At 61.9% G+C, this 115343-nt stretch carries 86 protein-coding genes and 1 pseudogene (1 of these 87 only partly in view); 28 read left to right on the top strand and 59 right to left on the bottom strand.

Annotation, left to right across the window (positions count from 1 at the left end):
• Positions 1-66: 66 nt before the first annotated feature.
• Entirely contained in the window at positions 67-768 is a 702-nt protein-coding gene (locus A3K89_RS21535) for a TetR/AcrR family transcriptional regulator (protein ID WP_068430449.1), read from the bottom strand.
• 83 nt (positions 769-851) lie between these two features.
• On the opposite strand from A3K89_RS21535, the gene A3K89_RS21530 reads away from it, so the two are divergent.
• Positions 852-1754 (top strand): alpha/beta fold hydrolase, encoded by a 903-nt coding sequence (locus A3K89_RS21530; RefSeq protein ID WP_068430446.1) that lies wholly within the window; start codon positions 852-854, stop codon positions 1752-1754.
• Between the two features lie 192 nt (positions 1755-1946).
• Here A3K89_RS21530 and A3K89_RS21525 read toward each other — a convergent pair whose 3' ends face one another.
• The gene (locus tag A3K89_RS21525) at positions 1947-3692 is read right to left on the bottom strand and encodes a TerD family protein (protein ID WP_068430442.1); all 1746 of its coding nucleotides are present in this window, start codon (positions 3690-3692) and stop codon (positions 1947-1949) included.
• A 238-nt stretch (positions 3693-3930) separates the two neighbouring features.
• Here A3K89_RS21525 and A3K89_RS21520 point away from each other — a divergent pair, with 238 nt between their 5' ends.
• A complete protein-coding gene (locus tag A3K89_RS21520; protein WP_084423949.1) occupies positions 3931-4224 on the top strand; it encodes a type II toxin-antitoxin system Phd/YefM family antitoxin in 294 nt (97 codons plus the stop codon).
• Between the two features lie 68 nt (positions 4225-4292).
• Here A3K89_RS21520 and A3K89_RS25600 read toward each other — a convergent pair whose 3' ends face one another.
• Complete coding sequence (locus tag A3K89_RS25600) at positions 4293-4460, bottom strand: DUF4352 domain-containing protein (protein WP_084423947.1); 168 nt, start codon at positions 4458-4460, stop codon at positions 4293-4295.
• 149 nt (positions 4461-4609) lie between these two features.
• Here A3K89_RS25600 and A3K89_RS21515 point away from each other — a divergent pair, with 149 nt between their 5' ends.
• The 3 genes from A3K89_RS21515 (at position 4610) to A3K89_RS21505 (ending at position 8823) form a co-directional block, all read left to right on the top strand.
• A complete protein-coding gene (locus A3K89_RS21515; RefSeq protein ID WP_068430439.1) occupies positions 4610-6250 on the top strand; it encodes a plasmid pRiA4b ORF-3 family protein in 1641 nt (546 codons plus the stop codon).
• Positions 6251-6514: 264 nt separating this feature from the next.
• Positions 6515-6883 (top strand): hypothetical protein, encoded by a 369-nt coding sequence (locus A3K89_RS21510; RefSeq protein ID WP_068430437.1) that lies wholly within the window; start codon positions 6515-6517, stop codon positions 6881-6883.
• Complete coding sequence (locus A3K89_RS21505; RefSeq protein WP_068430434.1) at positions 6880-8823, top strand: primary-amine oxidase; 1944 nt, start codon at positions 6880-6882, stop codon at positions 8821-8823. The genes A3K89_RS21510 and A3K89_RS21505 overlap by 4 nt, the downstream gene beginning before the upstream one ends.
• Positions 8824-8910: 87 nt before the next feature.
• Here A3K89_RS21505 and A3K89_RS21500 read toward each other — a convergent pair whose 3' ends face one another.
• The gene (locus A3K89_RS21500) at positions 8911-9663 is read right to left on the bottom strand and encodes a GntR family transcriptional regulator (protein WP_068430431.1); all 753 of its coding nucleotides are present in this window, start codon (positions 9661-9663) and stop codon (positions 8911-8913) included.
• A 259-nt stretch (positions 9664-9922) separates the two neighbouring features.
• Between A3K89_RS21500 and A3K89_RS21495 the strand changes: the two genes are divergently transcribed.
• The 7 genes from A3K89_RS21495 to A3K89_RS21465 are packed head-to-tail and all read left to right on the top strand — an operon-like array spanning position 9923 to position 17058.
• Positions 9923-10687 carry an inositol monophosphatase family protein gene (locus A3K89_RS21495; protein WP_068430428.1) on the top strand — a complete coding sequence of 255 codons (765 nt, stop codon included), beginning with the start codon at positions 9923-9925 and terminating at the stop codon, positions 10685-10687.
• Between the two features lie 5 nt (positions 10688-10692).
• Positions 10693-10971, top strand: a complete 279-nt coding sequence (locus A3K89_RS21490; protein WP_068430596.1) for a hypothetical protein — start codon at positions 10693-10695, stop codon at positions 10969-10971.
• Position 10972: 1 nt separating this feature from the next.
• Positions 10973-12526, top strand: a complete 1554-nt coding sequence (locus tag A3K89_RS21485; RefSeq protein ID WP_068430425.1) for a sodium:solute symporter family protein — start codon at positions 10973-10975, stop codon at positions 12524-12526.
• The gene (locus A3K89_RS21480; protein WP_068430422.1) at positions 12526-13749 is read left to right on the top strand and encodes a M20 family metallo-hydrolase; all 1224 of its coding nucleotides are present in this window, start codon (positions 12526-12528) and stop codon (positions 13747-13749) included. The genes A3K89_RS21485 and A3K89_RS21480 overlap by 1 nt, the downstream gene beginning before the upstream one ends.
• Positions 13750-13761: 12 nt before the next feature.
• Complete coding sequence (locus tag A3K89_RS21475) at positions 13762-15174, top strand: amidase (RefSeq protein ID WP_068430419.1); 1413 nt, start codon at positions 13762-13764, stop codon at positions 15172-15174.
• On the top strand, positions 15171-16106 hold the full coding sequence (locus A3K89_RS21470; protein ID WP_068430416.1) for a phosphotransferase family protein: 936 nt from the start codon (positions 15171-15173) through the stop codon (positions 16104-16106). Before A3K89_RS21475 ends, A3K89_RS21470 begins: the two co-directional genes overlap by 4 nt.
• A gap of 7 nt (positions 16107-16113) precedes the next feature.
• Positions 16114-17058, top strand: a complete 945-nt coding sequence (locus A3K89_RS21465; protein ID WP_068430593.1) for a choline/ethanolamine kinase family protein — start codon at positions 16114-16116, stop codon at positions 17056-17058.
• Positions 17059-17266: 208 nt separating this feature from the next.
• Here A3K89_RS21465 and A3K89_RS25595 read toward each other — a convergent pair whose 3' ends face one another.
• Positions 17267-20014 carry a P-loop NTPase gene (locus A3K89_RS25595; protein WP_084423935.1) on the bottom strand — a complete coding sequence of 916 codons (2748 nt, stop codon included), beginning with the start codon at positions 20012-20014 and terminating at the stop codon, positions 17267-17269.
• 441 nt (positions 20015-20455) lie between these two features.
• Between A3K89_RS25595 and A3K89_RS21455 the strand changes: the two are divergent.
• Positions 20456-21730 (top strand): annotated as a pseudogene (locus A3K89_RS21455) (ISL3 family transposase).
• A gap of 717 nt (positions 21731-22447) precedes the next feature.
• Here A3K89_RS21455 and A3K89_RS26745 read toward each other — a convergent pair.
• The 12 genes from A3K89_RS26745 to A3K89_RS21400 form a co-directional block, all read right to left on the bottom strand.
• On the bottom strand, positions 22448-22921 hold the full coding sequence (locus tag A3K89_RS26745; protein WP_254303621.1) for a restriction endonuclease: 474 nt from the start codon (positions 22919-22921) through the stop codon (positions 22448-22450).
• 285 nt (positions 22922-23206) lie between these two features.
• Entirely contained in the window at positions 23207-25513 is a 2307-nt protein-coding gene (locus A3K89_RS21450; RefSeq protein ID WP_254303620.1) for a DEAD/DEAH box helicase family protein, read from the bottom strand.
• Between the two features lie 5 nt (positions 25514-25518).
• Positions 25519-27387 (bottom strand): site-specific DNA-methyltransferase, encoded by a 1869-nt coding sequence (locus tag A3K89_RS21445; RefSeq protein ID WP_206030539.1) that lies wholly within the window; start codon positions 27385-27387, stop codon positions 25519-25521.
• A gap of 28 nt (positions 27388-27415) precedes the next feature.
• Positions 27416-28093 carry a DUF4391 domain-containing protein gene (locus tag A3K89_RS21440; RefSeq protein ID WP_068430407.1) on the bottom strand — a complete coding sequence of 226 codons (678 nt, stop codon included), beginning with the start codon at positions 28091-28093 and terminating at the stop codon, positions 27416-27418.
• Entirely contained in the window at positions 28090-31380 is a 3291-nt protein-coding gene (locus tag A3K89_RS21435) for a helicase-related protein (RefSeq protein ID WP_068430405.1), read from the bottom strand. The genes A3K89_RS21440 and A3K89_RS21435 overlap by 4 nt, the downstream gene beginning before the upstream one ends.
• Positions 31381-31914: 534 nt before the next feature.
• Positions 31915-32694 (bottom strand): GIY-YIG nuclease family protein, encoded by a 780-nt coding sequence (locus A3K89_RS21430; protein ID WP_068430402.1) that lies wholly within the window; start codon positions 32692-32694, stop codon positions 31915-31917.
• 55 nt (positions 32695-32749) lie between these two features.
• A complete protein-coding gene (locus tag A3K89_RS21425; RefSeq protein WP_068430400.1) occupies positions 32750-35950 on the bottom strand; it encodes a helicase-related protein in 3201 nt (1066 codons plus the stop codon).
• Entirely contained in the window at positions 35943-37727 is a 1785-nt protein-coding gene (locus tag A3K89_RS21420; RefSeq protein WP_068430397.1) for a phospholipase D family protein, read from the bottom strand. Before A3K89_RS21420 ends, A3K89_RS21425 begins: the two co-directional genes overlap by 8 nt.
• Entirely contained in the window at positions 37714-38859 is a 1146-nt protein-coding gene (locus tag A3K89_RS21415; RefSeq protein ID WP_068430394.1) for a DUF6361 family protein, read from the bottom strand. Before A3K89_RS21415 ends, A3K89_RS21420 begins: the two co-directional genes overlap by 14 nt.
• A gap of 29 nt (positions 38860-38888) precedes the next feature.
• Positions 38889-39563 carry a hypothetical protein gene (locus A3K89_RS21410; protein WP_068430391.1) on the bottom strand — a complete coding sequence of 225 codons (675 nt, stop codon included), beginning with the start codon at positions 39561-39563 and terminating at the stop codon, positions 38889-38891.
• Positions 39560-41233, bottom strand: coding sequence for a sigma factor-like helix-turn-helix DNA-binding protein (locus A3K89_RS21405; RefSeq protein WP_157105406.1), 1674 nt, complete (start codon positions 41231-41233; stop codon positions 39560-39562). The genes A3K89_RS21410 and A3K89_RS21405 overlap by 4 nt, the downstream gene beginning before the upstream one ends.
• Positions 41230-46566: an AAA domain-containing protein gene (locus A3K89_RS21400; RefSeq protein ID WP_084423966.1), complete on the bottom strand. Its 5337-nt coding sequence runs from the start codon at positions 46564-46566 to the stop codon at positions 41230-41232. The genes A3K89_RS21405 and A3K89_RS21400 overlap by 4 nt, the downstream gene beginning before the upstream one ends.
• Positions 46567-46831: 265 nt before the next feature.
• On the opposite strand from A3K89_RS21400, the gene A3K89_RS26495 reads away from it, so the two are divergent.
• Positions 46832-47479, top strand: a complete 648-nt coding sequence (locus tag A3K89_RS26495) for a PGAP1-like alpha/beta domain-containing protein (protein ID WP_254303619.1) — start codon at positions 46832-46834, stop codon at positions 47477-47479.
• A gap of 96 nt (positions 47480-47575) precedes the next feature.
• Positions 47576-48649: a hypothetical protein gene (locus A3K89_RS26490; protein WP_068430383.1), complete on the top strand. Its 1074-nt coding sequence runs from the start codon at positions 47576-47578 to the stop codon at positions 48647-48649.
• A 6-nt stretch (positions 48650-48655) separates the two neighbouring features.
• Here the strand turns inward: A3K89_RS26490 and A3K89_RS21385 are convergent, their stop codons facing one another.
• The 7 genes from A3K89_RS21385 to A3K89_RS21355 all read right to left on the bottom strand — a co-directional run bounded on the left by A3K89_RS21385 (position 48656) and on the right by A3K89_RS21355 (position 55255).
• Positions 48656-50074 (bottom strand): protein kinase family protein, encoded by a 1419-nt coding sequence (locus A3K89_RS21385; RefSeq protein WP_167674346.1) that lies wholly within the window; start codon positions 50072-50074, stop codon positions 48656-48658.
• A gap of 14 nt (positions 50075-50088) precedes the next feature.
• On the bottom strand, positions 50089-50601 hold the full coding sequence (locus A3K89_RS25585) for a protein DA1 (RefSeq protein WP_167674344.1): 513 nt from the start codon (positions 50599-50601) through the stop codon (positions 50089-50091).
• Between the two features lie 229 nt (positions 50602-50830).
• Positions 50831-51466 (bottom strand): hypothetical protein, encoded by a 636-nt coding sequence (locus A3K89_RS21375; protein ID WP_068430374.1) that lies wholly within the window; start codon positions 51464-51466, stop codon positions 50831-50833.
• 12 nt (positions 51467-51478) lie between these two features.
• Positions 51479-52975, bottom strand: a complete 1497-nt coding sequence (locus tag A3K89_RS21370; protein WP_068430369.1) for a DUF4407 domain-containing protein — start codon at positions 52973-52975, stop codon at positions 51479-51481.
• Complete coding sequence (locus A3K89_RS26065; protein WP_167674342.1) at positions 52972-53613, bottom strand: hypothetical protein; 642 nt, start codon at positions 53611-53613, stop codon at positions 52972-52974. The genes A3K89_RS21370 and A3K89_RS26065 overlap by 4 nt, the downstream gene beginning before the upstream one ends.
• Entirely contained in the window at positions 53610-54413 is an 804-nt protein-coding gene (locus A3K89_RS21360) for a protein phosphatase 2C domain-containing protein (protein ID WP_157105405.1), read from the bottom strand. The genes A3K89_RS26065 and A3K89_RS21360 overlap by 4 nt, the downstream gene beginning before the upstream one ends.
• Positions 54414-54520: 107 nt before the next feature.
• Positions 54521-55255: a vWA domain-containing protein gene (locus A3K89_RS21355; protein ID WP_068430360.1), complete on the bottom strand. Its 735-nt coding sequence runs from the start codon at positions 55253-55255 to the stop codon at positions 54521-54523.
• Positions 55256-55642: 387 nt separating this feature from the next.
• Between A3K89_RS21355 and A3K89_RS21350 the strand changes: the two genes are divergently transcribed.
• Positions 55643-56563: a PE-PGRS family protein gene (locus A3K89_RS21350; RefSeq protein ID WP_157105404.1), complete on the top strand. Its 921-nt coding sequence runs from the start codon at positions 55643-55645 to the stop codon at positions 56561-56563.
• Here the strand turns inward: A3K89_RS21350 and A3K89_RS21345 are convergent.
• Genes A3K89_RS21345 through A3K89_RS21330 form a run of 3 tightly spaced genes read right to left on the bottom strand, consistent with a single transcriptional unit; the run spans position 56554 to position 64130 of the window.
• Positions 56554-57561, bottom strand: a complete 1008-nt coding sequence (locus A3K89_RS21345) for a sigma-70 family RNA polymerase sigma factor (RefSeq protein WP_084423927.1) — start codon at positions 57559-57561, stop codon at positions 56554-56556. The two genes, A3K89_RS21350 and A3K89_RS21345, sit on opposite strands and share 10 nt — an antisense overlap.
• On the bottom strand, positions 57562-59250 hold the full coding sequence (locus A3K89_RS21335; protein ID WP_167674340.1) for a DEAD/DEAH box helicase family protein: 1689 nt from the start codon (positions 59248-59250) through the stop codon (positions 57562-57564). It lies immediately after the preceding gene.
• Entirely contained in the window at positions 59247-64130 is a 4884-nt protein-coding gene (locus A3K89_RS21330) for an AAA domain-containing protein (RefSeq protein WP_084423926.1), read from the bottom strand. Before A3K89_RS21330 ends, A3K89_RS21335 begins: the two co-directional genes overlap by 4 nt.
• A gap of 361 nt (positions 64131-64491) precedes the next feature.
• Between A3K89_RS21330 and A3K89_RS21325 the strand changes: the two genes are divergently transcribed.
• A complete protein-coding gene (locus A3K89_RS21325; protein ID WP_068430345.1) occupies positions 64492-65454 on the top strand; it encodes an HNH endonuclease in 963 nt (320 codons plus the stop codon).
• 73 nt (positions 65455-65527) lie between these two features.
• On the opposite strand, the gene A3K89_RS21320 is transcribed toward A3K89_RS21325, so the two are convergent.
• From A3K89_RS21320 to A3K89_RS21300, 5 genes are all read right to left on the bottom strand, one after another.
• Positions 65528-65971 carry a hypothetical protein gene (locus A3K89_RS21320; protein ID WP_068430342.1) on the bottom strand — a complete coding sequence of 148 codons (444 nt, stop codon included), beginning with the start codon at positions 65969-65971 and terminating at the stop codon, positions 65528-65530.
• Between the two features lie 165 nt (positions 65972-66136).
• Positions 66137-66421, bottom strand: a complete 285-nt coding sequence (locus A3K89_RS26485; RefSeq protein ID WP_254303618.1) for a hypothetical protein — start codon at positions 66419-66421, stop codon at positions 66137-66139.
• Positions 66422-66532: 111 nt separating this feature from the next.
• Positions 66533-66751, bottom strand: coding sequence for a hypothetical protein (locus A3K89_RS26480; RefSeq protein WP_254303617.1), 219 nt, complete (start codon positions 66749-66751; stop codon positions 66533-66535).
• A gap of 227 nt (positions 66752-66978) precedes the next feature.
• Positions 66979-67704: a hypothetical protein gene (locus tag A3K89_RS21305; protein WP_157105403.1), complete on the bottom strand. Its 726-nt coding sequence runs from the start codon at positions 67702-67704 to the stop codon at positions 66979-66981.
• A 235-nt stretch (positions 67705-67939) separates the two neighbouring features.
• Entirely contained in the window at positions 67940-68269 is a 330-nt protein-coding gene (locus A3K89_RS21300; RefSeq protein WP_068430335.1) for a hypothetical protein, read from the bottom strand.
• Between the two features lie 155 nt (positions 68270-68424).
• Between A3K89_RS21300 and A3K89_RS21295 the strand changes: the two genes are divergently transcribed.
• Positions 68425-69198 (top strand): 8-oxoguanine DNA glycosylase OGG fold protein, encoded by a 774-nt coding sequence (locus A3K89_RS21295; protein ID WP_068430332.1) that lies wholly within the window; start codon positions 68425-68427, stop codon positions 69196-69198.
• 9 nt (positions 69199-69207) lie between these two features.
• On the opposite strand, the gene A3K89_RS21290 is transcribed toward A3K89_RS21295, so the two are convergent.
• From A3K89_RS21290 to A3K89_RS21230, 12 genes are all read right to left on the bottom strand, one after another.
• Complete coding sequence (locus tag A3K89_RS21290) at positions 69208-71166, bottom strand: acyl-CoA dehydrogenase family protein (RefSeq protein ID WP_068430328.1); 1959 nt, start codon at positions 71164-71166, stop codon at positions 69208-69210.
• Positions 71167-71286: 120 nt separating this feature from the next.
• A complete protein-coding gene (locus A3K89_RS25880) occupies positions 71287-71511 on the bottom strand; it encodes a hypothetical protein (RefSeq protein ID WP_157105402.1) in 225 nt (74 codons plus the stop codon).
• 694 nt (positions 71512-72205) lie between these two features.
• Entirely contained in the window at positions 72206-73180 is a 975-nt protein-coding gene (locus A3K89_RS21280; protein ID WP_068430323.1) for a hypothetical protein, read from the bottom strand.
• A gap of 429 nt (positions 73181-73609) precedes the next feature.
• Positions 73610-74218 (bottom strand): helix-turn-helix domain-containing protein, encoded by a 609-nt coding sequence (locus A3K89_RS21270; RefSeq protein WP_167674338.1) that lies wholly within the window; start codon positions 74216-74218, stop codon positions 73610-73612.
• Positions 74219-74228: 10 nt separating this feature from the next.
• A complete protein-coding gene (locus A3K89_RS21265) occupies positions 74229-74660 on the bottom strand; it encodes a VOC family protein (protein WP_068430317.1) in 432 nt (143 codons plus the stop codon).
• Between the two features lie 59 nt (positions 74661-74719).
• Complete coding sequence (locus tag A3K89_RS21260) at positions 74720-76117, bottom strand: aspartate ammonia-lyase (RefSeq protein ID WP_068430314.1); 1398 nt, start codon at positions 76115-76117, stop codon at positions 74720-74722.
• Positions 76114-76881 carry a D-glutamate cyclase family protein gene (locus A3K89_RS21255; protein ID WP_068430311.1) on the bottom strand — a complete coding sequence of 256 codons (768 nt, stop codon included), beginning with the start codon at positions 76879-76881 and terminating at the stop codon, positions 76114-76116. Before A3K89_RS21255 ends, A3K89_RS21260 begins: the two co-directional genes overlap by 4 nt.
• A complete protein-coding gene (locus A3K89_RS21250; protein ID WP_068430309.1) occupies positions 76878-78188 on the bottom strand; it encodes an MFS transporter in 1311 nt (436 codons plus the stop codon). Before A3K89_RS21250 ends, A3K89_RS21255 begins: the two co-directional genes overlap by 4 nt.
• 152 nt (positions 78189-78340) lie before the next feature.
• Positions 78341-79228, bottom strand: coding sequence for a biotin-dependent carboxyltransferase family protein (locus A3K89_RS21245; protein WP_157105401.1), 888 nt, complete (start codon positions 79226-79228; stop codon positions 78341-78343).
• Positions 79225-79863 carry a 5-oxoprolinase subunit B family protein gene (locus tag A3K89_RS21240; protein WP_068430306.1) on the bottom strand — a complete coding sequence of 213 codons (639 nt, stop codon included), beginning with the start codon at positions 79861-79863 and terminating at the stop codon, positions 79225-79227. The genes A3K89_RS21245 and A3K89_RS21240 overlap by 4 nt, the downstream gene beginning before the upstream one ends.
• Positions 79860-80642, bottom strand: a complete 783-nt coding sequence (locus tag A3K89_RS21235; protein ID WP_084423924.1) for a LamB/YcsF family protein — start codon at positions 80640-80642, stop codon at positions 79860-79862. The genes A3K89_RS21240 and A3K89_RS21235 overlap by 4 nt, the downstream gene beginning before the upstream one ends.
• Positions 80639-81334, bottom strand: coding sequence for a GntR family transcriptional regulator (locus A3K89_RS21230; RefSeq protein WP_068430303.1), 696 nt, complete (start codon positions 81332-81334; stop codon positions 80639-80641). The genes A3K89_RS21235 and A3K89_RS21230 overlap by 4 nt, the downstream gene beginning before the upstream one ends.
• Before the next feature lie 352 nt (positions 81335-81686).
• Between A3K89_RS21230 and A3K89_RS21225 the strand changes: the two genes are divergently transcribed.
• From A3K89_RS21225 to A3K89_RS21215, 3 genes are all read left to right on the top strand, one after another.
• The gene (locus tag A3K89_RS21225) at positions 81687-82724 is read left to right on the top strand and encodes a T3SS (YopN, CesT) and YbjN peptide-binding chaperone 1 (RefSeq protein ID WP_157105400.1); all 1038 of its coding nucleotides are present in this window, start codon (positions 81687-81689) and stop codon (positions 82722-82724) included.
• A gap of 89 nt (positions 82725-82813) precedes the next feature.
• Positions 82814-83653 (top strand): adenylate/guanylate cyclase domain-containing protein, encoded by an 840-nt coding sequence (locus A3K89_RS21220; protein ID WP_174551488.1) that lies wholly within the window; start codon positions 82814-82816, stop codon positions 83651-83653.
• A gap of 65 nt (positions 83654-83718) precedes the next feature.
• Positions 83719-84084, top strand: coding sequence for a hypothetical protein (locus tag A3K89_RS21215; protein ID WP_254303616.1), 366 nt, complete (start codon positions 83719-83721; stop codon positions 84082-84084).
• Positions 84085-84165: 81 nt separating this feature from the next.
• Here the strand turns inward: A3K89_RS21215 and A3K89_RS21210 are convergent, their stop codons facing one another.
• The 11 genes from A3K89_RS21210 to A3K89_RS21160 all read right to left on the bottom strand — a co-directional run bounded on the left by A3K89_RS21210 (position 84166) and on the right by A3K89_RS21160 (position 98509).
• On the bottom strand, positions 84166-84354 hold the full coding sequence (locus A3K89_RS21210; protein ID WP_068430296.1) for a hypothetical protein: 189 nt from the start codon (positions 84352-84354) through the stop codon (positions 84166-84168).
• Complete coding sequence (locus tag A3K89_RS21205) at positions 84351-85160, bottom strand: NmrA family NAD(P)-binding protein (RefSeq protein ID WP_068430293.1); 810 nt, start codon at positions 85158-85160, stop codon at positions 84351-84353. The genes A3K89_RS21210 and A3K89_RS21205 overlap by 4 nt, the downstream gene beginning before the upstream one ends.
• Before the next feature lie 2 nt (positions 85161-85162).
• Positions 85163-87109 (bottom strand): hydantoinase B/oxoprolinase family protein, encoded by a 1947-nt coding sequence (locus tag A3K89_RS21200; RefSeq protein WP_068430290.1) that lies wholly within the window; start codon positions 87107-87109, stop codon positions 85163-85165.
• Complete coding sequence (locus A3K89_RS21195; protein WP_068430287.1) at positions 87109-89208, bottom strand: hydantoinase/oxoprolinase family protein; 2100 nt, start codon at positions 89206-89208, stop codon at positions 87109-87111. Before A3K89_RS21195 ends, A3K89_RS21200 begins: the two co-directional genes overlap by 1 nt.
• A 198-nt stretch (positions 89209-89406) precedes the next feature.
• A complete protein-coding gene (locus A3K89_RS21190) occupies positions 89407-90045 on the bottom strand; it encodes an SRPBCC family protein (RefSeq protein ID WP_068430284.1) in 639 nt (212 codons plus the stop codon).
• Positions 90042-92510 (bottom strand): aerobic carbon-monoxide dehydrogenase large subunit, encoded by a 2469-nt coding sequence (gene cutA / locus A3K89_RS21185; protein ID WP_068430281.1) that lies wholly within the window; start codon positions 92508-92510, stop codon positions 90042-90044. The genes A3K89_RS21190 and cutA overlap by 4 nt, the downstream gene beginning before the upstream one ends.
• Positions 92507-93142 carry a (2Fe-2S)-binding protein gene (locus A3K89_RS21180; RefSeq protein ID WP_068430278.1) on the bottom strand — a complete coding sequence of 212 codons (636 nt, stop codon included), beginning with the start codon at positions 93140-93142 and terminating at the stop codon, positions 92507-92509. The genes cutA and A3K89_RS21180 overlap by 4 nt, the downstream gene beginning before the upstream one ends.
• Positions 93142-94041, bottom strand: coding sequence for an FAD binding domain-containing protein (locus A3K89_RS21175; protein ID WP_068430274.1), 900 nt, complete (start codon positions 94039-94041; stop codon positions 93142-93144). The genes A3K89_RS21180 and A3K89_RS21175 overlap by 1 nt, the downstream gene beginning before the upstream one ends.
• An 80-nt stretch (positions 94042-94121) precedes the next feature.
• On the bottom strand, positions 94122-95540 hold the full coding sequence (locus tag A3K89_RS21170) for a uracil-xanthine permease family protein (protein ID WP_068430271.1): 1419 nt from the start codon (positions 95538-95540) through the stop codon (positions 94122-94124).
• A 144-nt stretch (positions 95541-95684) separates the two neighbouring features.
• Positions 95685-97334 (bottom strand): helix-turn-helix domain-containing protein, encoded by a 1650-nt coding sequence (locus A3K89_RS21165; protein WP_254303615.1) that lies wholly within the window; start codon positions 97332-97334, stop codon positions 95685-95687.
• Positions 97335-97429: 95 nt separating this feature from the next.
• A complete protein-coding gene (locus A3K89_RS21160; RefSeq protein WP_068430269.1) occupies positions 97430-98509 on the bottom strand; it encodes an XdhC family protein in 1080 nt (359 codons plus the stop codon).
• A 184-nt stretch (positions 98510-98693) separates the two neighbouring features.
• Between A3K89_RS21160 and A3K89_RS21155 the strand changes: the two genes are divergently transcribed.
• A complete protein-coding gene (locus tag A3K89_RS21155) occupies positions 98694-99881 on the top strand; it encodes a CaiB/BaiF CoA transferase family protein (protein WP_068430266.1) in 1188 nt (395 codons plus the stop codon).
• 6 nt (positions 99882-99887) lie between these two features.
• On the opposite strand, the gene A3K89_RS21150 is transcribed toward A3K89_RS21155, so the two are convergent.
• Positions 99888-101285, bottom strand: coding sequence for an amidase (locus A3K89_RS21150; protein WP_068430264.1), 1398 nt, complete (start codon positions 101283-101285; stop codon positions 99888-99890).
• Here A3K89_RS21150 and A3K89_RS21145 point away from each other — a divergent pair.
• On the top strand, positions 101166-102563 hold the full coding sequence (locus A3K89_RS21145; protein WP_367946714.1) for an MFS transporter: 1398 nt from the start codon (positions 101166-101168) through the stop codon (positions 102561-102563). The two genes, A3K89_RS21150 and A3K89_RS21145, sit on opposite strands and share 120 nt — an antisense overlap.
• Positions 102564-102672: 109 nt before the next feature.
• Here A3K89_RS21145 and A3K89_RS21140 read toward each other — a convergent pair whose 3' ends face one another.
• Positions 102673-104910: an NADP-dependent isocitrate dehydrogenase gene (locus tag A3K89_RS21140; protein ID WP_068430258.1), complete on the bottom strand. Its 2238-nt coding sequence runs from the start codon at positions 104908-104910 to the stop codon at positions 102673-102675.
• Positions 104911-105503: 593 nt separating this feature from the next.
• On the opposite strand from A3K89_RS21140, the gene A3K89_RS21135 reads away from it, so the two are divergent.
• Positions 105504-107093, top strand: a complete 1590-nt coding sequence (locus tag A3K89_RS21135; RefSeq protein WP_068430255.1) for a TY-Chap domain-containing protein — start codon at positions 105504-105506, stop codon at positions 107091-107093.
• A 105-nt stretch (positions 107094-107198) separates the two neighbouring features.
• On the opposite strand, the gene A3K89_RS21130 is transcribed toward A3K89_RS21135, so the two are convergent.
• Positions 107199-107849, bottom strand: a complete 651-nt coding sequence (locus tag A3K89_RS21130) for a VWA domain-containing protein (RefSeq protein ID WP_240931368.1) — start codon at positions 107847-107849, stop codon at positions 107199-107201.
• Between the two features lie 178 nt (positions 107850-108027).
• Between A3K89_RS21130 and A3K89_RS21125 the strand changes: the two genes are divergently transcribed.
• Both A3K89_RS21125 and A3K89_RS21120 read left to right on the top strand, forming a co-directional pair.
• Complete coding sequence (locus A3K89_RS21125) at positions 108028-110295, top strand: ATP-binding cassette domain-containing protein (protein WP_068430252.1); 2268 nt, start codon at positions 108028-108030, stop codon at positions 110293-110295.
• Positions 110296-110321: 26 nt separating this feature from the next.
• Complete coding sequence (locus tag A3K89_RS21120) at positions 110322-111185, top strand: SCO6745 family protein (RefSeq protein ID WP_068430250.1); 864 nt, start codon at positions 110322-110324, stop codon at positions 111183-111185.
• A gap of 88 nt (positions 111186-111273) precedes the next feature.
• Here A3K89_RS21120 and lhgO read toward each other — a convergent pair whose 3' ends face one another.
• Complete coding sequence (gene lhgO, locus A3K89_RS21115) at positions 111274-112473, bottom strand: L-2-hydroxyglutarate oxidase (protein WP_068430247.1); 1200 nt, start codon at positions 112471-112473, stop codon at positions 111274-111276.
• Between the two features lie 148 nt (positions 112474-112621).
• Here lhgO and A3K89_RS21110 point away from each other — a divergent pair, with 148 nt between their 5' ends.
• The gene (locus A3K89_RS21110) at positions 112622-115021 is read left to right on the top strand and encodes an ATP-dependent Clp protease ATP-binding subunit (RefSeq protein WP_068430244.1); all 2400 of its coding nucleotides are present in this window, start codon (positions 112622-112624) and stop codon (positions 115019-115021) included.
• Positions 115022-115300: 279 nt separating this feature from the next.
• A protein-coding gene (locus A3K89_RS21105) for an alpha/beta fold hydrolase (RefSeq protein WP_254303614.1) crosses the window boundary here: on the top strand, positions 115301-115343 show its 5' end (the start). It continues 821 nt past the right edge of the window; 43 of the gene's 864 nt are visible here — the first part of the coding sequence; the start codon lies at positions 115301-115303; the stop codon falls past the right edge of the window.

Raw genomic sequence — 115343 nt, 5'->3', positions numbered from 1 at the left:
GGTGTCAGAACATCCTGGCGGCGGGTCCGGGCTTGCCGTTCCGAGCGGCCGTACCGCGACGCCACTTCAGTCCAGCCCCAGCACACCGCTGAGCATCCGACGCATCACGGGCTCGAACATCTCACCAGGACCGGTGCCGTCGCTGTCCGAATCAGCGAGAGCTGCAGCTAGATTCGGATGATTGCCCGCGAGTGCCGTCTTGTGCAAATATGCCGCGTGCGCCAACAAGCGGCCCCGATGCGCCGCTCCCTCACCGACCTCGGCGCGAGCGAACTGTTGGACAAGCGAATTCATCACAGCAATGATCTGCAGTTTTACGGGACCCGGTAGGTCGACGACCCCGAGTGCGCGAACCCCATATTCGAGAAAGTCGATCCCACGAGGCCCGATCCGCAGCGCTTCGATCGGGACATCCAGCAACCACGGTTTGTCCACGTGCACTGCTTTCGCGCGAGACGCGAGCGCAACGAGGTCGCCGACGGCATCGCCGTGCAGGGGAACATCGAGATCGATCTCGGCGACAGCGGCATCCACCATCAGGTCGAACACGTCGTCGAGCCCCGCCACATAGCGATACAACGCTGACTGACTCACACCGAGCTTCTGCGCAATCCGACGAGTGGAGACGGCCGACAAACCACTCTCACTCGCCAGCTCGATCGCAGCGGCAGCGACGTCGTCGCGGCTGTGCGCCGGCGCCGGTCCGCGTGTGCCGTACGAGCGCTCCCACACTGTGGTGAGGGGTCGCTCCCTCCCGGACTCAGCCACTCGGGTAACCCGCCTCTCGATCCTCTTCCGTCGCACCTATGGTAAAACTGAGTTCAGTGAACTCTGTTAATGGGAGGCTCGAAATGACACACGACAACGCATGGGGACCAAGGAGATGGGCGAACAACGGATCGGTGCGGCTCGCCTTCGATCAGTTCAAGCCGCACCTCGGCGGCGAGCCACTACTGATCGCAACCGGACTGGGCGTCAACCGTCACGCAGTACCGGACGGATTCTGTGGGCAACTGGCCGAACACGGCTTTGCCGTCGCGCGCTACGACCAGCGCGACGGCGGCGAGTCGACGCATCTGCCGCCGACAGCGACACGAAATCCCATCACGGCACTGCTGACCAAACGCGGCGAGGCATACTCCGCCGAAGACATGGCGGACGACGCCATCGCGGTGCTCGACGAACTCGGCTGGGTCACCGCCCACATACTCGGAATTTCACTAGGTGGCGCCCTCGCACAGCGCGTCGCCCTCCGCCACCCCGACCGAGTGCGTTCCCTGACCACGATCGCGTCCGTTCCGGGCGACATCACCGGCTTCCGCACGTTCCGGTACATCCGCCTGGGAACACTGTCGAAGTTCGCGCGCCTGAAGTTCCCAGACACCCGAGAAGGTTCGATCGAAGCGGGACTTGCAGTCGCACGACTTCTGGCATCACCCCGCCGCCGATTCGACGAAGCTTCGGCGCGAGCCGCGCTGGAAAGCAATCCCGACCCGGGGGTTCACAATCAGGAGGCACAGAGTCGACAGATCGGCGCTCAGTGGAGCGGTCCCGCCATCAGCGAAATTCAGCGGCCGACCATGGTGATACACGGCGAAGACGACCCGCTCATCAAAACGAAAGCTGCGCACGCGATCTCGTCGAAAATTTCCGGTTCACGCACCCTGATCATGCCCGACGTCGGGCATGACCTTCCCGAACAAGCATGGGCACCCGTCGCTAGCGCAATCCGAGAACTCGCAGACGAGAAGTAACCGATCACCGAGAGCGATCTCCTGGACGCCGCACTCAGCGTGCGCGTTCGTGCGGGCACTGCCCGCTCCGACCTCGTTGTTCGCTGCCCTCGTTGCGAGCCGTGTCGGCCGGGACATCGCCGCTAGCGCCGAATTCCGCACAGACCTCATGCATCCCACGTAAGAGTTGTTACGACAGTGCGATTTCAAGCATCAATCGTCGACCTCCACGCCATATCGGACGGCGAGTTCCGCCAGACCATCGTCGTACCCCTGCCCGACGGCACGGAATCGCCAGGCTCCGTTGCGCCGATAAATTTCAGCCAGCAACAATGTTCTCTCGGTCGTGGCTGCGTCGAGAACCGCTGTTGCGAGCGCAGTTTCAGGCCCTTCGAGAGAAACAGACACCGCTCCCACGTCACCGAAAGTGCGTTCGCCTTCGATCGCCGCGGCCACGACGATTCGCTCGCATTCCGATGGTACGACCGACAAGTCGATGCGAACCCCTTGCTCGCTGTCACCGTCGATCGTGAGGGCGACCGAGCCCTCCGACGTGGCCGGAGCGTTGTAGAAGACGAAATCCTCGTCGCTCGACACCAGCTCGTCACCATTCAGTAAGAAGGCGACAACGTCTACCCCGATTGGTGACGAGTCCGACGCATGCCACGAGCTGTTGACAGTCAGGGACGACACATCAGGAGCGATGTCGACGACACCTCCGCGTGGGACAAGCGGCGCGATCGTCGGACGCGGGGACGATGGGGGCGACGGCTCATCGAGGTCCAGCGCTCCGTCGACCAGCACCTGTGTGAGCAAGGGCAGACCGCGTTCGACGACGCGCGGCATCCGCGGATCGCCGTCGCCGCCTGCGAGTACCAACACGTCTGTCACTCCTGCGCTTAGGTTGACTGCGGGTGTTGCTCCGAGCTGAATCAGACGTGACCGCATCAGCACCGACTCCGCATGTGATCCACCCACGACCAGCACACGCTTGCTCTGCCACGGCTTCGACGCGGTCGTCGGCTTGCTCGGTGCGACCATAACCGACGGCGCCGATCGCTCACCTTTTCGCGTGCCGGGCGTGACCGACCGAAGAAGCTCTACGACGCGCTCCTCGGAAATCACCGGCAAACCATGTGCGCGTGCGCGTTCGACTTTCCTGCTATCCGACGTCGGATCCGAACACACGACGACGCTCGTGTACCGACTCACGGAGTTCATGACGTCGAGCCCCGCAGCTGTCAGTTGCGCAGCGAGCTGCAGTCGAGGGATCCTGGTGTCACCGCTGATCACCACCCGCATGCCTTGCACCAGAACGCCGTCGGCGCCGACAGGGCCCGGGTTCTCCCATTCGCAGTTCGTACGAGGAATCGAGTCGGGATACAGCGTCAGACGCTCGGTACACTTCACCACGGGGAGAGGCAGATCGAGAGACCTGGCCAGACGCGAGCTGTGGGTGAAGATCTGGGCGAGTACGCGGGCGTCGTCGTACGCATCGTGCGCGTTGGACTGCAGCACTTTCCAGTGCGCGGCCAACGTCGCAAGTTTGTGATTGGGAAGGTCGAGTTGAAGTCGCCTGGAGAGCGCGACCGTGCACAGCCGTTGCTTCGTTGGCAGATTCAGACCTGCGCGCATCGCTTCGAGCTTCAGGAATCCATGATCGAAGCTGGCATTGTGTGCCACCATTGTCCGGCCGTCGAGCAATTCCATCAGCCGCGGCGCGATGTCTTCGAAACTCGGTGCGCCAGCCAATCGCTCGGGCGTCAGCTTGTGAATGTGAACCGGTCCCGGATCGCAGCCGGGATTCACCAACGTCGAAAGCTCTTGCCCGACGCGGCCGTGCTCGTCGACCGTCAGCGCAGCGACACTGAGCACCCGATCACGTCCGGCTTTGAGACCTGAGGTCTCGACGTCGACGACAATCCACTTGTCGTTGTCGGTCGCTACTGCTTTGCCCACGAGGGTTCACTTCCTGCTTCTCGGACTACAGATGGCCACTATGCATCACATCCGCGGAATGTCAGGACAGAACGCGATCGAGTCATCACGAAAGCGCATGTCAAAGCTCATGATTCGTTCGTTCGAATGATCGGGCGAGTTTCTTTCCTCGGTCACCGATAATGCCTCGCTTCCGCGCGACGACTATGCGACGATGAGCGGCTCTCCTGCAGTGGGTGGGCGGAAGTGAGATGAAGCCATGAAGGACTGGCGCGACCATTACCCGGATCCGATAGATCCTGTCGAGGCGTTCGCTCGATTCGACGAGCTATCGGCCCGAATCCTGAAGGACGAGGACCCTGTTGTAATCGCATCGAAAGCAGGCGACGTCGTGTTGATGTCGGCGGCCGAATACCGCTCGACGATGGAGACGATGTACCTCTTCTCGACTCCGGCCAACGCCAAGTGGTTGATCGAAAGCCTCGAGCAGGCGGATCGCGGCGAGTTCGAGACGTTCCCCTTCGAACGGCGTGATGGAGGGGACCCAGTGTAACCGTTCGAAACGATCCACGTGAGATGCCCGAGCACCCTCGACCTTTCGGGCATCCCACGTGAGAGCTGTTACGACAGTGCGATTTCGGCGCCGCCGGAGAACATGGAGTCGTGAACCTCCAGCGTCGTCGGTACCGCGTCGACCGGGATGTCGAACACGATGGTGACGTTCTGCGACAGGCCAGGGTTGATGTCTCCGCCGATAGCAGTTTCGGACTCGAAGTTGATCGCCGCCATGATTCCTGTCGGGGTGTAATTCCGCAGGGATATAAGACCTCGCGGTCGGAATGTTTCATTACGTCGGGAAGTTACTTCATTTGAATGACAGTCGATGGTCGACGAGCAGGGCGGATTGCAGCACCGCCGCACGTCACTATGCTGTCGGAGTGACCGCCGACAAGAACCGCCGAACAGGTGCCGACGTCATCCCGCTCTTCGATGTCGCGGTCAGCCCACTCGACGGATTCGACAAGTGGCTCGCAAACACGGGGTACGACGAGGACCCGGCGAGAATCAATTCGATCATCGAGTCACTTCTGTCCGTGATCGGCGAGACGAATACCGACTTCGTGCCGACCGCGTGGCTCCCTCAGGACGCACACATATTTCTGGCGTCCATCGACGACATAACCAGTGACTCCGACATCGCTTCCTCGATGGTGTCGATGGCCTTGGATTACCTAGCGTTCCTGGCGAAGACCGGTCGCTGGACCGGCAGCGCCGAAAACCACGCACATTGCGTCGCGGACCTAGCCAGCTATCTGGACAGCGTTGTGCCACAAGTACTCACACCCGACGACATCGAACTCACTCCACCGTCACCCGAGCACGAGCTCGAGGCCTTGTCTGCACTGAGACCTGTCCGACAACTGCGGCTCCTCCTCGCCTGGGTCGGCGACGGCAAGCCGGTTACGAGCACGGGCGTGCCTCGCCCCGCGCTGATCGAGGAGTTCGCGCACGCTGTCGGCGTCGAACTCTCCGAGGGAGAACGTACGGCCCGGACCGTGCGTCACGTTCACGCTCTGGCCACGCTGTGGGACGCGGCGGTCAGCGCCGGCCTCATCAAGTTGACGTCGACCCGCGCAGTCCCCACCAGCCAGACGACGTCACTGCCCGCCGTCCGCGCTGCCGTCACGTACATCGTTCGTAGCTACTTCGAGGTCGACGACGCCATGGGCCCGTTCCATGCCGCGAACATCGTTGCCGCTCAGATCGTTTTGAGGTCGATGACAGACACGCCACCGAGCGAAGTATCACAGTTGCAATTCACGAATTCTCATGAGGCTGCAGCACATTCAATCATCCGCGGAAGGCTTCAACAATTCGAGGTCGACGGCTGGCTTAAGCTCGATGGCGTCTACGACGTACCAATAGGGGTTCGTCCAGCTGTGTTGGAGGCACTGAGATCCGTCGATCTTTTCGGCTCGATTCCGTTGGAGGACATCGAGCGACTGGTTGTGACCGTCCGACTGCTGGAGACGTTGCCGCCGGTCTGGCGTAGGTTGGAACTCGATCCCGAACTTACGCTCGGAGAGGTGCATGTCGTTCTTCAGCGCGCGTTCGGCTGGGAGGACACCCATCTTCATCAGTTCCTTTCGGGCCCCGAGGATCACGGTCAGACGATCTTCGGTCCCACCGAATGGGTGGACGAGTTGGGCTGTGACGCGCGCATTGAGCACGATGTCCCCATCGGAGCTCTCCTCCGCACACCCGGTGACACTCTGACGTACGAATACGATTTCGGTGACGGTTGGGAGCACGCGATCAAGCTCGACGAGATCGCTCCGCCCGACCCGGAGTTCGTCGGAGCGCGGTGCATCGACGGCGCGAACTTGACGCCCTTCGAAGACTCGGGTGGGCCGTGGGGTTGGTACACCCACCTCACCGCGGCCGCGGACCCGGGCCATGAACACCACGAAGAGTCGCGCCAGTGGCTCGGCCTGCGCAAGAACGCCACGATCGATCCGACGGAATTCGATCTCGAACTGGCAGCCGACTCGGTGGCAGGCCTGTTCGATATCCGCTGACGCACCGACGCAGACCGCGCCTTGTGAGCGGAAATGTGTAGCGGGCTATACATTTCCGCTCACAAGGACCACACTGCCAGAGATCGAGGAAGTCCTCAGCCGGCCCGGTTCCAACCGCATCGCCATTCACGAGAGTTACGCGGATCCGCTATTGCACCGATCGACCTCTACTACGTAACACCCCCCTCACACAAGGGACGAAAACCAGAAATGGTCTACCCCTACCGTCGGAAGCACGAAGGACGGACGGGGAGGTGACCGACAGTGTGGATCAATCGCATCGCCGCTGCCCTTGCGGTGTTGTCGGCGTACCTCCACCTCACGATGAACGACGCAGGGATCGCCATCGTCGCCATGGCCGTCCTGTGCCTGTTCTGCGCCGTCGACCTGTGGAGGTCACCGGGTAACCGCACCTGGGTGATGGTGGCGGCGTCGAGCGCCGGGATGCTGCTGGCACATTCGTCGTTCCCATCCGGCCATCACCACACCGGCCACGCCGCGAGCCAACCGAGCATGACGGCCGCGTCGGCCATCGCTGCAGCCGAGCTCGCGCTGGCGGCGTTCGTCGTCTTCGTCCGCACCCGCCGAGTCCCCGCCGAGTTTCGTCCCAACAGATTGCAGGAGCTTCGATGACCGACACGTTCGCGCCCGCCACCGTCCACCCGCTCGAGCCGCTGAGTCCGCAGGAGATTTCGCAGGCGTCGGCCATCGTGGTCCGCGAGCAGAACCTCACGCCATCCGCGCGTTTCGTGTATATCGAGCTGAACGAGCCGTCGAAAGAGCAGCTTCGTCGATCACATGCGGACCGACGTGCCTTCATCGTTCTCCGTGACCGCGCTGCCCACGCCACGTTCGAAGCCATCGTCTCCCTCACCACCGACAGCGTCGTCAGCTACACCGAGATCGCCGACGCGCAACCGCCCATCACCCTCGAAGAGTTCCTGCAGTGCGAGGACGTCATCAAGGCCGACCCCCGCTGGCAGGAGGCGATGATCAAGCGTGGCGTCACCGACTTCAGCCTCGCGATGGTCGACAAGTGGGCCAGCGGCCACACGATGGACGACGACAACCCCGGTGGCCGACGGCTTGCGCGTCCCCTGACGTTCGTCCGCAGCGAGGCACAGGAGAACGGCTACGCGCGACCCGTCGAAAACTTGGTTGTCACAGTCGATATGGACACGATGGAAGTCGTCGAGGTCGCTGACACCGGCGTCGTGCCGCTCCCCCAGTCACCCGGCAACTACCTGCCCGGATTCTACGAACGCCCCGGCAACGTACCGCACTACGCCGAGCAGCGGGCGCCGATGAAGACCATCGACATCACGCAGCCGGACGGACCGTCGTTCACGGTCGACGGCCACTACGTCGTATGGGCGAATTGGCGCCTGCGCGTGGGCTTCACACCCCGCGAGGGGCTCGTGCTGCACGACGTCAACTACGTCGATCGCGGCACCGTGAGACCGGTGATCCACCGCGCGTCGCTGTCCGAGATGTATGTGCCCTACGGCGATCCCGGCGACAGTCAATGGAACAAGAACGTCTTCGACGAGGGCGAATACGGGCTCGGCGTGCTTGCGAATTCGCTTCAGCTGGGCTGCGATTGCCTCGGCGAGATCCATTATTTGGACGCATATGTCAACGATCAGGACGGGCAGCCCATCGAGCTTCCGAACGCGATCTGCATGCACGAAGAGGACTACAGCATCGGGTGGAAGCACACCGACTTCCGGGACAATCTCGGACAGGTGCGACGCAATCGCCGCCTGGTGGTGTCGTTCTTCGCGACGGTCGGAAACTACGACTACGGGTTCTACTGGCACCTCTACCTCGACGGGTCGATCGAGTTCGAGATCAAACTGACAGGCATCATCTCCACCGGCGCGATCGAGCCCGGCCGGACTCCGGAGTTCGGCACCCTCGTCGCACCCGGTCTGTACGGGCCGCATCACCAGCACTTCTTCAGCGTGCGTCTGGACATGAAAGTCGATGGGGAGCGGAACAATCTGTACGAGCTGGAGGCCGAGGCCGTACCCGTCGGACCGGAGAACCCGCACGGCAATGCGTGGCGACAAACCAAGCGGCAATTGACCACCGAGTCCGAGGCGCAACGCGTCGCCGACCCGTTGAAGGCGCGGACATGGCTGATTGCCAACGCCGACAAGAAGAACAAGCTCGGTGGGCATATCGGGTACAAGATCGAACCGTCGGGCGCCGTCGCGTTGCCTCTCGCGCAACCGGGTTCGCAGCAGGCTCGCCGCGGCGGGTTCGCGACGAAGCACCTCTGGGCGACGCCCTACGCCGAACGTGAGCGCTACGCCGCCGGTGAATACGTGGCGCAGAACCCGGGCCACGACGGTCTCGAGAAATACACCGCGCAGAACCGCTCATTGGAAGACGCCGACCTCGTCATCTGGCCGACGATTGCCGCGCATCACGTCGTGCGTCCCGAGGATTGGCCCGTCATGCCGGTCAGTCACGTCAGCCTGCACCTGAAGCCGACGGGGTTCTTCGACGGTAACCCGATGCTCGACTTGGCCCCGGAAACCCCGAAGACCGGCGGGCATTGCTGTTAGCCGACTTCGTCGCATGTGCGCGGAAATACATAGCGGGCTATGTATTTCCGCACACATGGGCGAAGCCCCTCACGTGGGCGAAGCCCCTCACAGGCGCGTAGCGCTGCGCACCTTCAACCGCGTCCGATCCGCCCGGAACAGGTCCACCGAGTATTCGACGGGCCGCTCCTGCTGGTCGTATCCAATGCGCTCCAGCTTCAAGATCGGCGTTCCCGCCGGCTGACCCAGCAGCGACCCGACCGGCTGCGTGACCATGGCCAACTCGATCGACTCGTCGGCCATGCAGACCGAGATTCCGAGGTTGCTGCGCAGCGTCTCGTACACCGAGTTCAATGGTGTCTCCAACACCGGCCCACAGATGCTTCCGCTGAGGTACATCTGCTCCAGCGACAGCGTGTCTCCATCGGCAAATCGTAAGCGCAGCAACGACACAACGGGCCCGTCGCCGAGGACGCGAGCTGCGTCGGCCGACGGCGTCGTCATCCGCGCCGAGATCACCTTGGTGCCGTCGCGAAAACCCTGCTCGTGCAACATCTGTGGGACACCCTTGACCGTGTTCAGGCTTCGGAGCAACCGACGGCTTTCGCACACCGACCATGCGCTTTCCGGCGACGGTGACCCCGGCGCGACGGACGTCAGATAGGCACCGCCTGCGCGCCCCTTCTGTCGGCGAATCACGCCGTCGCGTTCGAGCTGGTCGAGCGCCTTGCGGACCGTCGTACGCGAGGTACCCAAACGCTCTGCCAACTCCCGCTCGGGCGGCAGTCGGGCAACCGATCGCTGCTCGAGCTCGTCGACAAGACGCAGCAAAGCGGCATGGGTGTGTTCCCTCAACAGCACCGGCCCACCTCCTTCGATCACGTCAGGACAATCTAACCCGCCTCCACACCCCGAAATGACCATCTACCAGCAGATTTACACACGATTAACACTGCCGGCGGTCTACGTCATCTCATCCCGGACTCGTGTTACACGCAGTTCACACGCGATGAGTAAAACCAGAAATGGTCTACGCGGATCGTTACCCGTGTTCGGAAAGTACGAGCCCACTACAACTATTCACGCACGGGCGGCGAAGCCGCACAAGGGAGGCACCACTGTGGAAGATTCACGGTCGGCGCGCGCCGCACTCGGCGTCGAGCTCGCCCGCTCGGCCGGTGAGATCGCACGCCGCTGGTTCGATACGGCGGCGTTGACGGTCGAGGCGAAACAGGACGGTTCCCCTGTTACGCAAGCGGATCGGGAGATCGAACAGCACATCCGCGCCGAAGTCACCAAGCACTACCCCGACGACAGCTTCCTCGGCGAAGAGTTCGGCGAAACAGAAGGAACATCGGGCTACCGCTGGATCGTCGACCCGATCGACGGCACCAAGTCCTTCGTCCACGGAGTTCCCCTGTACGCCAACCTGATCGCGCTGGAAGAGGACGGCACCGTCGTCGCCGGCGTTATCAACCTGCCCAGCGCCGACGTCCTGATGCACGCCGAGCGGGGCAAGGGTTGCTTCAAAAACGGCAGGCAAGTGCACGTTTCGGACAAAACGGAACTCGACGGCGCCTACGTCATGGCGACGTGGCTCGAGGACTGGCATCCCGACGCGCTGATCGATCTCCAGTCCGCCGGAGCCGTCGTCCGCACCTGGGGCGACGCGTACGGCTACATGATGGTCGCGAGCGGCCAGGCCGAAGCGATCGTCGACTACACCACGCAGGCTTACGATCTCGCCCCCATGCCGGTCATCATCGAAGAGGCCGGCGGCACGTTCACCTCGCTCGACGGAGTGCGAGAGTTCGACGGAGGCAACGGCATTGCCTCCAACGGAGCAGTCCACGACTCGGTTCTCAAAATAGTCAACCAAGGATGACGCACATGAAAGAGTACATTCGCGGCCTCGACCGGAGGACGATCACCACGTTCTTCGGCGGCATCTACGCACTCGCTCTGCTCTTCGCTCTGTTCCCGCCGCTCTACATGTGGGGCAGCGGAATTCGCTTCGAGATCCTCGGAATTCCGTTCTCCATCATGTACTGGCTGATCAACGGGCTCGTCCTCGGATTCACCCTCTGGGGCCTCTACATCGTCGAGGACATCCGCGGCGAACTCGACGAGGACCTCCTCCCCGCTACCGCACCCCTTTCTGGAGAATGACATGTTGATCATGCTGGGAATGCTGGCGGTCTTCTACGCCATCGTCATCTTCATCCTCTACACCACGCAACAGAAGACAAGCCCATCGTTCGACGAGTATTCCGTCGGCGGCCGCAGCTACGGCCCCTGGTACGTCGCGATGAGCTACGTCAACTCGTGGTGGCCCGGCTCGGTGTTCATCGCCTTCTTCGGATTGGCCAGCGGTGCAGGCGTGTTCGGCCTCTACGGTCTCGCCTACTCCAGCCTCGGCGTCGCGATGATGTACTTCATGGCCACCCGCGCCTGGCGTTGGGGCGCGAAGTACAACCTCCGCTCGCAGCCCGACCTGCTGGGCCTGCGCTTCAACTCGCGCGGCACCAAGATCGTCGCCAGCGTCATCGGTATCGTCTCGCTGTTCCCGTGGGTCGTCCTCGGCATGCAGGCACTCGGCGAGGTTTTCCAGGTCGCGACGGCCGGCGCATGGTCGGTTACGACGTGCCTGTTCGTCGGACTCGCAGTCATCGTCATCCGCCAGTACTGGACCGTCAAGATGGGCATGCGCGGCCTGATCATGACCGACATGTTCCAGGGCCTCGTCGCGTACGTCTTCTCCGCGGCGCTCTGCCTGATCCTGCTGTCCGGTGTCGCCGGCGGCCCGATCAGCTTCGCCACCTTGGGCGATGTCGCCGACGAGTACCTGCGCGTCCCCGGTGACGGCGACGCCTACGGCCCGTTCTACCTGTTCGCGCTCATCTTCACCGGCGTCGTCGGATCGCTCTGCTGGCCGACCAGCTTCCAGCGCATCTACACCGCCGCCAGCGTCCGCGCTGTGAAGTCCGGCACCATTCGCACCGTCCTGATCTCCGGTGTCTTCTACTCGCTGCTCATGCTCGTCGGCATCGCCGGCTCGGTCATGGTCGGTGTCGCGGAGTCGCCGCAGACCGGCTGGTTCACGATCATGGAAAGCTACGGCGGCACATGGCTTCTCGGCCTAGGCGCCTGCATGGTGTTCGCAGCGTCCATGGGCCACATCGACGGCAGCGTCCAGGTGTGTGGCCTGCAGATCGCCAACGACCTCGTCAACTCCGAGAAGCGTCCCCTGACCGACAGCCAGCTCACCAAGGTCGCCAAGGGAAGCATGCTCGCGTTCATGGCTCTGGCCGCCATCGTCGCCTACGCCACGTTCAACATGACGCGGCTGCAACTCCTCGCGCAGATCTCGTACCAGGGCGTCGTCCAGCTTGCCGTTCCTCTGTTCCTCGGCGTCTTCTGGCGCGGCGGCAACGGCAAGGGCGCGGTCGCCGGCATGATCAGCGGCTTCGTTACCGCTCTCGTGCTCACCGCGATCTACCCCGACGACATCCCCGGCCTCGGCAGCCTCACCGGCGGCGTCGTCGGCATGGCCGTCAACCTCGCTGTCTTCCTCATCGTCTCCAAGGCGACCGGAACGACGGACGAGGAGAAAGCACGCGTCGACGCAATGTTCGAGGTCGGCAAGCGCCCCACCCGCACCGCACCCGCTGATCTGTCCATGGAAGGACAGATCCAGGAAATCGCCTCACCGGAGAAGATTTGATGACCTTTCTCGACGACTTCACGACCATGTCCTCGTTCGGCGCCACCGCAGCAGGTGGCGTCGACCGGCAGGCAGCGACCGCGGAAGACGGTCTGACCAGGCGGTTCCTCGCCGACTGGTTCGACCGGCACGGCCTCACCACCGTGGTCGATCCCGTCGGCAACATGTACGGGGCCATCGAGTTCGTACCCGGCGCCCCGTACGTGCTCGTCGGCTCGCATCTCGACAGCCAACCGACGGCCGGGAAGTTCGACGGCGCCTACGGTGTTCTCGCCGCCGCCCACGCCGCCCGGGAGATCGCGGACCGCGTCGAACAGGGTTCTCTGACTCCGCAATTCAACGTTGCAGCCGTCAACTGGTTCAACGAGGAGGGTTCGCGCTTCTCCCCCAGTGTCATGGGAAGCGGGGTGTACATCGGCAAGTTCGACGTCGAGGACACCTTGAACATCACCGACAGGGCTGGCGTCACCATCCGAGAGGCACTGTCCGACATCGGTTTCCACGGTGACGGCACTCCGCCCCCCGCCGCGTTCTACGCCGAGATCCACATCGAACAGGGCCCCATCCTCGAGAAGGAAGACACCACGATCGGGATCGTGACGGCCAACTGGGCGGCGCGGAAGTACTCGATCACCGTGCACGGCGAACAATCACACACCGGCGCAACGCATATGGCAATGAGGCACGACGCCCTCGTCGGAGCCAGCAAAATCGTCGTCGCCGCCAGAGAACTCACGACGAAGTTCGACGACGGACTCCTTCTCGCGTCCGTCGGCCAATTCGATGTGGAGCCCAACTCGCCCATCGTCGTTCCGTCGAAGGTCACGATGGCGATCGACATCCGGTCGTCGGATCCCGACGTTCTCGAGCAGGCGCACGCGATGCTGCTCGACGCCATCGAGCAGGAGACCGAGGTGCAGGTCAGCATCGACACCTCGTCGCTGCGGCCGTCGACCAGCTATCAGGGCGAGGGCGTCGAACTCGCCGAGAAGGCCGCCACCGACCTGGGTCTGTCGTATCGACGCATGCTGACGATGGCCGGCCACGACTCGGTGAACATGAAGGACATCGTGCCGACGGTCATGCTGTTCGTCCCCAGCGTCGACGGCATCTCCCACAGCGAGAAGGAGCTGACGCACGACGACGACATGGTCGACGGCGTGCGGATGCTCACCGAAACCGTGGCTCGCTTGGTCCGTGGCGACATCGCGACCAGTTCGTAGAAGGATCTTCCGTTGACCAATCCCCTGCTGACCAAGACCACTGCGGAGCTCCGTGCGAGTTTCGCGAGTGGTGAGTCGACACCCACCGACGTCCTCGACGCCACCCTCGACCACATCGCGACGACGAATCCGCTGATCAACGCGATCGCGTACATCGACGAGCCCGGTGCCAGAAAGGCCGCCCAGGACGCGACCAACCGGCTCCGGACCGGGCGTGCGCTGTCGGATCTCGACGGCATTCCCGTCACGATCAAGGACAGCATCCATGCGGTCGGTATGCCATGGCGGCACGGTGTGAAAGCGAATGCGGACCTGCCGATGTCGACCGTCGACGCTCCCCCGGCTGCGCGGCTGAAGGAGGCGGGCGCGGTCGTCGTCGGCAAGACCACGATGCCCGACATGGGCATGATGGCCGCAGGCGTCAGCTCCCTGTACGGGATCACGCGGAACCCGTGGGATCTCTCCCGCAACACCGGCGGGTCGAGTTCCGGTGCGGGGGCCTCGCTGGCGTCGGGAATCGGGTTCGGTTCTGTCGGTTCGGATATCGCCGGGTCCGTCCGGTTGCCGGCCGGTCACTGCGGGTTGGTCGCGTTGAAGCCGACGCAGGGGCGCATCCCGCATCTCGCGCCGTCGACGATGCGGTCCGCCGGACCCATGGCCCGCACCGTCGACGACCTCATCGATCTGTATCGCGTCATCACCCGCCCCGATCCGCGGGACACCTGGAGCCTGCCCTACGAGGACACCGCCGACATACACGCGCCTATCAGCCCTGCCGGACTTCGCATCGGCGTCATGCTCGACATGGGCTACGGCACAACCATTTCCGACGACGTACTCCCCGTCGTTCGTTCTGCAGCAAGCCATCTGCAGGCAGCGGGTGCCGTTGTCGCCGAGATGCCGCCGATCTTCGGTGAGGATCCGTACCCGGCTCTCGATCGACTGTTCCAAGTACGAGCTCGGACGGAGTGGGAGTCGATTCCGGAAGCGCGTCGGTCCGAGGTGCTCCCAGCCGTCGCCGTCTGGGCCTCCGGGGCGGCGAAATACACTGCCGCGCAGTTCTCTCGGGATACCGACGCGGTGATGCGTGCACAGGAGATCGTGCGGGCGAAGACGGGTGAGTTCGACTTCGTGATCAGCCCGGTGATTCCGACGATCGGGTTCGGTGCCGAAGCGGTCGGGCTCGATGCTGCACAGCCGTTGGCGCACTGCAGTTTCACGGCGTGGTTCAACCAGACGGCGCAGCCTGCGTCGTCGATCTGCTTCGGTTTCGCCGAGCAGATGCCCATCGGGATTCAGGTCGCCGGGCCACGTTTCGCCGACCAAGCGGTGCTGCGGCTGACGAAATGGCTCGAAGGTGCACGCGAATTCGACATGGCTTGGCCGACGGATGTCGCGGCAGAGAAGATCGGAGCAAGTGCATGACAGTACGAGAGACTCTGAGCCAGTTGGGTATCTGGAATGCCGCCGACGTGTCGCTCGATCCCGCGACAACGATGGCAAGCCCGAGCTGGTGGGGTGCTGATTCCGAGCGGTACTCGGCGCGGTCCACCGTGCCCAACGCCTCCGCCGGTTCTGCGGCGTTCGTGAAGGTCATGGAGCCGCATGCGCGGGACTACGTCGACCTCGTATCGTCGTTCGCAGCCGCTACCGCAGCCGGCGACGCCGGCATCGGGCCGACGGTCTTCATCTCTGACGCCGAGTCGGGCGTGCTGGTCATGGAGGACTTCACCGGTGCCTCCTCGACCGCAACGCTCGATCTGTTCGACGACGATGCGGTCGTCGAGAAACTCGTTGCGCTGCGCAAGTCCGTGCACGGTTTGGGCGGTGTGACGCGTCGGGCATCGGTGTTCGACGACATCGCCGCGATCCGCGCGTTGATCGCCCAGGTCGGTGGCGTGTTGCCTGCCGACTTCGTCTGGATGACGCGCACTCTCGCGCCCGCCCAGGCGCGCATCGAGGCAGCCGGCTACGACCTCGTCCCCTGCCACGGCGACGGCAACGTGTCGAACGTGCTGGTACTGGACGACGGCAGCTTCAAGTTGGTCGACTGGGATGTCGCGGCTTTGATGGATCCGCTGCAGGACATCGGTGTGTTGTTGGCGGAGCTCCGGCCGTTCGACTCCGATGCGCGCGAGGTGTTCGAGATGGCGTGGGGGTCGTTCGACAGTGCGCTGTTCGACCGCGCCCGCATTTACGGCATCGCCGACTCGCTGCGCTGGGCGCTGATCGGCCTGTACGCCGACGCCGTTCGCCCCGGCACGCATGAGTATTCGAAGTTCTCCGACTGGCAGTTCCTCCGCGCGCGAGCGGGCCTGCGCGATCCGCATTTCGACGACCGTATCCGAAACATCTGAGGTGACCATGAACGACATCGCGATCGGATCCGCCCGCACCGAAGCCGAGCGGCAGGTCGAGAAGGCTCTGGCGTCCATTCCTGAGTGGGAAGGCTTGGGTATGACCTACTCCCCCGTGCCCGGTGGGCTGATGAACAGCAACTGGCGCATCACCGTCGAGGGGAAATCGAAGCGTTACTTCATGAAACTGCCGGGTAGCGGGACGGATTCGTTCATCGACCGTTCGCTCGCGAACGAGGCTGCCCGACGCGCCGGTGCTCTGGGTATCGGTCCGGAGGTGGTGCTGTTCGATCCGGTCACCGGTGTCGAGGTGATCGAGTTCCTGGAAGGCTATCGGGCCTGCACGAACGGTGACCTGAAGCGGCCGGAGATTCCTCTGGGGATGATCGATGTGTATCGGACGTTGCATTCGGGCAGCAAGCTGAGCGTGACGAAGACGATCTTCGACATGATCGACGAGCATCTTGAGCAGGTCGCCGAGCTGGGTGTGCGACTCCCGCGCGATGCCGAAGTGATTCTGACCGAGTACCGGCAGGTCAAGGCGGCGATGTTGGCGGGCGGCTTGGATCTGGTTGCGTGCCATAACGACCCGATGCCCGGGAACATTCTCATCGGTGACGGCATTCCGATGAAGTTGGTGGACTACGAGTTCGCGTCGAACAATGACCGGGCCTACGAGCTGGCCGTCTTGGTCACCGAGATGTTCTACGGCGAGCAGCAGATCATGGAGTTGATCGAGGAGTTCTTCGGCCGGGCGGAGTGGTCCATGGTCTCACGGGTCCAGGTGTGCAGCTTCCTCGCCGACGTTAAATGGGGACTCTGGGGATGTGTGAACCACAAGCTCTCCGACGCCTGGGACTTCGACTACCACAAATATGGGTCGTGGAAGTTGGCCAGGGCGAGAATTAAGATGGGTGATCCGAGGTGGGGGTTCTGGGTGCACAACTTCTAGTCATTTAACAGTTGCGCCGCTTCGACAACTTGATCTTGGCCACCGAACGGACCTTGCCAACTCCTCACGGTCACTCGAAAAGTGCGCCTGGAATATCAAATAATAGCACACCAGGTCACACTTAGAATCCCTTCACAGCGTCCGCAGATGTGCAACTAACCGTCGCCGTCGCCCGCAGCACAGCCCAACTCGATTTCCAGGCTCTGGCCTACGCTACATTTGATTCCAAGCGTTTCAAACCCAGTAGGGCAGTGCCAGACCTGGGCAGTTGGCTAGAGTTCAGCCGCATCCTAGCCTCATTCGCAAAGCTAGCAGCATTTGCCTGTAAGTATTGAACACATCTATTCATTTCGCAATCCATCCACGACTGCAGAATAGCCGAATCTAGATCGGCAACTCGAATATGAACTTTGGCGGCTGCTAGACCTCTGACGTGTACCAGGAGGCTAAAGCCGACTTCAGGCAGTTCCTTTGCGATGCCACCTGCCTGCTTTCGAATTGCAAGTGAACAATCTATTAAGCTTTTTAGTCCGTAGGCCGCTTGCTCCGACTCTAGCTCGTACGGGAACCCATCGAGCAAACTGAGAAGCGAAAGCCCTAACCCCAACTGCGGTTCATCATTCCTCCTTGCCAACTGCGAATACTCGTTCAAGAAAATACGCAGAACACTACTAGTGTCATCAAAAGAGTCTAGATTCTGGGCAAGAGTGCCGAAGTTCTCAAAGGATCCCGCTGCGGCGAAGGCACGCGTTTGCGATGCGTAGTTTATGCGAGCTTGCAATAAGGCAGGATAACCAGCTACAGCTCCGGTAGCCGCCGCTCGAATCTCCGCCTCGTCTTTCAGCAGTTTCCCGATCAAGAAAGCGTCACGGTACTCATCAAGATTTACTTCGCGATCGCGTTTGCACGCCGCTCCCGCTTTAGCCACAACCATACATATGTGCGACATTCGCAGGCGCGTTCGCAAATCTTCCACGACTACTCGTGCAATCGACTGGTGTCTCGCATAAACGCGATTTCCCGCCAGCGAAATAAGCGCTTCACGACCGAGAATTTTGAGGATTTTTGCATCAAACAGTAGGTCTTCCGACGGGATCATTTTATTGATCACAGCACGCGACAATCCGCGCGAGAGGTTGCCATTGCGATCGAACATGTCCTGCATCAAGCAAATCGCCCCGAATACATCAGCAATCGTAACGTCCACCTCGTTCGACGCAGGAATTCGCATTAATTTGTCGACCAGATCGACTATTCGCTCTCGGAGACCCTGAGTAAAACGCACGTCCAAGACCGCACCCATGAGAGTGTCGTCTGCGACACCGTCTAAACTTGAGGCGGACGCTTGCAAACGCGTCGAGTACCGACTCACCACTTGATTCTTCGCGTCTTCCTCAATCTGGCCAAGTAACCCTTTTTCTACCCAGGACGACGCAATCGCATGCGCATCGGAATCTTTCAGACCATGGAATATGACCACCTCAAGCTCGGTGTGGACGGATGCGGCTCTGGGCCACCAAAGCCTATCTTGACTCGCTAACAAGAACGCGACACCACTCCCTGTACCAGCCCAGGCTCTGCGCGAAGAGCCGATACTGTCGGCGACCAAATCCGCATCGTCAACGCAGAGACATATCTTGCCGTACCTTTGCCTCGCCTCAGAAATCCATTCAGCAGTGAGTTGAGGCGCACCAGCCTCCCGCCAAAAAAATGTCCATTCTTCTTCAAACAATGAAGCCGCTTGCAGCGCAACTTGTTTCAGCGCAATTGACTTTCCCTCTCCCATTGGTCCAATCGCAACCGCGCCCCCACCACCACCAGATTCTAATACTTTACGAAGCTCACCAAGTAATTCTTGGCCACTTTCGAGCAATGGCCATTCTTCGAATACGGCGTCTTTCCACTGCGGTTGACCACCGTCTGCAAACGTCAGTCTATTGTCATCGGCGTTCCCATCGATTTTAACGGGGAGTCGAAAGTACCCTGGCGGACCGACAAGAGGTTCGCCATTGGTTCCACTGTCTGCAATCGCACCACTAAACAGCTCTAGCGCATCTATTCCAACGTATAGTGTGAATCCAGAACGACCATCTAACGAACCTAGAATCTCATTGTCAAGAGACTTTGTCGGATCTGCATCGTAAGCGGCCCAGCATAGCTCGCTATCGTAAAGGTCGTCCTCTTTGATGCATTCCTCCAGCGAAGACATGAACGCGTCGCGCCAACCTCCATAACCCACCGCCAGAATCAGAGCGTTCTGAAACATGTTCCGCACCAAGCGTGAAACGGCCGGCCGCGCTCGGGTTAATTGCGAAATAGTGTTAAGCGAGACGTTTGAACGCCAGAATCCATGAATATGCAAGATTTGACATGCGGTCTTTTCTGAGAGCTGCTCAGCATTCGGCACCGTGTCGAAGGATATGGGAACGGCTTCCGCAGATACCCCAATCTGACGCAGCGCGATTTCGATAAACGGATCGAAATTGGTAGTCACAATCGGGCCTCTTACGAGATCGGGAAGCCCGGCATAAAATTCAGCAAACCTTGCAGTAGCCTGCGGAATTTTCCAATCATGGTCCCGCTCGATCAATTTAGCGAACCCGATGTCGTTAATCGCCCTGGACTTTTCTTCGCGCGAGATCGACGTACAACAATCAAGCACCGACTCTCGAATTACCCGCTGCACCGCCTTGTCGCCCATTTGGTTTTTGAGAATTGCGGCGGCATTCTGGTACCCCAGGCCTGTGCCTATTAGAGGCGTTACTCGCTCGTCGAATCTAGCGCGACCTGCGGTAGACAGCATGTTACGAAACCGGAGAGTTAGGTCCTCGACTCCGGGCATGAATTCTACACTCAGTCCAGACCCTAAGATGATGACTAGTTTTTGATCGTCTTGCTGCGCTACAGCAGAAAGTCGAGCTGTTAAATCAACAACGTCGGGATACTCGAAGTCCACTGCGCTCTCCTGACTGCGACGTAACTCTGGGCTAGGCGATTCTAGTCACGGGAAACTGACCACGCGGTGCGACACACCGGCACGACTCACGTATGGATGAAATAGGTCTTAGCGCATTGCAACGCGCTGCCTCGCATACCCACCGGTGCTGGACTGGCTGTCGGATCTCACAGCAACCGATTCCGCTCGAAGCCGATGTGGCAAGCCCCTTGGTTCACGGCCGCAGACGGTCAGCGTACGCCGCGGTCGTGAGGTAACCAGCTCTTCCGGAGATGACGTGCAAGTGAGGGCGCGGTAGGCCCCGTTGGGTGGCGTGTCGTTGTGCTGAAGCGGGCCCCCGGAGTCCGAAGATGAAGGTTCCTACACGAACACCTTCGATCACCGGGGAGCCCTGCGTCCGAGAATACTGTCATCGTCGGCTCTGTCGTTGCAGACACGATCATGCGCACCGTCGAATTGGGTGTCACGATCGGCGACGCGGCGATCGACGGCGACACCACCGTCGTGTTCTGCGAGCTCATCACCTCTGGACCGGATCGGTGCCCTGGGTGCGGCACCGCCGGGAGGTACCGGGACCGTATCGAACGCAGAGTCGTCGACGTGCCCGTCGCCGGGCACCCACTACAGTTGCGGGTGCGCGTCCCCCGCTACCTGTGCACCGACGCCTCGTGCATACGGGAAGTGTTCTGTCACAACACCGATCGCCTCGCTCGGCCAGGATGGTCCACAACTCGCCGTTGCGCGAAGTACGTCATGCGTAGGCTGATGTCGGACCACACCACCGTCGCTGCGATCGCCCGTGAACTGGGTCTGTCGTGGGACACCGTCAACGATCGCAATCGATGCCACCACCGCACTCGTCGCCGCGGACACCGCTCGCTTCGATGACGTGCGGGTGATCGGGGTCGATGAGCACCGGTGGGCGCACACTCGCCGCGCGGCCGGCGACGGGTTCGTCACCGTGATCGTGGACCTGACTCCAGTCGTGGAGGGATCCGGGCCTGCGCGGTTGCTGGACCTGGTGCCCGGCCGGGCTGCTGCCGCGCTCACCGGGTGGCTCGACAGCGCACTCCTGCGTTCCGGACCGGGGTGAAAGTAGTGGCGATGGATGGGTTCGGCGGGTACAAGACTGCCGCTCTCACCGCAGTTCCGGACGCGATCGCGGTGATGGACCCGTTTCACGTCGTCGCACTCGCCGGGACGAAGCTCGACCTGTGCCGCCAGCGGGTGCAGCAGGACACGTGCGGGCACCGCGGCCGCACAGGGGACCCGCTCTACCGCACCCGGCGTATCCTGCGGACACGGCATTCGCTGCTGTCCGAGCGCCAAACTGCCCGTCTGTTAGCAACATTCGCCGATCCGAACCATATTCCGGTGGAGGTGACGTGGTCGGTGTATCAGCGGTCGATTTCTGCGTACGGGCAACCCGACCCGAAACGGGGATACCGAATTCTGACTCGATTGATCGACACGATCCGCATCGGCGTCCCGGACGGCCTCGAGGAGCTCGCCCAGCTCGGCCGCACGCTGCACAGACGGCGCGCGGACATCCTGGCGTACTTCACCCACCGTGCGTCGAACGGGCCGACCGAAGCGATCAACGGCCGGCTAGAAGCATTACGCCGCAACTGCCTCGGATTCCGGAACCTCACCCACTACCGCATCCGATCACTGCTGCACTGCGGCAACCTCACCCGAGCACTCGGTGCACTCTAAAACCGGAAGAGCCACTAAAAGGCGACCTTGGGCAATCGGCATCGCCACTCGTCGCTCGGCTACCTCACACCGGCGCGTGGGTCCCTCCCGCTTGCGGGGGCGTACGCTGCGCAATGCGCCCACAACCACCAACCGGTCGAGGGTTTCGAGATCGACTGAAACCAATCACACCGTGGCTCTAGAACGAGGTGGTCCGACTATCGGGGACCTGCCAGTAGAGGGGGTCGGGGCGCCCACTGTCGGTCCAGCAAGTTGTGCGACCGCCAGATCGAGCGCGAGGACCTGCGTGTTCGCGACTCCACCGTGTCATGCGAGATCCCCAAGAACGTCTCGAATAGCACCTTGGCTGTTCACGCTAACTGTCTACTCGGGCGAGCGGCTTTTGGCCCTAGCACGGCGAACGGCATCCCTCAGTTCTCGAAATAGTTCATGCGCTACTCACCCGTCTATACCGGATAGTCGGTTCTGACGATACACGGCCGGCATTTGTTCGGTCGAAACTGTCATGAGCATCTTGCATGTCTCCGCCGCTTGCTACCCACGTCAAAGTCAATCGAGTTACTTTGTCGCCCAACCGAACCGGGTGCGTTTGGACATTCTGCCTCGGCCTGCAGACCGCTGCTCAATCCGTCGCGACTATAGGGTTCAGATACGCCCCGGCGGCCAGCGAGGAGAGGCCGCCTCAATACACAAGGAGAGGGCGGCCATTCACCTCGGCTATTTCTTCACAAGCTGCATCAATTCGCTGTAGTTGGTGACGACATCGTAAGCGACGTCCTGGCCATTCTTCTCTCTGATAGTGGCGAAGAACTTACGTGCACATTCGATCTTGGCGTTCTCTATCCCTTTGAGCTGCAGGCTTGATAGTGAACCCTTTGTCTCGGCTACGAAGTACACATGTTTGACGCTGCCCTCGGTGAAGGCGATCGCCCAGTCTGGGTTGTAATCTCCGACCGGCGTTGGGATGGAGAAACCCCGCGGTAGTTTCGCATAGACCTCGACCTCGTTGCTAGTCTCGATCTCAGTCACAAAGTCGCGTTCTATTTTGGAGTCCGTGACAACATAGTCGTAAACGTGCTTCTTCAACTCCTCGCCGGCTTGCGCGAAGTCTTGCTTCGTTTGGTTTTCCGTAAAAATTGCCGAGTCGAAACGGTCTTGGAGAGAGTCGTAGGTCAGGTGCTCGACGATCACGGTGGCCTTCTGCTCGTTGATGAGCCGTGCGGCTTCGGTGATGAACTGCTCCGGGTTGAGCCGAAATTTCGCGAATGTCGCCGGTGTAACCCCTCTAAGGATTGCGGCCGCAGTACGGCGGGTGAGCTGTGTCTTCTCGGTGATCTCCCCGAGAAGGTCATATCTTACCTGGGAGCCTGCGCTAGCGGTCTCTGTGTGCGTCGTCGTATGCGAAGCGCCGAACGCTGCGCCACTCGTGAGGTCGCCAACCTTGAGTTCGTTGCGTTGCTGGCCGGCCTCAACGACTTACTGCATAGTGGCGACGTGGAGAAGTGAGTCCAGTGACCGAATGCATTTGTGGATTAGCTCGTTAGAATTGAACTGGACCTGGTAGACGGCTTTGTGGTTGATCCTGTTCCAGAGTTCCTGGAACTCCTTCTTAGCGAAGTTGGCTTCGTTGAGAGGAATTCTTTTCGGCTTGCGACTGTCCTCTCCGATGACTGTCACATCCAGATATAGTGCGTCCACGAGCGGGAGTGCCGCGACGATGAGCGGCTTGAGTAGCTCCGAGGTGGGTTCCGCGAGTGTGTCGGCGTCTTTTGCTTTCTTAAAAGCGTCAGAGACGGTGTCGTCAGCATTGAGGTAGCCGTTCTCCTCTAAGTATTTGTACAGCTCCTGCGCAAGTGCATGCTCGACCACGGACTCTCCCGCTGGAGTCTGAATGGTTTTTCCTAAGAAGAATTCGACGTTCGCTTTGCGAGGGCGAGACGAAAGCGATTGTGCGATCTCCTGCTGGAGCCCGGTGACGAAGTCGGTGTAGGACTCGTCAGTGACGACGGTCAGCTCGTTTATGTCGTGCACGATGACCGGGTTGTCCATGCGTACGCCGTGCTGATCGACCGCCAGGCGCAGGCCTCGGCCAATTTCCTGGCGGCGGGAAATAGTGTTTTCGCTCTTTTTCAGCATACCCATGACGAAGACGTTGGGATTGTCCCAACCCTCGCGTAACGCCGAATGAGAGAATAGGAAACGCACCGGTTCGTCAAGCGACAGCAGCCGTTCCTTGTTCTTGAGGATCAGGTCGTAGGCGTCGGTGTCAGTGGACTCGCCCTTGTCATCGCCCCGGCCGCTGACCCTGCCGTTGATCTGACGATTGGTCTTCTTGTCGATCGAGAAATAACCCTCGTGGACCGCACGGACGTCATCGCGGCGCAGGTACTCTTGGTACGCCGTGGTGGCATCGTCGAGAGCGAGTTCACCGAGTACCTCGTCGCGGATCAGCGCATACTCGTCCTCAAAACAGCGGGCGTAGTCGCCGAGAGTGTCCTCGCGGTCGTAGTCTCGATACTTCGCGACCGCGTCGATGAAGAATAGGGACAGCACCTTGATGCCCTGCGCGTGTAACTCGCGTTCCTTGTCTAGGTGCGCGCGGATCACCTCTCGAACCTGAATGCGGCGCTTCGTTTCCTCGGTAACGTCACTGTCAGCGAGCTGGCCGGCGACGACGACGTCACCATTGCTGAGTTCGATCACGTCCCGGTTGGCGTCGATGTCAGTGATGAAGAGGCCCCTATAGGCCTCGATACCGCCAGAGATCTCATGCAAGTTGTCACCCTTGTTGAGACGCTTGACCTGACGTTTGATGCCGATCTTCGTCTGAACTTCGATCTCGACCCGGGCCCTGGGTTTGGCACCCTTTGCAATCTCGATGGCATCGAGATACAAATATGCGGTCGAGCCGGCCAACCCCTTGACAGTGATGCCACGGACAGCGATCTTCTTGACCAGCTTCTGGTTATACGCGTCGAGGGCGTCGAGTCGGTAAATTTTGGTGTGCTCGACCTTATGTGTGGCCGAGTAGCGCAGCACCATCAACGCGTTGAATTCGGATAAGGACGCTAATGACTTGTCCGCACCGATTTTCTGCGGCTCGTCGATGATCACGATCGGTCGATTGGCCTTGAGCACGTCGATCGGGCGGCGGGACTGGAAGTCGTCTAGTACGTCATAAATGCGGCGGTTGTCCTTGCCGGATGAGTTGAACGCCTGAATGTTGATGATCATCACCTGTACACCGGCGTCGGCGCTGAAACGCTCTACCTCGTGCAGCTGGGACGAGTTGTAGATGAACGAGCGTGGCTTGGTCCCGTACATCTGTAGGAAATGCTCGGCCGTCATCTCGAAAGACTTCTTCACGCCCTCGCGAATTGCGACCGACGGAACGACGATGATGTACTTCGACCAGCCGTAGCGTTTATGCAACTCCATGATTGTCTTGATGTAGACGTAAGTCTTGCCGGTACCGGTCTCCATCTCGACATCCAAATTCGGCGCCCCCGGTGCCGCTTTGCTGTCTGTAACCTTGGTCGCCAGCGGAATATTTCGTGAACGCTGCACCTTATGGATGTTCTCCAACAGCTGGATCGCTGTCAGCGCGATCTCGCCGTTCCGCAGGCCCGAATCGGAGTAGATGGCCCTCTCACCTGTCCGCCGACGGTAGCCGGGATCGATCCTATAAGAGACGCCATCATTCCTAGGCTGACCGGCGAACACGTCGACCACTGAGTCGACGGCCATGGTCTGATACGGCTGAACCTTGAATTGAAACTTCATCGCCGTCAGATTGCCTTCACATCTGTGGTCGGGGATACCTCACGAAAGACCTGTTCCGCATTTATGCGGGCGTCATCCGACGCGAAACCTGAATCGCGAAACACTGCGCGTAGGGGTTGACGCTCAGCAATGAGATGCGCAATCTGGGGGCCGAGTTCCAGGTCGAAACAGGCGATTAGCGCACCATCCTCAACAATGAATACCTCATGCCCATCGATATGCTCCACCACGATGGGCATCGTTAACTCAAGACCCCAGTCGAGCAATACCTGGAATAGCAGGTCTTCGCCCGAGCGGTCCGCCTTTACACTGTCCTGCAGACCCGAGAGCGAAAGCTGATCGGTCTCGTCAGGAGTGCGTAGCACACCGGCCATATTCGTCGTGTCGACTTTGAGTGCACGGAAACCCGCATCAAAGCCACCGCTGGTTAGGCCGTATTCTTCGTGGATCTTCCGCGCAGCACGTCGGATGCGGTCAAGCGAAATCTTTGCGATCGACCCGTAGCCGGCCTTCGCCGCATCAGATTTTGGAGATGGCACTTCGCCGATCTGGACCATGATAAAGCGACGGTTCCCTGCATCAGCAGCGTTCTGCGCCATGGTGGCATGAGCCATGCTGCCCGACCCTGCGAAGAAGTCCAGGATCACCTCGTCTCGGTCAGGGTGAGTGGCGAGCTGAACAATTCTCTGCATCAATCGGACAGGCTTCGGAAAGTCGAAGTACGTAGGTCCGTCCTTGTCGAAGAGCGCTCGAACCTCCCGGGTCCCTTCCTGCGTGTGTCCAACCTCAGCGTTTGGCCACCATGTCCAAGCTGACTTACCATCTCGCTCGGCCAGATAGGTCTTTCGGCGCGGAATTCCTTTGCCATCTGGACCAAACCAAAATCGTCCCTCAGAAACCTGCGCTTTGTACTCGGATTCCACATTCATCCAGCAGCGGCCAGGCGGAGGGCCAACCTCTAGCCCAGAAGGTGTCACGATCTGGTACATCTGGTTGGGGCGATAGCCGGGCGCAGTAAAATCAGACGACACCCATGGACCGCGCGGGTCATTGTCCGGGTTTCCGAACGCTGCGCAGTCTTTTTCGTCAAGTGGCAGCGGGAGAAGCGCATCGGCGACGACTGCTGAGTCACGTGCATAGACAACAATGTATTCGTGTCCTGCACCGAGCCGCTTCCGTGCTTCGGGAGACGTTCTCTTCTGCCATACGATCTGAGCAAGGAAGTTCGATTCACCGAAGACCTCATCACAGATCCGACGGAGCTGCCCGATTTCATTGTCGTCAATTGAGATAAAAATTACGCCATCGTTGGCCAACATATTTCGCGCAAGTTTGAGCCGTGGATAAATCATACTGAGCCAATCAGAATGAAATCGCCCGTTTGCTTCAGTGTTTGCCATGAGTCGAGTGCCGCTATCATCGGTCTGACCGGACGCGTGTAGATATTCATCGACGCGCTGCGCGAACGAATCTGAATACACGAAATCGTTACCCGTGTTGTACGGCGGATCGATATATATCAGCTTGACCTTGCCGAGGTACGACTCCTGGAGGAGCTTGAGTGCGTCGAGGTTGTCACCTTCGATAAAAAGGTTTCTGGTGGTGTCGAAGTCGACGGACTCCTCGCGCACGGGACGGAGGGTTTTCGCGATGGGGGCGTTGGCCGTGAAGGCTGCGGCGCGTTTGCCTGGCCAGTCGAGCTGGTAGCGCTCCTGTGGACCTTCGACGACATGGTCCGACAACTCCTGGCGGAGGAGATCGAAGTCGATGGCTCTCCCCGGGTTACCCTCGGCGTCGAGCGTCTCGGTGACAACATTGGGGAACAACTCAGCGAGCTTGTCGACGTTGGCGTCGGTCAGGTCGGGCGATGTCATGCGTAACTTCTCCACGGGTTTGCTCTGTCTACCTTTCGACCAACACGGTCAGTTCAGCTTGCTTTGTCTTCAATGCGCGCCGCAATTCGACCTTGCGGTTGAACTGGGGTTCGGTGCGAAGTTTGCGTTCCAGCACGGCAATTTCGCGCTCGATCTTGCGCACCGATTCCAATCTCGCTGCGACCTCCGCGAGATCCTCACCCGGTCGTGCCGCCACCGGTGTCAGGGGCGCGAGAAGCGCGGTATAGAGGGCGGGCAGAGTGAGCGCGGTCGGGAGAGGCTGCCGTTCGCGCGGGCTCCGGGCGGGCTGCCAATTTGTGCTGTAGTAGGCGCCGATCTTCGGCGCACCGGAGCTGGGTTGCTTGTGCGCAGCCACCATCCGAGTGCTTCTGGCCTCACCAACGCCGCGATTGATCTCAAGGACAATCGGGAACGGGATCGCTTTGTCGATCGCGATCAGCACCGGATCGGAAACATCCTCGCCCTTCGCGTCGATCTCGAAGATTTGGATCTCGGGGACTGCGGCGCTGCCGGCCAGGTTGATCGTGGTTTCGGCGAGCTTGTATGCCCAGGTGATGCGCTGCACTTCGGCGATGAACTTTTCGCGTAGAGCGGTCGAAACGGTGCCGTGCTCGTAGAACTTCTCCTTGGGTACCCGCCGGCCGAACTTCGCAGCGTCCGGCCAGCGGTACAGCTGCTGACTCATCGACCGTCACCTGCCTGGTGTGACTCGACGACGGCGATGAACGCAATCAGCTCGAAGTCGTCGAGCCCGGCGATCGTCTGGGTCAGGGCGGTCGTCCGACCACCGGTGAAAAGGCTGTCGATGTCGCGTTCCTCGGTGACGTCGACCATCGAGTGGATCGCCTGGGTGAGGAGTTGCGAGTACCGGCTCATGTCCGTGCCCTCGCCGGTGGCGCCGTTGAAGATACGGACCACGTCGTTGACGGGCTGGTCGTAGGGCCGGCAGCCTGCGCGGATGAGATCGAGCAGACGCTTGGCCTCGGTATGATCTGCGATGACGTCGCCGCGCTCGTCGAGATAGACCAGGTAGTGCGGGTGCAGTCGGTTGCCACGGTTGCCGCTGTGTCCGGTTAGCTGCGACTCGTCGGCGTTGATGTTGTGCAGCGCGAAAATCACACCGGGTTTGAGTCCCTTGTCCGGGTCTGCCGGCACGACGGCGTGAAGGCCTTTCGGTGCGGTGGCCAAGTCGCCGTATTCGGTGAGGTACCCAAGCAGGTCCATTCGGAAGTCGTTGAGTCCGAGGTCGGTAATGGACACACCGGTGCGGACGTCTTCGAGTTCGATGACCTCATCCTGAAGTTTGCGCAGTTGCTGCTTACGGAACGCAGCGTCGGAGTCTTCGAGGGTAAGAACGTTGTCGTCGGCGGTGCCGGCGAGGTCGGCGATGACCATCCGGTTCTCGACGCGCTCTTTGAGGTTGATGTACTCGTCGAGGGAAATATCGGGCCAGAAGTTGACTAGTTGGATGCGGGTGTTGATCGAGCCGATGCGGTCGATGCGGCCGAACCGCTGCACGATCCGCACCGGATTCCAGTGGATGTCGTAGTTGATCAGGTAGTCACAGTCCTGCAGGTTTTGGCCCTCACTAATGACGTCGGTGCCGATGAGCACGTCGACCTCGCGTGTTTCGGTCGGCATTGTGAGGTGGCGCTGCTTCGAGCGAGGGGAGAACATTGACATGACCTGTTGGAAGTCGAAGCCGGTGCCCAATGTCGTCTTCGCGGCGTGGCCGCCCCCGGTGATCAAGGCCGTATCCAGCCCGACCGTGGCAAGCGTCGGTGCGAGTTCGCGGTAGAGGAAGTTCGCTGTGTCGGCGAAGGCGGAGAAGACCAGAACCTTGCGGTTGCCAGGGTTGATCGGGTGGGCGGCTTTGTCCTCGATGAGCCGCTTGAGTGCTTGAAGTTTGAGGTCACGATCCGGAGTGACCTTGCGCATCTCATTTACCAATACGCGGAGGGTTTCGCGGTCGTTCCACAGATCCCTCCGCCACGACTCGACGTCGATGTCCTCGAGGTCGATTTTGATCTTCTTCCCGAAAGTGAGTGCTTCGAGGTTCACGTCATTTTCGTCGTCTACATCCAGATCGAGCTCCGACAGGTCTGTATCGAGCTCGGGGGTGGAATTGTTATGGGCCTGCAGGCGGTCCAGTGTTCGGTCGACCGTGGCCTCAATCTTGGCGAGTGTCAGGCGGAAGGCATCGACCGAGCTCTCCAACCTCTTAAGGAGGTTGACGGTCATAAGCTGCTTGAGGCCACGCTCGCGTCCGCGTTGTCCCAGATTGGCAGTGGCGCCGGGCGCGCCAACGCTGTAGAGATCGTCGTACTTCCCGATCCGGCTGGGGAAGACATAGGCGAGCGGGGTGTAGACGGCGAGGGTAAGCAGCTGGAGCTGCTCGAAAATCTCATTGAAGCCGGGCACGTCTGGCAAGTCGGTAAGCGGTTCGCGGATCGACTTCGGTGGAAGCCGGTTCGGGAACGCACCAATCTCGCTCGTGTCATAGAACGCCTGAATGTGCTTGCGAGAACGGGCAATAGTGACCGCGTCGAGTAATTCGAAAAAATCGAAGTCGAGCATCTGCAGAATGCGGCTGGACGTGCGGTCGTCCGGGTGGAGCTTAGACCATTCGTTGAACACCGTCTGGGCATCTTTGAAGACCCGCTCAACGGTGGTCGACATGTTCAGGTGCTGAGCTAAGTTCTCTGACTCACCCTCATAGGCGAGCTGGAGTTGATTCTTTAGATCGTTGAATCGGTTGTTAACAGGGGTGGCTGAGAGCATCAACACCTTCGTCTTCACGCCCTCACGAATGACTTGGCGCATGAGGCGTTGGTAACGAGACTCCTTTTCCTCTGCGTAATCAGCATTACGGAAGTTGTGAGACTCGTCGATCACGACCAGGTCATAATTGCCCCAATTGACCCGGTCCAGCCGCAGCCCCAGGGATTCGCCGCGAGTTCGTGACAGGTCAGTGTGGGCTAGCACGTCGTAATTGAACCGGTCACCGGCGAAAATATTCGTCGTCAGGTTCGCGTTGTAGTTTGTCCAATTTTCGGCCAGCTTTTTTGGGCATAGCACCAGCACCGACCTGTTACGCAGCTCGTAGTACTTAATTACAGCCAGCGCAGTGAACGTCTTACCGAGACCGACGCTGTCGGCAAGGATGCAGCCGTTGTATGTCTCGAGCTTGTTGATTATTCCGGTCGCGGCGTCGCGCTGGAAATTGTAAAGACTCTGCCATACTCTCGTGTCGAGATATCCGGTGCGGTCGTTAGGCAGCACGTCGTCACTGATGTCGTCCAAGAATTCAGCGAACAAGTTGTAGAGAATCAAATAATAAATTCGCGCTGGGGCGTTTTCCGCATAGACACTCGCAATGTGGTCATAAACAACCTGCGTGACATCGTCAAGTTGGTCAGCATTGTTCCAAATTTGATCAAATAGCTGGATATACTGCGTTGTCATTGGCGCATCGTCAACCCGGTGCACCATATTCGATACCGAATTGCCGCGTTCGTATCCGAGGTCCGCTGTCGTGAATCCTTGCAGGGGCATGTATGCGGCGCGGTCATCAACGACCGCGAACTGTTGCATCCGACTGTCTGTAGCGTTGGACCGGAATGTCGCCTTTCGACGTACCCAGTCCGCACACTCTCTTGCGATCGCGCGCTGGGTAAGTTTGTTCCGGAGCCGAACCTCGAACTCCGATCCGTAGAGACTAGACTCTGCACGCTCTGCTGGGATAAAGAACTCGCGACGTTCCTTACGCAACTTGTCTGTCACTTTTTCTGTGACGAACGAGGGCGACGTAAAAATGAAGTCTAGTTCGGAAACCTGCTCCAATTCCTCACGCAAAGCTTCGAACGCGAAGATCGAGAACGTGGAAGCCGCGATACGCACCTTCGTCTGAGGCGTGATCTCAGTTTTGAGATCGTCCCCAAGTAAGTCATTCACATTATCCAAGATGCGCATACTCGACCCCTTTCCGTAACTGCGAGAAACGTCGCGCGACCGCTTGGCGCCCTGTTGCCAGCATCTCGGATCGACAGTGTGCGCACGTGGTCGGCCCCTTAGAGCAAACATGACTGCCCGCCCATCTGTCGAATGAGCCCTCGGTGCCGCTGCTGCATGTGACGGCGCTAACAGGGAGGATCCATGCCCCTGCCACGTGCACCTCTCAATCTAGTCGAGCCGGCGGATCGATCTGAAGGAGTCTATGCTACGTGCGACCCTGGCTGGACGCTCGACAGGCACGCCATAACGAAGTTTCTGGATCTTCGTCATACGCCCAACCATCCGAGCTGTGTCACATTCGCAGTCGCCTTATTGCAACTCCGCCTCTCGGTCCAGCCGCCCAACGAGTCGGATAGTTCGCGTATTTCTACAGATACAAGCAGACTATCTACCGTCGAACTGAAAATCGCGGATAACTCCGGAATTCACAAAAAATGCTGACGGCATGGAGGAATTCACTAAGCGAAGGGCTTTCGAATTTTAGCTGCTCATCTACAAGTCGCCCGCCTCATAGTCATTGACAACAATCTGCGTGAGTGACCGCGTACGCGCAATGCGATCCAGAAATCGAGTCGACGTAAGGAACCACTCGGTTCCGCCGCGAAGAGATCGACTTCGATCATGGTTGGCGTCGTCGAGCCAACCATGAAAGTCCTTCTCTACCTCAGCGGATTGCCCGGGGTCGACCTGATACACCCGAAGGAGTATCGGATCCTCGGGGAGCGCCGTGATCCTCGTTTGGCCAGATACCCGCGCGAACGTGTCTCGCTCCGATCGACCGACCTTCAGGAGCGTTCGACCAGAATCGACATCGAACGGATAACGCAGGTAATGCGGGAGCGTGTACACGTATATCCCTGGAATATTTTGACGCTCAACAACATCCGTCTGGTTGCGGGCGTTCTCGTCCTCGATCGATCTGGCGACCGAGTCCTCAGAACGCAACTGCAGCCGGCTTTGTAGATCGTCGAGATACTGTTGCGCTTCTGCCGAGAGTTCAGTCCGTTTCAACCAAGTGCGGACACGGCTCGCGATTTGGCCAGCGATGGTTGTACTCGACGGCATCTCACCGTCCAGCAGCGCTGACAGTATCGCGCGATAGTTGGACACGAACCCGCTCGTAGCTACGCCAAGCGCTTCAGCTATTTCCGCTGGCGACTTGTTCTCGCGGGTGAGTTTGTAGACGTCACCCAGTCTGGTCTCGTCTCGTTCCAATAAGGCGGCTATTTCCGCGCGAACACTGCCATTGTCGATACCTTCGGTGCCGTCCACCACTATTCATTCCTCCTGTGAATACTCGGCTCTCCGCACTTACGCACTACGGTCCTCACGGCCTGAGGTCAATACGCCACGAATCCGCCTGTTCATCAGTAACCCCGGACGACTGCAATAATTCGAGCAGGTCCCCTTGCCTCGGCTGCCCGAACGTCAGTCGGTACAGTGCTACCCGCTCCCGAGTCCTGTTGAGTCTGTTCGTATCCACGCTCAGTTGATAAGGCAACACGTCGCGAACGACCTTGTGTGGCCCTGGGTAGATCCAGTCCGGAGCCAGACCGGCGATCTCGGCGTTCGGAGCATCCTGCGCCGCCAACCGGTACGCCTCGCGCCACGGGTTGTCCGCCGCCAACATCGCTGAACTATGCCTATCTGCGATGTTTCGTCGAACAGCGTGCCCACGGAACCTGTTGACGCGGCCGTCTCGCTGCTCGAAATCGACCGGACTGCCTGGCACATTCCAGTGGACCAGGTTGTGGCACCAAGGGTGAAAGTCGATCCCCTCCTGGCCAACGCTCGTGGACACCAGCACAAACGGCCAGAACGGCGAATTGAAGGCTTCGCGTATCTCGCCGGGCCGCGCCGACTCCTCCTCTTGCCGCGCGTCGCCGTACCGCAGCGCGAAGCGGCACGAGAAGTCGATGTCGTTACCCTTCTGCAGCGGATCCTTCGCCTTGTAGACGGCGGGCTTCAGCTTGAGCACACTCGCTGCATGCCAGGCGAAGGCAATGAGCTTCTCATCGTCGAAATCGCTATTGCCTTCCACCTGAACGAGATGGAAGAGGTGCTCGTCGAGCACCGCCTGAAGGTTGCCATCGGCGCAGTACCGCAGGACCCGCTGCCAGTAGGAGGATTCTTCCGCGTACAAGTGGTCGAGAATCAGCGCGGACTCCCATCTGTTGAACAGAGTCCGCAGCCCGGAGGCCAGAATCGCTGCAGCTCGCCACTGCCCACCGACCGTCACACGCGACGTGTCAACTGATAACCGTCCAAACGCGCGCCACGCGCAGTTCGCAGGTGAGTGCATGGCTAGACGAGCGGTTAAAGTCGTCAGTTCGGCCGGGATTCGCGAGAGATCCAGCGAATCGCGCCGTCGATGAGCTTCGACCGCCGCCTGCACGTACTCATCGATGACAGTCGACTGATCGGATCTGTCGTCATCACTCTCGACGCCCGTATCAGCCCCACGCCCGGCAATGGCGTCGGCTGCGCTCAGTTTTGCGACCTTGCCGCTGAGCGCCTCATCCAGCTTGGAGTCGCTGAGTGCGAGCGGCCATTGCCAGACCAAGGAGGCGACCTCGCTGGCCCCTGTCTCTCGAGCACCCGGCGGAAGGCTGGAGGACAGTTCTGCCGCGATACGTGACACTGCAAACTCTGGGTCGAACGGACGTCCCGCAGCGCCGGCACGACGCAGCGGGTCAGCCATGTCTGCCAGGCCCGGCATCGGGAAAAACGGCAGGAAACCAGCCATTGCAGTCAGCTGGTCACCTCGGCGACGAAACTGCAATCGTTGCGACACATTCTCGTGTGAAGCGGTAACAGCGCGTCCGGTCTCGACTCCTGACCGCGCGATTCTGCGACTTGCGTCGTGGCTCAGCAGGGACGCGACCGCGGTCGGGGTTGCCGTCCACTGAGAGAACACAAGCTTCTTGGTTACTCGAGACGCCCTCTCATCCGCGTACGGCCCTGCTGGCTTCAGATATGGGAGGGACGCGGGCAACCACAGCAGCTTCTGCCAGTCCTGACCCGTCGTCTGGTCCATGAGAACCTCGAGACGCGGATTCGACACAGTCATCGGCTGAAAGTCGTCGACGACAGTGGGATCGAGCCGATCCAGCGACTCCACCAACTCCCGAACGTCCTTGTCACCGATCTTCTCCGCGACACGACGACCGAGCTGGTAGCTGTCCAGGAAGTGCGCGAGCTCCGGAACCGATTTCCAGACGTCCATCGAGAACCTGGCATCCACCCTCTGCGCGAGCTCAGCGAAAGTCTTGTACTGCTGCACGGCTGCCGCAGAGATCGGCGGAGATGCGGTTCGCCGCTCCTCGACCATCGACTCGTTGAGACGCGGAGGTCTTTCCGTTCGGCACATCAACGTCAAAAGCTCCGTGCGAATTCGGTCCCGCAGCTCTCCCGGCTCTTGGCGGTTCTTCACCGCTTGCCGGTACTCTTCCAGCAGCTTCGCTATCACACGGGAGCCCTCACCACTGGTTCCCTGCGCCAGGAAATCGAGCACCCCGAGGAACTGGGACTGATGGGTCCCGTCACCGTCAGACCCGTCGTCGATCGGTTTGTAGGGCGTCGCAGAGAGGAGCAATACCTTCGCGTGGCGATAGTTGAACAGGTCGTGCGCGAGCTCGCTCACAGGACTGTCGACGTCGAGAAGCTCTGTAAATCGCTGAAACTCGTCGAGGATGACGAGGTCCGGTTCGAGTGCCTCGACACCGGCACGCGACAGCACCCTCCTGAGATCACCGATCACCGCTGCCGACGCGGCATACCCACCTGGCACCGCCGGTTTGCCCGCAGTCCTATCGACCAGGTCGTGAAAGCTCTCTAGCACTGTGCTGCCGTCCGGTCCTGGCTCCGAGACTTGACGCAGGAATGTCGAGACGATGTCCTCGTCCAACATCAAGACGGCTTTGCCCGGCGATGCTCCCAGCGAAAATTCCAGATCGGCGACGCGTTGCTTGAATCTGTCGAGGCTCGACACAGTGCCCTGCAGTACCCGATACGCCGCGGTCTTCATCGCACCCGTGAGCTGCAGGTGGTCGGCCAAAATAACGAAAAGCAGAGCGCGTTCTCGCGCGGTACCGGACCGCCATCCCTTGTCAGCGAAGGACGTCTTAGGCGTGAGCGACACAAGGTTGATCGGTTTACCCGCAATTCCCGGCGCTGATTTCAACGCTTCGGTGGACGTCGCCAACAGGCTCAACCGCGTCGACATCGTCACTTTATTGCCGAGGATGTCGAGACGTTGAATATTCTGTCTCGCGACATCCGTATTCGAACAGATGTAGATGACGTCGATCCGCTCGACGTCCGGCTCGTTCTGCAACGCTTCGATCGCCCGCGCCACTACGCCCCGTGCGACCATAGTTTTACCCAACCCCGTCTCGTCAGCAACGAGGAATCGGGTGCCGGATTTTTGTCCGTAGAGCACATCGGACACGTGATCGACCGTTGCCCGCTGAAACGGACGTAACTGGGACAGATGGGGTTCCGCGTCGAATCGTTCCATATCAGCCATTGATTGCCATACCTTCCTCGACTGCGTGGTAGACGGCCGACCACAGCTCTCGGAACCCCTCTGGCAGAACACCGTTCGGGTCATCTTGACTGATGATGCTTGTCACTACACCGGCCAAATGCTCCAAGACTTGCTCGTTCGACGTCGACACTCTGAGCATCTGTTCGAAGAGCCCGTTCTCCAACACGTTCCAGCGGCCGCTCGCATCGAATTCGCCGGCCTCGTCACCATCACTGTCGACAGCGACGCTTGGCGCCCCGAAGGCCAGCAAGAGGGCGAGGAAGCGGCGGAATGCGTCTGGTGTGCTGATCTCGCTCGTCACGATCGAGCTCATACGGGCATCGACGTCGTTGATCAGCTCCGCCATCAACACGGCCGAGCTTCGACGTCCGTCTTCGTCGCTGACGGTCAGCACGAAAAACGCCGTCACGTCCGACAGCCTCAAACCAGCGAAGTTACAGTCGATCGCACCGGTGGAGTCCACTGCCGCCGACGTGGCCTTGTCCGAAAGAAGCGAGATTGTCAGCGACAATCCTTGTGCGATCGAGATCGATTCCGCACTGGTGACGTGAAGAGCGTAGTTGTCTTCGTCCCCGCTCAGTTCGGCCCTCAGCTGTATCGAGAAAATCAACTGTCGAAGCTGTTGGTCGAGTGCAAACTGCGGATCGTCGCTCGGTTCGTTGACGGATTCGATGGTCGTCAACTGCAGGATCGACCCGAATCCCCCCTTGCCGAGAAGCGCGTCAACTCCGAAAATCCCTGTCTTACCAGCCAGCTCGACCAAGACCTCGATGTTCCCACCGAACGCATTGTCCGTGGCATTCGCCGACCCGATGAAAAGGTGTGCTCTTCGGTCTCGTTCGACGCAGAACAATTTGGCATGCAGACCCGCCAGGGTGGGACCACCTGTGGACTCTTGATCGTCTGCGGGAATGCCAGCAGTCGGCGATAGCACGAACGGATCGGTTATCCATGGAACCATGTCATCGGACAATGCGTCGAACGATTCCTGACGCGACACGACCGACACTGGCCCTCGGGCGTACTCTGCCAAAGCTGTCAGACCGCCGTCTGTGAGAAACGGCGACACCACGAGGTGCTTGTAGCCGGAGAAGTCCGGCTCGGGAGCCCGCGAACCCCGGACGCCGAAGACATGAAACGTCAGATCGGTTGCGCCTGTGGGTAGATCCCAGCGGACCCTTCGGAGCTCCTCTGCTAGGGCGGCAATGCGCACCGCGCGGTTCTCCTCGAGGTTCGGCTGAACCGAGGTCGTGAGGTATCGCAGCAGGTCGACGATGGGCTTGTTCTTGGCACTCGGACCGTTCTCGAGAACCCCGTCGAGCGTGATAGCGACGTCCCATGACCGTGATCGAGAAAGGTTGCGGCTCAGGACCAATAGTCGAAAGACAATCTCTCCGGTCGCCTCCGACTCGTACCGCGCCACCCACAACTTGGGGTGGAACAGATACTTCGGGGAATGCTGAACTGCGTGGAGCGCGGGTTCCAACAAGGTGTGAAGACGTGAGCGGTTGGTAGGTACTGCGATCATCCCACGCTGATGGAACACATCGATCTTGTCGATGCTTGCTTGGACGGCGGCAATGGTTTCCAAGGGGTCCGCCGACGCCGCAGAGGCACTGCGTGAAAGGGCCAGGGACGGCAGTAGCGCGCTGTCGAGATCCAAAGTGTAGGTCGTACCGACAACATGCGATACGACGTGCCCCTGCGGCGGCTCGAGACGGTCCAGCAGGGTGACCCTACTATCAGGCGGCAGCACGATCGAGACCCTCCTTGATGTCGCCCACCAGCGTCTGCACGGTAGACCACCGGTAGATCAGACGGCCGGCGCCCGAAGCCCCGGACCATTCCTTCAGCAGCCGGGCATTGTTGAGCCGAGATTGCTCGCCCTTGTTGGCTCTCTCACGGTCGGCGATCAACCCGCGGAGATCCTTCGACCGTGCTGGGTCGTACGCTGCACCCGACCGCACGGCGGTGAGCCAAGAATCGACAAACATCCTCGTGGGCAGCGGAATTGGAGTGTTTCGACCAGCATTAACCCCAGCCCAAAACGCGGAGACATCCCATTCTCCGACCACACGCGCCTCGGCCGACAATTCGTTTGCCCAGTCATCCAACGCCTCACGGTACTGCTCGACGCGACTCACGTCGCCGGGTGTGACGGTTTGCTCGTGCTTCTCAGCCAACAACAAGTTGTACAGCAGCCCCGCGCCGTTGATAGTGAGGGAGAACAACCGCGCGTGCTCCACCAGTCGACGCAACTCGTCGGGAGCCTTGTGCAGTGCTGGGTGGTCCCACGGCCTTGCAATTGCAGTTACATCATCGTCCAGCCCATCTCGCACCAAGTGCGCCAAGTATGAGGTCGGTGCCGCAGTCAGGATTCGTTCCTGAAGCCAGCTCGCCTCGGAGTGACTCAGATCGAAACCAGAGTCGACGCGCGAAGGGAACCCGACTGGAGCATCGAGGCTTATGTTCCACGTCGAGCTCTGCGGACCATCGAGTCGGATGCCAAGCCTCTTTAGCGCCGCCCAATACAGATTCGACGGCAACGTGTTGACGCTGGCACCCGCGACTCGCCCGATCAATCCGTTGGTGTGATCGGCTTTTCGCATTGTTTCGATGAATCTACGCTCCGCGTCCCGCGCTTTAGTGCGGGCCATGGTTCCCGAATGTTTCTTCGTGGCTTCCGCGTAGATCCAGGGCACAAACAGGAAGTACTTCGCCCGTGTATGCACGGTGGAGGTGGCCGGAAAAAGTGTGTCTGAGAGAGTATCTCGAATTTGACCGATGCCAATGTCATCTAGCGTCCCCGAATCGGAGAACAGCTTGACGAGTTCTCGCATCCGCCGCTCCTCGTCAGGCGAGGTATCCAGCCACGCTATATCCGACACGAGCGTTCCTTTCTGTGGCAATGGTCGATCTACAGTGTCCGCGCGACGTCGGCCGCTTTTCGGGTAGCTTTGATGACTCCCTGACCGAAGAACAGATTGCCACCCGCGCCGATCGCGGCACCAATGCCGAATGGCGCTGCACGACCGAGAACCAAGATCCCCTGGCGGGTGCCGAACTTGGTTACGAAGTTGACCCCAAGTACCCGATTGATTGACCGGATGGTCGACAGCGGAACATTCTTCGCGAGCAATGTTCCCAGGTGGGATCCCGTGCGACCAGCAGCTTTTCCGGCAAAGGTCGACCCGCCCCCACCAACGAGCACCGTAAGCACAATCGCCTTCTGATGCTCCAGATCTCTTATTCCTACTCCATGTATCTTCAGGACAGAGAGAATGTGACCCGACGCAGCGGTCATGAACCACGACACGTCTCCACCAGTCATTGCTAGCGCTGCAGCGGTGCCCACACCCGGAACTGCTGCTGCTCCGCCGGTTGCCGCTCCAGTGGCTGTCACAGACGAAAGAAACGTCGTTTCCAGTTTCTTGACCAGCTGGTCGGCGGTGGCTTCAGGGTGACGTTCGTAGAGCCGGTCCACGCGCGCATCCACCAACTTGTTCGCTGCCACCAGGGCTTTGTCGAACAGCGCCATTGTCTTTGACACATCAGACTTCTCGGTCATCTCGATCTCGGATTGCGAGGTCATTGCTGGAAGTTCCTATTCCCCAGGCGAAGCTTCTGGATTGCATTCTTATCTACCTGACTAACCCGTCCCGCCGTTACGCCCACACGTGCAGCAATCTGCGGGTACGTGCGAGGAGGATCGCCGTCGAGTCCGTAGCGGGCAATGACGATCTCCACCTCACGCTCCTCGAGAACGGCAAGGCTGCGCAGTACTGCGTCGAGCTCGTCCATAGTCGGGGTTGCTTCCGCGCGCCGCAGCAACTCTCGGATCTCTTCCGATCCTCGGTCGCCCCTGTCGGACTCAGTCGACGGTCCGTCGTCGACCATCCGGAACGCGAGCTCCTCCAACGACCGATCGTCGCGCACGCCCGCTTCGACGGACCTACGTGCGGGTTGAGCCTGTAGCCATTCGGCAAGCTGCGCGACCGCGCCTAGAACATCTCTCGTGACCACCTCGGTAGCCGATGATGTCAGCTCGTCCAGGTAGGTTCCTCGGCCACCTGCCTTCGGATCTTCGACCGTGTCCTCCATGTACAGCACGACAACCTGCGTCGGTGTCGTTGGCCCCAGACTGCCGACGACGCGGCCCATCCGGTGCAACATCGAACGCCGACTACGGCTCGACGCTACGAGCACGGCCGTCGACGCGTCAGGGATGTCAGTCATCGCGTCGAGGTGTGATGGCATGGTAAGCACGCTCATTACTCCGCGGTCGAACGTCGTCTGGAGCTCGCGCCGATCTCCGGCTTCCAGGTCGAGCGAGAAAGGTGCAGCCAGAAGACCCTCTTCCAACAACGCCTCTGCGCACCTGCTGGCAAACCCTTTCGATTCGGTGAACACCAATGTGTGTCCGGCAGGCTGGACACGATGCGCAATTTCCCTCAGCGCGAATGTCTTTCCAATGCATTCGTCCAACGAGTCGCGCCGCTCACTCACCGATGTGAGATACCTTCTCGCCGTCTGAGTTCCGGCGTCGGACGACGGGCCGTCTGCCAGCCGTAGGACATCCAGTTCGAAGTTGTCCTCGCTGTTGAGTCTGCACCGATACCGGCGGGCCAGTTCCGCACGAGCGCGTTTCGCGGCGTCGTCGTGCTTGCTGTAGCGCTTGGCTTCCTCTGCCTTGAACGGGACGCCAACCAGTAGGACTCGGTACGGCGCAAGGTGTCCGTCCCGTTGTGCGCGGGGGTAGTCACACGCGACGAAGGCATCACCCAGCGCTCGGGCCAGCGACGAGGAGATCGAGCCGACACCGTAGCGCGCCAAACCCAACGTCTGTCGAAACTGACAGGCCACGAGACTCGCGACAACCGACTCCCGCAACATATGTGCATCGTCGACAATCAGCAAGTCAGCGACTCGCCTGCTACCAGGAAACAGGTGGTTGATCGAATCGGCCTTCGCAACAGTCACATTCGCGTGACCATCCGACGCTGCTCCGACGACGTGCACTCGAGCCTTCGGCACCGCACTCTCGATGGCTCGCTTCCACCGGGCGACCGCATCCGCATCCCGTACGAGAACGAGTGCGCTACTCCCCTGCTCGACCGCGGACGAGATCGCGGTGATACCGACCTCGTCCTTCCCCGCTCCGCGGACCGCCTCGATGATTCCGCGCCGACCGTTCCTCTGCCACTGCATGAGCGCCTCGGCCTGCCACTGCCGCAGCGGTCGCACTGTTCGCGTCGCGCTCATCGGTGCCGGTTCTTCACCCACACCGACGCGGTCCCATCCGTCTGCCGAACGAGCTTCTGCTCCTGCTCCAGCTCTTCGAGTACCGACTGAACTTCAGCGGGGCTGTAGCCGGTCACGCGGCAGGCCCTCGCGATGTTGAGCTTCTGACCCGAGTCCCACGCTGCTGCGACCAGAAGCTGCTTCGCGACAGCGTTATTCGGCTTCGGAACCTCCGGCGCAGTAGATATCCGCGGCCCTGCGCTGCTCGGCTCTGCAACAGCGATTTCTTCGGATGCGGGACGCACTATCCCGTAGCTGTCGCCTTGCTGCTCGAGCAAGCCCTCAACGACAAGGCCTCGACCGACACCGCGGACGATGACTTTGTCCACACCGAGATGGTCGGCAACTTCGGTTGCCGATACTTGCGACTTCTGAGCCCTGTCGAGCAGTTCCTGTCGAATGTCCTTTCGCGAGACGACAGTGCGCTTCGGCTCGGGTGCTGGGGTACTTGTCTTCGCCGTCGGCTTTTTGGCTTCCGTCGTGGACGAACGCAGCGTGTATCGCACAGCACTACCGGTCGATTGAGCCTGAGCACGTCCAGTCAGCACCAGTTCATTCAGCAGGTCGTCGAGCGCTCCTGGTGATAGACGCAGAGCTTGCTCGAGATCAGTCTGTGTTGCACTTGCCGAATCGAGCGACCGCAGAACTGCCGACCTCAGATCAACCGCTGGTACACGGTCCTCGTTCTGCATAGGCTGCGCCGCGGGCTCGGCGGTCCGCGTTGTACGGGATGCCCTCTGGACTACGGTTCGGGGACTCGCAGCGGCTGCGCGTTCGAACACAGCCCGGTTTACGTCGACCGGCACCGCCACAGGTGCGAGAGAGAGTGCTTCTTCCTCTGCAACCTCTTCCGCGATCGATTCGTCTGCGGTCAACGCAACCGGAGCCCACGTCGATTGCGGCTCACCTGCTACCGGTGCGGCAACGGTATACGGCGAGATCCCCAGTTGATCGAGCGTGTCCCACAGGGAAGCAAGCGCAGCCGTTTGATCGAGGTAATACTCGGACTCACGGACGCGCCAGAACGTCCATCCGACCCGCTTGATTTCCTGTTCTCGTTCCAGGTCGGCTCGAACCTGGTCAGGCGTCGAATGCCAAGCATCACCGTCACATTCGACGGCCAGCCGTGAAGCGCCACCGGTGACGACCAGATCGAGTCGGCGGTTGTTGACCTCGACCTGTGGATTCACGTGATAACCGCGAGCGACGATGTCGTTGAACACACGCTGCTCGAAGAGGCTGTCGAATGGGGCTTGGCGGACGTCCCGGCTGACGTTCTCCGGCATAGCCGCCGCTGGGGCCGGGGACGTCGAGCTGACGTAGGTCAAAAGGGATTTGCGAAGGTCGGTCGACTTCAGCCGGTCGGGTGTCACGGAGTGAAAGAGCCACAACTGGTCCTGGGCACGTGACGCCGCGACATTGAACCGCCGCTGAAACTCGTTCTTCGTCAATGATGCGAAGTTCTGTTCCGGCGCAACAACCATCGACAACATGACGACATGCCGCTCGTCGCCCTGGAAGTCTGGCGGAGTACCGACCCGCAGCCGTCGCTCCTCCCAGACCTCGGTGCTGATTCTCTGCAACAGCAGATTCTGAATGACGTCGGCTTGCGCCTGCCCCTGCAGCACGACAACACCGAAGGTCTTGCCCTCGTAGGCAGGGTCGTCGAAGCATTCGATCATCTGGCCGACGAGCGCCTCCGCCTCGGCCTCGTTCCGCAGTGTGGCGCTCTTCCCGACTTTGAAGGCGCCTTCGACGTAGGTGTGAGCCAGAGGCGGGAGACGATCCGCACCGAATTGACGCACCGGAATCAACGGGGAGTCGCGGTAAAACTGGTTGCTCGACCAGTTGATGATCTCGGGCATGCACCGGAAGTGCTCGCGTAGCCGAACGACCTGTCCAAACCTGGTGCGCAGCATAGAAAACAGACTCGATCTCGGCGTCAGAGTCGTCCGTACGTGCTCAGGAAGGTCGTGCAGATAGAGGTCGAGACGTTCGAAGATCGCGTCGAGCGCGCCGCTGGATACTTCGCTTGGCGTGCACTGCTTGTCGTCGCCGACCACGATCACGCGGGGAGCCAACCACAGCAAGAACAAACTGGTGATGTCGGCCTGGCTGGCTTCGTCGACGATGACAACATCGAACGTGTTCGGCTTCGCAGGAATAGAATCGAGGACCTGTTGCAGCGGCATCACCCATGCCGGCACTGCACTCTGCGCGTCGAGCATTGCCGAACGTGCTGCACTGCTGTACTTTTCGGCGTACTTTCCGGTTCCCATGCCGAGATTTGCGATGTGGTCGCGGTACGTCTGCAACGCCTGGACTTCGCTTGCTGTCATTCGCTTCAGCGAATCCCGCCACGCGCTCGCCGCTGCAAGCTGAGAGGTCAGCTGGGCGATGTCGGCGTCGATTGCGTTCAGCTCTGCGTCGAGTTCCTGCTCTCGGCCTGTTCGGTGCTGATCGACTACCCATTCTTGCGCACGACGCCACGCCCATGCCTTGTCGAGTCCGAAACCGATACCGTCCCACTGCTCGTCCCCCGCAGTGCTGCGGACGAGTCTCGCGAGGGCTGGTGCAGATTTCGCCAGCGTCGATTCGAGCTCGGTGAGTCGAAGCTGATTCGCTGTTTCGGTGCACGCCAAGACGTACAGATCGACTGCAGTTGCCAGTACGTCTGTGTCGGCCGCCTGCAATGCCCGGACGAGGGCGTCGCCTTCGGGTGACGGCGCGCGGTCGAACTCGAAGGCCACTGCCCGCACGAGTGTGTCAAGTTCTGCCCGCGCATCCTCGACGTCTGCTCGCGTCGCGATTGCGCCGGCAGCACCCGCTATCGACGACGCTTCGGCCAGTGACCGCACGCGAGGGTGTGTCGGTGAGATCGTCCTTAGCTGATCGACGAGTTCGTCTCGCGCAGCGACGACTGCGCGCAGTTGTTTTAATGCCCGCATGGTGGATTGCAGGGCGTTGACCTGGAATCCACGCGAGCCATCCGTGACCACTGGTATCTGCAGATCAGCGAGAAGCAGTGCGGCAGCGCGGATTGCATCGAGAGTTCTCGCATGTTCCGCGACCGCTCGAACCGTCGCAGCATTCGTGGCGGGTGCCCCGTCGACGGTCGCAACGATTCCAGACTGTTCGAAGGCTTTCTGCTGATCACTCTTGAAAAATCGGCCCGGCTTCCACTCGGTGCCGGATTCGAGTGCCGACGCCAAGTTGTCGAGGATCCCGAGCGCTTGCGCTGAAGTGTCCGAACAGTGGATATCGCGATGCGCTACAAACGAATCCGCACGTACGGCTGCATCGAGAATCACCGGGAGATTCGAGACCCGTGCCCAGAGATAATCGGAGTCGCCGGACATCACGCCGTCAGCAAGCTGTTGGAAATGCGGCGCCAGCTGACGGACGTCGTCGACGCGTCCGCTCAACGACTCACACAGCTCACGCACTCGCTGGGCAGTAATCGGGTCGACGCCGCTCAAACTTTGAATGAGCTGGGCAGACTCCGCGCCGTCCGTCGCAACCTCGGTATTGACCCTTGCGAACAGCTTCTCCAGAGCCTGCCGGTCAGGCAGAAGACTGTCGGTAGACGGAAGCAGGCGAGCAGGCCGGTCCACCTGGGTTGGCGATGCAGACCTGATCAACCCACGCAACTCGTCGATTTCACTACCCGTGAGGGGTGGCTCGTTCACGAGCAGCGGCCCTGGGAGCCAAGCGAATTCGTCCTCGTGCGCCTTGACTTCTTTGACGATCGCCGCGGTCGTGCCCGCATACCCGACTGCTACGGGCGGGTGCTGGTACGTTTCTGCTTCGCGAAGTGACCTGATGCGTTCGAGGACCGTCGAACGAGTCTGCCGCGCCTTCTGGCGTCGAGCAGCAAGGTCGTTGATTCGCTGCTCTTCGGTCCGCTCGTTGAAGGACGACTTGCGTTCGGCAATCGTGGCGACGCTCTTGTTCAGCTCATGCGATCCGCCGCGCGCCAGGTCGGTGATCGAGACACAGAGTTCTTGCATCTCTTCAGGCAGCTTGTCACGCAAAACCCTGAGCGCTTGCGACTTCTCACTGGTGACGAGGACTCGTTGCCCACGAGCGAGCAGAGCCGACACCAGGTTCGCAATGGTGTGGGTCTTGCCGGTCCCCGGCGGGCCCTCGACGACAACACCGCTGTCCCTGCCCAAGCGTTCCAGAATTTGCGACTGTTCCGCGTTGGCCGGTAGTGGGAACAGCGGATCATCCGCAAGCGTCGACGACGCAGCTGCACCCAGTCGCTCGAGCCAGTCGAGTCGGTCGTCAGGCTCGATGGCTTCGACCAGCTGTGCCAGACCGAGCGGAACCGGCGAGTCGTCGCCATCCACGTCGGCGATCATCTTCTCGTAGTAATCGACCAACGCGAATGCCCCGCGCTTACGGAGAATCAAAGCGGGCGACGGAGTGAGGGTCCGGTTCGCTGTCGACGCAGGTTGCTCGACAAGCTCGTTCACGTCGATCGTCTGGCCGAGCGCGCGAGGCGCCCACTCCTTCAGGAACTGGAGAATGCCCACGCTCAAGGGAGACGTCGCATGCTCCCGCAGAAGTTCTTGCAGCCCTAGCGACCCGGATGAATCGAATTCCTCACGGCCTGTGAGTAACTGAGTGTCTTCGAGTCGTGGTGAACTCAGCGGCGTCAGCTTGACCACGAGGTCGCCGGTCGCTTCCTCTCGTTCCACGCTTGCGCTTTGCGTGACGAGGTGCGTTCGGACAGCTTCTTTCGGGTCTGCTCCACTCAGAGTGAGCAGTCCCGACGCCAGTACAAGCTCGATGGACTCCGGGCGAGCAGCAAGCTCCTGCATCATCATCTGAAGTGCCATATGAAGCTCGGCCTGCGGTCTGCGCACCCGGTCGGACGCGGCCCACGCTTGCCACTGAGTCGACCACGCGGCGAACTCGCGACGGACGGACGCAGCCTCGACGGAATCCCGAAGCACCGTGCCGTATCCGACAACGGGGCCCTCGTCGGCGAGCGCGATCGGCGCTGTTCGATTGTTCGCGACATCGGCTGGGTTCAACCAGCCGGAAAGAGCTGCCGGCACTGCCGGAGGATCGTCGAGGCTGACGCGCGGCGCGCGGACAGCGATTCCACCTTGCTCCACCGACGCATCGATCTGCGTGACGCGGTCGTCACGAAACAGCCATTCGACCTGAGCGTGTTCTTGCACCCGTAGTACGGGGCTGGTGCGAGACTTCACGATCTCCCGAAGGAACTGCATCAAGCGCTTGACGCGCCCCTTGAGCTCTGCATCGTGTTCTCGACTAGCCAACGCCCACTCCAAGTACCCAAGCCACAGGACGACGTCTTCGTCCCTGCCGACAATGTATCGGTTGAGTCGGACACATGTTTTGCAAGACGAAGAGAAATCGGCGAGCGATTCCGGTGTCCAGGCGATTTCCCGCTCGTGTTCATTCGTTCGAATGAACACGAGTCTCCGACTGCCCATCCCATGGACAACCATGTCGGACAAATAGTGCACAGTGGTTTCAGAAACCGAGCGGTCTCGTGTCAGAGGTAGAAAAAGGGCGGCGTAGATGAGAGTTGTTTTCCTCCATGGCATCGGCGATGGCGATCCCAAGATGGCCTGGCTCGACGGGCTCAACCAGGGTCTGACGCAGGCCGGCCACTCCACTATCGATTCGGACCGGGTCATCGCACCTCGCTACCGGTCAATCCTCAACATCGAGGGTGTCTCCGCGAAGCTTCCGCCCGTCACATACAAGCCGAAGGACGAGTCGGCGGGTCGACGTGGATTCGAACGTCGCCAGGCGAAAGTTCAACGCAAGCTCGGTCAGGAGTCCGGTGTCCGGTCGTTCGGCTTCGATCGCATACCCGATGTTCCGTTGTCCGTTCTACAAGCCGCTGCGATCAATTCGGTTTCCTGGTACGACCTTCCGCAAGTCAAGCGCTACATGCAACACGAGGGCACGCGAGGAGCCATCCTGCAGCACATCCTCGACCACCTCCCTGCTACCGGCGACATTATCCTCATCGGTCACAGCCTGGGCAGTGTCGTCGCGATCGACTTGCTGGACAACCTTCACGAAGGCCTCCACGTCCGTCGTTTCGTCACCATTGGAAGTCCCGCGAGTTCGCGTCCACTGCACGAGAACAGCGAGCGACTCCTCAAGAAGTTTCCGTACGACCGAGTCGACGACTGGACGAACTTCTACGACACATAGGACGTTGTTACCGGCGGTCGCGGACTCGCGTCCACCTTCCCCGGCGCCCAGGATTTCTGCATCGACATCGGTGGTCAGCATGGAGCCGGGAGGCACTTGAGCCACCCGTCCGTCGCGGGAGTGATTGCCGACGTTCTCTACCCGACGAAGGCTGTCGCGATCCGCGAGTCGGGGATCGCCGTCCGGCTCGGCGACAAAGAAGCTTCAATCCTTCTGTCACTTCATTTCGGCTACGCAGTCCAAAGACACATCAAGGACAAGAACGCCGCTGCGCGCTACGCAGACGCCCTCAGCGCGCAGCAGGATGAAGTGGTCGCAGAGATCGAATCCGTAGCGCGTGCGTCGAATACTGTTGTGGCGCCGAAGATGTACGAGCTTGCGCGCGGAACCTTGCCCCGACTCCCCCATCGCTGGGAGTTACACGAGGCAGTCGCCGAACTCGTAGTGCTTGCCATGACAAACCTCGTCGAACCGTATGAGATCAACGTCGATCGAGCGCCGAAAGACGCGCTCGCGGACATGTCGGTCGAGTTGGGCTTTCAGCGGTCGACAGGAACAAAAATCGGCAATGCGATCGAGGACGTGCAAAGCCACATCAGTAAGAAGGGCGGCTTCCCGTGGGGACGGGTCCTCACTGCCGCAGCTGGCGTCGCAATTGTCGCCGCGGGGCCGGTCGGCCTCGCCGTCGCGGCTCCCGCGGGTGTAGCCGGGGCAGCAGCCTTGACAGGCGGGCTCGCCGCTCTCGGGCCGGGAGGAATGGTCGGCGGACTGGCCATGCTCGGTGGGCTTGCCGGCACCGGCGCCGCTGTAACCACTTCTGCAGCAACTGCAGGAAGTGGCCCAGCCCAACCGGTCAACGACTCCAACACCCTCGTACTACGTGTCGCGGTCGAGCATGCAAGAAAAGAGCTGGGCCTACCCCACGACGAAATGCTGTGGTATCAAATCACCGACCTCGAGACTCAGCTGTCTGCGCGCATCAACCGACTGTCGGTTTACAGTGACCCGAAGACTCCGGCTCTCGAAACGCTTCGTGCGGGCCAATACACCGTCAGCCGACTGCTGTCGTTCATGCTCGAGAAGGGATTGGGCCCGAAAGCCCTCGTTGCGGCGGACGCCGAGATCGATCGATTGGCTCTCGAACAGAAAAAGGCATTGCAGTCGTCGTAACTGCCACTACTCTCTGACACGTCGCCGTCGAAGACCTCGGACCCACTTTTCAACGGGTCCCGGTGTCCTCGGCGGACGGAAGGCGTCGTCGACCATCTGCGAGAGGCCCGACCAGTCGACAACGTCGTGTCCGAATGCCGGTGTTACAACGTCGCCCACGAGATCGAAGGGCAGAGGCGGAGCGGGCAGCGTGGTTGGCATCATCGTGTCCACCCAATCGAATCCCGTTCCGGCATCAGTCATTACGCGCATGTCGGCGTCACTGACACCGAGCGAACAGTGATGCACGGATTTGAATACCGGTACGTCAACGTATCTCACGTGAGGTACATCGAACACTCGTACTGTTGCCGTCGTTGCCGTGACAGTCCCGTTGTCGTTCTCTGCTGTCAACCGGTATTTCCCGCTGGCGTCGACGAGAACCTCCAGCGTATTCGAAGCGCTTCCACCGAGATCGCGGACTTCCCCCGAGGGCATCTCGAGCTTCAAACTGCGGTGTCCCTCGACTTCCCAAGCGAGTTGAATCGGCTCACCACGAAGTTGATAACGGGGCGTGGCCGTGAAGCTCGAAAGCTCTGGCGGGTTCATCAGCGCCGCGACACGGTCGTACAAATACCGATACCACTCCGCCGCGGAAGGGCGCTCAGTCGCCTTTCCATTGAGCGCTCGACCGAACAGTGTCATGCCCGCGTCGTCGACTTTGTTCTCGATCCCTGAGCTGTTCGAAATCTGAACCACGGACGCCAAAATCGAGAACACGACGTACGCAACCTTGAACATGTCGGTCGCGATAGTTTGTTCCTTCTGGCCTTCGCGACACTCCTTGGGCAACATCCCAGTCGAGTGGGGCTGGCGAAAGTTCGGCGACTGGTTTTCGATTCGCACCGAGTCGAGGTCGATGAGCTTGATTTCGGCTGGGCCGTCAGCGTGGAGAATGTTCCGGAGGCTCACGTCGCCGAACACGATGCCGCGTTTGTGCAGAAAATTGAACGCGTAGACGAGCTTGGCGGCGAACATAGTTCGGGTCGCGATGTCGTCTTCGGGTACAACCAGCGAAGCGCCGTTACGTGCCGCATGTTCCGGCTTCGCAAGCCAGTCGAGCGAACGTGGGCTGCTTCCGGTTCCTGACGTCTGAACGATCGACTGCTCGATGAAGCGGTCGGACAGAACCTCCATCAGATATCCGACAGTCGCCCCTTTGCTGGTGACGAGCTCGAGTGGCCACGCAGCAAATGAGTCGAGTTCGGCCTTCTCCGGTGCAGACAGCTTCTTCCGGAACGCCACGAGCATATCGAGATTCGCGAGCTCGTCCGCGGAGACTTTCTTGAACTGTTTGTAGGCGAACCGATTCGATCCCGACGACGTCTTGACCAGGTAGACCGTGCCGAAACCACCTTCACCCAAGGTGCTTTCGATCGTCAGCAATGCTTTTTCGACAGTCATCGAGGCTTGTTCCGACCTTTCGCGCCGAAGTGGTCGGCGATATTCGCTTGCACTGAAGGACTGCGGTGCACACCGAAGGCGGATGCAGCCCAGCGGTACCCTTTGCCATATGCGTCTCTTCGTTTGACCGTCTGGGCGACCCATCGCTCGGTCTGCGCATCGAAACCCGATGCCAGGAGCCAGATATGCGCAAACAGCTCGCATATACCCTCTGACTGCTCATGAGTTGGAGCAATCTCGAATCGAGAATTTGCGATCCAGACGTGGCCCAACTCATGAGCGAGGACAGCGCCGAACAAGAACTCGGGAACGTACTTGCTGATCTTGACACGGTGGTCCCACCGCGCCCCGTCGAACGAGCTATGGGTCATCCCCATGATGGTGTCCGACAACCCGTGTTCCGGCCGACTGAGCGGGACGAGATCCACTGCGAGCCCTTTGACGCCGAACCTCAAACCGGTCGACGACAGCGCTGTTCGAAAAGTCGACAATGCGGTGCCTGCACTCACATCAAGTCCGACAATCGAAGTGGAGCAGAGCCTGCACCAGCTCCGGCCATCCGGACTTGACTTGGACGACAGTTTGCCATGAGAGAACGTCAGGTCACCGCACGACGAACAACTGCTGCGAGATTCTCCTGCGCAACCGGAGCAGAAGGAGTCCTCCCAGACGTACTGGTAGGTACCCGATACAGCCTTACCGCACCTAGCGCATCGAATTTCTTTCTGCTGCAGGGTTTTACGCAACAACATAGGACATACCGTCGACAAGTGAACTTACTTCCGACGACGCAGCCCATTCCGCAGCGGTGTACTTGGACGCTTCGACAACGGTTGCAACGAAGTTTCCGACAACGGACTCGAGGACATGGGACGCCACTGTATCGGCAACCGTCCGTGAAGCTGACCAGGCACTGTGAGTGGGTGCCAGTTCTACGCTGCTATCCGCCCCTTCGATCCATACCAAACGCGGCTGTACATCGTTGACCGTCGAAGTTCGCTTCGCAAGATCTGCATCGACCAGCTCACCCGGCAGCACGACAACGGACAATCCGTCCTCCACGCGGCGCGTAAGGTCGGTCGCCGGTCGCCGGAAGCGTCCCGCGAGTACTTCTGCAGGCCTAAGTAGTTCGATTGTCGGGGTCTGAACGCTGTCGAACAGAACGTGTTGAGTGTGGTTGGAATCCACTGCGACGACCTCGACGCGAAGCAAACCGTCCAGCCTAGGGCTGGCAGCGAACCGATCGCCGAGGGACTGCAACAGCGAAGTGGAGCTGTGTGTGCGTGGCTCGGGAGGATTCTGATCGATCAAGTAAACGCGGAGAGGGATCTGGTCAGGCGTCTCGACATCGAAGTCGAAGAATTGAACGGTCATCACAGCCTCGCGTTACAGATCACTGGGCGGGTTGAGGTTGTTGACCCTTTTGGTCATGGTCGTTGCAGGTGCCGGCCCCGGATACCCGTAGTCGGCATGCTGCTGAAACCCACCATTCGAGCCATGCACCGGTGCGCGCCCAGGGTTGTAGCTGCGTTCCATCTCGTCGGCCCATTGATCGAGTCGGTCGTCCGACACGCGCTTCGCGTGGTCGGACCAACGGCTCAGGGCCTCCTCTACGACTGCTGCTTGATGCTCGGCGACCGATGCATTGATGCGCAGCATAAGCTCCTGCTGTTTATCGGTCCGGTCTTGCTCTGCGACCTGTTCCGAGCTGCGCCGCAACTTGGCCTTCTCATCCGCAAGAGTCACCGACTGGGTTGCCCGTTCGACCTCGGCCGCCTCGTGACTGTCTACCACGGTGTCGTATGCGGTCCGGCTGCCCAAATTCGACACGATCTTGAAGATGACGGGGAGCAATTCCATCGCCATGAACAACAGGGCCACTGCGTAGCGAGCCATCGCAGCAGTCGCGTCGTTGCCCGAAACATCGCTCAACGCTTTCAGTCTCGCGATGATGCCCGCGTTGGCTTGCTCGAGTTCACGGCTCGTATCTTGAGCGCTGTTCACTTGCTCGGTGAGCTGATCGACCTGTTCTTGCAGGCCCGGCACCACGGCTTCAGCGTCGGCAATCGCCCGTTCGCTGCTGTCGAGCGCGTTGACTTGTACCTTGGAGACGATCGCGGCCATCTCGTTCTCTTTGTCGCGCACCTGATTCAAAGTGTCCTGCCAGCGAGCCTCGGATTCGTCAGCAAGCCTTCGCTTCTCGATGCACAGCGCGGCGCACCCTCGAATCATGGTGCCTGCACTGCCCTCTTCTTCCGCAACCGCAGCTGCGCGAAGCTGGTCGTACTCGGCCTTCTGAGTAGCAGCTTTGGCTTCGAGATCGTCGATTGCTTGCTGAGCCAAGAGAACTTCGGGGTTCTGGCTGACGTCCGCCGTCGGACCGGCATTGATCAGCGCTCGCAGCCGGTTGAGCTCTTCGATGTCGGCGTTGAGGTCTTGCCGAATCGTCGAGTTGTTGATCGACTCACGCAGGTCCTCCTGCGCGGTGAGGATATTGCGGTTCATCTGCGCGGCTATCTCACTGTCGAACACTCGCAGCATCAACGGAGTGGAAATCACAACGCCGAGAATGACGGCCAAGACGATTCGAGGCGCGGCAAGGCTCAGGTTGCGCTTCCACCCGGTTTCCTTCGCCAACCCGATCACTAGAAGCCGGTCGAGGTTGAGAATCGCGATGCCCCACACCAGCCCACCGAGCACCGCGAAGATACCTGACGCGATTCCCGTGATGGACAGGGCGTATCCAGCGGAAATCGCAGCAAAGCCCGCGGTGGTCAACAGGACGGCACCCATCGCAGATTGCTTCGGCAGCGCCCCCGGCAATTTTTCGAGCACATCGATGCGAGCGCCCGCCAGTCGGGCGAGAAAGTACTTGAGCTTCATGGGTTTTCCTTCGAGAAACGCGAACCAAGAGGGGATGTGCGCTGGGGTCGTCTGCGGACGTGCCACGCGATCGCGACAGGAAACAGCGCATAGAGAAGAGTGATCGAGATCAGAGTGGTCAGGGCAATGGGCATCTGCCAGAGCCGCGCATACCCAATGCCGGTGTAGCAAAAGTGCGTCGGCTCGATTCCGACGAACCGCTGCACTACTTGGCATATCGAGTAGTCCGGAATGCCCGAAGATGGTCCGTATATCGCTGCTGGCAGCTCGCCGATTGGGTTGTCAACTCCTGATTCGACGGACGCTTGGGCGGGCGCAGCCATCGCGTCGAGGTCTCCACGTAAGAACGCTGCAGTGACGGGAACCGAGAGAAGAATGCCGGCCACCGCAATGGCGGAAATCGTCCAGCCAGCGATAACGCTTGACTCTTCTCGCGCCAATCCTACGAACACCGCTCGTGTCGAGCGCAGCACGGTCTTGAAACTGAAGACAAAGTACAAGGCAACGACGTAGCCGAGCGGCGTCCAGATCAGAGATGCGAGTGCGACACCGGCCAGGAGTGGCATGACCGCGATCACGGATATGCAACTTTGCAGAGGGTCGGTCACAACCTGCCAGCGCGGGTGAGCGAGCGTCATGTTGGCGACCACAGGGCGATGCACGTCCGATCGTCGGTCTGCGTCCGCCTTCCGTAACCTACGTGCGCCGCGAAGTTCAGTGCGCTCGGAGGCGACGCCCACACCTCACCGAGAGCTAGTGGGACTTGGCCGACGCCACCGACGAACGCATCACTTACACCGTCGCTGCAGACGATCAGGAGACCATTGGGATCCACATCGATGGGCTGAACTGCGATTCCTGCGGCGTCGATCAGTGGGATCGACGACGTCGCGTTCCCGGCAAACTCAGCTTCCTCCGCCGATGTGGGCTTGGCTATCTGCTCCCAGGCGTCGAAGGAAGGCCCTTCGACCGACGTGGCCTTCCACGCGGTCGAGTCGCCAACGCTGGCACTCACCCCATGCCAGGGACCCGAGGCGGCGAGGCCGTCGATGACGACTACGTGCGCTGTAGTGGCCATGATCCGTCGAGCGTCTGCCGCAGTCTCGACGTCACGCGAGACTGCGGCAGCGATGTCGACTACCTCGTCGGAAGCTCGGAAGAAGAGCTCGACCCAGTCGATGTCCGGGAGCAATCCTGACGTCAGAGCTAAGCCAGAGAGCCGATCTGCAACACATCGAGCAGCCTTGTGCGACAACTGCGCGCTGCCGACGCCATCACATACGGCCAGGACTATTCGATCGGCGGCCTCCGAGTACCGGACGGCGTATGCGTCCTGACGTGGGTCGGAGAATTGGCGGTGGACAATGCCGCGGATAGAGGCGGCGCGGATGCTCCAACCCAGGAAATCGAAACCGTCACATTCGGTGTTGCTCGGCATTGCTTCGCCGAACGGAGCCCCGTAATGCGTTCCGGAATAAGCCCGTCCGGGGTCTCCGATTGTGAACGGTTCGGGATCGGCGACGGGCCAAACCCCGCCTTCCAGATTCACATCTCGTCCAGATAGTGGGTCTCGACGACGTCCTCGGTTCCTCGCGTATCGATCTGCACGGCGGGCGCACCCTCGGTCGCCGACTGGGTGAAGCTGACGACCGACTGAATAACGACCTTGGCAATTTTCTCGATCGCGGCGCCTGGGGACGCGCCAGCCTTGACGGTGAAGTACTGGGCTGGCTTCTTTCCGTTCTCGCGGTTCTGGGGATACGTGATGGCTGCAAGCGTGGATTCATTCGCGTCGCCGAACCCGAACGGGTACAGAAGCGGATACTGCTTGATCGTCGTCAGCTCCGAGAAGGCTTGCTGCCAATCGCGGTCGAGCGGCTCACCGTCGGTAATGAAGAACGCAGTGGGACGGAAGACCTTGCGCTCACCTTCGAGCTTGAGGTCCGCGATGTCACGCTCGATGGCTGACTTCAGCTCGCGGAACGCAGCCGAGAACGAGGTACCGCCCCTGACCTGCAGAAGCGAATGCCCCTGATAGATCTCGGACGCCAGGCTGATGTCGCCCATGGGGATCTCGACCTGGGCCGAATCCGCGAATGAGATGACCGAGACGCGGGCTATGTCGGCCAGCAAAGGCATGTTGCCGATCGCGTCCTTCAACTCCGACAGGCAGCCATTGACCGCATCGATGACGTCGGACATGGAGTACGACACGTCGAAGACGAGGTAGAAGGGCAGCGTCTTCGCCGCTTCGACATCGAACTTGTTGAACTCGACCACAGGGGACTCATCTCTGATCTGCACAGATCGTTCTCGAGGTGACAGCGCACGCGTCGTTGCGAGCACGGGGCGCCTGCACCAGCAATCGTCGAAGTTCAAACCGATCGGTCCAGACAGGATTGAATCGACAACTACCGTCGAGGCGTTACAGCCAAGTTCTATCAGTATCGTCTGACAACTTTCCTGCCGAATACGGGCATGCGTACCTACGAGACCCACTGTGCGAGAACTTAACCGCTCATGCGTGAGAGATAGAACAGATCCCGCGCGCCCGCTTTCGGCGCTTGAAATCAGCCATGCGTCGGTTTCGGCTGCTGACGTGACTGTCCAGGGTCTTGAGGTTGGATGGACTTCGTGAGTCCATCCAACGCAGACCATGCACGACTCTTGGACGCGATCGCCGGAGTTGCGCCCGAGCCGATTCAAGAACACTGGGTACACATCGAAGGCCGGCGCTATCCCCCGAAGCAGGTCTATCAGTTACTTACGGACATCCCGCGTGCCGCGTTCACATCGCACCGAGCACTGGCACACCTGCGCTCCCTTGGTCTGCAGACCAGCGTGTACACGCCGAAGACGAAAGCAACACAGGAGATCGTCACCGAAACGCCTGCCGTTGAGCAAAGCCTCGACTCGGCTCAGTCGTTCGCGACCTTGTCGGCGTTTATGAGCATGATTTCGCTGACTGGACTTCTCTCGTCGGCGGAGGCGTCGCTTGCCGGGGCCGACGCAGCTGACTGCTCCTCTGTTGTAGCCGAATTCGGATTCAGCGAGGATCTGCTCGACGCGGCATTGTCTGTCCGCAAACACGTCGGTCGACTTTCCGACGTCATTCATGCGACGACGATTAGCCGGTGCCTGCCCCTCATCCTGGAGAGCAATGAGACGGTTACCGTTCGCCCGTCTCTCGGCGCGGGCAACGATCCGAGCAGGCCCTTCGACCTCGAAACGGACCGTCGCATAGCAGAGTTCAAGGTCGCCCAGTGGAAGGGTGCCGACACTATGCGCAAACGCGGACTCTTCGCCGACCTCGTCCATCTTGCTCTCGACCAATCCGGCCGGCGCGCACAGCTATTCGTTGTGGGCGAGCTGCCAAGGAAATTCCTGACCACCTCGAAGTCGAGCGTGCATTGGGCGCTGGCTAGATCGTCGCCACACCTGCGAACGCGCTTCACGGATGCATTCGGTACCGATGAGATGACTGTCGCTGAGTTCACCAGCGGGCCGGGGCAAGCTGTGGAGTTGGTCGATTTGGCGAAGCTACTTCCTTCTCTTGCCGCCAGTGACGATTTATCGGCTCAGAGGTAGTCTCGCAACACCTGTGAACGGGATGGATCACGGAGCTTCTGCATGGCCTTGGTCTCGATCTGACGGATCCGTTCCGATGTAACGCCATACACCTGAGCGACTTCGTCATGCTCTGCAGGTCGCGACAACCCAAAACCGTTCCGTAGCTTGACTATCCCCGCCTCACGCTCCTTCAAGGTCTCAAAGACAGACTGCAGCTGGTCGAGAAGCAGAATGCGAGTCACGGCGTCTACTGCCTCGACCTCCTCATCATCGAAGAGATCCGAGTAGTGGCCGTCAGTTTCGTACACGAGCCACTCCAGGCTAAATACCTTGCGCGCGGCGTTCTTCAAGCTCAGGACGTCGCACTCGGTCATACCCACTTGCTCGGAAACCAACGATCGAGCCGTTGCACCGTCGACGCTGTCGGCAAGCGCGGCCTCAGCACGCCGGATCTTCGCCAGCGTCTCTTCGAGATGCACTGGCAGGCGGATCATCCGAGCTTCGTTGGCGATTCCGCGCTGAATCGCCTGCCTGATCCACCAGGTTGCGTAAGTCGAGAACCTGTGACCACTTTTGTAATCGAACTTTTCCACTGTTCGAATCAGACCAATGTTGCCGTGTTGCACGAGGTCGAGCAGATCAAGACCTCGGTACTGATGCCGCTTCGCCAATGACACAACGAGCCGAAGGTTCGCCTCTATCAGATGCTTCTTCGCGCGGTGGCCATCCCTCACTATCCAGGTCATGTCGCGTCGGAGATATTTCGGAAGTGTCGCTCCAGATTGATGCAAACGCTCGAGATGGTAGCCCGCAAAAAGTCCGGCTTCGATGCGTTTTGCGAGTTCGACTTCTTCCTGTGCATTCAGAAGACCAACTTTGCCGATCTGCTTGAGGTAGAGACTGATCCCTTCGAACGCATCGCTTTCGTCCCTCGATGGCTCAGCGACCTTACATTCGTCTACTGGTGAAACGAGGGAGTGGTTCTGCCAGGGCCTCGATTCTTCGAAGATCGACATCTAGCCGCCCAACACAGCGCTTAAGACTCGACCAGCCTCCCTCTCCAGGGACTTCAACCCCCGCTTCTCGAGCTGGTCGATGATCAGGCGCTTCAGACCCATCTCCGCCGCCACCTGCGACACCGTCCGAGGCTTCGCCCCATCGATCCCGTACCGCCGGATCAACACCGACGCCTCCCGCACATCGATAGCAGCCAGACACCGCAAAATCCCGTCGAGCTGATCCGACGTCCCGTACTGCGCCTCCGACAAAATCTCCTTCACCGTCCGCGTCCTCGACGCAGACGCCACCGTCGGTACCATCTTCGACTGCGGAATCACGATCGGCTCGATCGGCTTCGGAGCCACCGGAAGCTCGGGAAGAACCGCAGCCGACTGATCCAGCCAACTCGCGAGCACCGCACCCGCGTCGGCGAGATCGACGTCGACAACCTGCTCGGCGACGTTGGTCAGCTCGTCGAGAAACGCCTCATGCGCGCCGAAGTTCGGATCCTCGTTCGTCCCCGCCACATACATGATCACGAACGCCGCAGGCCGACCATCCGGCTTCAACCGCAGAATCCGGCCCATCCGCTGAATCATCTGACGCTTCGACGAACTACTCGCAATGATCACACCGACATCCACCGCCGGCACATCGATGCCCTCGTCGAGCACACGCGGCGCAACCAAACTCGTCAGCTCACCACTACGGAACTGCTTCAGAATCCTGGTACGCCCCACCCGGTCCAGATGACTCGAATACTGATGCGCCGCAAGCCCACCAGCCTTCAACACCTCCGCACCCTGAGCCGCAGACTCCTTCGTCTCCGAGAACACGATCGACCGCTTCGACTTCGCCAACCCCGGAGCAATCGCAGCCAACGCCTGCAGCTTCCCCTCGCAGTCCGCCAACAATGCTCGCCGCTTCGAAAACGCCGACAGATACCGGCTCGCGACCCGACTCGCAGGCAGATGCCGTTCCTTGCCCAGATCGACGACAGTCTTCATGAACTCGCCGAACGGTTCAGCAGCACAGCCATGGTCGAAGATCAGCGTGTTACGCAGAGACTTGGCCTTCTCGTCGAGATCGGCAAACTTGGTAGCTTCAGCAGCCGTGAACGGCACCGCCACCGTCATCACCCGCACCGGCGCGAGGATCCCGTCGCGTCTCCCCCGCGCTGCATCGCATCCCTTGACCAGGTTCTCGAAATACGGCATCAGGTAGGAATCGACACCGTCGTCCTGACGCTCCAACGTCGCCGTCAGACCAAGCCGCTCGTCGAAGCGGTCCATCAACACCTTCGCGTACGAACCCGCCCCGTAGCGATGTACTTCGTCCGCGACGAGCAACGCCCCGGTCCGTGGCAGCGGCGCCCCTTTGCGGACCGCTGACTGAATCGTCGTGATCAACACGTCGTAGTACCGGAACGTATCGCTGTGGTTGTTGCCGCGCCGCCCGATCCGCACGGTCGGCAACGCCTTTACCATCGCCGAATACCACTGCTCGAGCAGATCGACGCTCGGCACCACCACCATCACCTGACGACCACGACTCACCGAGTCCAGCGTCGCCGCCAACCCCACATGTGTCTTCCCGGTGCCCGTGACGGCCTCGACGATCGCGCGGTAGCCGTGCGACACCCACGCGTCGAACGCCTCTTTCTGCCACTCCCGCAGCCCCTCGGACCGCGTCGCCACCTGTGTCACAGCGTCAACCCCTGCGGCCGCACCCATTCCTCCACACCATCACGTTTTCGTCTGACCAGCTTCCGCGTAACAACCAGGTCCGCCAACAGCTGATCTACCTTCTCCGTCGACAACCCTGTAACGCGCTGACAGCGATCGACAGTCAGAGGAGCGTTGGGACGCGCTGCAGCCACAGCAATTTGACGTGCACCAGCCATCCACGACGCCACCGGTAATGCATCCAATTCGGCCTGCAAAGAACGGCTTTCGCTGACCTTCGCATGTTCCGCCACCACCGGCCGTCGACGCGGCATCACCACCGGTGTCGGAGCTGGTGGCCTGCGCTTCGACGCCCGCAAGGCATCGTCCCGAGACTTGATCTCGGCCAACGCTTCGTGAACCGCTTCGGCCGTGACTTCGAGTTCCTCGACCGTCTGCGCGACCGAAAACATGTTCTTCTTCTGCGAATACCGAATAGCCGCAATCAGGTCCTCACGCGGCATGACCCGCGCTGGCGTCGGCACCGGTTCGACGTCGTCCACGTCGTCGTCGACATCTTCGACCTCGTCTACATCCGAGGCATCAAGCTCCGGAGCCTCGTCGACGGTCTCGATGACCTCCGGCAGCGGCGCGAGTTCGACGTCGACCCGCGAAGGCTCAGGTGTGTCGACAGTGCCGAGTTCGACCACCTCGTCGTCGACCTCGGTGTCGTCGGCGTCCCGTACGAGAGCGATCGGCGACCATGCCGTCGCGCCGAAACCTTCGACGACCACCTCGACCTCGTCGCGCAGAAGCCCGACGGAATCGAGGATCTCGGTGACGGTGTCGAGCACGCGCTCTCGATCGAGAGCAAAGTCCGACGCCCGCACTCGGTGGAAAAGCCATCCGCTGCGGCGCAATTCGAACTCGCGCTCCATGCGATCCATCAACTCGTCGGCATCGACGTCGGAGTCGTCGTCGCACTCGATCGCCACCCGCACCGCAGCACCGGTGACGACGAGGTCGATGGCCATCCCGTTGACCTCGACGCGAGGATTGACGTGATAGCCGCGCTCGCGCAACGCGAGGAAGACTTGCTGCTCGAACAACGATCCGAAGTCCGGGTGCCGTGTCGTCGCCGAAACCGATTCGGGCACGGCAGGAACGGGAACCGTCGGCGCCGCCTCGACGTACGACAGCAGCGAGCGTCTCAGATCCGTCGGCGACAGTTCGTCCACGGTAACCGAGTGGAACAGCCACAGCTGATCCCGAGCACGTGACGCGGCGACGTTGAATCGGCGCTTGTACACATCCGCGGTCAATGCGTTGAACGACGTCCCTGGTGCGACGACCATCGACAGGAACATCACGTCACGCTCGTCGCCCTGGAACTCGGGTGGGGTGCCGATACGGATACGCCGCTCTTCCCTCTGTTCCGCCGGAACACGCTCGAACACCAAAGACTGAATGTGGTTCGCCTGCGCAGCGCCCTGCAGGACCGCGATGCCGAACGTCTTTCCTGCGTACTCGGGATCAGCGAGGCACTGAGCAAGCTGGTCGACGACGGCCTGCGCCTCCGCGGCATTGGTAAGACGCGTGCTCGACCCAGCGGTGGTCGCACCGTCGACCAATGTGCTGCGAAGCGGCATCAGCCGGTCCGCACCGAACTGTCTGACGGGGACGAGGGGCATGTCGTCGTAGAACTGGGTCGACGACCATTCGATGATTTCGGGCATGGATCGGTAGTGCTCGCGCATTCGGACGATGTCGCCGAACTTCGCCCGCTGCAACGTGAACAGACTGGACTTCGGCGTCAGCATCATGCGAGTGCTGATCGGGACGTCCGGAAGAAGGTCGTCGAGCCGATCGAGCACCGACTGCAGCGTGTAGTTCTTGATTCCCGGAGGTGCACACTGCTTCTCGTCACCGACGAGAATGATCTTGGGCGCCAGCCACATCAGCAGCAGGCTGGTGACCTCGGACTGACTTGCCTCGTCGACGATGACGACGTCGAAGGCGTTCTGCTGCGGCGGAATCGACGACAACACCTGTGCGATCGGCATGACCCACGCCGGCACGACCGTCTGCGCATCCTTCATCGCGGCTCGTGCTGCGACGCGGTACCGCTGCGCGAGCGCGTTGGTTCCGAGTCCGGCGTTGGACATGTTCTCCTGGTACGCGCGCAGGGCCGTGACCTCGCGATTCGTCATGCGCTGCAAGCATTCCTGCCACGCCTGTTCGGCTGCGAGTTGCGCCGTGAGCGAGGACAGCTCTTCATCGATGGCATCGAGTTCGGCGTCGAGATGCTCGTTCTGGTCGGGCTGCTGAACGCTCTCGACCCACTGCCGAGTCCACCGCCACGCCCACGCCTTGGTGAACGACATTGTGGGCGGCACGAATCCGTCGTCGATAGCACGGGCGAAGATCGGCGCCTGCGCAGCGAGCGTCTCCAGAATCGCGGAATTGCCTACCGTCAGCTGAAGATCGGCGGCGAGGCGCTCGTAGGCGTCGGGATCCGCGGTTCGAAGCGCGACGACGAGGTAGTCGGAGTTCGGAACCTCGGCCGCGACGCGATCGGCGAGGGCGTTGAGTTCGGCGCGTGCCGATGCGGCGTCGGATCGATCGGTGAGACCCGTGACCTCGCTGGCGAGAGCACTGGCGTCGGCGAGGGTTGTCACCTGCGGGAGCGACGGGACCACGGCACCAAGTGCGGACACGAGCTCATCACGAGCCGAGGCGAGACTGCCCGTCGCGAGGACCTGATTCCAGACACTCTGGAGTGTGTCGACGCGCTGGGTGCGGGTGCCGCCGTCGGATGGAAGCTCGATACCGATAGTGCGCAACAAGTTCGACGCATCGTCGACGGCAACGAGAGCTCGGATGTGCTCGGCGACCAGTCGCAGCTCAGAACCCGACGCGGCCGGCACGCCGTCGACCGTGGCCCCGGCGTCGAGCAGATCGGTTGATTGCGGTGACCCGTGACCGGCCTGGCCGCTTTCGTGGAGGCGAGCGGCTGCATCGAACGCGTTGAGAGCCTGACGGGAGGCGGTCGCCACGACCTGGTGCGATCCGACTGCGGCGTCGGCGCTGACCGCCACGGACAACATGGCCGACACCGTCTGCGCGCGGGACCACGAGGATCCGAGCGCGCCCGAGAGAAGACCGTCGGCGAGGGCTGTGTAGGTGGGTCCGAACGATTCGACCGTCCTGGCGCGATCGGTCAAAGCATGCGCGGACGGAAGGATGTAGTGAAGCTGTGTGGGGTCGATGTCGTCGAGACCAGCGAGACTCGACGCGCTGTGCATGCGGAGGCTGAGCGCTCGAATGTGCTCGGCGGACGGCAGATTGGGCCCTCCGGTGCTGACCGTGAAAAGCGAGGCGAAGCTGGTGTCGTCGCACGGCGCCTGTTCGGAGTGCAGCGGACCTGGGATCCAACCGAGCTCGTCCTGCTGAGCGTTCAGCTTGCCGATGATCGTCGCGAGCGTGCCCGTGTAGGAGGGCAGCGGGGAATGGATGTCGGCTTCGGACGATCGCGCGACACGCATCAGCTCTTTGATCTCGCGCCGCTGTTCTTTCGCGCTGAAGCGCTTACCCGCGAGGCTCTTGAGGCGACGGGCTGACTCGTCGGGATCGAACGAGGCTTTGCGGGAGGCGATGGTGGAGACGCTCTCGTCGAGCTCGGCCGATCCCCCACGTGCCATGTCCGTGACGGACACACAGAGATCTTGCAATTCGACGGGCAGCTTGTCCCTGAGAACTCGGAGAGCCTGGGCCTTCTCGCTGGTGACGAGGATGCGCTGCCCCTGAGCCATCAACGCAGACATCAGGTTTGCGATGGTGTGGGTCTTGCCAGTGCCGGGAGGGCCTTCGACGACGACGCCGGTGTCGTTCATGACGCGGTTGTAGATGCCGGCCTGTGCCCGGTTGGCGGGCAACGGGAAGAGCGGTTCGGCGCTGGGGGTATCACTGATCTGGGCTTCGAGCCAGTTGCGTCGGGTGTTGTCGTCGTGGCCTTCGACGAGGTGTGAGAGGCCGACGGGTACGGGTGCGCCGTTGTCGAGTGCTGCGAGCATCGCGTCGTAGTAGGACATCAGCGCGTAGGACCCGCGCTTACGCAGCACGAGTGCGGGCGACATGCGGAGGGTGTCGGCGGTGGAGTTGGCGGGCTTGTCGTGGTCCGCGATCACGGTGAGTGGCTGCTTCAGCGCGGAGGTCGCCCAGTCGCCGAGGAGCTTGGGGATGTCGGCAGAGAGCGATGACGTGATGAGCTCGGAGAGTCTGCGGTGCTGGGCTTTCGAGCCGGCGCGGTCGAAGCCGTCGAGGTCGAGGAGAACCTGCACGTCTTCGAGCCGCGGGCTGCTGGCAGGCGCGACGGTGACGAGGAGGTCACCGGTCGACTCCTCGCGGCTGATGCTGGCCTGCTGCGTGATCAGGTGGGTGGCGATCTGTTGGCCACCGATGGTGGCGTCGAGGTAGCCGGAGGCGATGACGAGCTCGAGCGACTCGGGCTGGGCGCCGAGGTCGTGGAGCATGAGGTCGACGGAACGGAAGAGTTCGGCGAAGGGGCGGCGCTGCTGGTCGTCGAGGGACCATTCATGCCATCGCTGGAGCCATTCCTGCGCTTCGGCGGGTGCGTTGGGCTTGACGGTCGGCGGGGCCGTGGATTCGTCGACGTGGTCTGCGAGACCGCGCGGCAGGCTCGGGCGCTGCTCGATGCTGGTGCGTGGGATGCGAACCGCCACGTCACCGGGGGCGACGTCGGTGTTGACGTCGAGCGGCCTGGAGTCGTCGAACAGCCACTCGACGCGAGCGTCGGTGCCGTACGAGCGAATCGGCTTGGATTGGGCGCCCACCGTTTCACGCAGGAACTGGAGCAGACGACGTACGCGTCCCCGAAGCTCGTCGTCATCCACTAGCGACATCAGACCTCACATTTCGACCACCGTTGAACTGCACTCAAGATATAGGTGGTGGGTGACACTTTCCTGACCGGAGAGGCCTGTGATTCCGCGAGAGAACCAGTCATTGCCGCGACGAAAATTGCCCCTATCAGCACGTTTCGGAGTTAGTTCACACGGCAATCAGAAAGCTGGCTGTGCGATGCCACTGAAAAATCATTCGATTGAATGAACCACAGATCCGAGTACAGCGACGACAGTGGCGAAATATCGAATCTGCCCGGGGCAACGAAACTCGACAGCGAGGCCCGTAGTTGCGTAGTGGAGATTTCAACGGCTACAACTTCGTTATGCACACGACGTATGCCAGGACGCGTACCGACTAGTGGACATCGTCTGGCCCCCAACGGGAGGGATTGCGCGCGCCTGGCTCGTGCTCGCCAAGAGCGACCAGTCCGGCGGCCGTGGCGGCCATGCATACGACGATGATCCGTCTTCGCAGTACGTCAGTAATAGCCAGGTGCCGAACAGTCGCAACATCTCAGTCGGCGATGCTCTTGTTGTATGGGATCAGAAACGCCTTCTCGGTGCGTCGATCGTCGAGCGGGTGGAACTGGCTGCGGGAAAGAAGGATCTGAAGAAGTGCCCGTATTGCGGCCCCGGGCGATCTCTGGACGAACGCCTGACGTTGAAACCCCGATACAAATGCGGGCGATGCAAAAACGAGTTCGACGAACCGGCGACCGAGACAATCGATGTCACCACCTACCGAACGCATCACGGGGAGGGATGGATCGACCTCGCGGGCGAACTCAGTGGCGACAAGCTACGTTCGGTGTGCAAGAGCGCCAAATCGCAACTGAGCATTCGCGAGTTGGACTGGCCTCGATTCACGGCAGCCCTGGACACCGATCTCGGCCAACGCGGGTTGAGTCTGATCCGCTCAGTGGCAGTACAGCTGAGTGGTGGGTTCACCGAGAGAATTACTCGCGTTCGACTCGGCCAGCCTGCTTTCCGTGCGCATCTGCTCGACCGTTACTCATCGAAATGTGCATTCTCGGGGGAGATGCCACACGAGGTACTCGAAGCCGCGCATCTATACAGCTATGCGCAGGTTGGTGACCATCACGACGAAGGCGGTGTTCTTCTCCGCCGCGACCTTCACCGTCTGTTCGACCTCGGCAAGATTGCGGTACTCGATAATTCGCGCATCACAGTTCACAACTCGCTGCGTCCGTACCCTCTGTACAACGAGATCGACGGCCAGCGACTCAAGATCGAACCGACTGTCAAGCAACGCGATTGGTTCAGCGCACACCGTGACATGTGGCAGGTTGAGGTGGCATGAATGGGTCGCAACCGTGGCGAAAGGACGCCATAATTCCAGGACGCAGATCTCGGGCGGCTAGCCGGGCCGCGAGTCACGGCTTCCACCGAGGGTAATTGCCGCTACCTTGCTTCAAGGGGTCTGACTCCCATGGATTTCCGTACTTCTCGTAGGGGTTGCCCAACCTGGCAACACGCGCGAGGCCAGCTTCGGTGATGTCCGCACGAAAAACCTCCGTTAGCGAGAGTTCCCTGTCGGTTGCATTCAAGACGCCAGGTTCGCCGAGGTACCCGTGAGAGATCCTCTCCATAGCGACATCGTCGCTCACGTCCCATGGTTCCCAAGTCTTCGACTCCATGGACCATCCGCCAAACCGAAAGTAGCCAGCCCTGGCCAGGCCAGCAATTGTGGAAAGAAGCTTGTCCCGCGTGTGCCCGGCGGGCGAGATGCTACGGATGAAGTAGTCGAACTCCCCCACAGACATCCAATCGTCCGCCATCTCGAATAGCAGGAAGTGTTCGAGTCGTTCGTCGTTCACGCGCGCCTACGGCTGCCAGGGAGGGAATTCGCCCTCAGCCCGCACCAAGGGGTCAGCCTCCCACGGATCGCCATACAGCTTGAACGGATCGCCCAGTCTGTGAATCAACCGCTCACCTTCATCGGTGATGCCAGCTCGGAAGACCTCGGTGTTGGCCAACTCCCACTAGGTTGCACCCAGAACCCCAGGCTCGCCGTCGAAGCCGTTTGCGATTCGGTCCAACGCAACGTCGCTGCTGACTCCCCACGGCTCCCAAGTCCCAGACCCTTTCGACCATCCGCCGTACTCGAGATAACCCTTGCGAGCTAGTTCAGCGATAACGTCGATCACCGCGGTTCGCGAGTACGCAGACGGTGCGATGTGGCGTATGAACGACGCAAACTCGCCCGCGGGCATCCAGTCGTCAGACAAATCGTAGAGCAGGAAGTGTTCGAGCCTCTTGTCGATCATGCGGTATGCACCTTTACTCATTCGCCGCCTGTAGTCACTTGTGTCCAGTGCAACCCCGCCTAATTGACCGGGCCCGCGCACCAAAACCTGCGCCTCCACGGCCACGAATACTCAGTGCTCCCAGGGAGGAAAGTCACCTTCCGCCGCCATCAGCGGGTCACCTTCCCACGGGTCGCCGTAGATCTCGTACGGATCTCCGCCCAACTCTGATAGTCGCGCAAAACCCGCGTCGGTCAGATCGGCACGGAAAACTTCGGTGGTGGCCAGTTCCTTGTCGGTTGCGTTCAGAACTCCGACGCTGCCCTTGAACCCATTCGCGATTCGGCTCATCGCCACATCGTGAGGCACCGCCCAGGGCTCCCACGTCTCGGAAGTTTGCATCGCCCACCCACCGAACCTAAGGTGCCCTCTAGCCCCAATCTCCGAAATAACGTCCAGAATCTGACGACGCGAGTAGGCGTCGGGCGTTATTCGACGGATTAAAGACGCGAACGCACCCACTGGCATCCAGTCGTCAGACATCTCGTAGAGAAGAAAATGCTCCAAGCGTCTATCAATCATGCGACGTGCACCTTCGCCGTTCCGCTGCCTGGATAGTAGATGTCAAGTGTGGCGCCTCCCGACTTACTGGTCTCACGCATCATTACTTTGGTCCCATCAGGTAGCTCCATTACCTTGCCCGGATAGTCGCTGTTTTCCACGACCCGCCCTTCAGCGGTCAACTCGTCCCACAAGTCGCGAAGTTGCTCTTCTGTTGCGACCTGCCGGACCGGGCGGTTCCGCCCAGGAACAGTAGCGTCTTGAATTCGTTCCCTAACGCCAGACTCATCAACTGGACCGGCATCTTCGTAGAACGAACTCGGGACCGCACTCTCGATCATGTCCCAGTTGTCGGTGCCGAATTCATCCACCAACGCGAACAGAATTGCCCCTGCTGACACCACACCTGCCGAGATCAACAGCGACACCGCGGCGTCGATCAAAAACGCAAGACCAATCGCGACGGGAACGAATCCCCGCACGTCGTCACCAACCGACCGGAACTCGTCCAATGCCCGCGCAACCGCCTGGGCTGCGGTGGCATCTGCCCGCATCAACCCGGACAGGCACTGCTCGATGTCACGTTCGTGCCGCCGCTGCACCTCCACGTCGGCGGCACTACCGAATACCGCCCAATGCTCATCAACCGTCAGACCGTCTGCTTCGGCTGATGAGACTGCTCCGAGAAGCGCGATCCGACAGTCACCGACGGCGTGCAGTTCCGAATGGACAACTGACGCCAACGTCCGCGTTGCCCGCGAAAGGTCCTCCGTGCGACCAGTTCGGCCGCGGCCCAATCCGATGCGGCAGACTGGGCGTCGCCACTCCATGCGTGAGTTTCGCGAAGTCCCGCCATCGTACGAGACGTTCGCGAACCTCGTTCGGACACAAGGCCAGCCGCCTCGTTGAGCTTGTCGGTGTCCGCTGAAACTTGTTCTGGCGTCCAGGAGGCGACGACGCTTCTCGTGAACGCGACTCTCAAGTCCCTGTCCCCTGAGGTGCTCCGGACACCAACCTCTTCAGCGCCTCAGCGAACTCGACATCCGCCTGCTCGTATCCCTCTGCGCTCTGCACAACGTCGTCCGCGAACTGGGATAGTCGCGACGACGCCGCATCGATACATGCCGACACGACTGGACGAATCTGGGCCAGCACGGCCGCAGTCAAGGACCGCGACACACATCCGCCGTCCACGCTCACGCTTGCGGCTGCAGCTGCCATCGCATCTGCGTCGAGCCGCATGTCCTGACCAGCTGCGCGGAGACTCGCCGGATCCGCCTCCAGCGGGGTCACTACTTCGTCCGTCAACGTCTCCCCCTTGCCGCAACACCCATTCGATCCCCTGGCCTTGGACGCGCGTCGTCGACGATCGGTTCCGCTCGGTGAACAAGAAGCCACATCTCGAGCTGGGCCTGGGGAGTCTGCCGTCCGGACGTGTCGGTGGGTGATGCCAGGATGGACCCATGTCATTTCTCGACGAAGGTTTCACGCCGCCGGAGGCCTGTGTGCAGTGGTGCCAGCTGCGCAGCTACGACCTGCACGTGCTCGACGACGGCGTCCTGGTCGACCTCGACTGGTGGAACACCCACCTCGAGCGTGCGGGGCATGACATCCGGCTGCGCGGACGCAACCTCGACGGCGCGATCGTGTCCCACGGCGGGGCTACGCTGCAGCGCAACGATCTTCGCATCGACACCGAACTCGCCGAGGGTGAACAGAAGTCGCTGGGCCTGCTCTTTCTGTGTGCGGCGTGGCAGGGTAGCCACAAGAACCGCAAAGCGATGCGACGGTTTCCCGACGTCAAGGACCCGCACCTGCCCCGCCCAGAAATGAACCCCGTCGCGAAGACACTGGCGGTTCTCGACCGGTGTATCAAAGACCGCGTCGTACCCGAACTTCCCAACGGATCGTGGTCCGGCTGGCCCGATACCCCCGGCGTTGGGATGTCACTCATGGCGACGTTCCTGTGGGCAGCCAAAGCCTCGGTCGCAGGTGGCCGCGCCCAGCTTATCGATCAGTTCGGCGTCTCCACCCTGATCCACGAAGGCTGGCTGGAGGATCCCGCGGTCACCGGCTTCACGCGACGCAGGTACGACCGCTATGTCGAACTGCTCACGTCATGGGCGACCGACATCGGAACCAGTCCCGAACTGGTCGAGATGTGGCTCGTGCAGCGCTGGAGCGCCCGGGTGCAGGAAGCACGGGACGGGCGTCTCGCTGAACCGACGCTGTTCTGAGCCGTCGCGCTAACCTCGTCCATCCCCGACGGGAGTGGAGATGGAGAACGGGTTCCATACGTTGTCCTCCGTCGAGGCACCGGGCTGCCAATGCGAGATCCACGGCCCGGTGCCCTCACTTTGGTCGAGCACGCCTGCTTCCATCCAGGTGTACTCGCCGTCGAGCAGACCGGACGCAATGTGGTGATCGGTGTCGTCGGTGTTCTGCCACAGTGCACCGAACAACATCTCCACACGCAGCGTCGCCTGCTCACAGAACGCCGCCGCCAGAGCGTACGAGGCTTCGCCCTGCATGGCGTCGTCGGACCGTTGGCTTTCCGCGCGCACGATCACCGCGGACATCGCAAACAACTCGGCCCCGATATCCACGATGCGACCGAGGAATCCTTGCCGATACTCCAGCTTCGCCTGCCACCGCGCCATCCCGTACAGCATCGAGCGGGCTAGCTTGCGTGAACTCCGCTCGATGAATCGCAAATGTGTTGCCAACGAACCGAATTCGCTGTACGACGTCGGCAACTGGCCTTTACCCGCAACGAGTTGCGGCATCCACTTGGCGTAGAACTTGCCGGCCGTGCCCGCAGCCTTTGCCTTCGTGCTGAGATCCGCCTTCGGATTCACCAGATCGCCTGCCGCCACGAGGTGGGCATCGGACGCCTCGCGCGCGACGAGCAAACGCATTATTTCGCTCGACCCTTCGAAGATCCGGTTGATGCGCATGTCACGCAGCAACTGCTCGGTCGGAACAGCCCGCTCGCCGCGCGCTCCGAGTGAATCGGCCGTCTCGTATCCACGTCCGCCACGGATCTGAACCAACTCGTCGGCAACGAGCCAGGCCATCTCACTGCACCACAGCTTCGCGAGCGCCGCCTCGATTCTGATGTCGTTGCGACCTTCGTCGGCCATCTGCCCGGACAGATCGAGAACGGCTTCGAAGGCGTAGTTCGTCGCCGCAATGAACGACAGCTTGCTCTCGACTGCCGCATGCCGACCCACCGGCCGACCCCACTGCACACGCTCCGCGGACCATTCCCGCGCGATCTTCTGGCTGAGCTTCCCGGCCGCCGAACACATCGCAGGAATTGCCAGACGGCCGGCGTTCAGGGTGGTCAGCGCAATTTTCAGGCCGTCACCTTCACGACCGATCAGGTTCTCTTTCGGCACGCGGACCTTGTGCATCCGCGTGACGCCGTTCTCGATGCCGCGTAGTCCCATGAACCGGTTGCGCCGTTCGACGGTGATGCCAGGAGAAGTGGCCTCGACGACGAAGGCCGAGATCCCACCGCGATGGCCCTCGCTCTTCGGCACGCGGGCCATCACCACCAGCAACTCCGCGACGACGCCGTTGGTCGTCCACAGCTTCACGCCGTCGAGTTCGTACGCGTCGCCGCCCTCGATCGGGACCGCGGCACTCGCCATGCGGGCGGGATCGGATCCGACGTCGGGCTCGGTGAGCAGGAAGGCCGAGATTGCGCCTTTCGCGCAGCGTGGCAAAAATTCCTTCTTCTGCTCCTGAGTGCCTGCAAGTTTGAGGGGCTCGGGCACCCCGATCGACTGGTGGGCGGACATGAGCGCACCGAGGGACGCGTGCACCGAGCTGATCATCATCAGTGCTCTGTTATACGCGACCTGGGAGAGTCCGACTCCGCCGTACTCCTCCGAGATTTTGAGCCCGAAGCAACCGAGTTCTGCGAACCCCTTGACGTACTCGTCGGGAATGCGTTCCTCGCGCTCGATCACCGAGCCGTCCAGCGTGGCGCAGTACGCGCCCAGCTTCTCCAGGAAACGCTCACCCTTCGCGGCGTCCTCGGGCGCCGGTTTCGGGTACGGGTGCACCAGATCGAGCTGGAATCGCCCGAGGAACAGTTCTTTGCAGAACGAAGGTTTGTCCCACCCTTCGGTTCGCGACTCTTCGGCGAGGGCTCGCGACTGTTCCTCGGTTACGTTCGACTTTTGAGTGGTCACCATCTCGACTCCTCCTAAGCGATCGGCTATAGAGTCGAGTGTTCTCCTTGTCGCGAAGCTACGGACCGAAATGGGCGCTGGTGTTACCGATCGGTAGCGATACACCGAGCGCCCGTCGTGCGCTCAGTCCTTCGGGCCCCACAGTCGTTCGCGCAGCGGTGGCGGTGAGAACAACGTTCTCGGGCTGAGCGACAACAACTCTCGACGACGTGACTCGCTCTGATGCATCTCACGGAGTACCGACAGCAACGCGTTGGGCTCGGCAGCCAACGCACCCACCGGTAGTTCCACGTAGTTGTCCGTGTCCCAACTGAATCGTCCTTCTAGCGGCACAGCGCCTTGTGTCATCAGTCGAATCAAAGGTGTCTTCGTAGTCCCCATCCTGTGGTGAATGAGCTTTACCTCGTCAGCCACTTCGAGTATCGATGCCCAGGGCAAGACGACGTCGCCGGCGGTCCGGGCAAACGGAGAGCGCATGGCCGTCCTGACCACAACCTCCGGATACAGCTCGACACCACACGTTGAACGAAGCATAGGGAGCAGCAGCACCAAGCCAGCAGTGACCACCGCGAAGAACGCAGAGACGACGTAATGGTGGACTCCCACTCGCCCCTCTGGCAGTAGCGATTCGAAGCCCCACCGCCACACGAGAAGTACGCACGTGAAAAACATAGCGCAGCCGAGCATTGCAACGATGATCAGATTTACGCCAAGCACACCAGGACCGACCCGAACGCCTGATCCGAAATCGCCACGGGCGCAGTAACTTGCTCGACGTGATCGCCGAACCCATCTAACGCCCGCCAGCTGTATTCCGATCCAAGAAAACACGAGGATCGATACACTCCCGCCGGCTATGCCAATCGAACCGGCCACGCTGCCCGCATCACCTGACCATGCGAATGCGAACCCCACGACCGCCCAGAACGCCATGAACAGCGACATGGCGAACCACATCAGGCCGAGCCTTTGCGGCCATGCTTCACGCCAAATTGGCGCTACAGCAGATGATTCGGAGTTCGAAATTGGACCGTTCATTGCGTTACTCCCACCACCTTTGACCAAGCTTCGGTACGGCGTATGCAGCGATGGCCCCCGCTGACAATCCCACGATTAAACCCACCGCAGTACCCGCGCCGGGAAAGAAAGTTCCCATCGCAGCGCCCGCCAATGCTGACGCTCCGATACTCCCAAGCGTGCCCGCGCTCTCCGTGACAATCGCCTTCGTGGGATCCATTCCGCCTTCGATGTCGTTCACGATTGCGGGGACCGTCCCGAGCACCGCACCTGCAGGTCCAAGCCTCCGACCGATGCCGTACGCGAGGTCATCCGCAGCAGATGCGGCAGCAGTCCTCAGACCCTCGCCTGTCGCTTCAGCCATTCCGCTGATCACCGTGCCCGCGACCAGTGCAGGCACGTCGGGCTTCCACGAGAACCCGCCACCTTCGTTCTCGACAACGGTGCCGCCGACCGTCCGGGCCGAAAGCTCCTGCAGAGTCGAGATCTGCGATCTTAAGACGTCGCACACTCCCCTGGCCGCGTCGTCGGCCTCCCTCAACGCCGTCGCGACCGCGACGGTGGCTTCCTGGGTACGGATCTGGAGAGTAAGTACCGCGTCCTCAGCGAGAGGACCAGCGACCGCGCGCAGCGACGCGGTAGCACGATCAGCCGTCACCGACCCGGTGTCGTCGACGTCGAATCCGCGGTCGAGCAAGTCGTCGACAAGATCCAACAGGTTCGACCGAGCTGCATTGACCGCCTTGAAGCCAGACTCGAACTGCTCACCGATCCGGCTCAGTTCATCAGCGAGTGAGGCAAGTGTCGACGCCTCCCACACGACTCGCTCGGCAGCGGCGACTGCAGCATCCCCATGCCACGATTCCGCCAGCACATTCTGCTCGGACACGACGTTGTCGCGCTCACTCCGAATGGACCTCTGCACCCGCTTCAGTCCGTCTGCCGCGTCCAGCAGGAACGTCGGGTTCCAGGCACGGACCTCAGCAATCGAGCCGCTCACTCGACGCTACTCATCGCACGAAGTCTGGCCGCGAACTCGTCCTCGGTTACCCGGTACTCCTCGGCCGAGCCCCGAGCAGACCCGGCGAGCGCGTCCATCCGCTGCGACATCCCTCGCAAAGAGGATGCGGAGACTCCAGATGCCTCAGTGCACAACCCAGGAAAGTCTGTGCCAGGTAGCGCGCTCTGCGCGGACCAGTACGCGCCGACGACGTCGACACTGCGTAACGCCTCGCTCGCGTCCCGCGTCACCGAGGCAAACCGTCGCAAGATCCCTGGATCTACGTCCACCACCACACCCATCGTCCGGAAAAGGCCTACTTCTTCGGACGCGGCGGGACATGGGACGGTTCCATGCCCAGCGCAGAACGCACGAAAACGGCGGGGTAGGTGACTTCATTGTCACCTACCCCGCCGCTTCGAAAACTTGCTATCTCGCCAGCGCGACGGTTCTGAGAAACTCCGTCGGCACCGAACCGTTGTTGACGTACCGGTACGCCCGGTCACTGCGCAGGCGCGCGGACTCCCCTGCCGCGATGGTGGCGACCTCGTCATCCGCTGTCAGTGTCAGCTCACCCGACGTCACGTGGAACAACTCGAACGACCCCTGCGCGTCGGGCATGCCACCGTAGCTGTCGCCCGGTACGAGCACCCACGACCACAGGTCCGCTGCACGCACACCCGGCGTCGACACGAGCAGATGCGCCGTACTCCCCGCCGGGGACGTCCACACCAGAAGGTGCTCGTCCGCCGGAATCTTCTCGATGGCCGCCTCACCCGGGACCGTGTCGCTCAGCAGCTCGGTGAAGTCCGTTCCGAGACTGCGGGCGATCCGGGTGACCGCCACGAGGCTCGGGTTCGCCTGCCCGTGCTCGATCTGCGTCAACAGTCGCCTGCTGACCTGGGCCTGGTCTGCCAACTGCTGCACCGTCATGTCGCGACCGGTGCGCAGAAGGCGGATGCGTGACCCCACCTGATTCAAGAAGCTCTGTGTCAGAACTCCGTCTTCGGTGGACTCGCTACCGCCTGAATCAATCACGCTGCGTCGCTCACACCGCGAAGAGCTGCTCGATGTCAGCGAACGCCTTGAACTCCAGGGCATTTCCCGACGGATCCAGGAAGAACATCGTCCACTGCTCGCCCTTCTCACCCTTGAAGCGCACGTACGGATCGATGACGAACTTCGTGTCCACAGCCTGCAGACGTCCGGCAAGCTCCTGGAATTCGTCGACGCTCAGCACCAGGCCGAAGTGCGGAACCGGAACCTCATGTCCATCAACGGGGTTGGTGCCGCGCACACCCTGATCGGGGCTTCCGCCGACCTCATGCGTGACGACCTGGTGTCCGCGGACGTTCCAGTCGGTCCACTTCGTGTCAGAGCGGCCACGCGAGAATCCGAGAACCTCACCGTAGAAGTGGCGAGCAGCTTCGATGTCGTGAACCGGGATTGCAAGGTGAAACGGGGGGATGTTGTTTATCATGAGAGAAGAATACTGCTCATGTCATGAGCATGCAAATGCGCATGTCATGAGCAGTATCACTACCGTCGACCCGTAAGGGCTTGCGGCGACAGCAATTTCGCGACGTCGTCAGGCGTCAACAAGCCGGATTCCACGGCCAGCTCGGCGACAGTCCTGTCCGACGACAGTGCGCGTGCCGCGAGTTCGGTGGCCGCGTCGTACCCGATGTGCGGATTCAACGCGGTGACGACGCCGGCAGATCGCTCGACCGTCGCGCGCATGCGGTCGACGTTCGCGGTGATGCCAGGGACACATCGATCCGCGAGAGTGCTTGCAGCATGGGACAAGTGCGTGATCGAGTCGAGCAGCTTGTGCGCGATCAACGGCTCGAACGCGTTCAGCTGCAACTGGCCCGCTTCGGCGGACATGGTGATCGCGAGATCGTTGCCGATCACCTCGTACGCCACCTGCGTCACCACCTCGGGCACAACAGGGTTGACCTTGCCGGGCATGATCGACGAACCCGCCTGCACCGCCGGCAGATTGATCTCGCCGAGACCGGCACGAGGTCCAGACGACAGCAGTCGCAGATCGTTGCAGATCTTCGACACCTTCACCGCCGTGCGTTTCAGCGTGCCCGAAATCTGCACGAACGCACCGACGTCCTGCGTTGCTTCGAGCAGGTCGGTGGCCGTCGTCAACTGCAGACCGGTGAGTCGACTCAACTCGGACCGTACCAGTTCCGCATAACGTGGATGCGAATTGAGGCCGGTGCCGATTGCCGTTCCGCCGAGATTGATCTCGTCGATCAGACGTGCAGCCTCACCGAGTCGATGGATGTCCTCGCCGATCATGACGGCGTAGGTGCCGAATTCCTGACCGAGCGTCATCGGCACCGCGTCCTGCAGCTGCGTGCGGCCCATTTTGATGACGTCGGCGAACTCCAACGCTTTCGCCGCGAACGCCGCAGCCAGATGAGCCATCGCCGCTTCGAGATCCGCGAGCGTCGACCGCACGGCGATCTTGACCGCCGTCGGATAGACGTCGTTGGTGCTCTGCCCCAGGTTCACGTGCTCGAGCGGGTGGATGAATGCGTAGTCACCACGACTGCGCCCCAACAACTCGAGGGCTAGGTTCGCGATGACCTCGTTCGCGTTCATGTTCGTCGACGTGCCTGCGCCACCTTGGATGACGTCGACGACGAACTGATCATGCAGGGAACCGTCGGCGATCTCCATGCAGGCCGCGATGATCGCGTCCGCACGTTCCGCGTCGAGCAGCCCGAGTTCTTTGTTCGATTGCGCCGCAGCTGCTTTCGTCAGCGCAAGCGACCGCACGAGCGCCGGGTACTTCGCGATCGCAACCCCGGTGATCGCGAAGTTCTCCAGCGCCCGCAGGGTATGCACACCCCAGTAGACGTCCGACGGCACGTCGCGATCGCCCAGCAGGTCGTGCTCGCTGCGGAACGAGTCCGTCATGACACGACCGCGTCGAGCACCAGCATGTGACCGGGGTAGTGCGTCGCCGCATACGCGAGATCGGCTGTGCCGAGTGCCAACTGAGGCGTGACGCCGCAATCCCAGAAGACGGGGATCTGCCCCTCCCCCACTCCGGCGAAGATGCCGAAGTCGGGACGGGAGATGTCGTCGATACCGAGGGAGGCCGGATCGCCGATGTACACCGGTGCACCGTGACCGGTCGGGTAACGACCGGTCACGGTGACTGCCTCGTCGACCAGATCTGCATCGACCGGTCGCATGCTGACGGCGAGGGGTCCGTCGAACATGCTTGCAGCTCCGGCAGTTCGGAGGATGCGATCGGTGATGTAGACCGGCGGCGCGGTCGTGGCGACGGGAATGCCTGCGCGACGCAGCGGCCCGTCGAAGGTGTGGCTGCACCCGAGCACGAAGGCGACGGAGTCGTCCTTCCACCAGGCGCTGAGGTCGTTCGGCTCGTCGACGACGGTGCCGTGATCCCAGACTCGGTAACGCGGGAGCATCGTCGAGATGTCGACGGTGCAGCCCTGGTACGTCATGGTCGGGTCACCGGGCTGCGTACGCCCGAGGACCGGACACACCGTCGGATGCGCGGCGCAGTACTCCTCGAAAGCCGCTGCGGCACTGGCCGGCACGACGACGAGGTTGGCCTGCTGATGGTCGTCGAGCAGACCCGCTGTGGCCGTGGTCCATTCGCCCGACGCGATCCGCGTCCGCAAGTCCAGAGGCGAGGCAGGCGCTGTCACAGCAGAGCCTCCTTCGAGGACTCACGCACCGTCGTGAGGGTCACGAGCGCGAGCACCGCGGCGAAGATGAGCAGGAAGCCGGGCATGAGCAGGTTGTCCGTCTTGGAGATCAACCACGTCGCGAGGTACGGCGTCAGACCGCCGCCGATGATCGTGCCGATGTTGAACGCGAAGGACAGACCGGTGTAGCGCACCCGCGTCGGGAATTGTTCTGCGTAGGTCGGGTACGTGACCGACTGGACGATCGGCATCGGCAGTGCGAGAACGACCATAGCGCCGACGGCGAGAGCGAAACTTCCCTGATCCATGACGATCATCGCGGGCAGAACGAGGATGGCGTAGCCGAGGAAGCCGATGGTGATGATGCGCTTACGGCCGTGCTTGTCCGACAAGCCACCGAAGATCGGCATGAGCGTCGCGACGAACAGGCTGATGGCACCCATGATCCAGAAGGTGTTGGACTTCGAGTAGCCGAGGTACGTCGTCAGGTAGATGTTCATGAAGATCAGGCCGACCCAGTAGCCGGTGTTGGAGCCGATTGCCAGGAAGATGACCTTGAACAGTGCACCGGTGTGCTCGGTGAAGACCTCACGCAGAGGCGTCTTGGCCGGCTTCTCCTTCTCGGTGACGGCGAGGAATTCGTGCGAATCCTCCAGCTTGCGACGCGCCATCAGCGTGACGACGATGAGCGGCAGGGCAAGCAGGAACGGGATACGCCAACCGAAATCGCGAAGTTGGTCGTCGGACAGGATCGTGCTCGTGAGGCCTGCGACCAGTGCGGCGGTACCGCCACCGATGGCCACGCCGACGGGGGTGAAGGCACCGAAGAATCCGCGACGGCCGTTCGGTGCGGATTCCGCGAGGTACGTCGCCGAGCCGGTGACCTCGCCGCCGGCGAAGAAGCCCTGGGCGAGACGGACGAGAAGCAACGCGAGAGGCGCGAGAATGCCGATGGATTCGGCCGTGGGCAGCAGGCCGACGACGGCAGTCGCGGTACCCATGCCGACCACGGTCGTGATCAGAACGGGCTTACGGCCGATGCGGTCACCCAGGCGACCGAGGACGATGCCACCGAGCGGACGCATCAGGAACGCGCTACCGAACACGGCGAGCGTCGACAGCAGGGATGCCGTCGGGTTGCTGCTGGGGAAGAACAGCGGACCGATGACGACGGCGAGGTACCCGTACACACCGAATTCGTAATATTCGACGGCTGTGCCCGCTGCGGCCGCGACTGCTGCGCGCCGCGCGTTCTTGGGCTTCACGTGGTCCTCGGGTGGGGTGAGAGACCCAGGTACGGTGGTCATGGAATGTCTCCAGTTCGGTGAAAGTCGGTGACGTTCGCGGTAGACGGGCAAGTCGAGTCGCGGGCGCACTGATGAATGGGCGACGGTTCCCTGGAGCCCGTCGGCAGGATTGCCGTCCTGCTGATGGCCTTCGGGATCGTTCTGGTTGTCGGTCAGAGAGAGTTGGAGAACGTGACGGTGGATCCGACGGCGGCTTGGCCGAGCAGATCCAGATCGTCCTCCGTGACCACCCCGATGACGGGATAGCCTCCTGTCACGGGATGATCGGCCAGGAACACGATGGGCTCCCCGGATGGGGGAACCTGTATCGCGCCCAACGCCATTCCTTCACTGCGAAGGTCGACCGAGCCGATGGTCAGTGGCTCGCCGGTCAAACGGATGCCGACGCGGTTGCTGTTGGCACCCACTGTCCAGCTGGTCGATACCAGAGCTTGTTTGTCTTCCACGCTGAAGAGCGAATCTCTGGGTCCCCACCGAAAGCGTAGCTGCACAGTACCTTCCGGGTACCGGGAGCGTGCAAGTTCGAGTGGAAGTTCTGGGGCGGTCGTCGTCGGACCGAGCTTGTATTCGTCACCCGCTGCGATGGCGGCGGGGCCGAGACCCGACAGGGCGTCGCTGCTCGCGGATCCGAACGTCGTGTCGGCACGGATGCCGCCCGAGATCGCGACGTAAATCCTCAGGCCCGCAGCCGGACGTCCGACCGAAAGGCGCTGACCTGCAGCGAGATAGACACGCTGCGGCTCACGCACGACACGGCCGTCGACGCGCACCTCCACCGGCGCACCGGTGAGCGCGACGTAACGCGGACTCGTGACGGTGAACGACAGTCCGCCGAACAGGTTCTCGAACACGGCAGCATTCTCGGCGTTGCCGACGAGTCGATTGGCCAGCGCTGCCGCAGCACGGTCGACCGGGCCCGACGCGGTGATACCGAGGTGGGCGTATCCCGCGCGGCCCGCGTCCTGGATGGTCGTCGAGGCACCGGGGTCGAGGATGCAGGCAGCGACTGTCTGCGTTGGCTTTTCGAGAAGTGTAGTCATCGGATGACCCTTTCGAACACGATGCGGTCCCCGACGGCCAGCCGACTGGGGTTGTCCCACTCGGTGTTCCACAACACGGCATCGGTGTGCCCGATGATGTGCCACCCACCAGGCGTACGACCCGGGTAGACGACGGTTTGCGTGCCGGCGATTGCGATGGCACCGGCGTCGACCTTCGGTCGTGGCGACGTACGACGCGGCAGCGCCAACTGGTCGGGGCAGCCGTCGATGTACGCGAAACCCGGTGCGAAACCGAAGAATCCGACGGTGTGGGTTGCAGCAGAGTGCATGTCCGCTACGTCCTGGACGGTCATGTTCAACGCTGCGGCGACGTCGTCGAGGTCCTCGCCGTCGTAGACGACCGGGATGGTGACGGTGTTGCCGTGATGCTGTTCCGTGGCCTGGGTCAGGCTGGAATTCTGCACGAGGCCTCGGATGTGGTTCTCCAGCACGGGCATGTCGTGGCTGCGGTGCGCGATGAACAGAATCGAGGCGGCTGCCGGGACGACGTCCTGCAGCAACGCTGCCCATTCGCTACGACGTACCGCGGCGATCCACGCCGGGATCACCTTCGGCTCGAGGTCCACGAGCCATCCGCGGTCGCCTGCGCGATGCAGGGTGTCGAGCTCGATCACGGGCGCCGTCCGATCGGGCTCAGACCGAAACCGCTGTCGGCCAGCGCCTTACGCGTCTGCGTTGCGATCTCGACGGCGCCTGCGGTGTCGCTGTGCACGCACAGGGCAACCGCGTCGTACGACGGCGGGAGCACCCGCACGGTGTCGCCGTCGACGGACACCGTCTCGCCGGTCTGCACCATCTTCACGGCCCGTTCGGCGGCAGCCTCGGGCTCGGTGATCAGCGCCGCCGGATGACGACGGCTGACCAGCCGAGCTTTGGACGTGTAGTTGCGATCGACGAAAAGCTCTGCGATCGGCTGGATTCCGGCGTCGATGGCCTGGGTCCAGACCTCGGTGTCGTACTGGCACAGGATAGGCAGCGTCGGGTCGACGAGCGTGACGGCCTCGACGATGGCGCGGGCATGCCCGGCGTTGTCCGCTGCCACGTTGTACAGCGCGCCGTGCGCCTTGAGGTACGTGACCTCGGTGCCGGCGACACGGGCGAAGGCCTGAAGGGCGCCGATCTGATAGACGAGGTCGTTGACGAGCGTCGACACCTCGACGTCGATGAAGCGACGACCGAAGCCGGCCAGGTCACGGTAGGAGACCTGTGCGCCGATCGAGACACCCCGCGCAGCAGCCTCTTTCGTCGTCCGACGCAGGATGTCGGGGTCGCCTGCGTGAAAGCCGCACGCGACGTTGGCTGCGCTGACGGTGTCGAGCAACGGGCCGTCGTCCATGATTCCCCAGACACCGAATCCTTCGCCGATGTCGGTGTCGATGTGCACGGCGGTCACAGTTTGGCCCTCCAATAGGTGTTCATGTCGTCGGCCGAGTTCTCCCAGGCCCGGTGCAGGCCGGTTTGCCCACCTTCGATGTGGGCCAGGATCAGATCGGCCAAGGCGGTCGCGTCACCACTGGAGAGCGCGTCGACCATGCCTTTGTGTTCGCACTGCACGCGCTCGTAAGCGTTCGTGCCGTGCACGTAGAAGCGGGAGTACGGCTCGAGCCGGTGGTACATCTGCGCGATGATCTCGTAGCGCATCGGTAGCCGCGACAGCCGATACATGTCGAGGTGGAACGACAGATTGGTGCGTGACCACGTGTCCGCGCCGGTGTCGCCGACGTTGTCCATCGCCTCGGCCATGGCCTCGAAGCGAGCGATGTCGCGACGAGAAACCCGCTCGACGACGTGCTCGGCGAAGCTGGGCTCGATCAGACGTCGGAGGTCGTAGATCTCGTCGATCTCCTCGATGTCGAGCGCGGTGACGAAGGTTCCGCGGCCACGTTCGGAGCGCAGCAGACCCTCGCCGACCAGCGTGCGCATCGCCTCGCGCAGCGGAATTCGCGAGACGCCGAAGCGATCTGCCAACTCCTCCTGCACCAGCCGATGGCCGGGCGGGTACACACCCTCGACGATCGCGGTGCGCAGGTCAGCGGTGAGATCACCGCCCTCGGTGTGGTGTGGGCCACGAACTGTTGAAGCCATATACATTGTATACACTGCATCCAGAGGGCTGCGGAACCACTTTCCCGATTTTGTCCGAATCCGTAACGGAACCGACCCGTCGCGTAACACGGGCGATACAGAGGGGCCCCAACCACACCGGGCGGTACGCCCCGGGTTCAGTGATGCTCATGCCGACTCGATTCCTCGATTGGATCCGCCCGGCATGGCGGCGAAGATCGTCGACCAATGGGTCATTTGTGTGAATGAACGACGACTCCGTCTGTCTCGCTGACATATTCGACGACGGAGTTTGTCGGACCCTCTCGCTACTGTCACTCGTATCGGGAGGATTCGGCCGCACTGCGGCCAACTGTTCACAAGGAGGCTCCTCATGAGCGAGGAACCTGATTTCGACACGCGAGTGACTGCGGCATGGCGGCAGTTCTCGGGCCGGCTCTGCTCGTACTTCATCGACATGAGCGAGAACGACCGGCTTACCATCCACACGGTGCAGAAGGGCCTGTCACTGGTCGTGCACCCCTACGGCGCGGACGCCGTCATCGAAGGCGAACTGCTGAACGCCGTCACGCACGAAGACCGCATCATGCTGACCAACGCCGGTTGGACCAGCGAGGGACCGTCCGAGACCGCACTGAGGCTGAGCGTCATCGGAGACCCTGACGAGGTCGTCGACGCAGTCGAGTTCATGTTGCGCGAACTACGCGGCGTGCCCCATCCGGCGTTTCTCACCGCGAGCATCAACGACGGTGCACCCAAATCGATGTTCGACGACAGCTGGGAGCCCATCAGCGCGCACACCCAACTCGTCGAAGAGGTCGACGTCATGCTCACCTCGATCATGAGCCATCCGCCGGTCAAGGACGACGACGGCGACGTGCCCTTCACGTTCGACGGGCGAACCGCGTTCCTGAGAGTCTCGACGTCAGCAGTGATCGAGTTGTTCACGGTGTTCAGTGTGCACCCCGAAAACCGTTCGGCAACAGCGCAAGCCGCCTGCTACTCCCATCAGTGGCCGGACATCAAGTTCACCGTGGGTGAGCACCATGTCGTCGCGATCCAGCGAGTCGACTGTGCTCCGCTGATCGAAGAGCACCTCGGTCGAGCCCTCGGCACGTTCCTGCGATTCTTCGAAGACGAGGGTGGAAAGATCGCCGCCGAACTGAGCACGGAGCCACCGGACACGGGCATGCCGCCCGAACTGCAGACGATCTTGCACCTCGATACCGCAGACACGCCCCTTGACGCAGAGGATGTTGCCTTGATCTGCGGACAGAACCGCGACAACATCCTCGGGCTCCTGGACGTGTGCGGTGACCACCATCGCGAGTTGTCGACGGCCGATCGGACGCAGGAGCTGCTCCGATCGGCTCTGCGCTTCGTCGTACTCGACCTCCCGCGGCAGAGGTAACCAACCACGTCTGACCCCCCTGGCCTGACCGGGCACATCAGTGCAACGCGCCGGGGGCAATGCTTGGTTCACCAGACCGAACGACGATGATGTTGCCCGTGACCCTGTGGATTGTTGCAACCGGCGTCGAAGCCGCCGCGATCGTCGGTCTCGGCGTGTGGATGATCGTCACCCGTCGGCAATTGAAGAGCACGCGCGACGCGCTCGAACGCGCACGCAGCGATTCGCAGCACAAGCGTCGGCGACGCGGTATCGCACCGATGGCGATCAGAACGGCCTTCCAGACCGCAGACTCGCTGATCAACAAGGGGTTCGGCGCAACGGTGCGAAACTCGATCGAGGATCTCGCCGGATGGGCCAAGGTCGAACGCCCCGACCTGGCCCGGCTGACCGCGGACGGAGACGTCGTCGTCATGTTCTCCGACATCGAGGGCTCGACGGCGCGCAACGAAGAGCTGGGCGATCGAGGGTGGATGAAGCTACTGGAAAGACACAACAGGCTGATTCAGAAGCAAGTCGACGCGCATGGTGGCCACGTCGTCAAGAACCAGGGCGACGGCTTCATGATCGCGTTCTCCGACCCCGAGCAGGCTGTGCGATGCGGGATGGCCGTCCAGGAGGCGCTGCTCGAGAAACCGGATCGCTGGAACGACATTCGAGTACGAATGGGTATCCACACGGGCAGTTCGGTGCGACGCGGCGACGATCTCTTCGGACTCAACGTGGCCATGGCCGCGCGCGTGGCAAGCCAGGCCGAGGGTGGGGAGATTCTCGTCAGCGAACCACTGAGCGTGAAACTCGGTCGTGATATCCCGCTGGGTAGGCCACGGAAAGTCGAATTGAAGGGTATGAGCGGCAGCCACGAGCTGTATCCGGTAGGGCTCCCCGCACTCACGAAATCGAAAGACGATGCTCCAGAACTCGAATGATCATCACGGGTAACGCGTGCTCAGCAATGGCCGATGCACCAGTCGACCCTCGACGATTGGACTGCATGATGATCAAGAAGGTATTTGCCGCCACGGCCCTGGCAGTCGGCGCAACAGCCCTGACCGCAACGCCCGCGTCAGCCGATGGAATTTACGACTCTCCGTTCACCAGCGAGAACACCGAACGCTTCGTCAGCGCATTCGATCCCGCGGCCTATGGTCCACGGGGCAACGACCCCATCATCATCAGCCCGTACGGCACTGGCCAGCCGATCTACAGCTGGAGTTTCCACGGTCAGGGCCAAAGCTGGCAGGTCGATCCGTCAGGCAATGCCCACCTGCTCCGCGGAATCTCCATCCCGACCGGATCATCGGAGGGGGACATCCGGGGAATCTCGATCTTCGACCCCTTCACGATCCTCGACTACTGAGACAAGAATGGTCCATTCATGTTGTCTGACAACATGAATGGGCAGTTCCCGCAGTACGCGTCGTGCGTGCACCCTCACGCGTCACGGCCACAGGTTTCGAATTCGTTCGCATTCGGTGCGCTCGCCGGCCAACACCCAGGCGTCGAAGACGCGGCCTGACACCCACGCGTCACGTTCGCGATCCCGAAGCTCGTCGATCGCCCTGTCGAGTTCTGTTCGATGCAGGAACGTAGCGACCGACCGCAGCAGTCGCTTGACATCCAGATTCACGACGTCGCCAGCTGCTCGCCGACCAACGCCGACTGCCCGAGAACTGCCCTCACACTTGCATCACCCGCGATGAAGTCGTGGTGGTCGTAGAAGTCGAACATTGCGCGCAATCTCGAGGCCGCGCCGACAGGCATAGAGTAACCAACCGTGTTCTGCCACTGGTCGAGAGAGATCTGCTCCACTTCGGCGCCGTACCTCGCGGCCAATTCACGGACCGAAATAGCCTCCGACCCGCCGAGTTCGTATGTCGCACCGTGATGACGCGAGCCCTCGACCAACACTGTCGCAGCGACGGCGGCCACGGCGCGCAGACTGACGAACGAGAATCTGGTGTCCGGGCTGTACGGCAACGTGATTCGTCGAGAATCCCCAGCCATCACCGACGCGAAGTTCTCCAGATAGGCACACGGCTGCAGCACCGTCCATTTCAGCGGGGATCGATGCAGTTCGTCTTCGCACACGGCCTTGTCCATGTGGTGAGGCATCGCCGGACTGAAAGGCCACGCAACAGAGTGGTACACCACGTGCTCGACACCAGCGGATGCGGCTGCTGTCAACACATTTCGCAGTAGACCAGGCTCGTCCGGATGAACATTCGGGGCGATGAAGTAGACGGCACGACAACCCAGTAACGCCTTACGCAGCCCGGCTCCGGTTTCGAGCTCCACCTCGAAGTCGCCCTCGGCTCGCGCCGTGTGCACGATGCGCCGCGCACCCGGTGGCAGCGCGGCGACCACTGCGCTGCCGGTCTTGCCCGCGGCACCGATGACAGCGATGTCGGTGCCGCGAGCAATGCCGTTGTCCATGATCAATTCTGAAGGTAGTCGTAGACGGCCGACGTATCTCCACCGGACAGCCGAGCGTAGCCCGGGCCACGATCGAAGAACGGTTCCTCGTCGCCTCGGTCGGCCCGTAGCCGGTCGCGAAGAGCTACCGTGGCATCCATATCGACGACCGGCTCTACGTCCCCTGTCATGACGACGCCATAATCCTCGCGGGCACCGTCGCGAGACACTTTGCGCCACAAGACGTCACGCAGTACTTCTTCGACGGGTCGGTCGAACGGGTCTCCCCACCCGCCGCCACCGGTGGTACGGATCCGAACGACCTCGCCCGCTCTGATCGGCTCCGCGTCCGTGAGCGCGTCGAACTCCCGCTCGTTGGGGCCGTTCGGATCGAGAGTCACCGAGAACGGCCGCCCGGCCTTGCCGCCCTTGACTCCCCAGCATGCGAGGATCGAGCGATCAGCGATGGACATGAAGTGCGCGTCCTTGAGCATTCGGATGTGCTTTTCGTAGCCCAGCCCACCTCGGTAGCGTCCGGCGCCGCCGGAGTCGATTGCCAGTCCGAGCTTTTCGACGATGAACGGAAAGCGACTTTCGCTGAATTCGGTGGGGAGATTCCGCGAATCAGGCACGACGTGGATTGTGTCCTCGCCGTCCGAATAATACCGGCCACCGGATCCGCCCCCGAGCACCTCACGCATCAGGTACGAATGGCCGTCGAAATCCTCGCCGTAGACGCCGGTGTAGCGAATGGTCTCCTGATCGGCGGGCATGTTCCCGTCGACAGCCTTGGCGACGACGCCTGCGAGCACGCCGAGCAGCCGCAGGATGACGAACGTACGAGCATTCGTCGGCGCCGGGAAGATCGGGGTAATAAGCGTTCCCTTTTCGGGGAATTTCATCTCGATCAGCGGCACGACGCCCTCGTTGACGTCGAGCTCGGCCATCCGCTCGGGCGTATCGGCAAGGTTACGCAGGATCGGGGCAAGCCACTTGATCAGGAAGTTGCCGTCGGCGTAGTCACCGCAGTGATTGATCGGCCCCTTCGCTTGCGGTCCTGTTCCGTTGAAGTCCAGGATCAATCGCTCGCCGCCCTCGTCATCGGCAGAGGTCTTGGTCAACGTGATCCGTTGGGTGTGCAGCATGGGCTCGTCGACGCCGTCGTGCTCCGCGTAGTCCTCCCACGTGTACTCGCCCACCGGGATCTTGCTCAAAATTTCGCGACGGTACGTCTCCGTGGTCGCATCCATCATCGCGTCGAAACAGGATTCGACCGTGTCGACGCCGTACCGCTCGAACAGCTCGGTGAGCCGCCGCGCTCCCATCAAGCATGCCGAGCATTCGGCGTCCAGATCGGCAGCCAGCGCGTCGGGCATGCGGGAATTGCGCGTCATGATGCGCAGTGCTGCCTCGTTGGGTACGCCCTGATCCCACAGTTTGATGGGCGGCACCATCAAGCCTTCCTCGTACACCGTCGTCGCACCGGACGGCATCGAACCCGGGCAGCATCCGCCGATGTCGTCGTGATGACCGAACGCCTGCACGAACGCAACGACTTTCGGCTCCACGTCCGGAGTCACGCGAGCGAACACCGGCACCGTGACGCACAGGTCGGGAAGATGGCCGATGCCGCCTTCGGACAGGTAGACGTCGTTGTGGAAGTAGACGTCGCCGGGCTTCATCGTGTCGAGCGGGAAGTCCCGGGCGACCGGATGCACCAGCGCCGAGTACGAGCGACCAGTCAGCTTGCGTAGATTGCGGTCGTGGATTCCGGCACGGAAGTCGTGCGCGTCGCGGATCATCGGCGAACGTGACGTCCGCGAGATCGATGTCTCCACTTCCATCTCCACACTGGCCAGGTATCCCGCAACGATCTCGACGAGAATCGGGTCCGGGGTTGCGCCGTCGGTGTCGGTCAGCCGGTAGGGCTTGGCCGCGGTCGCGGCGGCAGCATCGAGTACAGCAGTCATCACTTCGCTCCGTTCGAGTCGGAAGTCTTGGAGATTCGGATGTTTCCGTGGGTGTCGATTCGCGCCGAGAATCCCGGGTGGATCGGGACGGTAGAGCTGAACTCCTCGATGACGGCAGGCCCGTCGATCGTGTCGCCTGCTCCGAGTCGTGCGCGGTCGAAGACGGTGGTGTCGACCCAGGAGTCGAAATATGCCTGACGCGAACCGGTGCGGGCCGAGGAAGCCCCTGAGCCGGAAGCAACGGTTCGAGCGGCCGGACGCTGAATGGGTCCGATTCCGCTGACGCGCAGGTTGACCCACTCGACATGCTGCGCGGGATCACCACGGAAGTCGTAGCCGTACAGTTCGCGGTGTGCGTCGTGGAATGCCTCGGCGGCTGCATCCATCGATTCTGCGGTGATCGCGCCTTCGCCGACGGGCACTCGCACCTCGAAGGCCTGGCCCATGTAGCGCAGGTCGGCAGTGCGGGCGTAGCGACGCTGGGTCTCGTCGAATCCCTCTTCTGCCAGCGCGATTTCGGCAGAACCCGCCAACGTGTCGAAGAGCTCCTGCAACTCCGACGCCTGCAGACGGTCATGCCGTCCGACATGGGTCTGCACGTAATCGTTGCGTACGTCGACGGTCAGCAATCCGAAGGCCGATACGTTGCCTGGATCGAGCGGCACGAGCACGTCTTTCAAACCGAGGATGTCGATCAGCTTGCACGCCAGCAGCGAGCCCGAGCCGCCGAACGTGACGAGGGTGAAGTCACGGACGTCGAGGCCGCGCTTGACGGTGATCTGACGCAGCGCATTGGCCTGGTTCCACGCCGACACTTCGAGGATGCCGACAGCGCACTCTTCGAACCTGAGGTTCAGCTCGGAAGCCAACTGCTCGAGCCCTTTCCGCGCCAGCTCGGTGTCGAGTGGAATTTCACCGCCCAAGAGGTGGGGCGGGATACGTCCGAGCAATACGTGCGCGTCGGTGATGGTCGGGTCGCTGCCGCCCTTGCCGTAGCACAACGGTCCGGGATCGGCGCCTGCCGACTGGGGTCCGACGCGGAGCGTGCGTTCCGGCGTCATCCACGCAATCGAGCCACCGCCTGCACCGACGGTCACGACGTCGATCATCGGAATCTTCGACGGATAGTTTCCGACGCGTCCCTCGGTGGTCAGCGCGGGCTCACCGCGGACGACGACGGTGACGTCGGTCGAGGTGCCTCCGCCGTCACACGTCAGCACCTGGTCGACGCCGGCAGCATCGGCGATCAGCGCGGCGCCCAGTGCACCCGCAGCAGGTCCGGACAGAACTGTCGTGATGGGCTGGTGAACAACCTCTTTGGCCGACAGCACCCCACCGTTGGACTTCATGACGTAGAACGGAATGTCGCGTGATTCGCCGTCGGCCGTGGAGAACTCACGCAGACGGTTCGCAATGTTGTTGACGTAATTGCGGATGTTCGGCTTCACCGCGGCATCGACGAGCGTGGTGATGGACCGCTCGTACTCTCGGTACTCACGCAGCACCTGGCTGGAGATGCTGACGGTGGCCTCGGGGAACATTTCGTCGAGGATGTCCCGTACACGCTCCTCGTGCGACGGGTCGGCGTACGAGTGCATGAGGCAGACACCGATGGTCTTGATGCCGTGGTCTTTGAAGAACTGTGCTGCGGCGCGGACGCTGCCCTCGTCGAGCGGGCGAATCTCGCTGCCATCGAACGACAAACGGCCACCCACGGTCTTGACGCGGTCGGCCGGCACGATGCGGTCGGGCTTGACCCAGAAGTAGGAGTTGCCGTAGCCGTCGGGCACGGATTGACGCGCGATCTCGAGGACGTGCTCGTAGCCCTCGGTGGTGATGAATCCGAGGTTCTCGACCTTGCCCTCGAGCAACTTGTTGGTCGCCACCGTCGTGCCATGGCTGACAGCACCGATACTGTCACCGCTCTCACCGAGCTTCTCCAGCACCTTCTCGATGCCGGTGAGGAACCCCTCCGCGGGATCGGAGGGGGTCGACGGGGTCTTGGTGGTGACAATTGCGCCGGTCTCGTCGTCGACTGCCACGATGTCGGTGAAAGTGCCACCGGTGTCGATGCCGATCCGTATCTTCCTGGATTCCACTTCTTCCTCCGTACAATCGTTCCCGATGGGATTGATCCGATCGGCGCTGGCGTGTGATGCCATTCCACAGCGTGTGCGAGGAGGAATCTTTGGCAGATTTCGCCGAACCCGACGGGCACTCTTCGGCGCAGGCTCACGAGCGCACGAAAAACGCCCCGAACCATGGACGATTCGGGGCGAAATTCTTTGTCTACGATGCTATCTGGAGCGTCCTAGAAGTCCACCGATCACCACGCCGGTCAGGGCGATGACGGCACCAGCCGCGGCACTGACGAGCACCGTGCGCGCGTCGGTTCCTCCTGACACCGGCATCGCTCTCGGTACCTGATTCGCCTGCTCCACGACGGCTTCCGAACTCGACGTCACTTCGGACGTTGCAGCAGGCGTCGACGACGGGATTCCGTTGGCGATGACGCCGTCGATGCTCTTGAAGAACACGCCGGCCATCTTCTTCGCGACACCGGTGATCATCCGCTGTCCGACGCCTCCCACCATCCCTCCGACGACTGCATCGGCGTCGTAGGACAGCAGGGTTCCCTGCTCGTTCTCGGTCAACGTAACCGTCACATCGGCTTTGACAGTGCCCGGCGCGCCCGCGCCGGACGCTGTCATCACGAACGAGTTGGGCCGATCCTGTTGCGATAGAACCACTTCACCGTCGTACACGCCCTTGATCGAGGCGACGCCCGCCATGATCGAAAGCTTGTAATGATTGTCGGTGAGTTGTTCGAGCGACTGCACTCCTGGAATCGTCGCGGCCAGTACGCGTCCGTCCTGCAGGTTGTCGTATACCTCCTCGCGGGGTGCCGTGAGCTGTGCGGTGCCGGCGATTCTCATGAATTCTCCTGTGCTGACTGGTGTGCTAGACGAAGTTCGAACAGCTCCGACGGTGAAATCGGCATGGATGTGATCGGGATACCCTCGGCGTTCTCGATGGCTGCGGCGATGACTGCGCTGGTGGGAATGACACCGGCTTCGCCCGCGCCCTTCATGCCCAACGGATTGAGTCCGGACGGCGTCACCGTGTGGTCCATCTCGAGAGAGTTCGGCATTTCGGTGACGAACGGCATCAAGAAATCCATGTACGACGCGTTGAGCATCTGGCCGTGCTCGTCGTAGACGATCCGTTCGTACAGCGCCCCGCCGATCCCCTGCGCCACAGCACCCATGACCTGGCCTTCGACAATGCGCGGGTTGATCACGTTGCCGCAATCGTGGATGACCACGTACCGCAGCACGGTGATCTCCGCCGTGATCGGATCGGTCTCGACGATGGCGGCGTGCACTCCCGACGCGAAGGTCGAATGCGGCGGTGAGTAGTAGCCGGTCGCCTCCAGCCCGGGCTGTTCACCCTCAGGAATCGGTGGCTTGGTCATGTCAGGGTCCGCCTTGGCGAACCCGGTCGCGAGCTTGGACTCACGGTCGAACGCGTAACGTAGCGGGTTGGACAGCACCGCAACGACACTCAGCGGAACCGACGTACCCTCGACCCCCGGCTCCGTCCCGATCCGGCAGACATGGCCAGCGCGGAGCTCGAGGTCGTGTGCATCGATGTCCAGAATTCCCGACGCGATCGTGCGGGCTTTCTCCGCGACCATCTGCGCTGCAACGTGGAACGCCGATCCGGACATTACCGCTCCGCGCGATGCGAAAGTTCCGACGGCATAACCGAATCGCCGGGTATCACCGGTGACGATCTCGACGTCGGAGACATCGACCCCGAGGTCGTCGGCGACGATCTGCGCGAACGCGGTCTGGTGTCCTTGGCCCTGCGTCGTCAATCCCGTTGCAGCCTTGATCTTGCCCGACGTCTCGACGACGACGTGTGCGCCTTCGTACGGCCCGGGGCCTGTCCCCTCCACGTAGGCACCGATGCCGATCCCGACGGTTCGCCCCTCGGCCTTCGCCTGCCTCTGGTACGCGGGAAAACCGTCCCAATCGACGAGCTTCTTCAGCTTGTCGATCCCCGCCTGGTAGTCACCGGTGTCGTAGATGAGCGGGCGCCCGTCCTGGAACATCAGACCGAAGTCGTACGGCATGTCCTCGGGGCGAACGAAATTGATCTCGCGCACCTCGATCTTGTCTTTGCCGAGATGGTCGGCGATCGCGTCCATCGCACGTTCCATCGCAAAGACTGCCTGGGGGCGACCCGCGCCGCGATACGGCGTGACGAGGACAGTGTTGGTGTACAGCGAATAGGCGTCGACACGGAACGACTTCGGCTTGTACGGACCCAGAACCTGTGTCGCGGTGTTGATCATGACGATGATGCCGTATGGCAGGTAGGCACCGTTGTCGTGCCAGAACGTGAAGTCGAACGCCAGCAGGCGGCCGTCGTCGTCGAATCCGATGTCCACCTTCTGGATCTGTCCGCGCTCGTGTGCACTCGAGATGAAGTGTTCTCGACGATCTTCGACCCACTTGACCTCGTTCGAGACGCCGGCGCGGCCGAGGCGTCGGGCAGCCCAGGTGACCATGACCTCCTCGGGCCACGGATGGACGATCTTGACTCCGAAGCCTCCTCCGACGTCGGGAGCGATGCAGTGAACCTTGTTCAGCGCCATGCCGAGACGAGCCGCGATCGCGGCACGTGCCGAGGTGGAGGTCTGAGTCGACGTCCAGAACGTCAGAGCATTCTCGTCACCGTCCCATCGGGCGTAAACGCCCTTGCCTTCCATCGGCATGGACGCCGAACGTTCGATCTCGAGATCGAGTGTCAGACGATTCGGGGCCGCGGCGATCTCGGCATCGACGTCGCCGAATCCGTGTTGCAGGCGCGCGGCGATGTTGTCCGGGACGTCGTCGTGCACGGCCTTGCTCGCGTCACGGGCGGTGTCGATTCCGACGACAGCATCGAGCATTTCGTAGGTCACGTCGATCTTGGCGCACGCGTCCTCGGCGATGTACCGGTTGTCGGCGACGACCATCGCGATTGCCTCACCGACGTGATTGACCTCGTCCTTGGCGAGCGGGTATCCGTTGCGAGGAGCCACGATCGCCGGATGCGGAATCAGCAGTGGGAGGCTCTCGGCCATCTCCTCCGAATCGTCGAGGAGGTCGTCGTAGACGTAGATCGCGTGGACACCGGGAACTTCCAGTGCCGGATCGATGTCGATGTCGACGATCCGCGCGTGTGCGTGCGGCGACCGGACGAATGCGGCGATCAAGGCACCGTGACCGAGGTCGTCGAGATACCGACCCTGACCACTGAGAAGACGCGTATCTTCCTCACGCGGAATGGGTTTGCCGAAGAACTTGGTCGACGAGCCCAGTACCTGTTCGGTATCGACCTGCGTGCTCATGAACGCCCCGCCCTTCCGCCGACGGGCTGCGTGCTCCCCCGCACCTGGCGGTCGAGCGCATCTCGGGTGGCTTCGTTGTCGACGCCGAGCGGGAATTGGCCTGCGCGCTCGCGTGTGATCTCCGCGGCTCGAAGAACCGATGCGCGGATGTTCTGGTATCCGGTGCAGCGACATAGGTTCCCGGCGATGGCATCGGTCGCCTCGTCGTGCGTCGGATTGGGGTTGTCCTCGAGAAACGCGGCGATCGTCGTCACGAAACCGGGTGTACAGAATCCACACTGAAGTCCGTGACAGTCCTTGAACGCCTGCTGAACCGGGTGCAGAGTGCCGTCGGGTTCGACAAGTCCCTCGACCGTCGTGACGGAATGTCCTTCGAGACTGGCCGCGAGCACGAGGCACGACCGGACCGGAGTTCCGTCGAGCAGCACGGTGCACGCACCACAGACCCCGTGCTCGCATCCGACGTGAGTTCCAGTGCAGCGCAGGTAATGTCGAATGGCGTCCGATGCCAGTGTGCGAGACGGGAGCACGACGGTCTCGGTGACGCCGTTCAGAGCGAACGTGACGGCAACATGATGCTCGCCTGTGTCGGCTTGAAGTTCGGACAGTTGATCGTCGATGGACTTCGGCATTACAACCTTCCTACGAGTACGCGATCCGCGCTTGCATCCCGAGCCGCCGCGAATCCGACACGGCTGGTCAGCGCGGACACGAGCTGAGATCGATATGCGGCCGTCGCATGGATGTCGGCATCGGTTTCGATTGTGTCGCGGGCTATTTCGCCGACTGCCCGCCACAGTGGGTCTCGTTCGTCGGTCGCCGACGCGCCGGCAAGCGCGTCGCTGTAATCGACGACGACACCGAGTTCGCCCGCCGAGATGTAGGTCATCCGGGCCGTGATCACGTGCCCGTCGACGATCTCGACCTGCGCGACGACGCCGACCAGCGCGTAGTCGCCGTGGCGTCGGGCAATCTCGTCGATTGCCGTGCCCACACCCGCCCGGGCCGGAGGAACACTCACCGACAGCGCGATCTCGTCGGACTCGAGCGTGCTTTCCAGAGGCCCGGCGAACAGATCGCCCGAGTCGATGACGCGTTGCCCACGTACCGATCTCACGGTTACCTGCCCGCCGAGCAGCGTCAGCACCGCAGGCATCTCGGCCGACGGGTCCGCATGCACGATGGATCCGACGGTCGTTCCGCGATTGCGAATGGTCGGGTGCGCCACCAGGTTCAGTCCGCGGCTCAGCAGGGGCTGAACGTCGCGGGCCTCGGCATGGTTGTACAGCGCGGAATGCGTGACCAGGGCTCCGAACTCGACCCCCGAGTCCGGCGAGACGGTGACGGTGTCCAGGTCGCGCACCGCGCCGATGTCGACAATGTGTGTGGGCGCCGCCAACCTCATCGACAGCAGCGGAACGAGCGACTGACCACCTGCCATCACCTTGCCCTCGTGGGAGACCTCGGAAAGGATGCGGCACGCCTCCTCGACCGTGGTCGGCCGGTGGTACCTGAGCGGCGACGGTTTCATGTCTCGATCCTGCCTGTCATAGTGCTTTCGAAATGTGTGGAGATGTGACAACAGTCACGCCCGCGAGCTGGCAAACTGCGTCAAGTCAGCTGTTTGGCGGGAGGCGCCTCCGGCGACGTGTCTTCCTTTCGAGGCGCGGTGTAGCCGTCGAGCTCGGGGTTGCGGGAGCCGATGAACCGGCAGAAGTGGTACATCACGATGACGACGATCGTGCCGAGTGAGATGCCGCCGAGCGAGAACGTGTCGCTGAACGTCAGGGCGGTGTCGCCGATACCGATGATGAGGCCGGCCGCGATCGGCATCATGTTCAGCGGGTTTCCGAAGTCGACGCCGTTTTCCTTCCAGATCTTGGCACCAAGCAGGCCGATCATCCCGTAGAGGACGACGGTGATTCCACCGAGGACACCGCCCGGTGTCGCCGAGATGAAGGCACCGAACTTGGGCGAGAATCCAAGCAGAATCGCGACGACACCGGCTACGAAGTAGGCCGCCGTCGAGTAGACGCGGGTGGCTGCCATGACCCCGATGTTCTCGGCATACGTCGTGGTGGGAGACCCACCGACGCCACTGGCGATTGCCGTCGCGAATCCGTCACCGGCGAGCGCACGGCCCATGTACGGATCGAGGTCGTCCTTGGTCATCTCCGCAACGGCTTTGACGTGGCCGGCGTTCTCGGCGATCAGCGCGATGACGCCGGGAAGAACGAGCACGACGAACGTCAGGCTGAACGACGGCGCATGGATGCCGACTACACCGCTGGCCTCGTCCGAGAACGGCGGTAGACCGAACCACGACGCCGACGATACCGAGTCCCAGTTGACGCGGAAATGCTCGGTGATCGCGCCGGCATTGGCGTCGTACGAGGTGATCGGGCCGGACACCTTGTCGAGAACCCATGAGACGACGTAGCCCAGAATCAGAGCAAGGAAGATCGCGATGCGTCCCATGAAGCCGCGCAGCGCCACCGACATCACGATCAGAGCGACCATCACCAACAGCGCAACCCATTGATCCTGTGGCCAATACAGCCCCGCGACGACGGGCGCGAGGTTGAAGCCGATCAGCATCACCACCGCTCCCGTGACCGCCGGCGGCAGCAGTTTGAAAATCAACCGTCCGCCGAGGAAGTGAACGGCGACGCCGATCAGGCCGAGGACGAGGCCGGACACCAGGATCGCGCCGGTCACTTCCGCCGACGTTCCACCCTGGGCGCGAATGGCGGCGATACCACCGACGAAGGCTGCCGACGTTCCGAGGTAACTGGGAATTCGCCCCTTCACGACCAGAAGGAAGAAGATGGTGCAGAAGCCCGACATCATCACGGCCAGTTGAGGATTGAGCCCCATGATAATCGGGAAGACGAAGGTCGCGCCGAACATAGACACGACGTGCTGGCCGCCCAGTCCGATGGTCCGTCCCCAGCTGAGTCTCTCACCGGGAGCGACGACTTCGCCGGGAGCGACCGTTTTACCATCTCCGTGCAGGGTCCAAATCGGCATGATCGGCCTTTCGTGCAGAGGAAGGCGGTTCGTACTCTGTGTTGCAGCTCACAAACCGCCCCTGATGCCTCTGAACGCTATTACAGCCGATCGGGGGCGACGTGATGACAATCTGACAGATCGAAGACCCTCGGATTGGCAGGATTAGTGATTGATGCCGCGCATCGCGATTATCTTCAATGCTAGGGACAGGTCCAGTCGCAATTCCGGCTGCGCAGTGAACGAGCCCAACATTTTCTCGAGCTTTACGACTCTGTAACGCAGTGTGTTGTAGTGGAAGTGGAGCTTGCGAGCAGTCTCCGCGATGTTGATGTTCGTCGCCAACAACACCTCCAGAGTGTTCCGCATGTCCTGCGCCTCCGCGGTGTCGTCGGTGAGTTCGCGCAGCGTCTCTCGAGCGAAGTTCTCGAGTTCGTCCTCGTCTTCCACGAGGGACAGCAAGCGATAGACGCCGAGATCGTCGAAGTTGGTCAGCGACCACTGGCCCGAAATGCGGCGCCCCACAGTCAAAGCCGTTCGTGCCTGACTGTAGAGGGCAGGCACTCCGTCGGTGGTCTCCGCTGTTCGAGACACCCCGACACTGAACGGCCTTCTGCCACCGCCGCCTTCACCCCGGACCACACTGACGAGGTCACGCACGAGTGCCATCGTGTCGTTGCCGACGCCCATGACGATCACGGTCTCGCCCGTCAGTGCCGTCACCGCCGCACCGGGATCTCGATGGGCGATCGCACCCGAGAAAGCCATGGCCTGACGGTCGACGACCGGAAGCCGGTGCGTGGAATTCGTCGACTCGTCCAGTACTGGATCGGGCTCGATACTGACGACAACCAGCGGTCGGTCGAAATCCCACCCGAACGTCTTCGCGTGCGTGACAACATGTTCGGTATCACCGGCACGGCCCACCATCAGATCGTGGATGAAGTTGGCTCGATGCCGCTCTTCGACGGAGGCCACGGCCTGTTGACGCGTGACTACAAGGGCACACACCGCTGCGGCGCGTTCGACGAGATACAGATCATGCTCGGTCATCACGCGATCCCACGTGAACAGAGCCAACCGTCCGTGATCGATGTGGTTGGCCGAGACCGCCGCGATCGCGCCCGAATGACCGTCGAACACGTGCAGTCCGAGTCCACCTTCGACGGTGTCGGTCCGCAACCTACCGGTGGAGTCGAGAGCGGGGCTCGTCGACAACCGCCTCCGTCCCGCGGCGTCACCGGCGCGGCTGATCTCGCGGCCGTCCGATGTGGTCAGCAGTACTGTTCCGTTCAGCTCACGCGCCGCGACTCCGGCCAACTCTGCCAGGCCGCCGCCGGCCATGACGACATCGACCAGCAGTTTTCGCACTCGCTCTGCCTCGAACATGGCCGATACCTGCGTTTGCTCCACTGCGACGCGGCCGCGGGACAGTGGGTGATCCCCGTCGCCGTGGAACGCGACGATGGGCAGACCGACCTGTGCGGCGGCATCGATCATCTCGGGTTCGAGGTTCCACCCGTCACCGTCGAATTGCACTGCGAGCGCGGCGACTCCGCGCGAGCTCAACCGGCCGATGAACGCCGTCGCAGATTCGGTCACCAGGCCCAGGGTGCGGGGCGTCGTGATCAGGAGTTGGCCGCGCCTGAGCCAAGGTCCGATGTCCGGGACCGCCATGAAACCGACCCGTCGCACGTCTACTCCGTCGACCTCCCCCACGACGATCGACGACGAGGGCAGCAACGCAGACCGGAGAAGTTCGGTGAGGGCCTCTGCTTCAGGAGCTTCAGGAATGGAGACGGACCTGACAGACACTGGGCGGGCACCTCGGATTTCATTTCACTCGCGAAAAGGGGGATTCGCGAAGAGACGATCCTAACGCTCACCGGCCGGCGCGGCAGGACATTGGGTTACGCGGATGAACTGAGACCGTGAATCGGACCGCGGCGGTGACGCAGTTCCTCACCGGTCGCCCGGTTCATCGTCTTGGTGACCTCCGCCAGCACTGCCAATGCGGTCTCCGCAGGGGTACGGGAGCCGAGGTCGAGGCCGATGGGTGAGTGTAGGCGCGCACACTGCTGCGGCGTGATGCCGTGGTCTTTAAGAAGGCCGACGCGTCGCTCATGGGTGGATCGGCTACCCATCGCGCCGACGTACCCGGCGTCGGAGCGCAGGGCGAGGTTCAGCAGCGGGATGTCGAACTTCTCGTCGTGGGTCAGCACCACGATGGCCGTGCGTGAATCGACGGGCGCGGTCGCCAGAAACCTGTCCGGCCACATGACGACCACCTCGTGTGCCGCCGGAAACCTCGCGGGCGTCGCGAACACCGGCCGCGCGTCGACGACGGTGACGTGGTAGCCGGCGAAGACTGCGAGAGTGCTTACGGCAGAGGCGAAATCGATTGCACCGAACACGTACATGCGCGGCAGGGGTGCGTGTATTTCGACCAGTATGTCCTGGTCGGTTCCGAGACGCGCAACGACGACGTCCGACTCGCCGCCGCGCAGTCTCGCTTTTATGTCCTCGATGTTCCGACTCGGCAGCGGCAGGTCACCCTGGTGGTTCTCGGTGTCGACGACGAGGTGACGCGACGGCCCGCCGTCGACGAGAGTCGTCAACACCGCGACCGGCCGATCCGATGCAAGACGCTCGCACACACCCCCGAAGCTCGGCCACTGTGAACCGACCAGTTCGACGAGGACTTCGATCCTGCCGCCGCACGTCAGCCCGACCCCGAATGCGTCGTCGTCGCTGACGTCGAAGGTCTCGATGCGCGAGTTGCCGTCGGCAAGAACGTCACGTGCGGTCTCGTACAGCGAGCTTTCGATACAGCCGCCCGACACACTCCCGACGACCTCGCCGTTTCGGTTCACGGCCATCGCAGCACCGGGCCGACGCGGAGACGAACGCCAAGTGCGCGTCACCGTCGCGAGTGCGAACGACTCGCCGCTGTCGAACCAGCTGTGTACAGCAGCAGAAATATCCCGCACCGTCTCTTACCTCCGCTCGCTGACCTTCGGCCTCACGGTAGCCGTAGCAGCCAGGTCGTTCGGTCACAGAAGTCGCCTAAAAGTGGGCTCACTCGTTGTGCACTGTCGCCGACGCGCCGAACCGCGCCCTCGACCATCGTCAATCCTCGACCCCGGTTGGACGAGAAGAACGAGGAACGCATCAATGGACGAACTACTCAGCGGAACAAAAGTTCTCGACCTGACCAGGGCGCTCGCAGGTCCGCTCTGCACGTCGTTGCTGTCGGACTTCGGTGCCGACGTGATCAAGGTGGAACCCCTTGCCACAGGCGACAGCTCACGTCAGTGGCCTCCGTTCGACGACGACCGGAGTCTGTACTTCACCTCAGTCAACCGGGGAAAGCGTTCTGTGGCCGTGGACTTCCGGAGCGACTCGGGTCGAGATTTGTTGCACAGGTTGGCCCTCGATGCCGATGTGCTCGTCGAGAACTTCCGACCGGGGGTACTGGCGGACATGGGCCTCGATCCCCGGGAGCTCGAACGTGAGAATCCTCGACTGATCGTCATGAGTGTCAGCGGATTCGGTCCGGTGGGACCCGACCACCTCGCCGCAGGCCTCGACCAAGTGGCACAGGGCATGTCCGGTCTGATGTCCGTGACGGGCGACGCCGGAAGTGCACCGATGCGGGTCGGAATCCCGATCGTCGACACGGTGTCCGGTATCTATGCGGCCCTCGGTATCGCAGCAGCTTTGGCGGCCCGTGAGCGCGACGGACGCGGCCGACGCGTCGAGACGTCGCTGTTGGAATCGGCCATTTCGACCATGACGTTCCAGGCGCAGAACTACATCAGCACGGGCCGCGTCGCGGAACCGAACGGCAACACGCATCCGTCGATCACACCGTACGGCGTGTTCGATACCGCCGACTTTCCGATCACCATTGCTACTGGGACCGAAAAGCATTGGTTCTCATTGTGTTCGGTTCTCGGTGCGCCGGAGCTGGCTGACCGAGCCGATTACGCCACCGGCAAGCAACGGACACAACACCGAGACCAGCTGACGAAGGAAATCCTCGAACTGCTGACCGTCAAGACGGCTGCCGAATGGATCGAGCAGATGCGCGCGGCGGGAATTCCCTGCGGCCCGATCCACACCATCGATCAGGTCTTCGACGATCCGCAGGTGCGCGCGCTCGACATGATCCAAGAAACGGAAGGGCCCGACGGACGCTCGACTTCCGTGGTGCGGGGGCCATTCTGGGTCGACGGCAAGGTTCTGCCGGTACGCAAGGCGCCGCCGATGACATTGGGTGCGGACACGGTCGAGGTGCTGACCGAATTGGGCCTCGACGCAGAGGAGATCGTCGAACTGCGTAGGAGTGCGGTCATCTGATCGTCTCTACTCGCGGGGCAAACTCGCGATCCGGGCGGCGACCGCGAGAGCGTCGGCCTCACGCCAAGGTCGGGCTACGATCTGTAGCCCGACCGGTAAACCGTTGCGAGCCTGAGCAATCGGAACGACGACCGACGGCAGACCGAGAACACTGATCGCTCGGCAGCTCGCAAGCACGTCCATCCAGGTCAGCTCTCGTCCTCGGACGGTGAATGATTCCTGCCCCAGCGGAGGCGCGAGAATCGACGCGACGGGCATGATCAGCACGTCGCCCATCTCGTCGAGGAATTGTTGAATGAGCTTTGCTCTTTCGGCCCAGAGGTTCTCGTCGAGGTGTTGGGGTCTTGCGTCAAGAGCGGCTCGTATTTCGGACGTCAACTGTTCGGTCTCGGTACCGACGAGGACGCGAATATCGGCGTGAGACTCGGTTGCTCGCAACGTGGAGAACAGCGCGTGACCGCGCGAGAGTGCGGTTCCGTTGTATTCCTTTGCCCGAAGCATGTGCGCAGCGGCGGACACAGCATCGACGATCTCGTCGTCGACGGGCATCGTTCCGTCGCCGGGTGCCCATCGGATGTCCAACGTGTTCGTATCCACTGACTTCTCTACAGGCGCGAGAGCGGGATTCGACAGAACGTTCAGTGCGAGTTCGAGGTCCGGGAGATTCCGCGCCAGCGGTCCGATCGTCTGAATGACCCCGTGCACCGTCACCGGATTCGCCAGGACGTAACCGTCGAACACGACTCCGGGAATCTGCCCGTCGGTGTCGACACGGCCCAATGTCGGCCTGATCGACACCAACCCGGTGCAATGTGCAGGCCAGCGGACCGATCCGCCGAAATCCGTGCCGAGACCCAGCACGCTCAGACCTGCTGCGACCGAGGCGGATTCACCCCCACTCGAGCCGCCGGGCGAACGCGGGATCCCGTCGGCTATCAGTGGGCTCGTCGTGACCCCGAACAGGTCGTTGCGAGTGAGTCCGCACGCTCCGAACTCCGGCGCATTCGTCTTTCCAACGAGCACCGCACCTGCGGCCTTGAACGCGGCCACCGCGGTGGCGTCGCGCATCGGAATGTTCGACGCCAACGCACGCGACCCAGCGGTAGTACGAACTCCGGCCGTCGTGATGGTGTCTTTCACCGTGAACGGAACGCCGGCCAGTGGGCCGAGGATGTCCCCCGCTTCTCGTCGGCGATCGAGATCGTCTGCAGCGGCCAATGCGTCCTCGGCACAGACCGTGACGATCGCGTTGAGCTCGGGGTTATGCCTGTCGATCGCGGACAGATGGTCCTGAACGACCTCGCGCGCGGTGATGTGGCCGTCCCGGACGGCCGAAGCTATCGAGCGTGCTGTTCTTCCCACCCACGTGTCGACGTCCACCCGCGCCCTCTCGCTCGACTTCATCGAAACGAACCTAGGTTTCGGGCGGTAGGCAACATACGACCACAATCGACACAGAAACGTGCAAGACGCTGGCAGGTTCTGCCACATCCACAGCGTGTACGACTTGGAAGGATGACCAGGATGCCCGTGAGTTGGATTCGTGTGGTCGCCGTCGTGTTCGCCGTGAGCTGGGGCGCGAACCAGTTCGCGCCCATGCAGCTCGTGTATCGCGAGACCGTGGGCCTGACCAGCACCGCGTTCACCGCCATGTTGGGCAGCTACGCGCTCGGGCTGATTCCGTCGCTGCTGTACTTCGGTCGACTCTCCGATCGCCGAGGGCGACGGCCCGTCGTGCGGCCGATGATTGGAGTCACGGTCATGTCGACGATCTTGCTCGCCCTCGGCGCCGACGTGCCGGCTCTGCTCTATCTCGGCAGAGTGCTGGCCGGGGTCGCGTCGGGAATGGCTTTCACCGCGGGCGGTGCGTGGATCAAGGAACTGAGCGACAGCCCGGGCAGCGGTGCGCGTCGTACTGCCGTTGCACTGTCGGCCGGCTTCGGGTGCGGCGCTCTATTCGCGGGACTGATCGCGCAGTGGCTACCGGCCCCGGACGTGCTGCCGTACCTCGTGCATCTCGCGATGATGGCTGTGACGGGTGTACTTGTGTGGAGGGTTCCTGAGACCCGCACGCGCTTCGAGGATTCCGCGCGGCAGATAATGCCGGTCACCAGACAGCGTTGGTTTCTCGCCGGCGTCGCACCGTGGGCGCCGTGGGTGTTCGGTGCTGCGACAGTCGCGTTCGCAACGCTACCGCCTCACGTCGCCGACGTCACCGGCTCTCTATCCGTGGCGTTCACGGGAAGTATTGCGGCACTGACGCTCTGGACGGGTGTTGCAGTGCAACCGACCGCCCGACGTCTGTCCAGCCGCGGCGACAAGGTCCCCGTCGGGGTCGGCGTCGGGCTCGGATGTCTGGGATTCGCGCTTGCTGCGGTGGCATTGGGCACTGGCGGCGTAGGATCCGTCATCCTGATCGTTGCCGCGGCGGTACTGCTGGGATCATGTTACGGAATGCTGCTGGTTTCGGGGTTGGTCATCGTCGAGAATCGAACACCCCCGGGTGGCGACCTGTCCAGCGCTACCGCGATCTACTACTGCTTCGTATACCTGGGATTTGCAGTGCCGCTACTTCTATCGCTGACATCGCCGACTGTCGGACTCACGATTGCCGCGGGACTAATGGTCACCGGGTTCGTGATTGCTTCGCTGCAGGCTCCCAAGGTACCCCAGAACGCATGAATGGTTCATTCATGTTGACAGACAACATGAATGAACCATTCAAGCAATCAGCCCATGTGCACGAAAATACATAACCCGCTATGTATTTTCGTGCACGTGCGCGAAGCGCCTACTTGCTTACGGACGCCAATGCATCGTTGAACGTCTTGCTCGGGCGCATGACGGCTGCGGTGGCCTCGGGATCCGGGAAGTAGTATCCGCCGATCTCGACCTCCTTGCCCTGAACCTCGTTAAGCTCGTTGACGATTGCCTCTTCGTTGTCGGCAAGCGTCTGAGCGAGACCGGCAAAGTGCTTCGCGAGCTCCGCATCCTCGGTCTGCGCGGCGAGTTCCTGCGCCCAGTAGAGGGACAGGTAGAACTGGCTGCCACGGTTGTCGAGCTCACCGGTGGAACGCGACGGTCCCTTGTCGTTCTCGAGGAGCTTGCCGGTGGCTGCGTCGAGGGCGTTCGCGAGAATCTTCGCCTTCTTGTTGTCGGTCTTGATGCCGAGGTCCTCGAGGCTGACTGCGAGCGCGAGGAACTCGCCGAGGGAATCCCAACGAAGGTGGTTCTCCTCGATGAGCTGCTTGACATGCTTCGGCGCAGAACCACCTGCACCCGTCTCGTACAGTCCACCTCCTGCCATCAGCGGCACGATGGACAGCATCTTGGCACTGGTGCCGAGTTCCAGAATCGGGAACAGGTCGGTCAGGTAGTCGCGCAGGATGTTGCCGGTCGCCGAGATGGTGTCAAGCCCGCGGATCAGGCGTTCCATCGTGTACCGGATCGCGCGGACCTGCGACATGATCTGGATGTCGAGACCCTCGGTGTCGTGATCCTTCAGGTACGTGCGGACCTTGCCGATGAGCTCGTTCTCGTGCGGACGGTACGGGTCGAGCCAGAAGACGACCGGCATGCCCGAGTTGCGCGCACGGGTCACGGCAAGCTTGACCCAGTCCTGGATCGGAGCGTCCTTGACGATGCACAGACGCCAGATGTCGCCTTCTTCGACGTTCTGGGTCAGCAGAACCTCGCCCGTCGCCAGGTCGGTGATGTTGGCGACGCCGCCCTCGGGTACCTCGAAGGTCTTGTCGTGCGAGCCGTACTCTTCCGCCTTCTGCGCCATCAGGCCAACGTTCGGGACGGTGCCCATCGTGGTGGGATCGAACGCACCGTTGGTCTTGCAGAAGTTGATCATCTCCTGGTAGATCCGGAAGAAGGTCGACTCCGGGCTGACTGCCTTCGTGTCCTTCGGGCGGCCGTCGGCGCCCCACATCTTGCCGCCTGCGCGAATCATCGCGGGCATCGATGCGTCGACGATGACGTCGCTCGGCGAGTGGAAGTTCGAGATGCCGCGTGCCGAGTCGACCATCGCGAGCTCGGGACGCTTCTCGTGGCACTTGTGCAGATCGTCGACGATCTCCTCGCGCTGCGCGCTCGGAAGGGATTCGATCTTGCTGTACAGGTCGGACAGACCGTTGTTGACGTTGACGCCCAGCTCGTCAAACAGCTCACCGTGCTTGGCGAACGCGTCCTTGTAGAACACCTTGACTGCGTGACCGAACACGATCGGGTGCGACACGCGCATCATCGTGGCCTTGACGTGCAGAGAGAACATGATGCCCGTCTTGTAGGCGTCCTCCATCTGCTCTTCGTAGAACTCGATGAGCGCCTTCTTGCTCATGAACATGCTGTCGATGACGTCACGGTCGGTGAGCGAAACTTTGTCCTTGAGCACGATGGTCTTGCCGCTGGCCGTCAGCAGCTCCATCTTGACCTCGCGGTCGCCTTCGACGGTCATCGACTTCTCGCCGTGGTAGAAATCGCCGTGGCGCATGTGCGCGACGTGCGTGCGCGACGCGGGAGACCACTCGCCCATGCTGTGCGGGTGCTTGCGGGCGTATTCCTTGACGGCCTTCGGCGCGCGGCGGTCCGAGTTGCCCTCGCGCAGAACAGGGTTGACGGCGCTACCGAGGCACTTGGTGTAGCGGTCGCGGATGTCGCGCTCTTCGTCGGTCTTCGGGTTACCCGGGAAATCGGGAAGTGCGTAGCCCTTGCCCTGCAGTTCCTTGATGGCCGCGAGCAGCTGCGGGACGGACGCACTGATGTTCGGCAGCTTGATGATGTTGGTCTCGGGCAGGTGCGTCAGCCGACCCAGCTCGCCGAGGTTGTCCGGCACCCGCTGCTCTTCGGTGAGGTAATCCGGGAATTCGGAAAGGATGCGGCTCGCGACCGAGATATCGGTCGATTCGACGTTGATGTCGGCTGCACCCGCGAATGCCCGGATGACGGGCAGAAAAGCGTGGGTGGCGAGCATCGGCGCTTCGTCGGTCAGTGTGTAGATGATGGTCGGCTGTTTCGCACTCATGTTCTGCCTTTGCCTCAGTGTCCGTCGACGCAACGCTTCGTGTGCTTGCGTCCTCTTCAACCCTAAACTTTGACGTAACATTACGCGCGTACTGCCAGGCGCGGAGAACCCCCCGCCTGCTGCGGAAAGTTACTCGCCAGTACCGATCTTGATCACCCGAACCGGCCTCCCCGTCATTTTCGAGTACCGCAGGTATCCCGAACGGAGCGAGGGTGACCCCGGGTCACTCAGAGTGACCGGGAGGCCACATTCGGTCCGAACCCCGGGCCCGCCCGAACCGAACGAGGGCGGCCCTGGGTCACTCAGAGTGACCGGAAAGCCACATTCGGTCCGAACCCCAGGCCCGCCCGAACACCCGGCCCGCCCGAACACCCGGGCGACCGGCGAACCCGAGGGCGCCCCGCGCCACGAGTCACGTGTTCGTTCGTTCGAACGACACAGCTTTTCGTGTCGACTCCTCCTGTTCGCGCAGTTCGCGCCCGCTGGGTTTCGCCGAAGTCCGCCAGAACGGAAAGACGCACCCCCGCAGGGCGTTACAGTGGTTCGTGGAAGGAGTCGAGACAACGGCTCACCTCCCATCTAGGAGTGCCCGCATGTCCGAGGACGCCGACTTCGACACGGAGATCGATGCCGCGTGGGAGCGATTCTGTGCCCGGCTCTGCACCTACATCGAGAACATGGAGACCGGCGATCTACTGACCATCTGTCCGGGTGGTGGGAAACGCCGGGACGACCTGTACCTGACGGTGGCGAACGAACTCGGCGGCCGTCTCGTCGGTGACGCGGCGATGAACGGGCCTCTCGCAGCGGCTGTTTCGTACGAGCACGCGACACTGCTGGCCGAACAGGGGTGGACCGAGTACGACGTCGGCGACGGCCTGCAACGCACTTTCCGTGTCGAGGCGCATGCTCACTCCCTGGCACAGGCAGTCGTCGTGCTCATCAGAGACGTGCGCGGGATTGCGCACCCGTCGTTCCTGGCCGCCAGTGCAGTCGGCGCACCGGTCACACGGGTCTTCGACAGCGGTTCACAGCTGAAGGATTGGACGGTCGACCCCGTACGGGCTCGTTTGTTTGCCGAGGTGGATACCGCTCTCGAATCGATCACCGGGTCCGCGCCGGTCCGTGACGACGATGGCGATGTCATGTTCGAGGCAGGACGGCACACCGCCTACGCAAGGATTCTGGACAAGGAACCGGTCGTCGAGCTGTATGCCGTGTTCGCGATTCACACGCGAGCCCCCACCGTGGACTCCGTCGTGGTGGACCTGTCCACGTCGTGGCCGGATATCAAATTCCTGCCCAACCACACTCACGTCGTGGCGTCGACACGCGTCGACTGCGCGCCGGTCGTGGAGGAACATCTCGGGCGGCGCCTCGGCATGTTCTTGAAGTTCGTCGAGCAGGAGGGCGACGAGATCACCGTCAGGTTGTCCAGGGATGCCGGAATGCGTGTACCCACCCACGCGTTGCTGTCCGACCAGTTCAGACGAATGCGACTGGCAGACATGGATGCCGCCTCATTGACGTTCACGGTCGGATACGAGGCTCGCGAGCTCGGGTTCAGCTCTCCGATGCTGCACGACGCGATGGCCCTCGCAGCTGCCGCTCACTTCCATCAGAGGCGTGCCGGTAGCGAAACAGCAAGCGACCCGTACATCGTCCATCCGCTTCGAAACGTGTTGCGGCTCGTACGATTCGGGTGCACAGACGAGGTCGTTTTGGTGGCGGCCGCACTGCACGACACGGTCGAGGATCAGACCGACAGAATCGTATCGTTGCTCGACGCGGGCACACCGGCGACCCATGACAATGCGCTGGCCGTCATCGCGCGCCACTTCTCACCGTCGGTGTCAGCTGTGGTGGCTTCCGTTACCAATCCTACTAACCTGCAAAGCCTTTCGACGGACGAGAAGAACCGCGCCTACGCCGAACATGTTGCGGCCGCGATCACGGATCCGCGGGTATTTCTGGTCAAGCTGTCGGACTTCATCGACAACGCGGGCAGCGTGGAGTATCTCGCCGACGAGAGCAAGCGAATCAGACTGCGCGACAAGTACTCTCCGATGGCCCAGATATTCCTCGACGCACGTGAAACTTTGGGAGCCTCGCTGAACCTGACTGCCGAGGGCACGCGCCGTCTCGATGCCCGCCTGGGTCGGTTGGCGCGGGCGCTGGGGTGACCCGCCCGTGTCACGCCAGTGCCCAGCCCACGATTGCGGCAACGATGCAGAGGAAGAAGATCATCGCGATGATCTCCTCCGCCGTATCGTTGCCGCCCTTCTTGCTCACTCTCCGCGCGCGGCGCGACGGTCTGCGTCGGAAAAGCCCGCCGCGGGAGGCGCGCCCATCACTCGCATCGCAGCGCGTTTGCGGTCCTGGTAGTTGGCGACCGAGTCGAACGCCGCGGTGACTCCGACGGTCGTCGACACATAGGTCATCGACTTGTCCGGCGCGAAGCCCAGGTCGGTGCCGACGTCGACCGCGTCGATGTTGGACCCCAAAAACACGAAGTCCCACTGGTAGTCACGTTCCTGCTGCTCGATGAGCGCACGCACAGCCGTATTCGTCCATTCGCGGCTGGCGTTCTCGTGCCCGTCCGTCATCACCAGGACCGTCACGGAACCGGGGCGCTGATCTTCGGGCAGGGCCGACAGTTCGGCGCCGACCTCGGTGACGAGACGTCCGATGGCGTCGTACAACGCGGTGGTGCCACGGGGTTCGAGGACCAGTGGCGGAACATCGGCGATAGGCCGCGAGCTGTAGACCACCTCGTACCGATCGTCGAACTGCGCAAGCGTGACGACGGTATCGCCCTCCTGCGCAAGTTCTTTCGCGATGAACGAGTCGAAACCACCGCGCGTGTCGTCGGCTATCGACTGCATCGAACCCGAGCGATCGAGCACTGCAGCAACAAGAGACAACTGAGGATTGGTCAACGGAACCTCCGGAGGGGAAATGCGCCCGAGATGACGCGATAACTCATGATGGGCGAACCATACCGAGGGGTACCGACAGAAACTCCGATCCTCGGACTGTCAGCTGCTACCAAGCGACATTTCGTACACCGTACGGTACGATGCGTCGGCACAGTCCGGCGAAAGGTGAGCATCGTCCATGACCACGACCGACACCCTGTCCACGATCATTGTCCGAGGCGCACGGGAGAACAATCTCCACGACGTCGACCTCGATCTACCCAAGCACTCGTTGATCGTCTTCGCCGGAGTGTCCGGCTCCGGTAAGTCCTCGCTCGTGTTCGACACGATCGCCGCCGAAGCGCAACGTCAGATCAACTCGACGTTCACCGCGTTCGCGCAGACATTCCTGCCGTCGTACGGTAGGCCGGACGCGGACCTCATCGCCAATCTGTCCGCCGTCGTCATCGTCGACCAGAAGCGTTTGTTCGGTGGCCCACGCTCGACCGTCGGCACCATCACCGACATCGGCGACTGGCTTCGCATGCTGTGGTCGCGCGGGGTGCAACCGTCGATCGGATACGCCAACGCCTTCTCCTTCAACGACCCGGCGGGCATGTGCCCCGAATGCGAAGGACTCGGCGAGGCCAAGGTGATCGATCTCGCCGAGTTGGTCGACGAGTCGAAATCGTTACGCGAGGGGCCGTTCAAGCACCCGGACCTCGAGCCCGGCAAGTGGCCGTACCGCGTGTTCGCCGACTCCGGATTCTTCGACCTCGACGTTCCGATCGAGCAGTATTCGGCACGAGAGCGTCACCTGTTCTTCGACGCCCAGCCAGGCGAGGTGACGGTTCCGAATCCCGACGCCGTCATGAAGAGTTACGAAGGCATCATCTCTCGCTTCCGGCGCAGCTACCTGTCGAAGGATGCCGATGCACTCAAGGGCAAGGCCAAAGCCGCCTTCGAACGCATCGTCACACGTGGAATCTGCGACGCGTGCGGCGGCACCCGCTACAACGACACCATTCGCAGTGCGACGCTGGAAGGGCTGTCGCTTCCCGACGCGTTCGCCATGCAGGTGTCCGACCTCGCCGAACGTCTCGACGGCTGGAGCTTGAAGGGTCTCGACGGCCCTCGCCAGGAGATCGTGCTGCAGCTACGCCGCCTCGTCGACCTCGGTCTCGGCTACCTCAGCCTCGACCGTGCGACGTCGTCGCTGTCCGGTGGTGAATCGCAGCGCATCAAGATGGTGCGTCACCTCGGCTCGACGCTCAACGACATGCTGTACGTGTTCGACGAACCCACCACAGGCCTTCACCCGCGCGACGTCCACCGCCTGAACGACATGCTGCTCGCGCTGCGCGACAAGGGAAACACCGTCCTGGTCGTCGAGCACGATCCCGAAGTAATGGCCATCGCCGACCGAATCGTCGAAATCGGGCCGGGCGCAGGCAAAGCAGGCGGAACGGTCGTCTTCGAGGGAACGTACGACGAGCTGCGGTCCGCCGACACCCGGACCGGAATCGCCCTGCGACGAGAAGGCGCGACGACGCAGCCCCCGCGCACCGCAAGGGGTTTCGTGTCCATCGCGAACGCGGCGACACACAACCTTCGCGACGTCAGCGTCGACATTCCACTCGGGGTCCTGACTGCAGTCACCGGCGTGGCCGGATCGGGTAAGTCGAGTCTGATTCACGGACACCTACGTTCGGTCGCGGAGGACGCCGTCATCATCGACCAAGCGCCCATCCGCGGCTCCCGTCGATCCTCCCCCGCCACCTACACCGGCCTGCTCGATCCGATCCGCGCATACTTCGCGAAGAAGACCGGCCAGCCCGCGTCGTTGTTCTCCCCCAACTCCGACGGCGCGTGCCCGGATTGCCAGGGCAGCGGCATCATCTTCACCGATCTCGGGTTCACCGATCCCGTGACGAGCATGTGTGAAACGTGCCAGGGCAGGCGATTTCGGTCGGGCGCGATCAAGCACACCGTCGACGGCGTGAGCATCGCAGACATCTTCGAGATGTCCGTCGAGGATGCGCAGGACTTCTTCGAGGTCAAGAAAATACGCGACATTCTGCATCGCTGCTCCGACGTCGGACTCGGGTATCTGTCTCTCGGACAGAACCTTTCGTCCCTGTCGGGTGGCGAGCGTCAGCGACTCAAGCTCGCGACGGAGTTGGTGGGGTCGTCGCCGATCCTCGTTCTCGACGAACCCACGACCGGACTGCACCCGTCGGACGTATCGAAGTTGATCGCATTGCTGTCCGGGATGGTCGACGAGGGTCGCACCGTCATCGTGATCGAACACAACCTCGACGTCGTCGCGGCTGCGGACTGGGTGATCGACCTCGGGCCCGACGGCGGACACAACGGAGGTGAGATCGTGTTCACCGGTACGGTCGACGCGCTGGTGAAGTCCGATACACACACCGGCATCTATTTGGCGAAGAGTCTGGGCCGCTAGCTTACCTACAGGTAAGTTCGAGCAGCATGAGCCTGACTGAGATCGCACGTGCCGCCTACACGACGCTCGAACCCTTTCACGTGTCGGCTTACTTCAACCCCCAGGTAAGGGAGGCGGGTGACGAACTGGGACTCGACGGGCACGCCTGGTACGTCGGTGCCCGAGCAGCACCGATGGGTGAGACCGTCGCCAGTGTCGTCGCGGCGGCGTTCTACAACTTCAACCCCGCCATGATCGAGAAAGCATGGCCTGCTGCCGTCGGCGCCGGGTTGGACAGGGTGTCGGATCGACGGTGGGCGATGCTCGACTCGGTCCTCGGTGATGCACTGGGTTCTCGTACTGGCGACTCCGAACTGGTCGAGGTTGCGAAGCGGCTCAGGCACATCGGCGACACCGCGGTGTTCGCCGGCCGTCCACTCGCCGCCGCCTGGCATTCGGCGACCGCACCGGACGCGCCGCACCTTGCGTTGTGGCACGCGATCACCGTCATCCGGGAGTGGCGCGGCGACGGCCACATCGCAGCACTGGTCGACGCGCAGCTGGACCCGACCGAGGCCGTCGTCTTCCACGAAGCCTTCCACCCCGAACCGAAGGCCCGACGCGTCCTCGGAAAGCGGATCACCCAGCTGACTCGCCAATGGTCGGACGACGAATGGGACGCAGCATTCGATCGCCTCGCCACGCGAAACCTGCTGACGCGCACCGACGCAGGCGAAGCATTGACCGACGACGGCGTCGCACTCGATGCACACATCGAGGCCAGGACCGATGCACTGGCGTCGAGCATCTGGCGCGACGTGCCCGATGCCGAGGACCTGATCATCCGTGTGCGGCCCTACGTCAAGGCCGTGATCGACGCGGGCATCCTGCCGGGGACGAAGAAGCGCTGACGGGTGGGCATGGTGTACCAGTTACGGTCGGTCGAATGCGGGATTCCGTGCGTCGAATGGCAGCAGTGGTACACCATGCCCACCGTGGTCACTCGCCCCGGCGATAAGCCTCTCGCACGACATGCTCGGCGATTGCGAGCGACGAGGTAGCGCCCGGCGACGGTGCGTTGCGTACGTGGAGGATCCGCGCGCTACCGGTGATGACGAAGTCGTCCTCGAGGCTGCCGTCGCGGTTCATCGCCTGCGCACGAATTCCGCGAGGGCCGCGTCGGACGTCCTCGACGGAGATGGCGGGGACGTATCGACGCGCTTGCTCGACAAAACCCCGTGTGCTGAGCGCGGTTCGGGTCTCGCGTACTGCGGCTGGGATGTTGCGCGCGGCGAATCTCCAGAACCCGGGGAAGCCGATGGCGTCGGCCACGTCCTTCGGCGACAGCGTCCGACGGTCGTAGGATTCGCGACCGAGCGACAGAAAAGCATTGGGACCCAACGTCACATCGCCCTGAATCGTCTTGCTGACATGCACGCCGAGGAACGGGTACTTCGGGTCCGGCACCGGATAGATCAACCCGTTCACCAACGCCGACTTCTCGGGTGACAGCAGGAAGTAATCGCCGTAGAACGGCACGATCTTCGGAAACGACGACTCCCCTGCTGTCACGGCGAGGCGGTCCGACTGCAGACCAGCGCATGCGATGACCCGGTCGAATCGGTTTGCACCAGAGCGGGTCTGAACGTCGACGCCAGCGGCCCGCTCGGCCAGATCCGTCACTGCGGTACGCAGCCGGATCTGCCCGCCGAACGCCGTGATGTCCTCGGCGAGCGCGCGCGTCATGCCCGGATAGTCGACGATCGCCGTTTCCGGGGAATGCAGCGCCTTACGACCGCGGGCGTGCGGTTCGATCGCGCGTATGTCCTCCGCTTCGATCAGCTTGACGCCGGGAACACCGTTGGCCAGCGCTCGCTCGTGGATGGCGTCGAGGCGCCGGCATTCGACCTCGGTGTGCGCGACGACGATCTTGCCGCACTTGTCGAACGCCACGCCCTTCTCCGCGACGAAATCTTCGAGTAGTGAAACGCCGCGGCGGCACAGCCTTGCCTTCAGGCTGCCCGGCTCGTAGTAGAGGCCCGCGTGCACGACGCCGCTGTTGTGACCGGTCTGATGCGCTCCGACGGAGGCCTCCTTCTCGAAGACGGTCACCTCGACGCCCCTCGACCTCATCAGCTCCCGAGCAACCGCGAGCCCGATGATTCCACCCCCGACAACCGCGACCTTGCTTCGCGCCACGTCCCCACCTCGCGTCGATGCTCCGATGACCGGGCCATTCTCACACGGGCCGCGGCGTGTAGAAGTTTTTTCTGTCGGCGGGAATTGATACCTTGTCGAGCACGTTAGTTGAGTCGAAGACGCTCAAGCTTCCGTAGGAGGAACACGAATGCCGGCATACCTGGGGCCCGAAGGCCCTCGTCGCATCGATATCAGCCGTCTGATGAGCAGGTCCACCCAGTCGCTCATCGGCGACGCGGCCACGTTCGCTGCCGGACGCGGCGACGCCGAACTCGATGCGTTGCACGTGCTGCACGTCATGGCACAGAACGATCCCACCCGCAGCCTCATGCAGCGCGCAGGTGTCCAATCCCCCGCCGTCGTGGACGCGGTGGAGTTGCGGCTGCCGCAAGGCGGCGGCTCGGTGAATGCCACTGCCCTGAGCAGCACGTTGAAGACCGCGATCCTCGAGGCGCACCACATCGCGCAGTCGCTCGGATCGACGTACATCGACCCCGAACACCTGTTCCTGGCGTTCGCTGCCGATCAGGATCACATCGCCGGCCGCCTGCTGGCGTCGGAGGGAATCACCCCCGAGGGGCTGCAGACCGCGCTCAAGGGCGGAACGGTCGAACCCGCGTCGAATTCCGAGACGCCCACGCTCGACAAGTTCGGCGTCGACCTGACCGAACGTGCCCGACAGGGCGGTGTCGACCCGGTCATCGGCCGTACCGACGAAATCCAGCAGACCATCGAGATCCTGTCGCGTCGCACCAAGAACAACCCGGTGCTCGTCGGTGAGGCGGGCGTCGGCAAGACCGCCGTCGTCGAGGGCCTTGCGCAGCGCATCGTCGACGGCGACGTGCCCGAGCGCCTGCAGGGCAAGCGCATCGTTCAGCTCGATCTGTCGTCCATGGTCGCCGGTACGCGCTACCGCGGCGACTTCGAAGAGCGGCTGACCAAGGTGATCGACGAGATCTCCGCACACAAGGACGAACTCGTCGTCTTCGTCGACGAGGTTCACACCATTGCGGGTGCAGGCGGCGGCGCCGACGGCGCCATGGATGCCGGAAACATCCTCAAGCCCAAGCTCGCTCGCGGCGAACTGCACATCGTCGGTGCCACCACACTCGACGAGTACCGCACCAACATCGAGAAGGACCCCGCTCTCGAGCGTCGGTTCCAGCCCGTGACGGTGCCCGAACCGAGCGTCGACGACGCCAAGGCCATTCTCACCGGGCTGCGTAGCCGGTACGAGGAGCACCACGGTGTTCGGTACACCGACGACGCGATTGCCGCTGCCGTCGACCTGTCCGATCGCTACATCGGCGACCGGTTCCTGCCCGACAAGGCCATCGACCTGATCGACCAGGCCGGCGCCCGTAAGCAGCTGACCCGTCCGGTCGTCGACAGTGCTGCGATCGAAAAGCAGCTCGCCGCACTGGAAGTGGAGAAGGAACAGGTCATCGCTCGCGAGGACTACGAGCGTGCGTCGCAGATCAGGGACGAGGTATCGACGCTGCAGGGGCGGCTGAACGGAACGGTTGCCGACGCTCCCGACGTGACCGCCGAGGACATCGCCGACGTCGTTTCACGTGCAACCGGCATCCCCGCCAGCCAGATGACGCAGGAGGAGAAGGAACGTCTACGCCGCCTGGAAGCGGAACTGCACGAACGCGTCGTCGGACAGGACGAAGCAGTGAAGGCCATCGCCCGTGCGGTGCGTCGTAGCCGGACCGGTATGAGTGATCCGGATCGTCCCGTCGGCAGCTTCCTGTTCCTCGGTCCGACCGGTGTCGGCAAGACCGAGCTCGCGAAGGCGCTGGCTGCGTCGTTGTTCGGTGACGAGAAGAAGATGCTGCGCCTCGACATGAGCGAGTTCGGCGAACGGCACACCGTGAGCCGTCTCGTCGGTGCGCCTCCCGGATACGTCGGCTACGGCGAGGCGGGTCAGCTGACCGAGCAGGTTCGACGCAACCCGTACTCGGTTGTGCTGCTCGACGAGATCGAGAAGGCACACCCCGACGTCTTCGACACGCTGCTACAGGTGCTCGACGACGGCAGGCTCACCGACGGGCAAGGCCGCACGGTCAACTTCCGCAACACCGTGGTGATCATGACGAGCAACATCGGCTCGGACATCATCTCCAGCAAGTCCGGTGGTCTGGGGTTCACGACGGGCGAGCAGGACGAGAAGCCTCTGCGCGACCGGGTGATGGGTCGGCTGCGTGAATCGATGCGGCCGGAATTCCTCAACCGCATCGACGAGATCGTGGTCTTCCGCAAGCTCGACACCGAGCAACTGCACCGGATCACCGACCTCATGCTGGAGGAGAGCCGGGAACGGTTGTCGGCCAAGGGTATCGAGATCACGTTCAGCGACTCGGCGGTCGACTGGTTGGCACGGAACGGGCACCAGCCCGAGTTCGGTGCGCGGCCGTTGCGTCGCTCGATCCAGCGGGCGCTCGACGACCGGATCGCCGATCTGCTGCTCGACGACATCCTCACCGAGGGTGGCACCGTGTCGGTGGACGTCGCAGACGACGAGTTGGCATTGAACGTCGCCTAGTGACAATCGAAGCCGCCCGTGTACTTCCGAGTACACGGGCGGCTTCGTCGCGTTCTGACCGAACAGTCCTGGAACACGCTCTGCTGCATGTGACACCCGCGCGCACCGAGGCCGCCTCGCCGGACGCCTGATGTAGACGCTCACCGAATCGCCAGCCGCACGTCGTTTTGCCAGCAATTCAGGCCGCACCTGGCAACATGGTGAGCACCTGCGGGGATACGGACAACACTCCCGCGCGCTATGTTCGACGATGACCCCCTCAGCGTCGAAGGAGCAGCCGTGGCCGATACGTCGTCGTACATCTCGAAGCAGGACCAGCTGG

It is taken from the genome of Rhodococcoides kyotonense (genome assembly GCF_001645385.1).
Lineage (GTDB): Bacteria > Actinomycetota > Actinomycetes > Mycobacteriales > Mycobacteriaceae > Rhodococcoides > Rhodococcoides kyotonensis_B.
This window is presented reverse-complemented; position numbering and strand designations above follow the sequence as displayed.

Bases quoted from the DNA above. Each gene is read 5' to 3' on its own strand.
- A3K89_RS21120 (WP_068430250.1), top strand. From the start codon at position 110,322: ATGAGCCTGACTGAGATCGCACGTGCCGCCTACACGACGCTCGAACCC.
- A3K89_RS26495 (WP_254303619.1), top strand. From the start codon at position 46,832: ATGAGAGTTGTTTTCCTCCATGGCATCGGCGATGGCGATCCCAAGATG.
- A3K89_RS21260 (WP_068430314.1), bottom strand. From the start codon at position 76,117: ATGACGGACTCGTTCCGCAGCGAGCACGACCTGCTGGGCGATCGCGAC.
- A3K89_RS21490 (WP_068430596.1), top strand. From the start codon at position 10,693: ATGAAAGAGTACATTCGCGGCCTCGACCGGAGGACGATCACCACGTTC.
- A3K89_RS21220 (WP_174551488.1), top strand. From the start codon at position 82,814: ATGTTGCCCGTGACCCTGTGGATTGTTGCAACCGGCGTCGAAGCCGCC.
- A3K89_RS21520 (WP_084423949.1), top strand. From the start codon at position 3,931: ATGAAGGACTGGCGCGACCATTACCCGGATCCGATAGATCCTGTCGAG.
- A3K89_RS21245 (WP_157105401.1), bottom strand. From the start codon at position 79,228: ATGACTACACTTCTCGAAAAGCCAACGCAGACAGTCGCTGCCTGCATC.
- cutA (WP_068430281.1), bottom strand. From the start codon at position 92,510: ATGAGCACGCAGGTCGATACCGAACAGGTACTGGGCTCGTCGACCAAG.
- A3K89_RS21295 (WP_068430332.1), top strand. From the start codon at position 68,425: ATGTCATTTCTCGACGAAGGTTTCACGCCGCCGGAGGCCTGTGTGCAG.
- A3K89_RS21265 (WP_068430317.1), bottom strand. From the start codon at position 74,660: ATGATAAACAACATCCCCCCGTTTCACCTTGCAATCCCGGTTCACGAC.
- A3K89_RS26480 (WP_254303617.1), bottom strand. From the start codon at position 66,751: ATGAGCCGAATCGCGAATGGGTTCAAGGGCAGCGTCGGAGTTCTGAAC.
- A3K89_RS21450 (WP_254303620.1), bottom strand. From the start codon at position 25,513: ATGAAGTTTCAATTCAAGGTTCAGCCGTATCAGACCATGGCCGTCGAC.
- A3K89_RS21150 (WP_068430264.1), bottom strand. From the start codon at position 101,285: ATGAAGTCGAGCGAGAGGGCGCGGGTGGACGTCGACACGTGGGTGGGA.
- A3K89_RS21110 (WP_068430244.1), top strand. From the start codon at position 112,622: ATGCCGGCATACCTGGGGCCCGAAGGCCCTCGTCGCATCGATATCAGC.
- A3K89_RS21190 (WP_068430284.1), bottom strand. From the start codon at position 90,045: ATGAGAATCGCCGGCACCGCACAGCTCACGGCACCCCGCGAGGAGGTA.
- A3K89_RS21145 (WP_367946714.1), top strand. From the start codon at position 101,166: ATGGTCCTGAACGACCTCGCGCGCGGTGATGTGGCCGTCCCGGACGGC.
- A3K89_RS21410 (WP_068430391.1), bottom strand. From the start codon at position 39,563: ATGACCTCGCAATCCGAGATCGAGATGACCGAGAAGTCTGATGTGTCA.
- A3K89_RS21530 (WP_068430446.1), top strand. From the start codon at position 852: ATGACACACGACAACGCATGGGGACCAAGGAGATGGGCGAACAACGGA.
- A3K89_RS21250 (WP_068430309.1), bottom strand. From the start codon at position 78,188: ATGACCACCGTACCTGGGTCTCTCACCCCACCCGAGGACCACGTGAAG.
- A3K89_RS21175 (WP_068430274.1), bottom strand. From the start codon at position 94,041: ATGAAACCGTCGCCGCTCAGGTACCACCGGCCGACCACGGTCGAGGAG.
- A3K89_RS21505 (WP_068430434.1), top strand. From the start codon at position 6,880: ATGACCGACACGTTCGCGCCCGCCACCGTCCACCCGCTCGAGCCGCTG.
- A3K89_RS25880 (WP_157105402.1), bottom strand. From the start codon at position 71,511: ATGACACAAGGCGCTGTGCCGCTAGAAGGACGATTCAGTTGGGACACG.
- A3K89_RS21205 (WP_068430293.1), bottom strand. From the start codon at position 85,160: ATGGACAACGGCATTGCTCGCGGCACCGACATCGCTGTCATCGGTGCC.
- A3K89_RS21125 (WP_068430252.1), top strand. From the start codon at position 108,028: ATGACCACGACCGACACCCTGTCCACGATCATTGTCCGAGGCGCACGG.
- A3K89_RS21370 (WP_068430369.1), bottom strand. From the start codon at position 52,975: ATGAAGCTCAAGTACTTTCTCGCCCGACTGGCGGGCGCTCGCATCGAT.
- A3K89_RS21155 (WP_068430266.1), top strand. From the start codon at position 98,694: ATGGACGAACTACTCAGCGGAACAAAAGTTCTCGACCTGACCAGGGCG.
- A3K89_RS21225 (WP_157105400.1), top strand. From the start codon at position 81,687: ATGAGCGAGGAACCTGATTTCGACACGCGAGTGACTGCGGCATGGCGG.
- A3K89_RS21180 (WP_068430278.1), bottom strand. From the start codon at position 93,142: ATGCCGAAGTCCATCGACGATCAACTGTCCGAACTTCAAGCCGACACA.
- A3K89_RS21440 (WP_068430407.1), bottom strand. From the start codon at position 28,093: ATGAGTCAGCAGCTGTACCGCTGGCCGGACGCTGCGAAGTTCGGCCGG.
- A3K89_RS26065 (WP_167674342.1), bottom strand. From the start codon at position 53,613: ATGACGCTCGCTCACCCGCGCTGGCAGGTTGTGACCGACCCTCTGCAA.
- A3K89_RS21375 (WP_068430374.1), bottom strand. From the start codon at position 51,466: ATGACCGTTCAATTCTTCGACTTCGATGTCGAGACGCCTGACCAGATC.
- A3K89_RS21330 (WP_084423926.1), bottom strand. From the start codon at position 64,130: ATGTCGCTAGTGGATGACGACGAGCTTCGGGGACGCGTACGTCGTCTG.
- A3K89_RS21140 (WP_068430258.1), bottom strand. From the start codon at position 104,910: ATGAGTGCGAAACAGCCGACCATCATCTACACACTGACCGACGAAGCG.
- A3K89_RS21485 (WP_068430425.1), top strand. From the start codon at position 10,973: ATGTTGATCATGCTGGGAATGCTGGCGGTCTTCTACGCCATCGTCATC.
- A3K89_RS21200 (WP_068430290.1), bottom strand. From the start codon at position 87,109: ATGACTGCTGTACTCGATGCTGCCGCCGCGACCGCGGCCAAGCCCTAC.
- A3K89_RS21425 (WP_068430400.1), bottom strand. From the start codon at position 35,950: ATGGCTGATATGGAACGATTCGACGCGGAACCCCATCTGTCCCAGTTA.
- A3K89_RS21360 (WP_157105405.1), bottom strand. From the start codon at position 54,413: ATGCCGAGCAACACCGAATGTGACGGTTTCGATTTCCTGGGTTGGAGC.
- A3K89_RS21170 (WP_068430271.1), bottom strand. From the start codon at position 95,540: ATGCCGATTTGGACCCTGCACGGAGATGGTAAAACGGTCGCTCCCGGC.
- A3K89_RS21445 (WP_206030539.1), bottom strand. From the start codon at position 27,387: ATGACATCGCCCGACCTGACCGACGCCAACGTCGACAAGCTCGCTGAG.
- A3K89_RS25600 (WP_084423947.1), bottom strand. From the start codon at position 4,460: ATGGCGGCGATCAACTTCGAGTCCGAAACTGCTATCGGCGGAGACATC.
- A3K89_RS21435 (WP_068430405.1), bottom strand. From the start codon at position 31,380: ATGCGCATCTTGGATAATGTGAATGACTTACTTGGGGACGATCTCAAA.
- A3K89_RS21215 (WP_254303616.1), top strand. From the start codon at position 83,719: ATGATGATCAAGAAGGTATTTGCCGCCACGGCCCTGGCAGTCGGCGCA.
- A3K89_RS26485 (WP_254303618.1), bottom strand. From the start codon at position 66,421: ATGATCGACAAGAGGCTCGAACACTTCCTGCTCTACGATTTGTCTGAC.
- A3K89_RS21135 (WP_068430255.1), top strand. From the start codon at position 105,504: ATGTCCGAGGACGCCGACTTCGACACGGAGATCGATGCCGCGTGGGAG.
- A3K89_RS21405 (WP_157105406.1), bottom strand. From the start codon at position 41,233: ATGAGCGCGACGCGAACAGTGCGACCGCTGCGGCAGTGGCAGGCCGAG.
- A3K89_RS21345 (WP_084423927.1), bottom strand. From the start codon at position 57,561: ATGTCGATCTTCGAAGAATCGAGGCCCTGGCAGAACCACTCCCTCGTT.
- A3K89_RS21480 (WP_068430422.1), top strand. From the start codon at position 12,526: ATGACCTTTCTCGACGACTTCACGACCATGTCCTCGTTCGGCGCCACC.
- A3K89_RS21470 (WP_068430416.1), top strand. From the start codon at position 15,171: ATGACAGTACGAGAGACTCTGAGCCAGTTGGGTATCTGGAATGCCGCC.
- A3K89_RS21290 (WP_068430328.1), bottom strand. From the start codon at position 71,166: ATGGTGACCACTCAAAAGTCGAACGTAACCGAGGAACAGTCGCGAGCC.
- A3K89_RS21465 (WP_068430593.1), top strand. From the start codon at position 16,114: ATGAACGACATCGCGATCGGATCCGCCCGCACCGAAGCCGAGCGGCAG.
- A3K89_RS21230 (WP_068430303.1), bottom strand. From the start codon at position 81,334: ATGGCTTCAACAGTTCGTGGCCCACACCACACCGAGGGCGGTGATCTC.